We start from the raw sequence: 111180 nt of genomic DNA, 5'->3' as shown, positions 1-111180 counted from the left end.
GGGAGGTGGCGGCTCGGCTGCATGTGCATCCGCAGACGGTTCGGTATCGGCTGCGGCAGTTGGAGGAGCTCTACGGGGACCAGCTCGCCGATCCGGACATCCGCTTCGAACTGGAGATCGTGCTGCGCGCCCGCCGGGCGGCCGCCCTGGCCGCTCGCCCGTTGTGAGCCTGCACGAGCCCGCGACCCGGCCGCTCGGCGTCCGACCCTGACAGCACGAGGTACGACGGCTTTCCGGACGCCCTCAAATCAGACAAACCGCCGGTTTTCCCCGGTTTTCGCGCCCGAAAACCTAACCACTGCGGCGAATGTGGCGTTCTAAGATCTCAGGGTGGCGCATACTGGAGTAGATGAAGCCGCCCAGCGCCGCGACCCGGCGCCACCTGCCCACCAGCCCCTTCAAACCCCCGCCCCCGGCCCCGCCGGTCGAGGTCTTCACCTTGGACGACCAGGTGTCCCACGACCGGTACGGTCTCGGTCGGGTCATCGGCGTCGAGGATGAAGCCGTGCTCATCGACTTCGGTTCACGCCAGGAACGGATCACGACCCCGTACGCCAAGCTGATCAAGCTCTAAGACCAGCCTGGCAATACAGAAACCCGCCGGCAGCGTTCGCCAGAGGGCGCTGTCAGTCTGTCTTGACGCGTGTTATCGGGCCCGGCCCATGAAAGCATGGTCATCGCCTTCAGGCGCTCAGCGCCGTTGGAGCTCAGGCGGTGATAGCAGGGACAAGTCCCCGCACTTCCGGCGAGATGGCCGTCCGGCCGCTCGCGCTCCCCGGGCCCAAGCCGTCTGGCCAGTTCGTGCTACCGGAAACAACGACAGAAGCGCGCCTCCGGCCGAAGCCGAAGACGCGCCTTTCTCATGTCGTATGTCAGGCGGTGTGCAGGTAGACCTGGCCGAACACCTCGGACAGCTTCTTGAGGTCCGTGGCCGTGTCGACTTCCGGCGCCGACGGGTCGTAGATCGTGGCCAGCCGGGGACGGATCGAGGTCAGCTTCTTGAGCTGCTCCCAAGTGGCGTTCTCCGCCCACTTCTCCCCGTACAGCCTGCTGACCTGCCCCTGGTCGTTCTGCCAGCGGGACCAGAGGTTGACCGTCTCGGCGGCGTCGGCCTGGAGCGGGGTGGCGATGCGGTCGGTGATCGACTTGGCCGCCTGCTCGGTGGTGAGCTGCGGCGAGCCCACGGTGGCGAAGCCCGCGTCTTCCGCGGCGATCTGACCGTAGGCGTCCCACGCGCGCGCCCTGACCTGGATCCACTGGTTGCGCTGGGCCTCGGTGGCGTCGATCTTCCAGGTGGCGTACTCCGTCGCCAGGTGTCCGCTGTCCAGGGCGAGCTGGTCGACCAGGCCCTTGGTGAGCCAGGCGCCTATCCGCTCGGGGTCGAGCAGCGGGTACTTCTTGGTCATCTCGGTCTTGCACGCGTCGTTGGCGCCACAGCCGAGCAGCGGCACCACCGTGTGCACGGCCAGCTTCTTGCCCGGCGCGAGGTTGTGGAGCGTGGTCGTGGCCTCCGTGACGAACTTGTCCATCTCGTCAGCCGTCTCGAATGTCTTGTTGAACCCGAGCTGCGAGCTGAACCTGATCCCCACGGCCCCCTGCTGCGCCGCGACCGCGGCGACCTTCTTGGCCGCCTCGGCGAGCTTGCCCGACTTCCAGTCGTCGGCCAGCTCGGCGTCGATCCAGACGCGCATCCCGGCCGCGGCGGCGGCCTTGACGGCCTGGCCACCGGCGGTCTTCTCGGCGGCCTGGATCTCGGTCGCCGACAGGCCCTCGGGGTTGACGAAGCAGTCCTCGCTGGACTGGCACTCGGGCGAGCCGCCGTCCTCGGCGCCCTCGACGTCGGGCGAGTCGACGTCGTGCAACTGGCCGTCGCCCTCGGAGTCGTTGGCGCACTCGTTGCCGGCTTCGGTGCAGTCGACGGTGATCGGGTTCAGCGGGCCGGCTTCCTGCAGATGCTCGGCGTCGTTCGAGAGCCAGAAGTTGGCGATGTCGAGCGCCTCTTCCGGCGTGGCCATCCAGCGGCAGACGACGTACGCCGGCGTGTCACCGGACATCAGGTCGTTACAGCTACGCGGATCGTCCTCCGACCAGGCTGGAACACCTATGCCTAACAGTGAGAGTGCCAATCCGATGACGAAAATCTTCCTCAGTCGCATGGCGCCTTACTTCCAGGGGTGATCGTGGACACATCGCACAATATATGGATGATCAGCTACCTTCAATCAGATCTACGGCGTTCTTCACCCCGCGTTCAACCTTTAGTAGTTTCCCGAGTTGCGCGGCTTTTTCGCGATATTCCGATACGGCTCGCAGTCGCTCGGCCAGAGATCGCCCGCTCAGCGCCCTGATCGGCAACGGTGGCGGCCCCGCCCCCAACGCCGCCACCCTGCGTCCCCAGAACGGCTGGTCGGAGAAGAAAGGGCAGACGACATTGGGCACCCCGGCCGCCAACCCCGCCGCCGTGGTCCCCGCCCCACCGTGATGCACGACGGCGGCCATCCTCGGGAACAGCACCTCATGCGCCACCTCACCCGCCGGGCAGACGTCCGCCGACGCCGCCACGGGCAGCCCCTGAACCACCGCCCGCATCCCGGCCAGCCGTAATGCCGCGACCACCTGCTCGGCGACCGCCTCCGGCTCGTCCGGCACCATGCTCCCGAACCCGACGTACACGGGGGGCGGCCCATCGTCCAGGAAGTCGGCGAGGTCGGAGGGGAGCGAGCCGTCCGGGTCGGATGGGAGGCGCCAGTAGCCGGTGAGGTGCACGTAGCCGGCCCAGTCATACGGCCTGGGCACCACCAGCGGGCTGACCCCGCACAGCACCGGCACCCGATCCCGCCGGTCGGCCGCGAACGGGCTACCCCGCAACGGCCGCAGCCCGAGCACCTGCCCGCGCAGCCGGTTCACCATGGGGGCCAGCATCAGCCAGCCGAGCCGTTCGACCATGGCATAGCTGGCCCGGTTGCCGATCCGGCCCAGGGTCCGGCGCGGGATCAGCGGGTTCGGGAACTCGCCGGTCGGCTCGCTGGGCTGGAACTGCAGGATCCCGTACGGCATGCCGTACCTCTCGTGCAGGTGCCGGCCGAAGGCGCCGAGGGCGGGCGCGAGGACCAGTTCGGCGTTCGCGCAGGCGGCGTCCACCTCGGCGAGGAGCGTCGCGGCGAGGGGCTCGACGACGACTCGGAGGCCCCGCACGAACCCCAGCGGCCCGCTACGCAACCACGCCTGTCCTTCCTCGCTCTCCACGATCGCCACCGGATCCACCCCCAGCGCCGCGAACCGCACTCCGGGACGCTCATAGCGCTCTGCCGCCAGGCGTTCGTAGCGTTCCGGCGCCACGAGCGTGACCTCGTGCCCGCGCCCGCCGAACTCCTGAGCCAGCGCCACGCACGGCTGGATGTCCCCCCGCGACCCCATTGCCAGCACCGCGACCCTCACGGCAGTGCCAGCGAGGCGATCAATGCGCTCAGTAGTACGAGCGCATACCCCTGAGAAAAGCTCCCGACCTCGTGCACGATCACCCCAATAGCCGCAATCCCCAACAGGCCGGAAATCTCACGACTTACGGAGAAGATCCCACCCGCCACCAGCACCAACCCGCAGGCGACCGTCCTGCCGCTCGACCAAGACGTGAACCCGAGCACCCCCTGTAGGAACAGCATTCCCCCGCCCACGCATCCGGCCACCGCGAGCACGGATGGGCGGCGACGCCCAGCCGTACTCGCCTCAGCGCGAACGTCCCGAAAGCCAGAGACACCACCGACGCCGGCAATCCGGGCACGTCCGCCCTGCGCCGCAGTTCGGAGTGCGTTTCCGGTATCGGGACGGCGGCCAGCGCGATGACGGCCAGGAGGGGGCGGGTGGCGGGCTGGGCGGGGGCCAAAGCCAGGGTTACGTGTCCACCTCCGCCCAGGTCCAGCCGGGCCCGTCGGGGTTCGCCCTGACGACCCTGGTACGACCGGCGGTGACCTTCTCCCAGGTGGGCCGCAGCGTTCCGGAGCCGGAAGCGTCCGGCTCGTCGGCGGCCGGTGGCCGCTTGGGGACTGCGGACTTGGCGCTGCTGTAGGGCCGCTTTCTGACGGGGGGCGAGGCACGGAGCGGTTTGGCGGGGTCGCTGCCGGACGCAGGCGGGGAGGCGAGACGACCCGACGCAGGCGCGGGGGCGGGAGCGGGCGCAGGCGCGGGGGCGGGACGACCAGGCGCGGGAACGGTCGCCTCCAAGGCGGGAGCGGGGGGAGCAGGGTCGTGTTCGGCGGATACCGGGATCGGGTCGGTGTCCACGCCGAAGATGGCCGGGCGGCCGTTGACGGTCACCGCTGGCACGCCGGGGTCGTCCTCCGCCCAGTGCCAGCCGGGGCCGTCCGGGTTGGGCTTGATCGCCCTCCCAGGACGCGGGCTGAGCGCCGTCTCGGGGCGCCGAGCCCCGCCGCCGCCCGCACTCACCGACGCGGCGCCCGGTGACAGCGCCAGTGGGGAAGCCCCATCCCCGGAAGCGATACCCCTGGAGACCGCATCCCTGGAGACCGCATCCCTGGAGACCTCCCGCCCAGGAAGCGGGCGTTCAGGAAGCGGGCGTTCAGGAAGCGGGCGCCCCTCCGGCGGCGGAGATTCACGGAACTCGATCCGCCGATGAATCCCCCGCAACACCCCCGGCAGCCACCAGTTCGCCCCACCCAGCAACCGCATCGTCGCCGGCACCAGCAGGGCCCGCACGAGCGTGGCATCCACCACGATCGCCACGAACATCCCCACCCCGAGCAGCTTCACGATCGTCATCCCGGCCGTCGAGAAGGCCCCGATCACCACCAGCGACAGCAGCGCGGCGCTGGTGATGACACCCCCGGTCCGCTGCAGGCCGGTCGCCACCGCCGCCGTGTTGTCGCCGGTCCGCAGCCACTCCGCCCGCACCCTCGACAGCAGGAACAGCTCATAGTTCATCGACAGCCCGAACACCAGCGCCAGGATCAGCACCGTCACCGTGGCCTCGATGGTCCCCGTGGACGTGAAACGCAGCCACGGTGCCAGGTGGCCGTCCTGGAAGGCCCAGACGATCACCCCGAACGAGGCCCCGATCGACAGGACGTTCATGAGCAGGGCCTTGACGGGCAGGACGACGGAGCCGAAGGCGGCGAACAGCAGCAGGAACGTGACTCCGCCGACCACCAGCGCCATCCACGGCAGCCGGCCGAGCAGGCTGGACAGGAGGTCCATCTGGGCGGCCGTCGGGCCGCCTACGACGACCTGGCGGACGTTCGGCTCCGGGGTCATCGATCTGATCAGCGTCACCAGGTGCTGGGCCGCGTCCGACATGGGGTCGTAGGAGTAGCGGACCGCCAGGCGGATCGCGCCGTTGGGCTGGGAGAGGCCGGCGAGGTCGACGCCCGTGACCCCGGGCAGGTCGCGCAGGCGGTCGGCGAGGGGCTTGGCGTCGGTGGGGTCGATCGGGGTGACGGCGCTGATCGGGGCGTAGCCCTGGCCGAGGGGGCCGGGGGCGGCGGGACGGGTGGTGAAGGAGCGTTCGATGAGAACGTGGACGTCGATCATGGCCATCGAGTTCTTGGCGAAGTCGCGGTCGACGGTCTCGGCGACGCGACGGTTCTCGGAGGCGGCGGGCAGGACCCGGTGGTCGACGTTGCCGAACCGTACGTGGGCGAACGGCCCGGCCAGCGCGAGGAGTACGGACGTGACCGCGACCAGGTAGAGCACGGGCCGTCTCATCACGCTGGAGGCGATCGCGTGCCAGACCCCGGCGCCCGCGCGGACCGCGCCGAAGTGGGGCGTGACGCGGATGGCGTCCACGCGGGGACCCAGGACAGCGAGCGCGGCAGGAAGGACGACCAGCGCCGACACCATGGCCACCAGCACCACGGCAGCCGCGCCCAGCCCGATCGAGCGCAGGAACATCTGCGGGAACAGCAGCAGTCCCAGCAGCGAGGTCGCCACGGTCAAACCGGAGAAGGCGACGGTACGGCCGGCCGTCGCCATGGTGCGCACCACGGCCTCACGGGTCGGGAGGCCGGACCTGATCTGCTCGCGGAAGGCGTTCAGCACGAAGAGCGAATAGTCGATGGCCAGCCCGAGCCCGAGCATGGTGACGACGTTCAGCGAGAAGACCGAGACCTCCGTCACCTCGGTCAGCAGCCTGAGCAGCACGAGCGCGCCGATCACGGCGAGCAGCCCGACGAGCAGCGGCAGCCCGGCGGCCACCAGGCTGCCGAACACCACCACGAGCATGACCAGCAGCACCGGCATCGAGATCGCCTCGGCGCGCGCCAGGTCGGCGGCCGTCTGGTCGTTGAGCTCCTTCAGCAGCGGCACCGAGCCGCCGACCTGGACCTGAAGGTTCGCGACGGGCAGCCGGTCCTTGATGGCGGCGTACGCCTGCTGCTTGGCGCCTTTCAGGGTGATCAGGGCATAGGTGGCGTGTTCGTCGGTGGACATCAGCTGTTTGGAGCCGGTGGTCCAGTACGTGGCCAGCTTGCGGACGTACTGGGCGGGCAGGGCGCGCAGCGAGTCGTGTACGGCCTTCTTGAAGCGCGCGTCGCGCACCTTGACCTGCGGGTGGCGGTAGAGGACGACGACGTCGGGGCTGTTGCCGCCGTACCAGGCGTCGTTCCAGCGGGCGGCGGTGGTCGAGTCGGCGGCCGGGTCCGCGAAGCCGCCGTCGGCCATCCGGCCGAACAGCTGCAGCCCGAAGGGCGCGACCAGGATGGCCGCCACCAGGCTCAGCACCAGCAGCGTCCACCTGCCGCCGTAGATCAGGCGCCCCGCCGACTCAAACAAGGGCGCCCTCCAGGTACGCCCGCGGGCAGACGCGCTCGATCAGTGCCTCGGGCATGCCCGGGTCCCCTCGCCGACTGCAGGAACCTAGAAAATTACGCCAGAAAGCATCGCGATTCTTGCCAAACGCCGTCACATTCCGCTTCCGGTCTTATCAGCCGCGTAACAAGCAGCAGAAATCCAGACGACAGCGGATGCCAGGAACCCGCACAATAGTGAGCGTTTGGGCGATTAGGGGGCCACCACGTGCACGGCTATCTTCACGATCTCGGTCTGCTCCGAGATCGGCGGTTCACACTGCTGTTGACCGCCAGGACCATGTCGGTGCTGGGCAGCGCCTTCGCGCCCGTGGCACTCGCCTTCGGCGTCCTCGCCCTGCCCGGCGCGGACGCCACCACCCTCTCGGTGGTGCTCACCGCCGAGGCGCTGCCGATGGTGGTGTTCATGCTGGTCGGCGGGGTGATCGCCGACCGGTTCCCCAGGTACAGGGTGATGACGGTCAGCGAGTTCATGAGCGCGCTGGCCTTCTTCGCCCTGGCCGCGATGATGCTGTCGGGCTGGACCCCGCTGCCCGCGCTGGCCACTGCCGCCGCCTGCAGCGGGGTGGCGATGGCGATGATGTTCCCCGCACTCACCGGCATCATCCCCGAGGTCGTGCCCGCCGACCGGCTGCAGGCCGGCAACGCGCTGCTCGGCCTGGGCGCCAACAGCTCGCGGGTGGCCGGCGCGGTGCTGGGCGGTGGCACGGTCGTGCTGTTCGGCGGCGGGTGGGCGCTGGCCGTGAGCGGGCTGATGTTCACGGTGGCCGGGGTGCTGATCGCGGCGCTGCGGCTCACGCCCGGCGAGCGGGACGCGGCGGCCGGGCATTCGGTGCTGGCCGACCTGCGTGACGGGTGGCACGAGTTCAGGTCCCGGCAGTGGATCTGGGTGGTGGTCGCGCAGTTCTCCGTGCTCGTGATGGCGCTCCAGGCGGGTCACGGCGTGCTCGGGCCGCTGCTGGCCAAGGAGAGTCTGGGCGGGCCCGCGGCCTGGTCGGCGTTCCTGGCCGGTGAGGCGGTGGGCACGATCGTGGGGGTGATCGTCTCGCTGCGCGTCCGGCCCGGCCGGCCCATCCTGGTCGGGACGCTGCTCTGCCTGCCGACCGCTCTGCCGTACGTGCTGCTGGGCACCGGCGCGCCGCTGTGGGCGATCGTGGCGGGCGCGTTCGTGCTGGGCGTCTGCTTCGACGTGTTCGGGGTGCTGTGGCAGACGACCATGCAACGCGAGATCCCGCCGGAGTCGCTGTCGCGGGTCAGCTCGTACGACGCGCTGGGCTCGATGATGTTCGGCCCGATCGGCCTCATGCTGGCCGGGCCGGTGGCGAACCTGGTCGGCACGCGAGCGGCGCTGCTGGGCTGCGCCGCCCTCGTCGTGCTGTCCACGCTCGCCGCGCTGCTGTCTCCCGGGGTGCGCGACCTACGCGCGCCCGTTCCGGTCGCGGAGAGCGTGCCGGGCTGAGCCGTCCTGGGCGAGGTCGTGCCGGGCCGAGCGGAAGTACGCGTTGGACCTCGGCTGGAACATCAGCGCCACGGCGCCGAGCACGGCCAGCACGTGCAGCACCCGGCTGCCGGCGAACATCAGGCCCATCGCGTCGGCCCCGGCGAATGCCTCGGCGACGGAGTGGCCGTCCATCAGCCATTGGACGGGTCCCATGACGAGCGAGAGCGTGCCGAACACGCCCAGCGTCACCGCCAGCGTCCAGCGGGCCCAGTTGCCGCCCCGCCTGAGTCGCAGCGCCAGGAAGACGGCCGTGACGAAGACGACGAGCCGGATCCCGACGCCGGACAGCAACTCGCCGGCCGAGGCCGTCCCCGAGGACAGCAGGTCGCCGACGACCAGTACGGTCTCGAACGCCCCTGCCGCGACCGCGACCAGCCACAGCGTGGCGGCGGCCTGCACGGCGGGAGGGGGCTCGGTGGGGTTCGGCGCTGAACGGGACGTGAGAATGGTCATGACGGGCCTCCAGGGTGATCGCTTCCTGGCAAGTGTGCGCCGCGCGACCCCGCCGGATCAGGCACGCCGTCCCCCGAATGGCCGGTCAGGCTGGCCCTACCGTCAGACGACGATCAGGGTCACCACCACGCCCGCGCAGTTGCCCGCCACGCAGACGCGGACCGGCACCTCGGACACCCCGGCGGACTCCGGGATGCCGCCGATGTGGCCGTCGGGCCCGATCGTGACGCCTTTCGGCAGCTTGCCGTGGTCGGTCACGGAGAACGTGGGTGGCACACCCGTGGGCCCGCCCTCGATCGTGATCTGCTCGTCGTAACGGTTGCCCACCTTGCCGGGGAAGGCCAGCGCGCTCGGCTGCCAGGGCAGGTTCCGCAGCACGACGATCGTGATCTGCTGATCGACGCAGTCCTGGCCACGGCAGAGCCGGACGGGGGCGGCGAAGGTGCCGGGACGCTGGGGCACGCCGTGCAGTCGGCCCGCGGCGTCCAAGGTCACGCCCGGTGCGAGGGCGGCGGGGTGGATCGTGACGTCGTCCTCGAACGGCATCAGGTGATCATCCACCTCGATGCCCTGCGTGACGTAGAAGACGGTCTCGACGAGCCGCTTGGTCGGGGGATCCATGTGCAGGACGGGCAGGTCGCTCGACACGGCCACGGTACGCGTGACCGGCAGGGCGGGAACCACCGCGCACAAACCCAACCCGGCAACAACCAATCCCCACGTCAGCCGCATTTCGCCCCCCGGTCTGTCTCCCCGATACGTACCCCGGCACCGCGCAGCGTTACTCCTGGCTCACGCGTAGATAATCGGCTCATGGCCGCTGAATCCGCCCAGACCCTGGAGCGCGGGCTCCGCCTGCTGAGGCTGCTCGCCGACGGCAAGGGCGGACGGACGCCCACCGAGCTGAGCGCCGAGCTGTCGCTGTCGCGGCCGGTGGTGTACCGGCTGGTGACCACGCTGCTGAGCGAGGGGTTCGTGCGCCGGGACGCCGAGGGGCGGGTGCATCTCGGGTTCGGGGTGCTCGTGCTGGCTCAGGCCGTACAACCGCTGCTTCGGGCGGCGGCGCTGCCGACGCTGCGGCGGCTCGCCGAGGACGTGGGCGCCACCGCGCACCTGACCGTGGCGGAGGGCGACGACGGGCTGGCCGTGGCGGTGGTCGAACCGTCGTGGACGAACATGCACGTGGCCTACCGGGAAGGGTCACGTCACTCCCTGCTGCGGGGGGCCGCCGGGCAGGCGATCCTGGCGCTGCGCGAAGGCCGGGACGACTATCTGGTGACGGAGGGGCAGTTGCAGGAGGGCGCGCGGGGCATCGCCGCGCCCGTGACCGGGCTGCCGTGGCTGGAGGCGTCGGTCGGCGTGGTGACGTTCGGGCCGCTCGACGAGTCGGCCGGGCGGCGCGTGGTCGAGGCCGCCGCCGAGCTGGCCGGCGCGCTGGGTTGACATCGCCCGTCCGATGGCGGACGGTGGTTGCAGATAGAGGACGCAGATGTCCGATAAGCGGACGCTCGGGAGGCGACGATGCCTTACTACCGCGTCGTGGGCGAGGTGCCCCGCAAGCGGCACACCCAGTTCAGGCGGCCCGACGGCGGCCTCTACGCCGAGGAGCTGATGGGCGAGGAAGGCTTCTCGTCCGACTCCTCGCTGCTCTACCACCGGTACCTGCCGACCGCGATCGTCAAGGCCGAGGCCGTCACGCCGCCGGTGGACGTCCGCCTGGAGCCGAACCTGCCGCTGTCGCCGCGCCACTTCCGCACCCAGGACCTCGGCAGCGCGGGCGACCTGGTGGCGGGGCGGATGCAGCTGGCCGGCAACGCCGACGTCCGGTTGTCGTACGCCACCAGCGACCGGCCCAGCGAGCTCTACCGCAACTCCATGGGCGACGAGTGCGTGTACGTTCAGGCGGGCCGGGCCCGCTTCGAGTCGACGTACGGCGTCATCGAGGCCGGCGCGGGCGACTACATCGTCATCCCGACCGGCACGATCCACCGGTGGGTGCCCGACGGACGGGTCAACGTGCTGGCCATCGAGGCGTCCGGGCACATCAGGCCGCCCAAGCGCTATCTGTCCCAGTACGGGCAGCTCCTGGAGCAAGCCCCCTACTGCGAGCGCGACCTGCGTGGTCCGGCCGAGCCGCTCGTCGTCGAGGGCGAGGAGGTCCCGGTGCTGGTCCGCACCCGGGGCGGGCTGACCAGGCTGGTCTACCGCAACCACCCGTTCGACGTGGTCGGTTGGGACGGCTACCTGTACCCGTTCGCGTTCAACATCAATGACTTCGAGCCGATCGTGAAGAAGACGCACGCGCCGCCGCCGGTCCACCAGACGTTCGAGGGGCCGGGGTTCGTGGTCTGCTCGTTCTGCCCGCGTCCGCTGGACTTCCACCCCGAGTCCGTGCCGATCCCCTACAACCACCACAACGTCGACTCCGACGAGTTCATGTTCTACGTGGGCGGCGACTACTCGGCCCGCAAGGGCTCCGGCATCGACGTCGGCTCGATCTCGCTGCATCCGGCCGGCTTCACGCACGGTCCGCAGCCCGGGGCGGTGGAGGCGGTCATCGACGCGGTCGGCCGCGGCATCACGACCACCAGCGAGATGGCCGTGATGATCGACACCTTCCGCCCGCTCGACCTCGGCCAGGCCGCTCTGACCTGCGAGGACCCCGGCTACGCATGGACTTGGGCCCGATGATGCTCTATATCGCGCTGGTCGACGACGCCGGCCTGTTCCCGCCGGCCTCCCTGCACATGTCAGAAGCGCTGGCCCGCCACCAACGCGACCAGGAGCGGGGCTTCCAGGTGCTGACCCACCGCTTCCTCTGCCCCACCAGCCGCCTCGACGGACTGCGCCGCGAGGACGTCCTACCGCGCCGGATCGGGCTGATCGTCGACACGCCGGAGATCCCGCCGTTCGACGATCTGCCCGTGGACTCGGTCGAAATACGCGTGGACGCCCTCGCCCTGCTGCCCGAAGGCGGTCTCCCGCCGGACGTGCGGCTGTTCGTCGAGGTGCCCGCCGGGAAGTACGTCGCCGACGTGCCCCAGGGCGCCGCGCTCAAGGTGCGCTGCGGCGGCCTGACCGCCGAAGACTTCCCATCGGCCGAGCATCTCGCGGGGTTCATCCGGTTCTGCGCGGAGCACGACATACCGTTCAAGGCCACCGCCGGTCTGCACCACGCCGTACGCCATTTCGACCCCACGCTCGGCGTCGACCGGCACGGCTTCCTCAACCTGCTGCTCGCCGTCTGTGAGGCGGTGGAGCAGCGCGACCCCGTGCCCGTGCTGCGCACCACGGATGTGAGCCACCTCGTACAACTGGCCCGCGCCGTGTCCGAGGAGACGGCGAAACGGGCCAGGGCGCTGCTGGTGAGCTACGGCTCGTGCAACACCGGGGCCCCACTGGACGACCTGCGAGCGCTGGGACTGATCGAGGAGGACACGTGACCTGGGGTGTCGACAACCTGCCCTACGGGGTGTTCTCCCGGCGCGGCGAGGCGCCACGGGTGGGCGTGCGCTACGGCGACCGGGTCCTCGACCTGGCCGCCGCGCTGCACGACGAGGTGTTCGCCGCGCCCACCCTCAACCCCTTCATGGCCAGGGGGCGCACCGCCTGGCACGACACCAGGACACTGATCGTCAACAAGCTCACCTCCGACCTCGCGATCACCGAGCCGCACCTGGTCCCGCTGGAGCAGGTGCGGCTGCACATGCCGTTCGAGGTGGCCGACTACGTCGACTTCTACTGCTCGCTGGAGCACGCCACCAACGTCGGCCGGATGTTCCGGCCCGGCACCGAGGGGCTGCTGCCCAACTGGCGGCACCTGCCAGTCGGCTACCACGGCCGGGCGGGCACGGTCGTGGTGTCCGGGACCCCGATCACCCGGCCGCACGGCCAGCTCGGGGCCGGGCGGTTCGGGCCGTCCGCCAAGCTCGACCTCGAAGCCGAGCTGGGCTTCGTGATCGGCGTGCCGTCCGAGCTCGGCGCGCCCGCCGGGGCCTTCGAGGACCACGTGTTCGGGGTGACGCTGGTCAACGACTGGAGCGCGCGCGACATCCAGGCGTGGGAGTACGTGCCGCTCGGGCCGTTCCTGGGCAAGTCGTTCGCCACCTCGATCTCGCCGTGGATCACGCCGCTGGAGGCGCTGCCCCGGATACCGGGCCGCGCGCAGGAGCCCGAGCCGCTCGGCTACCTGCGCAGGCAGGGCGACTGGGGGCTGGACGTCTCCGTCGAGGTGTCGCTCAACGGCGAGGTCGTGTCCCGGCCGCCGTACTCCGGCATGTACTGGACGCCGGACCAGATGCTCGCCCACATGACGGTCAACGGCGCTTCCCTGCGGACCGGCGACCTGTTCGCCAGCGGCACGATCTCCGGCGCGCAGCGCGAGGAGCGGGGCTCGCTCATCGAGCTGACCTGGAACGGCACCGATCCGATAAAGCTCGCCGGTGGAGAGACCAGGACATTCCTTGAGGACGGCGACACTGTGACGATCAGCGCCACGGCCGGCGGCCGCACATTGGGGGAGGTATCCGGAACCATCCGATAGGTGACTCGACGTGCTCATTCCGTGACTCTTCGCTAACCTGGGTATCCCCTTCCCGGAAAGCAGGATTGAGATGCGGCGCGCCGCGGCCACCTTTCTCGTGGCCCTACTCCTCACCGCGGGCTGCGGCTCGGTAACCGCCGAGCGGCCGGCGCCCGCGCCACCCGTCGTCCAGGTCTCCCCGGCCTTCGACGCGCCGCACGCCCGTACGGATCATGGCCTGGTCGTCAAGGCGCAGGGCGGCAAGCTCCGCCAGGTGCTCGCCTTCGTGGCGGGCGCACCGGTGCCGGGCACACTCGACGCGTCCGGTACGACCTGGCGCTCCTCCTGGACGCTGGCCCCCGGGTCCGAATACACGGTGACCGCCACCGCGGCGCGCCCAGGCGCCCCGTCGACGGTGGCCATGGGCCGCTTCCGCACCCGCGCCACCGACCACACGTTTCAGGTCGCCTCCGTCACCCCGCTGCCGGGCGAGACCGTCGGCGTCGGCATGCCGATCATTCTCGACTTCGACACCCCGATAAGCGACAAGGCGGCCGTGGAGCGGGCGCTGGAGGTCAAACCCGCCACCGAGGGCGCGTGGCGCTGGGTCGGCGACACCCGGGCGATCTATCGCACCCGCGACTTCTGGACGCCGGATCAGCAGATCACGGTCACGGCCCACCTGACCGGGGTACGCATGGCGCCGGGTGTCTACGGCGTGACCGACCGCACGTTCGCCTTCACCGTGGGCCGCGAGCAGTCCAGCTCGGTCGACACCCGGACCCACCAGATGGTCGTCAGGCGCGGCGACCGGATCGCGCAGCGCATGGCCATCAGCGCGGGCATGGCCACCACCCCCGAATACACCACGACCAGCGGCATCCACCTGACCATGGACAAGGGCAACCCGGTCCGCATGATCTCGCCGGGCCGCGTCAAAGGCGAGCCCGGCTTCTACGACGTGCTGATCGACCATGCCGTGCGCATCTCCAACAGCGGCGAATACGTCCACGCCAAGAACAACGTATGGGCCCAGGGCCACGCGAACGTCAGCCACGGCTGCGTCAACGCCCGCCCCGACCAGGCGGCCTGGTTCTTCGCCACCTCGCTGCGCGGCGACCCGGTGACGATCACCGGCACCGCCCGCCCACTCCGGTGGGACAACGGCTGGGGGTTCTGGCAACTGCCGTGGGAGAAGTGGCGGCAGGGCAGCGCCTTGTACCGCCCCACGCCCCTGCCACAGCAATGATTCCGGCATTACGGTAGAAGGGGGGAACCAGCCGAGTACCCAGGCCCGTTATGCCATCAGGAGGGCCGGAACATGGATGAATGGATCATCTGGATAATCCTGGCAGTCGTCCTCGGCGTGGCGGAGATCTTCACCGTCACCGCAGCGCTCGGCCTGCTCGGCGCGGCCGCCCTCCTCACCGCGGCGACCGCCGCCATCGGTCTGCCCGTCCCCCTGCAGCTGCTGGTCTTCGCCCTGTCTTCCACAGCCGGTCTGATCGTGATCCGGCCGGTCGCCATGCGCCACCTCCAGCAGCCGCAACTGCAGCGCTTCGGCGTGGAGGCGCTGGTCGGCAGGCAGGCGTACGTCGTGTCGGAGGTCACCGGACGCGAGGGCAGGGTACGCATCGGCGGCGAGGAGTGGTCCGCGCGCGCCTATGACGAGACCCTGGTGATCCCCACGGGCGCGACCGTCGACGTCATAGAGATCGAGGGCGCCACAGCCCTCGTATATCCCCGGGAGTGACCATGGACCCGCTGTTGCTGGTCGGATTGTTCGTCATCCTGTTCGCGGTGTTCACGGTGCTCAAGGCCGTGCGGATCGTGCCCCAGGCACGCGCCCGCAACGTTGAACGCCTCGGCCGCTACAACCGTACGCTGAAGCCCGGACTCAACTTCGTCATCCCGTACGTCGACCGCGTCTACCCGATGATCGACCTGCGCGAGCAGGTCGTGACCTTCCGCCCGCAGCCGGTCATCACCGAGGACAACCTGGTCGTCGAGATCGACAACGTCCTCTACTTCCAGGTCACCGATCCCCGGGCGGCGGCCTACGAGATCGCCAACTACATCCAGGCGATAGAGCAGCTCACCGTCACCACCATGCGTAACGTCATCGGCTCCATGGACCTGGAGAAGACGCTCACCTCCCGCGACACCATCAACAGCCAGCTGCGCGGCGTGCTCGACGAGGCCACCGGCAAGTGGGGCATCCGCGTCAACCGCGTGGAGGTCAAGGCGATCGACCCGCCGAAGACCATCAAGGACGCGATGGAGAAGCAGATGCGGGCCGAGCGTGACAAGCGGGCGGCGATCCTCAACGCCGAAGGCCAGCGCCAGTCGCAGATCCTCACCGCCGAAGGCGACAAGCAGAGCCGCATCCTGCGCGCCGAAGGCCAGCGCACCGCGGCCATCCTGGAGGCGGAAGGCCAGTCGCGGGCCATCGACCAGGTCTTCCAGGCGGTCCACCGCAACGACCCCGACCCCCAGCTGCTCGCCTACCAGTATCTGCAGATGCTGCCGCAGCTCGCCCAGGGCCCCGGCAACACGTTCTGGGTGATCCCCAGCGAGGTGACCTCGGCGCTGCAGGGCGTGTCGAAGGCGTTCACCGAAGCACTGCCCAGGTCGGCGGCGACGCGGGACGACATGCCGGAGAGCTCGGCGGCGGACGAGGAGGTCGCCAGGGCCTCGGAGGCGGCGGCGGAGGCCGTGGCCGACGCCCAGGACCACGACAGCCCCAACGGGCCTCGCCAGCTCACCCAGGGTGTGGAGGACCCGTCGGCTGCCTTCTCCGACCTGGAGAAGGAGCATCAGGAGCGCTGATCGGGCGGGTGCCCGCCGCGATCACCCGGCGGGCACCTTCGCCGACGCCGACTTTTCTTGGGCGACTTTGGTCTTGATCTTGGTCTTGAACTTGACCTTGGGCTTGGCTTTGACCTTGGCTCCGACGAGGGTGGGGCGGCAGGCCGCTTCGAAGAGATCCCGCACCTGAGGCGCACGGTGCACGACATTGGCCCGGCAGGCCAGCTTGACCGCCGCGTCGGCCAGGGTGACGTCCCGGTTTGCTTGAGGGACGTCGTCGCCCACCTCGGTGCGGAGCCACTCGGAGATCTCCGCCCACGAGTAGACGCTGACGTTGTCGGCCTCGATCAGCGGAGCGGGGAACCCGCCGGGCCCGCGCTGTCCACTCGCCAGTTGGCGGAAGCTGGCCTGTGTGCGGCCACCGTGGCGCCTTGCCGCATCGCCGAGCGTCACCGCGTCGTCGTGCCCGACGCCCACGGCCCAGAGCTTGTCAACCGTGCTGATCTGGATGAGCACGGACATGATGGCCTCCAGCAGGCTGTCCGACTCACGATCGCACATGAAGTACGGCTGCGCCCCGCCGACCAGCGCGCAGTCATCCATGCCCGCCTCGTGGAGCCGGTCGAACTCGGCAGCGTCCGGCTCACGGTTGAGCATGACCTGGAAGTCCCAGCTAGTCATGACGTCCCCTCTTGATCGTCGCTCTTGCACTCGAAGTGCCGAGTGGCCCATTGGCGGATCTGTTTGGCATGGATGCCGGGGTTGCGGGGCGTGCAGTTGACCGTGAACGGCTTGTCCCCGCACCGGCAGGTGATCCAGCCCCAGCGATGCCCGTTGTGGTCCTCCTCAACGGTGAGAGCGCTATTGATCTTGCGGATTGCCTTGAGCACCGCGTTGATCTCGTTGTGTTGATGTCTTCCTCGACCAACCATGTTCTAACTGTGCAACAGTGTTACACACTTAGAACGGCACTTCCAAGCCAGGAGCCCCAACCTGCACCCTGGGAGTGACAGGTCCACCCTGTTCGGCCTGGTCGTGCATAACCTCGAAGGCATGGACAGCGACAACCGGCTGGGCGAGTTCCTGCGAGCGCGGCGGGAGCTGGCCAGACCCGAAGCCCATGGGATGCCCGCGGCGGGCCGCCGCCGCACTCCCGGAATGCGGCGGGAAGAGGTCGCGATGCTCGCCGGGGTCAGCACCGACTACTACATCCGCCTGGAACAGGGCCGGGACAAGCATCCGTCGGCACAGGTGCTCGAGGCGCTGGCGAACGCGCTGACGCTGGAGGAGGACGCCGTCGCGCACCTGCACGAGCTGGCCCGCCCGCAGCCGCGGCGCAGGCGGCGGGCGAGGCGGCCCGAGCGGGTCGGCCCGGGGCTGGTCCGGCTGATGGAGCGCTGGCCGGACACCCCGGCGCTGGTGCTCGGCCGCTACATGGACGTGCTGGCCTGCAACGCGCTCGGCGCGGCGCTGTTCGGCTGGCTGAGCGACCGCAGCCTGGTCCGGTCGGTGTTTCTCGATCCGCAGGCCCGCGACTTCTATCGCGACTGGCAGAAGGTCACCCAGGACTGCGTCGCGTCCCTGCGTGCGACCGCCGGCGCGGATCTGGACGATCCCCGTCTGACCGACCTGGTCGGTGAGCTGTCGCTCAAGAGCGTCGAGTTCGCCCGCCTGTGGGCACGTCACGACGTACGCGGCAAGACGGCGGAGTTCAAGCGGTTGCGCCATCCGGTGGTCGGCGAGCTGGACCTCAGCTACGAGGCCCTGACCGTCAACAGCGCCCCCGGCCAGCAGCTCGTCGTCTATCAGGCCGAGCCAGGGAGTGCCTCCGAGCAGGCGCTGTCCCTGCTGGGCAGCATCACCGCGCCACCCGTGATGCGCGACGTCGCCATGACCGAACAGGAAAGGTAGTCATGTCTGTCTGGTTCATCACCGGATGCTCCACCGGCTTCGGCCGGGAACTGGCCACGCTCGTCCTCAACGGCGGCGAGCAGGCCGTGGTGACCGCCCGGGACCCGGACCGGGTCGCCGACATCGTGGCCGACCACGGTGATCGGGCCCTGGCCCTGCCGCTGGACGTCACCGACCCCGCGCAGGTGACCGCGTCCGTCGAACGCGCCGAGGAGGTCTTCGGCGGTATCGACGTGCTGGTCAACAACGCGGGGTACGGCTACCTCGCGGCGATCGAGGAGGGCGAGGACGCGCAGGTCCGTGAGCTGTTCGAAGCCAACGTCTTCGGGCTCGTGTCCGTCACCAAGGCGGTGCTGCCCGGCATGCGGGCCAGGCGGCACGGCCACATCCTCAACGTGTCCTCGGTCGGCGGTCTTGCCGCTTTCGGGGCCACCGGTTACTACCACGCCACGAAGTTCGCGGTCGAAGGGCTGTCGGAGTCGCTCGCGGCGGAAGTGGCGCCGCTCGGGATCAGGGTGACCATCGTCGAACCCGGCGGTTTCCGTACGAACTGGTCGGGGCCCTCGATGAAGCAGTCGGGGACCCACATCGACGACTACTCCCAGACGGCCGGCAAGCGCCGGGAGACCACCCTGGGCACGTACGGGAGCCAGCCCGGCGACCCGGTGCGCGCCGCCGAGGCCATTCTCACCGTGGTGCGGTCGGAGAACCCGCCGCTGCGCCTGCTTCTGGGGGGTGACGCCCTGAACGTCGCGAACGCCAAACTCGACAAGCTCCGACGCGACTTCGACGGGTGGAAGGAGCTGACCCTCAGCACCAGCTACCCTGAATGACCGCGTACGGCCGGAGCCCCCGTGCGCTCAGTGCGACAGCGGCGCTTCCGTGGTGTCGACCAGCGTGCAGTCGGCGACCGGACCATTGGCGACCCGCGCCCAGATGCCCGCCACCTGGATCTTGGCCGGGGGGTCACTGACGCTGAACTCCAGCACTCCGGTCTGTCCCTCCTTGATGGCGCTCGGGTCGATGGTGAAGCCCTCCTCCACCTTCGGCGGCCAGACGTCAAGCCGGTCCTCCTCCCTTGGAATGAAGTCGGCACGGGGCTGCGGGCTGCACTTCTTGCCCGTGGGGATGTAGTTCACCACCACGTTGACCCCCCTGTCCCGCAGGTCCGCCTGGAGCTTGTCGGCGTCCTTCACCTCGTTGATCTGGATGTTGATGGTTCCGTCGGGGTTGTCGGCGATGGCATACGCGGGGGTGCCGCCGAACAGCAGCGGGATCGCCACCGCCGCCGCGGCGGCCAGCCCCAGCGCGGGCGCCAGGACGATGGGTCGCAGCAGGCGTCGCTTCGGCTTGTCGATCTCGGTCATCACGAACTCCTTGAGCAGTCGGTGACGGCCCTCGGGAAGATCGCGGTCGTTTGGCCAGCTCATCGGATCTCCTCCTTTGCGGGGCCTTTGTCACCTACTACCTGTCGGGGCGCGGGCGGCGGTTCCGCCAGTTGGCCGAGTTTCTGGCGCGCTCGCGACAACCGGGACCGTACCGTGCCCACGGGGACGCCGAGCGCCTCGGCCGCCTCCGCGTAACCGAGCCCGGACCAGACGCAGAGCGCGAACACGTCCTGCTCCTGGCGGCGCAGCGAGCCGTAGGCCGCGCGGACGGCGGCCAGCCGTTCCGCGTCGTCGATCCGGCCCACGACTTCGTCGGCGAAGTCCGGCACGGCCTCGCCCCTGGGCATCCTGGCCAGGGCGTCGTCGTGCCGGCGGGCGGCCCGGCGGGCGTTGCGGGCCACGTTGGTGGCGATGACGAGCAGCCACGGCCGCAGCGAACCGCCCTCGGCGTCGATCCTGCCGCGTAATCGCCAGGCCTCCAGGAAGGTCAGCGCCATCACGTCCTCGGCCGCGGACCAGTTCGCGGTCAGGCGGAAGGCATGGTTGTACACGGCCTTCGCGTAGTCGTCGAAGAGCTGCGCGAAGGCCGCCTTGTCCCCGGCGCGTATCCGGGCACGTGTCGACATATCCACGTAAAGGAACTGTCCGCACACACGTCAGGGTTCCAGCTGTCCACGGTCGAAGTACGCCGCCAGCTCCGGGTCGATCAGCGGCACGTCGTACGGCATGCCGCCGTCGCGCAGGGACATCGTGGCCATGTAACCGGCGGCGACGCTCATCCGGGCGGCCACCGGGGAGGTGTCGGTGACCCCGCCGTCCCGGACGAAACCGCAGAACTCCCGCATGATCTCCGTGTCGGCACCGCCGTGCGAGCCGGTGGCGTCGGGCACCCGGTACGCGATGTCGCCGTCGCTCCGGTAGCCCGACGGGCCGGTGTTCCAGACCTTGACCGTGTCGCCGGGGCCGTCGCCGAAGTTCTCCAGCCGGCCCTCGGTGCCGATCACCGTGTAGTTGCGCACGTAGTCGGGGGTGAAGTGGCACTGCTGGTAGGCGGCGATGACGCCGTTGTCGAGGCGCATGTTCATCACCGACACGTCCTCGACGTCGACGACGTGGTTGAGGTCGCCGCGGCTGGCCGGCGGCCAGTCGTACTCGCGCAGCCAGCCCTCCGGCCTGGGCGTGTCCGGCTCGCGGCGCGGCAGGTCGCCGTAGAGCATGAGGTCGCCGAGGGCGTTCACCCTGGTCGTGTAGCCGCCGGCGAGCCAGTGGATCACGTCGAGGTCGTGCGCGGCCTTCTGCAGGAGCAGGCCCGTGGTCCGGGTGCGGTCGGCGTGCCAGTCCTTGAAGTAGTAGTCGCCGCCGTAGGACACGAAGTGGCGCACCCAGATCGTCTTCGGCTCGCCGATGACGCCCCGCTGGATGATGTCGCGCATCAGCCGGACCACGCCCATGTGCCGCATGTTGTGCCCCACGTACAGCCGGCTCCCGGTCCGCCGCGCGGCGCGCAGGATGTTGTCGCAGCCCTCCACGGTGATGGCCAGCGGCTTCTCCAGGTAGACGGCCTTGCCGGCTTCCAGGCAGTCGATCGCGACGCGCTCGTGCGTGTCGTCGGGCGTCAGGACGATGACCGCGTCGAGGTCCGGGCGGTCGAGCAGCCGGTGGTAGTCCTCGGTCAGGAACTCCGCGTCGAACCTCTTCGCCTGGCTCTTGAGCACCGCCGGGTCGGAGTCGCAGAGCGCGGCCACGACCGAGCCCTGACCAGGTCGGTGCGCGTAGCGTGCCAGGTTGGCGCGGAGGCCGAGGCCGATGATTCCGATGCGCAGGTCTTCCACCCAAGCGAGGCTAGCGCTCGTTTATGCAAATAACCAGCGCCAAAAGTGCTATATCGGGCACGCCGTACGAGTGGCGTGAAGGGAAGCTGTGGGGGCACTTAAGAATCCGTCGATGGACACGTCCCTAAGCGAGCGGGCACAGTGCGTTAGGTTCGGGGCAGAGGGAGAGATGAACCCATGAAAGCGCTGGTCAAGGAGCGAGCCGAGCCCGGATTGTGGCTGGCCGACGTGCCGGAGCCCACACCTGGGCCGGGTGAGGTACTGATCCGGGTGCTGCGTACCGGCATCTGTGGCACCGACCTCCACATCCGGAAATATGACGATTGGGCGCGGCATACTCTGAAGCTTCCGCTGATCGTGGGGCATGAGTTCTCCGGGCACGTGGTCGAGGTCGCGCCCGGCGTCGAGGACATCTCCGTCGGCGACCTGGTGAGCGGCGAGGGGCACATCGTCTGCGGCAAGTGCCGCAACTGCATGGCCGGGCGCCGCCATCTGTGCCGCAACACCATCGGGCTCGGCGTGAACAGGGACGGCGCCTTCGCCGAATACGTCACGCTGCCCGCCTCCAACGTCTGGAAGCACCGGGTGCCGGTCCATCCCGACGTGGCGGCCATCTTCGACCCGTTCGGCAACGCCGTACACACCGCGTTGTCGTTCCCCCTGGTCGGCGAGGACGTGCTGATCACGGGCGCGGGCCCGATCGGGCTGATGGCGGCGGCGGTGGCCACGCACGTGGGCGCGCGCAACGTGGTGATCACCGACGTCAGCGAGGAACGGCTCGACCTGGCCGGCAAGCTCGGCGTCTCCCTGGCCCTGAACGTCGCGCGGACCTCGATCGCCGAGGGCGTCACGCGGCTCGGCCTGCGCGAGGGCTTCGACGTCGGGCTGGAGATGTCCGGGAACCCGCGGGCCGTACGCGACATGATCGCGAACATGACGCACGGCGGGAAGATCGCGATGCTCGGGCTGCCCGCCGAGGAGTTCGCCATCGACTGGGCCACGGTGGTGACCTCGATGCTCACCATCAAGGGCATCTACGGCCGGGAGATGTACGAGACCTGGTACAACATGTCGGTGCTGCTGGAGAAGGGTCTCGACCTGTCCCCGGTGATCACCGACCGCTACTCGTACCGCGATTTCGACGCCGCCTTCGACACGGCGGCCAGCGGCCGCACGGGCAAGGTCATCCTGGATTGGAGCGTTTGATGTTCACGAACGTACGCGATCAGCTGCGTGCGACGCTCGACGAGATCACCGAGGCGGGGCTGCACAAGCCCGAGCGGGTGATCACCACGCCACAGAGCTCACAGGTGAGCGTGGCCGGGCGAGAGGTGCTGAACTTCTGCGCCAACAACTACCTCGGCCTGGCCGACAACCCCGAGGTGGTCGCCGCCGCCAAGGAGGCGCTCGACCGCTGGGGCTTCGGGATGGCCTCGGTACGGTTCATCTGCGGCACCCAGGAAGTGCACAAGGAGCTCGAAGCCCGCCTTTCTGACTTCCTCAGCCAGGAGGACTCCGTTCTCTACAGCTCGTGCTTCGACGCGAACGGCGGCGTCTTCGAGACGCTGCTCGACGCGCAGGACGCGGTGATCTCCGACGCCCTGAACCACGCGAGCATCATCGACGGCATCCGGCTGTCGAAGGCCCGCCGCTACCGCTACGCCAACCGCGACATGGCCGAGCTGGAGGCCAGGCTGAAGGAGGCGTCCGACGCGCGGCGACGGCTGATCGTGACCGACGGCGTGTTCTCCATGGACGGCTACCTGGCGCCGCTGGCCGACATCTGCGACCTGGCCGAACGCTACGACGCGATGGTCATGGTCGACGACTCCCACGCGGTCGGGTTCGTCGGGCCGACCGGTCGCGGCACGCCCGAGCTGCACGGCGTCACCGACCGGGTGGACATCATCACCGGCACCCTGGGCAAGGCGCTCGGCGGGGCCAGCGGCGGCTACGTCGCGGCCCGCAAGGAGATCTGCGAGCTGCTGCGCCAGCGCTCCCGCCCGTACCTCTTCTCCAACTCGCTCGCCCCGGTCATCGCCGCGGCCTCGCTGCGCATCCTCGACCTGCTGGAGACCTCCAGCGAGGCCAGGGAGCAACTGCGCGCGAACACCGCCCGGTTCCGCGCCAAGATGACCGAGGCCGGGTTCGACATCCTGCCCGGCGACCATCCGATCACCCCTGTGATGATCGGCGACGCCGCCGAGGCCGGGGCGATGGCCGAGCGGCTGCTGGAGCTCGGCGTGTACGTGATCGGGTTCTCGTACCCGGTCGTGCCGCACGGCCAGGCCCGGATCCGGGTCCAGCTGTCGGCGGCCCACTCGGCCGAGGACGTGGACCGCGCGGTCGACGCCTTCATCCAGGCCCGCGCGTCGCACTGACCCTCCGGGTCGCGGCCCGCACGTCGTACTGACCCTCCGGGCCGCGGCCCGGACGCCTCGCCGGCGCTCCGGACCCAGGAGCTGAGTATTCTCGCTGCGTGATAGACACGCGGCGGCTGCGTACGTTGCGCGCGGTGGCCGACCATGGCACGGTCACCGCCGCGGCCGCCGCACTGCACCTCACCCCTTCGGCTGTCTCCCAGCAGCTCGGGGCGCTGGAGCACGAGGTGGGCCACCGGCTGTTCACCCGCGACGCGCGCGGCGTCCGCCTGACCGCGGTCGGCCAGATCATGCTCACCCACGCCAACGAGGTGCTCGCCCAGCTCGAACGCGCCGAAGCCGAGGTCGCCGCCTACAGCACGGGCGCGGCGGGCGAGGTGACCGTCGCCTGCTTCGCCACCGCGATCAGCGCCGTGCTCTCCCCCGCCATCACCGCCCTGCGCACCGGCTCCCCGGGGCTGCGGATACGCGTACTCGACGCCGAGGGCGACCACAGCCTGACCATGCTGCTCGACGACCGGGCCGATCTGGCCATCGCGGTGGAGTATCGCGGCGCCCCGGACGCGGCCGATCCCCGCCTGCACCGGTCCGCCCTGTACGCCGAGCCGTTCGACCTGGTGCTCCCCCAGGATCACCCTCTGGCGAGCGCCGGCGGCCCGCCCCCGGCGGACGCGGTCCGGCTCGGCGAGCTCGCGGGCGAGACGTGGATCGGGCCCTACCCCGGCAACCCTGTCCACGACGTGATCACGTTCGCCTGCGAGCAGGCGGGCTTCTCACCGAACTTCGCACACTGCTCCGACGACTTCCGCGCCGTGGTGGCACTGGTCGGAGCCGGCGCGGGCGTGGCACTGGTGCCCCGACTGGCCCTGCGCGACATGGTGCTGCCGGGCGTGGCCGTGCCAGGCGTAGCGGTGCCAGGCGTCGCGGTGTCCGGCGTGGCACTGCCGGGGGTCGCGGTGCCGGGCGTGGCGGTACGTCGCGCGCCGGGCCCCGAGCGGCGGGTCTTCGCGGCCGTACGGCGGGGTGCCGAGGCTCATCCTCTTCTTCGGCCGCTGCTCGGCACCCTGCACACGATCGCCGACTCCCTCGGGGCCGGGTGACGCGCATGGGGCAGGGTGTGCAGTACCGGAAGCTGTTCGGTCTGCCGGGTGTGACGGCGCAGGCCGTCCTCGGGTTCCTGGCCCAGCTCACGCAGCAGGTCGCGCCGGTGGGGATCGTGCTGGTGGTGCAGGCTTCGACCGGCTCGCTGGTGCTGGCGGGGCTGGCCGCGGCGGCGTTCGCCATCGGCGCGGGGATGGCCAGGCCCGTCCAGGGGCGCCTCATCGACCGGCGGGGGCCGCGGGGGGTACTGGCCGTCAGCGCGTTGGCGCACGTCACGGCCCTGATCGCGGTGGTGGCCGGCGCCGGGTCCGGGTGGCCGGGGTGGACGATCGTGGCGCTGGCCTGGACGGCGGGGGCCGGACTGCCACCGGTCTCGGTGACCATGCGCGTCGAGTGGGGCGCCCGCCTGGCCACCGAGGGCCGTACCGCCGCCTACAGCCTCGTGTACCTGGTGCAGGAGCTGGCCATGCTCACCGGCCCGCTGCTGTTAGGGGTGCTGATCGCGCTGGCGTCGGCCTCGCTGGCGCTGGGTGTGGTGGCCGTAGCCGCGGGGGCGGGCACCTTGGCCTTCTCCCGGGTGCTGCGGGTCACCGGTCCCTCGCGGTCGGCGAGGCGGGGGCGGGTGTTCCGGCATCTCGGGATGCGGTTGCTGCTCGTCGTGGTGGTACTGCTCGGCGGGGCCATCGGGGCGCTGGACGTCGGGGTGCCCGCTCTCGCGGCGGCCCGGGGCATTCCGGCCGCGACGGGCCTGCTGGTGGCGGCGCTGTCGCTGGGCGGCGTCGCCGGGGCGGCCGTCTACGGTGCCCGCCGGTGGACGGCCGATCCCGCTCGCCGGCTGACCGGGCTGCTGCTGGTCTTCGGTCTCGCACTGGGGCCGCTGGTGCTGGTGTCGTCGCTGCCGCTGTTCTGGGCGGTGCTCTTCGCCGGGGGACTCATGCTCAACCCGGCGCTGACGACCACGTCGCTGCTGGTGGACGAGCTCGCGCCGGGGGCGCAGGCGGAGGCGTTCGGGTGGGTGTCGACGGCGGTGGGCGTGGGGGGCGCGGCGGGGTCGGGGCTGGCCGGGGTGGTGGGGCAGCAGTTCGGGCCGTCGATGCCGTTCCTGGTGGCCGCCGGTTTCGCCGGCCTGGGCGCGGCTCTGTCGACCCTCCTCCTCGGGCCTGCCGGCCGCCCCTGACCGACCATCAGGCGCGGGCGCGGGTGATCGCCTCCGTGAAACGGGTGTGCCTGGCCAGTTCGCCCTTCACCGGCTCCAGTACGTACTCGGCGCCGACCTTGGCGATGGCCGACCGCAGGTCCTTCGCCACCCGGCGCGCCCGGCGATGCCCGCCCGCCCAGGCCGCCAGCCGGGACAGCAACGCGATCAGCACCCCGGCCAGCGCACCGCCGCCGAGCAGCACCGTCGGCCACGGCACCACGCCCAGCGTTGGCAGGGGCGGCTGGGGCAGGCGCAGGTAGTCCATGCCGAACAGCACCCCCAGCCACAGCCCACCGGCGACCATGACTGCGAACACCAGCCACTGCAGCATCCCCACCACCCGCCACCACCTCGGCCGCCTGGTCGCCCCGAGCGAGGTCGTCGCCACCGCCCGGTCCACGGCGTCGGTCAGCTCTCCGGCCCGAGACCGCGCCGCCTGCCGTACCGCCGCCGCCCACGCCCCTTCCAGGTCACTCGCCGCCGCCTCGCCGACGTCGCGGATGGCGGTCTCGACCTGTGCTTTCTGTACGGCCGAAGCAGCCGGGACGGACGTACGGCCGACGGTCTCCAACTCGCGCGAAGTGGTGCTCGTGCCGATGCGCAGCCTGCGCAACGGGTCAGGCCGGAACCGCCGGACCCACTTGGTGACCGGCCAGCCGGTCGCCACCACGGCCCGGTGCCGGTGCCCCTTCCGCACGGCCGCCACGACCAGCGGCACCCCGGCGGCCTCGGACAGCGCGTCGGTGAGCGGCTTCCCCAGCCCGGCCACCGCGCCACCCGGCGTACCTGCGCCCGGACGCGGCGCGGCCGACGAATGCGGCGCGGCCGACGAATGCGGCGCGGCGGACGGATCGGCCAGGTGGTCCGCGGCGGCGGACACGTCGGCGGACAGGCGGGCGGACCAGGAGCGGCGCTCGGCCACCCGCTCCGCCAGGAGCGTGCGCAGCTCGGCCAGGCCCGCACCCGTACGCGCGGAGGCACCGACGATCGGCACCCCCGCCAGCCCGTCGTCGTCCAGGAGGCGGCGCAGGTCGCGCAGGCACCGGCCCACCGCGTCGGGCGGCAGGCGGTCGATCTGGTTGAGCACCACCACCGTCACGTCCCGGTGCCCGGCCAGCGGGCGCAGGTAGCGCTCGTGGACCGCCGCGTCGGCGTACTTCTGCGGGTCCAGCACCCACACCAGCAGATCCACGAGCTCCACCAGCCGATCGACCTCCAGGCGGTGCGTCAGCCGGATGGAGTCATGATCGGGGAGGTCTAGCAGGATAAGTCCGGAAAAATCGGGTCCGACAGCGGCCGGGGCGTGCCGTTGGGGGATCTCCAGCCAGTCGAGCAGCGGACCCGCCCCCGCCCCGTCCCACAGCGCCGCCTGCGCGGTCGAGGTGGTCGGCCGGGTGACGCCCACGGCCGCGAGCTCGTCCCCGGCCAGCGCGTTGAACAACGACGACTTCCCGCTCCCCGTGGCCCCGGCCAGCGCCGCCACGGTGTGATCCACCGACAGGCTGCGCCGTACCCCGGCCCGTTCCGCCACCGCCCGCGCGTGGGACACCACGTCGGCCGGCAGCCGCCCCTCGGCCAGCTCGGCCGCCTCCAGCAGCGCGGCCAGCCGGGAGTCCAGCGACGGGCCCTCCTTACGACGCAGCAGCTTCACGACCCCTCACCTTCAGCGAGACCCTCAGCCAAACCCTCAGCCGGGCCTTCGGCGATGTCGACCGGAGCCGTGCCCGACGGCAGTTCGGTGCGATGGGCGCGGACTGACTGGGCGGCCTCCCGCAGGGCGCCCGCCGCCCCGGCCGGTGGCTCGACCGCCGCCAGCAGTTCGGTGAACCGCCCGGCCTCCTCCTCCAGCAGTCTCCGCACCCGTTCGCGCAGATCCTCGCGCGCCCGGACGGTCAGCGTCCGCACCGCCTGATCGCCGAACACCGCCTCCAGCAGCTTCTGCGACAGCACGCTCGTCCCACCCGCGATCCCGACCTCGATCCCGGTCAACCCACCCGTGGAGGCGAACACGGCCAGCATCAGCAGCAAGCCGGCCCCGTTCACCCCGAAGGAGGCGATCCGGGCCGTGGTCCGTTTCTCCGCGCCTTCGTTGCGTACCAGGTCGAGGACGTACTCCTGCCACCCCCGTACCGCCGCCGAGGCCCGTTTGCTCAGGTCAGGGGAGGTCCGGCCCAGCCGGGCCGCTTCCACCGCGCCGACGTGGGCGATGATCCCGGGACCGCCGGGCGCGGCCGACCAGCCCTCCAGGCTGCGTTCGGCGGCGGCGTCGGCGGCGCCTCTGATCAGCGTCTCGACGCCGCTCTCCAGCGCGTCGCGCAGCGACTCGGCGGGCACCCGCCCGGTGAAGAAGCCGACGACCCGGTCACGCAGCCATCCCACCCGGCTCTCCAGCGAGCGCATCAGGTCGCCGGTGCCGATGAAGTCCTGCCAGCGGGCCAGCACCTCGCCGCGGAGCAGCGACCCGTCGCGCATGCCCTCGTCGAAGTCGGCCAGCCCGCCCGAGTAGGCCCCCGACACGATGGAGCGCAGCGCGTCGAACCCGGCCTGCTGCCGCGTGACGGCGTCGGCCAGCAGCGGCACCCGCGCGACCAGGCTGTCGAGCGCCCCGGACAGCGTCTGCCGGACGACCCGGGACCGTTCGGCCGCGTCGGCGGCCAGCTCGGACAGCCACGCGGAGATCGGTGACACCAGGGCGGCGGGCAGCCGCGCCTTCTCCGACGGCAGTGCCGCCTCGGGCACGGTGAACAGCCGGGTGCCGGCCAGACCGTTCTCGACCAGCAGGCGTTCGAGGTCACGGGTGACGGGCTCGACGGCCTCGGCTGGCACGCGGTCGAGCACGAGAGCGAGCGCCGTGCTGCGTTCGCGCGCCGAGCGCAGGAAGCTCCACGGCACCTCGTCGGCGTAACGGGCGGCGGTGGTGACGAACAACCACAGATCGGCGGCGGCCAGCAGTTGCGCGGCCAGCTCGCGGTTCGCGGTCACCACCGAGTCGATGTCGGGCGCGTCGAGCAGCGCCAGCCCCGGGGCGAGCGACGGAGAGGTGACCACCCGCAGCGCTCCGACGGCCGATCCGGTGCCGCGGGACAGCCCGGGCAGGACGTTCTGGCCCATGAACCAGTCGCGGTCGGCCGGACTCACCACCAGCGTCGGCACCAGCGTGGTGGGCCGCAGCACGCCCGGCTCGGCGACGTCGGCCCCGACCAGCGAGTTGACCAGCGTCGACTTGCCCGCCCCGGTGGAGCCGCCGACCACGGCGAGCAACGGCGCGTCGATGGCCCGCAGCCGGGGCAGCAGGTAGTCGTCGAGCTGGCCGGTGAGCTCCTTGAGCGCGCGCCGGTCGTCGGCGGCCGCACCGATCTCGAGCGGGAACAGCTCGCCATCGAGCCGGTGGCGCAACTCCTCCAACGCGCCCAGCAGATCCATAGGACCACGCTAGCCCGCCGGTGGCTCCCGCAGCACATAACCGACGCTACGCAGCGTGTGGATGAGCCTGGGCTCGACATCGTCGACCTTGCGCCGCAGATAGGACACATACGACTCGACCACACCGGCGTCGCCGCCGAAGTCGTAGTTCCAGACGTGGTCGAGGATCTGCGCCTTGGACAGCACCCGCCCGGCGTTGGACATGAAGTAGTGCAGCAGCTTGAACTCCGTCGGCGACAGCCGCACCTGCCGCCCGTCGCGCCAGACCTCGCGGGCCTCCTCGTCCAGCTCCAGGTCGGCGACCTGCAGGCGGCTCGCGGGCGCGCTCTCCCCGCGCGTACGCCGGAGCACCGCGCGGATCCTGGCCTGGACCTCTTCCAGGCTGAACGGCTTGGTCACGTAGTCGTCGCCCACACCCAGCCCGAGGATCTTGTCCTCGGTGGCGTCACGGGCGGTCAGGAAGAGCACCGGTACGCCGATCCGCTTGGCCACCTCGAACCCGTCGAGATCGGGCAGCATGACGTCGAGCACGACCAGATCCGGTGTGGTCCGCTCGGCCACCTCGACGGCCTCGTAGCCGTCCGCGGCGGTCAGCACCTCGAAGCCGGAGAAGCGCAGGCTCGCGGACAGAAGGTCCCGGATGCTGGGCTCGTCGTCCACCACCATGATCAGCGCCTCGGGTTTAGTCACCTACCCAGAGTGACTCAGGAGGCTGAGGAATAGCTGAATGCTCACTCCAAGGCGAGTGGGAGTTCGACCCGGAACGTGGAACCCGAGCCGGGCGCGCTGTCGAGCAGCACCGTGCCGCCGTGCGCCTTCACCAGCGCCTGCACGATGGCCAGGCCGAGCCCGCTGCCCCGGTCGTCGCCCGAACGCTGGCGCGACCTGGCCGAGTCGGCCCGGTAGAACCGCTCGAACACCCGCTCGACCTGCTCGGGCGTGAGACCGGGCCCCTTGTCGGCCACTTCCAGGAACGCCGTGTCGGCCCCTGCCCCGACACGTACCGTCACCGGGGTGGCCGGTTCGGTGTGGGTCAGGGCGTTGGTCATGAGGTTGGTGACCACCTGGCGCAGGCGTACCTCGTCACCGGAGACGATCAGCGCCGCGCCGCCGACGACGTCCAGGCTGACCACCCGGTCGGGCGCCAGGATGCGCGCGTCGTGCACCGCGTCGGCGGCCAGCGCCAGCATGTCGACCGGCCGCATGCGCAGCGGGCGCTGCTGGTCGACGCGGGCGAGCAGCAGCAGGTCGTCCACGAGCAGGCTCATCCGGCCGGCGGCCTTCTCCACGCGCTGCATCAGCTCGGCGGCGTCGGCCTTCTGGTTCTGCCTGGCATACTCGGCGAAACCGCGGATCGAGGTGAGCGGGGTGCGCAGCTCGTGCGAGGCGTCGCCGATGAACTGGCGCATCCGGTCCTCCGAGCGGCGGGCGGCCGCCTCGGAGGCGGACCTGGCGGTGAACGCGGCCTCGATCTGCGCGAGCATCCCGTTGAGCGACAGGGCCAGGCGGCCCACCTCCGTACGCGGGTCGCCGGTCGGCACCCGGCGGCCGAGCTCGCCGCCCGCGATGGCCTCGGCGGTGCTCTCGATCTCGGTCAGCGGGCGCATGCTGCGCCGGACCATCGCGACGCCCACGACGGCGAGGATGAGCAGGATGCCGCCGCCGCCCAGCAGCTCGATGAGGCCGAGCCGCCGGGTGATGTCCCTGACCTCCTCCAGGTCCGCCGCGATCACGTAGTCGCCCGCCGGGATCGAGGTCCGCAGCACCCGCCACTCGCCGTCGCCGCTGACCGCCCGCGTCGTGTAGAGGGTCGGTCCGGGCGCCTGCGACAGCACCGGCCTGGGCCTGGCGTCCACGTCGCGGTCGCCGAACACCGGGGTCAGCGTCCCGCCCGGCGGCTGCACCAGCACGATCGTGTCGGACTCGATCAACGCCATCTTGTCGTTGGTCTCCTTGCCCCGCTCCCGCTTCTCCTGGTCGTGCTTGAGCTTGTTCTCCACGCGTACGGCGAGCAGCTGGATCTGGCTGTCGACGCGGTTCATCAGGTAGCCGTGCAGCACGGAGACACTCACCACGCCGATGAAGGTCAGCCCGAGGCCGAGCAGCGCCAGCATCGCGGCGATCAGCTTGATCCTGAGCGGCAGGCCGCGCATCACGGACTCGGCGGCAGCCGCAGGACGTATCCGACACCGCGCAACGTGTGAATGAGCCGCGGGTTGCGGTTGTCGATCTTACGGCGGAGCACCGACACGTAGGACTCGACGATCCCGACCTCGCCTCTGAAGTCGTAGTCCCAGACGTGGTCGAGGATCTGCGGCTTCGACAGCACCCGGCCCGCGTTCGTCATGAAGTACCGCAGCAGCTTGAACTCGGTCGGCGACAGCGACACGGCGTTGCCGCCGCGCCACACCTCGTGGCTCTCCTCGTCGAGCTCGATGTCGGCGAACGTCAGCCTGGGCGGCGGCGCCTGCGACTCTCCACTGGTACGCCGGAGCACCGCGTGGATCCTGGCGACCACCTCTTCGAGGCTGAACGGCTTGGTGACGTAGTCGTCGCCGCCGATCGTCAGCCCGCGGATCTTGTCCTCGGTCTCGTCACGGGCGGTCAGGAAGACCACCGGCACGTGCACGCCCCCGCCGCGCAGCCGCCGTACGATCTCGAATCCGTCGAGGTCGGGCAGCATGACGTCGAGGACGACCAGGTCGGGACGGTGCCGTTGAACAGCGGTGACGGCGTCTAGGCCGTTTTTAACCGTGGACACGTCGAAACCCGCGAACCTCAGGCTCGCGGCGAGGAGTTCGAGGATGTTGGGGTCGTCCTCGACGATCAGCAGTCGCGCTTCCATCATCTCCAAGCATGCACTCAACGGACGAGTGCTGGGACAATTCCGGCGATGTGCCTGGCAATCGCCAGGCTGGAGGTGGCCGCGGGAGACGGCGCGTTGCGTACCAGCACAACCCTGCCCTGAACGTCCACGGCGAAGTCGTCGACCAACCGGCCGTCCTTCGCCACGGCCTGGGCGCGTACCCCGCCCTCGGTTCGCCGCAGGTCGGAGGCGGTGAGCTCGGGCACGTAGCGGCGCGCGGCCCGGACGAAGGCCCCCTTGACCAGCGAGCCGTGGACCTCCTTGAGTCCGGTGCGCCAGTGCTGCCGGGCCATGCGCAGCGTGCCCGGCCAGCGCAGAATCTGCCAGGAATTACGGAGGTTTATTCCCCGATAACCCTCATAGGCCAGCGCCAGCACCGCGTTCGGCCCGACCAGGACCTCGCCGTCGATGTGCCTGGTCAGATGGACGCCGAGGAACGGGTATCGAGGGTCGGGCACCGGGTAGATCAGGCCGCGCACCAGGTCCTTGGCCGCTCCCTCGAGCGCGTAGTACTCGCCCCTGAACGGCACGATCCTGATGTCGCCCGGCCGTCCCGCCATCCTGGCCACCGCGTCGGTGCTCAGTCCCGCGCAGATCACCAGCCGGTCGAAGGCGAACCGCCGCCCGGCGGCCAGCACCTCGACGCCCTTGAAGGTCTCCCTGATCGCCCTGACCGGGTGCCCGAGCCGTACCGAACCGCCCAGTTCGGCCACGTCGAGCGCGAGCCGGCGTGCGACGGCGGGGAAGTCGGCGATCGCGGTGTGCGGCGAGTGGACCGCGCCGACGCCGACCGCGTGCGGCTCGATCTCGCGCAGCGCGAGCGCGTCCAGCTCGGCGATGCCGGGGACGCCGTTCGCCCTGGCCCGCTCGGCCAGCGCCGCCAGCCGCGGCCGCTCGGCGCCGGTGCAGGCCACGACCAGCTTCCCGACCTCCTCGTACGGCAGGCTGTGGTGCGCGCAGTACTCCTTGAGCAGCGCGACGCCCTCACGGCAGAGCCTGGCCTTGAGCGAGCCCGGCGGGTAGTAGATGCCCGCGTGGACGACGCCGCTGTTGTGGCCGGTCTGGTGCGCGCCGACGCTGTTCTCCTTCTCGAGGACGGTCACCTCGGCACCTCTGGTGGTGGCGAGCTCGCGGGCGACCGCCAGGCCGACGATGCCGGCCCCGATGACACCGATCTTCTCTGTCACGGCGCCAGTCTGCCTACTCTGCGCGGATCCAGGTGCCCTTCAGCGGCAAGCCACCGCAATGTATCCGAAACGGTGTCTTCCACCGGGCGCAGAGTGAGCTCAAGGTCCTTGAGCGTGGGGCCGTCGTCGGTGGGGACCAGGGTGAGCATGAAGTCGGCCGCGTCACGGGTGAGCGGGTAGTCGATGGGCGCCAGCCGCTTGAGCCGGTCGAGCACCGCGGCCATCCCGCGCAGCAGCCCACCGGGTATCCGATAGGCCCGGCCCGCCCGCCCCGTCACCTCCGCACATACTTCCGCCAACTCCCCCCAGGTACGGAAATGCCCCCCAAGCAGGTAGCGGCGGTCCCGGCGGCCCGGCGTGAAACAGCGGGCCAGCGCGACGGCCAGATCCCGGACGTCCAGCACGCTCACGCCACCCGGCACGACCGGCCACCCCCACCGCAGGCCGGCGCGGAGCCCCTCGTTGAGCGCGTCGAGCGTCGGCTGTCCCGGCCCGGCGATGCCGCCCGGGTACACGATGGTCACACCGCCCAGTTCCCTGGCGTACCGCTCGCCCTCGACCTTGGACCTGCCGTAGGCGTTCCTGGGGCTGGTCAGCGGGCTGTCGGCGGTGATGAGCGGCTCGGCGGGCGGCACGAACACCGCGATCGTGGAGACGTGCACGATCGGATCCAGTCCCAGCTCGGCGGCCTGCCCGAGCACGTTACGCAGCCCGACGACGTTGGACCCGTGCAGGTCGGTCCCGTGCCCGGTGACCCCCATGTCGGCGGCGGCGTGCAGCACCGCGTCACATCCGTCCAGAGCCGCTCGTACGGCCGGCGCGTCACGGATGTCCCCCTGACGGACCACCCACTCCCCAGCCCCCAACACACGTCGCACTTTTTCCGGACTTCTCGCCAAAAGGCAGGGCTCGTGCCCGGCGGCGATCAGGGCCGAGACCGCGTGCGAGCCGACGAACCCCGACGCACCGCTCACCAGGACACGCATGTCAGGAAAGCTAGCGCTTACTTGGTATTACATCAACCAACCGAAGATCGATCCTCCCCTAAAATGGGCAGAGTGCAGGAAATCGTGACATACGTCGAGATGACCGCCGCCGATCAGCTGAATCCAGGCGCGGCCGTCCCCGGTCTCGCCTTGGAGTCCTTGGACCGAGGCTCGCCGCTGGTCGTCGACCTCCAGTCCCGGATCGGCGCGCCCTACGGCTGGCAGAGCGCGCGACGGAGCGAACACCAATGGGTCGCCTGGCTCGCTCAGCACCCTGCGCGGGCGTTCTCGCTGCTGTCCCTGAACGGTGAACCGGTAGGCACGGCCGCCTACGACGTCCACCCCGGCGAGGAGGTCGAGATCGAGACCTTCGGCCTGCTGCCCGAGTTCACCGGCAAGGGCCTGGGCGGATACGCGCTGACGCTGACGGTCCGGCGCGCGTGGCGGTTGACCCCCGCCGTACGGCGGGTCTGGCTGCACACCTCCAGCCTGGATCACCCCCACGCGCTGCCCAACTACCATCGGCGCGGCTTTCACACGTACAAGACCGAGGTCGGCGAACGCGGCTGACCCGTGCGGGCCGGCCGACGTCGGGTTGTGCCGGCTCACTCGGACGCGTTATTTGAAAGCCGCGACGTGGCGCTCCGCCCACTCGGCGAATGTGCGAGGCGGGCGGCCGAGGAGCCGCTCGACGTCGGGGCCGACACTCTGCTCGGCGGCCGACGGTGCGCCGAGGGCGCCGAGAGTGGCCTCCACGACCGGCTCGGGCATGTATCGCAGCATCTGCTCCCGCGCCCCCTCGCGGCTCTGCTCAACGAACCGCACCGGCTCGCCCAGGGCGTCCCCGATCGCCGCGGCCTGCTGCCGGGGTGAGATCGGCACCGGTCCGGTCAGCGTGTAGACGTTGCCCTCGTGGCCCGGCTCGCGCAGGGCGACGGCGGCGACCTCGGCGATGTCGGCCGGATCGATGGCCGGCACCGCGACGTCGCCGAACGGCGCCCGGACCACCCGTTCCGCGCGGACCGAATCAGCCCACTGGAACGTGTTGGAGGCGAAGTTGCCCGGCCGCAGCATCGTCCATGCCAGACCGGACCGCTTGACCGCGTCTTCCAGACGCGAGGGGTGGCGTCGCGTGCCCACGCCATGGGAGGACAGCAACACGACCCGCCGGACGCCGGCCGCTCGCACGACGTTCAGGACGTCACCGAGATCGCCGTTCGCCATGAAGTCGGGGGAGGTCAGCAAGAACAGCGCTTCGGCTCCTTGCAGGGCGGGTTCGAGGCTCTCCGGCTCAGCCAGGTCGGCCTGCCGGTGCCGCACCCCCACCGGCACGTCCGAGATCTTCCGTGACACCGCCGTCACCCGTTCGCCGGCCGCGGCAAGCGCCCGCACAAGCGGCTGCCCGACGTTGCCCGTTGCTCCAGTTACCACAATCATGTTGGGAAGCTACTAGCGCCGTGATAGTAGGTACCTAGAGGAAAGTATTGGGATTGTGACCAACGACACAGCTTGGGCGCCCCCTGCCGACGTCCCCCCGGAACAGGCCTGCCCGATCACCCCGGTGGTCGACATCGTCTTCAGCCGCTGGACCACCCCCATCCTTTGGGTGCTCAACGAATACGGGCGGCATCGATTCGTGGAGCTGGAACGCCGCATCACCACCATCACACCCAAGGTGCTGACCGATCGACTGCGGCAACTGGAACGCGACGGGCTCGTCGTACGCACCTACCACCCCGAGGTTCCACCGCGAGTGGAGTACGAGATCACCGAATTGGGACGGAGCCTCTCGCCGGTGTTCGAAGCACTCGCCGAGTGGTCGGTCAACCTAGGCGAGGTCGAGCAGGCCCGGCTGGACTACGACGCCAGAAAGCCGGTCAGCAGCCGTCGATAACGCGGGAATCGAACGTGAGTACGATGGATTCATGTATCTCCCGCCGGAGTGGCCGCCCGAGGTCCGTCCGCCCAGCGTTCCCGAGTGGGAGACCTCGGCCGTGGCCTGGTTGCTCGACGCCGTACCGCCCGACTACCGGGCGTATGAGGTGCTGCGGCGCCACCCGATCGCGCTGGCCAGAATGGCGCTTCACCACGTCAATGCGGCTATCGAGGCGGCCAGGGCGGGATACCGGGGTGCCGCCGTCGATCTGAAGCCCTCCCTCCCGCCCCATGCGGTGGAGGCGGTGCTCGACGTCTATCGCGAGGAAGGTCCGCGCCTGGTCCGGCTGGCCCGCTCGATCGAAGTCGTCGACCGAGCTCTCCGCGGCGAGGGTTTCACCGCGCTGCTGCGTGACTCTCGCTAAGGAGCTCGCAGGTCGTCAGCCCGGCGAGCGTCGGCGACCATCGGAGCGGACCGCATGAGCAGGGGCGTGACGGCGCCCTGGCATCGAGTGCGCGATGAGGCCGCTCGTTCGAGCGCCATCGCCGCCTTGTCCGCCAGACCGGCCTGGCGATAGGCGGGAACCGCGCAGGTCGCGGTCTCGGCGGCGAGCAGGTGGTGACCGAGCTGGGCGAGGGCATCAGTGGCGCCCGAGAGTGCCTCGCCATCGGTGTGTTCGAGCCCATGAGCCGCTCTTGCCAGCGCGTGGCTCATGGGTGTGCCGAGTGCGGTGTTGAGCTCGTCGAGCCGGCGGAGATCACCCTCTCCGCCGAGACGGAGCACATCGTAGCGGGCCATCGCCTCGACGCTGGGGAGTCCGATGCCGCGGGCCAGGCCGGCCGCGTACCGGGCGGTGCTCACCGCGTCGGCAAGGCGGCCTTCCGCCGCCAGCGTCCAGGCGTTGCCGAGCACGATCCACGGGGAGAAGAGCCGGTTGGCCTCGTTGCCGGTCTGGTCGGCGTGGTCCATCCAGGCTCGCGCGTCGTCCGCCGCGCCGCCCAGAGCGGTGGCCGTGGCCAGCCCGGCCAGGAAGAGGTGGGTGAGCCGGAGGGTGTCGCGGCCGTCGAGCGCGTTGATCGCTTCCCTGAGGGATCGGCCGGCGTCGGCCGGTCTGCCCTGCGCGCATTCCACGAGCCCACGGAAACCGAGATGGCCGGCCGACATCATCGGGCTCTGCCCGGCCAGCACCTGCCGATATCCGTCGTCCGCGACGCTCCATGCCGCGTCCAGCTCACCCATGGCCAGGTACGCCAGAGACCGGGCGACGCCGAGCTCGACCACGCCCCAGGGCAACTCCGCCTGGCGCGCTTCGGCCAGGGCCAGCCCCCGCTCGTGATAGCCGGTGGCGTCCACGGCCCGCCCGAGGAAGCCCGCGGCCCCCGTGGCCGCCGCGGTGGCCCAGATGAGGGCCTGCGCGCTCGCCGAGTCCGAGGCCAACAGCCGGTCGGCGACCTCCAGCACGGCCGCGCAGCGCCCGTCGAACAGCAGGATCCAGGTGCGGATCCCCTCGGCCAGGTCCTCCCCCGGCCGGCCGCGCAGGAGATCCAGCGTCTGCTCGGCGGCGACGGCGTCCCCGTTGCCCCAGTACATGGTCTCGGCTCGGGCGAGGGCCCACGGGAGCAGCTCGTCGCCCGGCGGGGGCTGCTCCGGTAGCACGGCTGCCGCCTCGGCGCTGCGGCCACGGTATTCGAGCACCTCGGCCAGCAGCGCGTCGGCGTCCACAGAGGGTTCGGCGTCTCTGGCGGCTCGCGCGAGGCGTTCGGCCAGGGCGAGATCCGCCCGGTTGATGGCCTCGCGGGCGCCGGTCCGCACGATGTCGGCGCGTACCACCGCACCGCCTTCGACCTGCCAGAGCGCGGCCCGCAGCAGGTCGTCGCGACGGCGCAGCGGGGTGTCCAGCAGCGCGCCGGCGAGCCGCCACCACAGCTGCCGGGCGCGGCCGGCCGATAATCGGGCACGCAGCACCTCACCGTAGAGCGGGTGCGCGAGTCGCACCTGGACGCGGTTGCCCACACGCCCGGACACGGCCAATCCGTGTGCCTCGGCCTCGTCGATCGACGCCGGATCCACCAGCTGTGCCAGCAGCGCCAGCGGGAGCGGCTCGCCACACGCCAGCAGCTCCAGCACCATCGGGGTTCGCGAGCCGAGCGGGCGCAGGCGATCGGCGAGCAGCTGCTGGATCGCGCCACGGGGACGGTAGTCACCCGCGAGGTGCCACACGCCATGCGTCGCCGCCCACGAGCCGGCGCAACCGCGTGACGTACGCGGCGATCGTGTTGGTCGCCGTTCTCGGTGGCCGCTCACCCCACACCGCGTCCACCAGCCTGTCCGTGCTCACCACTCGCCCGGCCTCGACCAGCAGCACCGCCAGGACCACCCGCTGCTGTTCGGCGGCCACCCGTGTCCACCTGTCGCCTGTGCGGACCTGTAACGGACCCAGCATCCGAAACCGCATCGCCCGTGCCTCTCTATCCGACACCGCCGCGAACATTTCGCCAGAAGACGGCGTGCGGATGACAGGCGGAGTCATCGCCACGTCATGGCTACGTCATGCCATCTCCGTAGCGTCCCCGGCAGTCAGGTGATCGCGCCACGTCTATCACGAAGGCTCAGCCAGAAAGGAAGAATGCTCATGAAGATCCGCCGGCACCACCGATCCCATGGAGTCATCGCCCGAACCGCCCTGATGCGTGTCCTGAGCGTGCTGGTGCTGGCCGTCGGCCTGGGTACGGCCGTGGCGGCGCAGACCTCCACGGCGGCCTCCGCGGCCCGGTGCAACACGGCCGCGCACGTGTACATCAACGGGGGATACATCAAGTACGAGACCGATCCCATCGACGGCCCCATCGCCGACTTCACCGTCCGGAACGGCCAGCGGTACAACGTCGGCGGCAACGGCATCACCCCGGACGAGGACCCCTTCTGGGCCTTCTACCGCGTGTCCGGCGGTGCCCACGTGTCCACCATCATCGGCAACCGGACCGGCGGCAACTGCGTGTCCAACCAGAAGACGTTCATCTCCTCGCTGACGCCCGACACGTACATCATGCGGGCCTACTACTACGGCGGAAACAGCGGTAGGACCATCTCCGGCCAGGCCCAACTCCGCATGATCGTGCTGCCCGCGCTCAACGCCACCGCCCGGCAATCAGGTACCGCACAGCTCGACGACAACGCCTCGCGATAGCCCACCGCTCACCGGACCGCCGTCCCTCCCATGGTTCGAGGGGCGGCGGTCTGACGTATTCCGAGATCAGCGGCGTTCGGGGGCCGCAGGGGTGAAGTCGTCGTGGCCGAGGACGCGGAGCAGGCTCAGGTGGTCGATGTTCGGGGTGCCGGGCGGCGGGGTGAAGATGAGGAGTTTCTGGTCTTCGGCTGGGCTGAGGAGCGTTTCGCATTCGAGTTCGAGCGGCCCGATGGCGGGGTGGTTGACGCGCATGCGGCTGCTGCTCCGTACGGCGACCTCGTGCAGATCCCACAGCTCGGCGAACTCGGGACTGGCGGCCCGCAGTCTGGTGACGAGCCCGGTGGAGGCGGCATCGCTGCCGCGCCGGGCGATGGCGGCGCGCAGGTCCGCGACGTTGGCGCGGCTGTGCTGCCGGCGTTCGTCGGGTGAGTAGATCTGGCGGATCGTGGGATCGGTGAACCAGCGCCACACGAAGTTGCGGTCTTGTTCGCGGACCGAGCAGACACAGCCGAGGAGCGCTTCGGCCATGGTGTTGTGCGCGAGGAGGTCACCGATGTCGTTGGTGATGTGCGCCGGGGTCTCCTTGAGCTGGTCGAGCAGGTAGAGCAGGCCGGGCCGTACATGGTCGCCCGCCAGCCGACCGGCCGGCGGCCGGTGCCCCGCCAGCAGATAGAGATGGTCGCGCTCGTCCTCGGTCAGGCGTAGCGCACGGGCGAGCGAGGCGAGGATCTGGGTCGAGGGCTGGGGACTACGGGCCTGTTCGAGCCGCATGTAGTAGTCAGCCGACATCCCGGCGAGCTGGGAGAGCTCCTCGCGCCGCAATCCGGGCGTGCGACGCCGTGGCCCGGCCGGCAGACCTACCTCCTGAGGGCGTAGCCGTTCCCTGGAACGGCGCAGGAAATCGGCGAGCTCAGGGCGGTCCATGTCCATCTCACCATCATCGCCGAGCCTTCCCCCAGGTCAGCACGGCCAGACTGGGACTGCCGATCCTAGGGAAGCCTGTCCGCTCGTGTCCGCCGCGGACCCCTGGCAGCGTGGTCAGTGCCGGCGAGGACACAAGATCAAGGAGCATGGGATGTCCAAGGCAGTGAGATTTCAGCAGTACGGCGGCATCGAGGTTCTGCGGGTCGTCGAGGTGGACCGGCCGGTCCCCGGACCCGGCCAGGTCCTGGTGCGGGTCGAGGCGGCGGCGATCAACCCGGGTGAGGCGATGATCCGTACCGGAGCGCTGCATGACCGTTGGCCGGCAACGTTCCCCTCCGGACAGGGCAGCGATCTGGCCGGGGTGGTGGCGGAGGTCGGCGCGGGGGTCGACGGGTTCACCAGCGGCGATGAGGTGATCGGGTTCACCCACAACCGGGCGAGCCATGCCGAGTTCGTCGTCGTGGAGGCCGCCGATCTCACTCGCCGGCCCGCTGACGTTCCGTGGGAGCAGGCCGGATCGCTGTTCGTGTCGGGAACCACGGCATACGCGGCGGTACGGGCGGTTGCGGCAGGTCCGGGCGACACGGTGGTGATCTCCGGTGCCGCGGGTGGAGTGGGGTCGATCGCGGTTCAGCTCGCCCGCGACACCGGCGCCACCGTGATCGGTCTGGCGAGCGAGGCCAACCACCAGTGGCTCGCCGACCATGGTGCGATCCCCGTCGCCTATGGAGAGGGGGTCGCCGACCGCATCAGGACCGCCGCCGGCGGCAGGAAGGTCGACGCCTTTATCGACGCCTTCGGCGCCGACTATGTCGAGATCGCCCTCGACCTCGGAGTCGCTCCTGAGCGGATCGACACGATCATCAACTTCCAGGCCGTCGAGAAGTACGGGGTCAAGGCCGAGGGGAACATGGCCGCGGCCAGCGCCGCGGTGCTCGCCGAACTGGCCGCGCTGATCAGCGCGGGCCGGCTGGAGATCCCGATCGCCGGTACGTACGGCCTGGACGAGGTCCAGGACGCCTACCGCGAACTGGAGAAGCGTCACACCCGTGGCAAGATCGTGCTCAAGCCTTGAGGCGCCTACCGGGTGCGGCGGGCGACTAACGCGATGACGCCGGTGGCGCCCACGGCGGCGGCCAGCCAGATCAGCACGTCCCTCGGGCTGAGCCCCTCGGCCGGCGCCGGCCGGGCGGACGGCGAGGCGGCCGCCTTCGAGCGGGGAGTCGGCGAACTGGACGGCCGGGTGGACGGCAGCGCGGCCGCGGGCAGCGCCACCTGGTAGACCGGGCTGCGGACGCCCTCCGAGCCGGTCAGCAGGCTCTTGCCGTCGCTCGTGTAGGCGATGGACTCGGCCTGCTTCAGCTCCGGCATCGACACCTTGGCGATCGACTCCCCCGAGGGGCGGTAGACCGTGGCCGAGAAGTACGTACGGATGACGTACGACATGCCGTCGGGCGCGTACGCGGCGTCCGTCGCCATGATCGGGGCCGCGCCCACCTTGCGGAGCACGTTGACCCGATCGGTCCTGAGCTTCTTGGGCGCCTGGTACACCGACCCGGAGAACTCCTTCGACACCACGAAGAGCCGTCCGGTCACCGGGTTGACCATGATGCCTTCGGCGTTCCTGGCGCCGTCCGCGTACCGAAACCGGTAGCGGACCGCAGGAAGCGTGGCATTCCTCAAGCTCGACGGCTCCATGACCTTGTAGACGGAGACATCCGGCCAGGCGCCGTTCAGGTTGTCGCCGATGTCGGCGAACCACAGCACCCCACGCCCCGTGGCGGGATCCTTGCTCGCGGCCATCGCCTCCCAGTCGCGAGCCTGCGCCCCCTGGACGCGGAACGTCGCCCGCGTCCGCCCATCGGTCCCGACCGCGTAGAACGTCGGCGCCGCGGAGCTGTCGTTGTGCGTGTAGAAGACGCCCTCCAGCGTCGGCGACACGGCCAGCCCGCTCGACTCGGTGATCCGCGGATCCTTGAAGGTGAACAGCTTCTTCTCGCTGTCTTCGGCGAAGGCCGGACTAGCGGCCATGAAAACGGCGAACACCGCGATCACCCCGGCGGTCGTTCGCTGCAAAAGATCCCCCACCCCGCCATCATGCCCCAACGGCTGCCGCGCCCACCCTCGCGCTGTGCCGGTGGAACCCGGTGCCCTGCAGCACGACCAGCACGCCGTTGGTCACCGCCATGAGCCACCACAGCCCGGCGAGCCCCCAGGCGGCGGCCACGGGTGCGGCGACGGCCACCATCAGCCCGTAACCGGCGGCGAAGTAGATCAGGCTCGCTCCCGACCGCTTGAGCGCGGTGAGCCCGATGCCCTGAACCGCCTGCGCCCCATCGGCCGTCGAGGCCAGCAGCATCAGCGGCAGCAGCGCCGCGGCTCGCTCCCGCACGCTCGGGTCCTCGCTGAACAGCATCAGCGCCGAGTCACCGAACCCGAGCAGCACGGCCGCGGCGACCGCCGTCCCCGCCAGGGCGAGCAGTGCCGCGGTCCGGTTGGCCCGGCGCGCCTCCGTCACATCACGGGCCCTGGCCACCTCGGGCACCGACGCCTGCGCCACGGAGATCGAGAACAGCATGATGAACGCGGTGAGCGTGCTCAGCACCGCGTGCGCGGCCACGTCACGCGTGCCGGTCGCGCTCGCGGCGAAGGTGACGACCCCGAGGCCGCCGAACTTGATCAGGACGGTCCCGGCCAGCGGGATGCTCACCCGGCCGAGCCGGACGATCTCCCTGATCCGCGGCCGGGCCTGGCCGACGCGCGTCCCGAGGGCGCGGCGCAGGCAGAGGTTCGAGACGGCCACGCCCGCGACGCCCGACAGCAGCCAGGCGACGCCCACGCCGGTCAGGCCGAACGGCGGCACCAGGGCGACCGTGCAACCGATCATCGCGGCGGTGGCCGCCAGGCTGGACCAGAGCACCTGGCGGCTGTGGCCGAGCGCCACGAGCACGGTGTTGGCCCCGCCACCCGAGGCGAACACCAGCAGATAGAGCGCGAGGAGCCAGGGCAGCGGCCCCAGCTCGGCCACGACCTCGGCGGGCGCCCCGGTGGCGCGGGCCAGCATCGGCACGCAGAGCACCGCGAGCGCGCCGGCCGTACCCACCAACAGGGTGAGCCAGCGCGCGTCCCGCAGGATCGGCACGGCCGCCGCGGGCGAGTCCTTGTACGGCGCGACGAACGGCGCGAGCCCGCGCAGAGCGCCCACGACGGCGGCCGAGGCGGGGTTCAGCACGGCCGACATGACCGCGAAGGCGGCCAGCGTGACGGTGGCGTGCCTGCCGAGCACGGAGGTGACCACGAGCGTGCCGAGCGTGGTCGTGACCATGGAGAGGAACAGGGGCACCGCTGCGCGTAGGATGCCCGACCTCACCCGGCCGACCCTACTTGGCTGGAGTGCACTCCAGGTACTTAGGGTGGAGGTCATGGATTATGTGAACCTCGGACGCAGTGGCCTCCGGGTCAGTCCACTCTGCCTCGGCACCATGAACTTCGGCCCCGTGACCTCGGAGGAAGACTCCTTCGTGATCATGGACAGGGCCCATGAGCTGGGCATCAACTTCTTCGACACGGCCAACGTGTACGGCTGGAAGCAGGGCGAGGGGATCACCGAGCAGATCCTCGGCCGCTGGTTCGCCAAGGGCGGGGGCCGCCGGGAGAAGACGGTCATCGCGACCAAGCTCTACGGCTCGATGGGTGACTGGCCCAACGAAAACCTGCTCTCCGCGCTGAACATCCGCCGCGCCTGCGACGCCTCGCTCAAGCGCATGCAGACCGACTACATCGACATCTACCAGGCCCACCACGTCGACCGGAACACACCGTTCGACGAGTTCTGGGAGGCCATGGACGTCCTCAAGCAGCAAGGCAAGATCCTGTACGTGGGTTCGTCCAACTTCGCGGGCTGGCACATCGCCAAGGCCCAGGAGACCGCGGCGCGCCGCAACTCGATCGGGCTGGTCAGCGAGCAGAGCCACTACAACCTGCTCACCCGCGCGGTCGAACTGGAGGTGCTGCCCGCCTGCCAGGACTACGGCCTCGGCGTGATCCCGTGGAGCCCGCTGGCCGGCGGCCTGCTGGGCGGCGTGCTTCGCAAGATCGACAAGGGCCGGTCGGCCGCCGACCGCATGGTCACGGAGCTCGAGAAGCACCGCGACAAGATCGAGCGGTACGAGAAGTTCTGCGACGAACTCGGCGAGGACCCCGCGCACGTGGCTCTGGCCTGGCTGCTGAAGCAGCCCGCGGTCACCGGCCCGATCATCGGCCCGCGCACGCTGGAGCAGCTCGACGGCAGCCTGCGTACGCTGGAGATCGAACTGGACGAGCAGGCGCTGGCCCGCCTCGACGAGATCTTCCCCGGGCACAAGACGGCGCCGGAGGACTACGCCTGGTAGCTCAGGTCAGCAGGGCGCCGATCACGACGATCAGCAGCAGGAGGCCGAGCACTACAGGCAGCAGCCATTGGCGAGGACGGTCCACAATGTGAGCCTAATCGTGCTCGGCGGGTGCCAGGTCCCATTCGGCCAGTGACTCGTACCTCACCTGCGCGCCCTGATGGCTGCGTACGAGATGCACGGACCCCGCCCGCCAGGGCGAGCCGCTGAACCCGGACAGTGACTCGACGAGCGGGCGGAGGTCCAGCTCCGTCCTCGCCCGCGCGAGCGTCAGGTGCGGATGGAAGCGCTTCTCATCGGTCTGTACGGCCCCCGCGCGGCGGGCGCCCGCCTTGACCGACTCCGACAGCCGGATCATCGGGTCGCCCGAGAGCCCGGCCCAGAACACCCTGGCCCGGCGGGCGGACGAGAACGCCCCGAACCCGGTGAAGGCCAGGTCCAGGCTGGTGTGCCGGCTCACGGCGCGGGCCAACCGTACCTCCAGCTCCGGCAGGACGTGCTCGGGCACCTCGCCGAAGAAGGCCAGCGTGATGTGCCAGGTGGCGCGGTCCGGCCAGCGCAGGCCCGGCACCTGCCCGACATGCGGCGCGATGGCTCGCTCGATCTCGTCGAGCACCTCATCGGGCGGCATCAGCGCCGCGAATAACCTCATGCCACCCGATTCTGCAACCTTCTCAGGCGACCGCCAGCACCGGCTCGCTCACCCGCGCGGCGATCAGCTTCGTCAGCAGCACCGCGACCCCGGTGCCGACCAGCACGAGCACCCCGGAGAGCATGACGCCCGCCCTGGGGCCGCCCAGCTCGGACAGCCAGCCGATCAGCGGGGCGCCGATGGGCGCGCCACCGGTGAAGACCAGCATGTAGATGCCCATGACGCGGCCGCGCATGTCCGGTGCCGTGGCGAGCTGGACGCTCGCGTTCGCGGCCGTGTTGATCGTGATCAGCGCGATGCCGGTGGGGATCAGCAGCAGCAGGTACACGGGGTAGAACGGGGCGAGCCCGGTCGCGATCTGGAACAGTCCGAACCCGATCGCACCGGCGATCAGCATCCTGCGTGACGGGCGGGCCCGGCGCGCGGCGAGCAACGCCCCGCCCAGCGCGCCGACGGCGAACATGCTGGAGGCCAGGCCGAACGACGAGGCGCCCGCCTTGAAGACCTCGCGGGCCATGAGCGCGATCGACATCGAGAACGACTGCGAGAACATCGACACGAAGCCGATCAGCAGCACCGGCATCAGCAGCTCTTCGCGGTGCAGCACGTAGCTCAGCCCCTCGCGGAGCTGGCCCTTGGCTCTGGGCACGGGAACGGAGAGGTTCAGCTCGGACTTGCGCATGAAGATCAGGCTGGAGATCACCCCGGCGAACGTGACCGCGTTGATCAGGAAGAGCGGTCCGGTGCCGCCGAACAGGTAGATGAGCACGCCGGCGATCGCCGGCCCCATGACGCGGGCCAGGTTGAAGCTGGAGCTGTTGAGCGCGATCGCGTTCGACAGGTCCGCGCGGCCCACCATCTCGACCACGAACGCCTGCCGGGTCGGCACCTCGACGCAGGAGATCAGGCCCAGCGTGAACGCCATCACGTAGACGTGCCACACCTGCGCGGTGCCCGTCATCGTCAGCACGCCGATGGCCAGGGCGAGCACGGCCATCAGTGACTGCGCCACGATGAGGATCGGCCGCTTGGGGTAGCGGTCGGCCAGCACGCCGCCGAAGAGCCCGAACAGCAGCATCGGCAGGAACTGCAGCGCGGTCGCCATACCGAGGGCCGCCGCGCTGCCGTGGGTCAGATCGAGCACCAGCCAGTCCTGGGCGGTGCGTTGCAGCCAGCCGCCGACGTTGGACACGGCGCCACCGGCTACGAACATGCGGTAGTTGCGTACCTTGAGTGACCGGAACATCCCGGTCTTGGGTTCTTCAGGCTCTAGATCCTGCTGAGCTTCTCCAGAATCGGCGCCGCCTGCCTGAGGATGGACCTCTCCTCCGCGGTCAGCTCCTTCAACCGCTGGCTCAGCCACGCTTCCTTGAGACGTCGTTCCTCCCTCAGCAGTTTCTGGGCGGCCTCGGTCACGCTCACGGTCACTTGTCGCCGGTCGGTCGGGTGCGGGGTACGGGTCACCAGACCGCGTTCCTCTAGCGCGGCGATCACGCGAGTCATCGAGGGAGGTTGCACCTTCTCGTGCTCGGCCAATTCGCCGGGGGTTATCGCGGAATGCCGTTCCACCGCGGCGAGCGTCGCGAACTGCGTGGGAGTCAGCGAGTGCGCCGCCGCTTGTCGTCGTAGCCGCCTGGTCAGCCGCGCCAGCGACACGCGCAGGGCTGTGGCCAGGCCTGCGTCGCTGCGCAGGTTTATCTGGGACTGGTTCTTGGTTAGCATGAGTCATTACCTTTGCTAACTATACGGCATTCCACGTTATTTCCCTACCTCACCTTTCATCTCACTCCTTGATACCCCGAGGCCGCCCCTCATGCGACGGACGGCCTCACCACGTCAGACCCCGAAAAGTACCCTGATCGGACCGAGGGCGAAGTAGATCACGAACAGCGCCGTGACCACCCACAACAGCGGGTGGATCTCCCGCACCTTGCCCTTGACGATCTTGATAAGCACGTAGCTGAGGAAGCCGGCGCCGATCCCGTTCGAGATCGAGTACGTGAACGGCATGACCACGATCGTGAGGAAGGCCGGAATGGCGATCTCGAAGTCGGTGAAGTCGATGTTGGTCAAAACACCGCCTTACAGTGGTGATCATCCCACCCCGGCACAGAGAGCAGGGTAGCGTGCCAGACAGGGCAATCCGAGGACTCGGCGTCATACGTCGCTCACGCAAAGTGATGAAACAAGACGTGAGCGAGTCCGTGCAGCAATCCATGATCGAGGAGTGGGCCGCAGAGCACGACCCCCCTATCGAAATCGTCGGATGGGCCGTGGACCTCAACGTCTCCGGGAGCGTGGACCCATTCGCACGAGGCGAGCTAGGCGAGTGGCTCAACAACCGCCTCGACCAGTTCGACACGATGCTCGTATGGAAACAAGATCGCCTATCGCGCGACCAGGCGGACACCCACATCATGTGGCGCTTCATGGAGAAGATCAAGAAGGGGTGTGCCTTTATTACCGAAGGCACCGACTTCTCCAATCCCGAAGATCATTTAAACATCAGCATGCGTGCGTTGATGGCTGAGGACGATCTCAAGAAATACCGCGAACGAGCACGCACTAACAAGATCAATATTCGAAAGCGTGGCGGATGGCAAGGCGGGAAACTCCCGTTCGGCCTTAGGCGAGCCGCTGACGGGACGATCGAATGGGTTCCATACTACGCCGAGATCATCCTGAAGGTAATCGACTGGGTGATTGCTGGCGTATCACTCAACCAAGTGACGCAGCGACTTGAGGATCTAGGGGTTCCCACACCCCGACAGGCAGCAAATCCCGAGAAGGGGGCGGCCAAGTGGGGATGGAGCATCATGAGCGTCCGCTTCATCCTGAGCAACCGGGCCCTTCTCGGAGAGATGACCCACGCTGGCAAGCCCATGCGCGACACCAACGGCGATCCCGTCAAAGGGTGGCCAGCCCTCATCGACGTGGAGACCTTCGACCGGCTTCAGGCGGCCCTCTACAAGCGCCGCCGCTCCGAGACGCCGATCAGGATGGACACCTCCCCACTGCGCAGGGTTGGCCACTGTGTCTGCGGCAGCGTGCTGCATTACCAACCCGAGCACATCGGCACAGGCGGATATCAGCGGAAGGCCCGCTATGCCTGCGACGCGCGGAGAAGAAAAATGAACGACTGCCTCAATCCAGGTCTCAACGCGGAAGACATCGAGGATTACCTTGAGGATTCTCTTCTCAATTTTCGCCTAGACCACCTTGGTTATGAGTGGGAGACTTTTGGCGACGTTCCCCGCTACCGCCGCGAGTACCGCGCCGTTGTGGATCACCGGCACGAAATCCGCAAGCTCGGAGAGCTGATCAAGGAGCTGAAGGACGACTACCTCGCGGACAAGTATGAGGACGATGAAGAGTTCTACAGATCCCAGCTCGACGACTACGAGAGTCGACGCAGGAAGCTAATCAAAGAGAGCAAGGAACAAGGCAACGGCTACCGCTTCCTGCCCACGGGCAGCACCGTCCGAGAATACTGGCAGTCGTGCAACAAGCAACAGCGAAATCAATTCCTTTTGGAAATCAAGGTCATCATTAAGTACGACAAAAGGTCAGGAGTATTACAGTTCCAAGTGGACTTCGGCGAGGTGCAGGACCTCGTCCGAATCGCCCAGCAAGCACAGGGGCAGGCGGTCAAATAGCCATGCCAGACCCGCTCAGCGAAGGCATCACGCCCACTGCCATCCTCCGCGCCGTGTTCGTCCTCGCCGTCTGGCTGATCGCTAGCTACTACTTCCCAGACGCCTAGTACACTCTCGTACGAGAACTGTCAGCCAAGGTAGGGCTATCGCGGCTGGCGGCTGAGGCCCCCTGCAATTCTGGCCAGGGGGCCTCTCTCATGCCCCCAGACGTCGTTACGTCATCGTTATCCAAGAGGCTACCCTGCCCAGCTCCTTACCCCTCTAACTATCTATGCCTAGAGGTTGAACACCAAGTTCAACCATCTAGCTGACTAATGAACTTAGTAAGAGCCGCCCTCAGGAGCGGCTCTTTTTATGTCACGGGTAGCCAAGCCAGCTTTCGTCTATAACACGAGTGTCTTGGGGTTTGGCTGATGTTGCGTAGCAGGTGGGTGCCGCAGCACCAATTCAACTTGGAGGTGGCGACCTTGGCGAACAGGATTTGCAACGTTTCTGGCTGTCATGGGATTGTCACCAAAGGTGGTCGTTGTGCCACGGACCAGCCGAAGGACACACGCAAGCCGTGGGCACGTGTGTCAGCTCGGAACGCGAGCCGACCAAGCGACTGGCGCCGCCGCCGCCGCTTCGTCCTTACCCGCGACCGTGGCGTCTGCTACGTCTGCCGCAGACCAGGAGCGACCGAGGTTGACCATGTGGTCCCCGTCGCCCGTGGCGGCAGCCACGACTACAGCAACTTGAAGGCGATCTGTCCGACCTGTCACAAGGTCAAGACCCTCACCGAGAGACGGCGAGCTGCCTGAGAGCCACAAAGATACCTGGCCCGAAGATCACCACGATCCCGGCCGTGGCTAACGCATTGGGGCTGCGTAACAGCAGGAAGAGGCTCAGGGTCCCAACTGCCGCAGTGTAGATCCACAGGTATCCCACGGCTGTCCGGTAGCTCATCCTGCGCGTGACTGTCGCCAGGCTGATGAAGATCCTCGACGCCACGACTACGGCGCAAATGCCGATCAATGTCCACATGGCGGTGATCGTAAACGCATTGCCCAGCTTGGGCAATGTCAGGCGTTCTTGTGCGCTGTACTAACTAATCAACTCTCTGGAGAGATGTTTGCTTTTCAAGCTTAAGAAGCTCTCTAGCTTCGCCGCCGTCGTTCTGGGCGTCGCTAGTGTGATCGCCGTTGCTACGCCGGCCCAGGCCGCCTCTGGTTGCTCCATCACGGCTTACACCCCGACGTACAGCAGCCCAACCGTTTACGGCTCGGGCCTGGTCTCATGCAGCTCTGTCACCTCCGACGAGAGCCTCTATATCGAGATGGACCTGACCATGGACGGTTCTTCTGTGGGTGGCGACGCGACCCGGTGCTGGTCTCGGCAGTGTGACACGAACACCTCGGCGACCAACCGGTCCGGGAATCAGCAGTGGTGCTCGTCCGTCCGAGCCTGGGCAATCAAGGACTCAGGTACCGAGACCTACCTTGGTTCGGATTCGGCCTGCGAAGGGTCCGCCTGGCTCGGCTAGGCAAATCATGGCCCACAACCCGTTCGCTATCTTTGAGGAGAGCACTTGATCGAGACGCGATCCGGCTACTACAGCCCGGTCCAGACTGTTCCGCTCTGGGCTCTGTCCAGCATCATTCCTGCTAGCGCAGCGCCCAAGATGTGGGCCGTGCGTCTGACCGTTCCTGCTGGTCAATCCCTCTCAACGGTAGTCATGCCGTTCATCCCGGACTCATATTTCAATGGCACTGCCGAGGTTGTTCTCTACGAGACCAAAAGCGCAGGAACGTACCCGATCGTCCGAGGCGAAAACGGTCTTAGCCCGAGCCACTTGGCAAAGGTCGGTCTTCAATACCCGGTCGCGGCGCGTGACGAGTCTTGGCGTGTGTGGGTTGCGATCCGCTTTATCGATCTGGTTGGTGTATCTATCCCCGTCGCCGAAAGCGGCGTTTACCACTCTCAGACCGTGGCTGACTGTTACTCCAGCATCTCCGATGAACTGCCGTTGGAGCTGTTCAGTACGGGGATCTGGACGAATGAATCGCGATATCCCCTCATCGCAGTGCATTAGCTTGTCAGCCCGTGATTCCACGGGCAAATAGCGGGGTAGAGGAGTCTGGTTGTCCTCGCGGGTTTCATAGGCCCTGAGATCGTGGGTTCAAATCCCACCCCCGCCACGAAGCGTCGGCCGAGTAGCGCTCAAATCGGCCGACGCTCTCCAGATTGGTCACTGTCCCGGCCTGACTAGCTGGCGGCATGGGCCTAGGGATGCGGTGTAGGCGTGCACTCTCGCCCCGAGTAACACGGCTAGTCCCCGTGCGAAACGGGCTGGTGGAGAAGGTTCGAGTCCTTCCATCCCGCAACATGCAGAAGGCCCCCTCAGAAGAGGGGGCCTATCTAAACGACCGCATCACCCCCGTCCGGGGTGATGGCATCGCCGGTATCTGCTTGCGGACTATCTACCGCTGGTGTGTCGTCTGGCGCTTGTTCTAACGCCTCTGACTCTTCCTGTGGCGCCTCTTGACTCCATCGAACTGAGATTCTAACCAGCGTGATGCATGCCTCTCCGTTACCCAGCTTGTACTTGTGGGCCGCTGCCAGTAGCAATCTGGCGCCCAGGATCGCAAGCAAGCGGTAGGCAATAAAGACAGCCGCACCAGCGGGACCTATGTCCGAGAGCCATGCTCCCAGATCGGTCCCCATTGGTTGTTACCTCAGCCCACCAGCAGAGTTGAGCTAAGCATCTACCCTCCCTCAGATACTCGATCTGACGGCTTTCTCATACTTTCTCATACTTCCTCTTAGTGCCTTGCCCGGTTCCCTATGCAGGGCCACTCTGAACGATCCCTTCCCAGAGCAGCCCCCAGCTACTAGGGCGTAGCTGGCCGAGCTAACACGAACAGGCGAACGCCAACGTTCCCTGCCCCTTGCCTCCCTGGTGGAACCTAGGCCCTACAGGAGGCATCGCCTAAATCATACCGGGCGCGGCGTCGAGAGCCGCTGTCTCGTCAAGTATCTGCAATCACAAGGGGGTGAACCGTGGCTGGTAGAGGCCCAACACCGAAGATAAATGCCGCAAGGCGTAATAAACAGCCCAGTGAGGGACTAACCGGCCGCGGGGCAGAGGCGCCCCCCCTCTTCAAGAGGGCGAAGTACAGCACAGCCACCCAACGGTGGTGGGACACCTGGGCCAGTTCGGCACAGGCCGAAGCCTTCCTGCCGACTGACTGGGAGCGGCTTCAGATGCTCGCGCCCATGATCGAAAGCTACTGGCAGGGAGACCTCAAGGTCCTTGCCGAGATCCGCCTGAATGAAGAGCGCCTAGGCGCCACCGTGCGCGACAGGCAAAGCCTGCGCATGAAGCTCGATCGCCTCCAGGACGAGGCAGATGGCGACGACCTGCCCGAGGGCGTCGTCGACATGGATCTCTACCGCGAGCTGAGCGGCTAACGAACTAAACAAGGGGGTGGTCATCTGGCGCAGACCGGAAACCTCCCCCCCGGAGTTCCACACCCGTCACGCTCTCTCGGCTACCAGATCCTTCGCTGGGCTGAGACCTACATCGTCCAGCCTGACGGCCCCCGAGCTGGGGAGTCGTGGCAGTTCACCACAGAGCAAAAGAAATTTCTGCTGTGGCTCTACGCCATCGACGATCAAGGCCGCTGGCTCTACAGCACGGCTTCCCTTCGCCGCCCCAAGGGACACGGCAAGACACCGTTGCTCGCCGCCTTGGCCGTGATCGAGTTCATCGGTCCGGCTCGCTTCTCCCACTGGGACAAGGACGGCATGCCGGTGGGCACGCGTGTAGCGCTGCCCTTGGTGCAGATCGCCGCCACGAGCATCGACCAGACGGCCAACACGCGAGACATGATCCGCGGAATGCTCGCGGAGTCTCCCGCTGAAGAGCATTACGGCTTGGACATCGGCAAGGGTCTGATTCAGTTCAGAACCGGCCGCCCTGGTCGCATCGAGCCAGTCACCAGCTCCAGCCGTGGCCTGGAAGGCGCCAGGCCGACCATGGTCATCTGCGACGAGACGCACCACTGGGTAGAGAGCAATGCAGGCGTGTACGTCTGGGAGACCCTAGACCGGAACGTCCGTAAGACGAGCGGCGCCGGCTCCCGTCTCATCGAGACGACCAACGCCCACAATCCCGCCGAGAACAGCGTCGCGCAGCGCACCTATGAGGCGATGCTCGCTGGCACGAGCAGCCTCCTCTACGACTGTGTTGAGGCAAGCGGGGACATCGATCTCAACGACCCTGAGGCCGTCATGGCGGGCCTGCGCGAGGCGTACGCCGATGCCCACTGGGTGGACCTGGACGGCATTCTCACGGCTATTCAGGATCCTCGAACTCCTGCCGCGGTGGCCTACCGATTTTACCTGAACAAAATTCAGGAGACGGCCGATACGTGGATTGAAAAGGCCATCTGGGATTCGCTAGCCGAAGAGGATGACCCTCTCCTGCCGCGAGAGCAGATAGCGCTTGGATTCGATGGCAGTGTCAGAAACGACGCGACCTGTCTGGTAGCTTCCCGCCTCCGAGATGGCAAGCTCTTCCTCTTGGGCCTCTGGGAAGACGACGGCCGCCCAGGCTGGGAAGTGGACGCGATTGCGGTAGACGCTCGCGTACACGAGGTCTTCAAGAAATACCGCGTTGAATGGATGATGGCTGACCCCTATTACTGGCAGACGACAGTCAATCAGTGGGCCATGGAGTACGGCGACAAGGTGGTCTACGAATTTCCGACCAACCGTGACCGCCCAATGGTCGAGGCCATCGAGCGCTTTCATACCGATGCCCATGGGATGGGCCAGGCCCTCAAACACGACGGCAACCGTGACCTAGCGCGACACATCGCCAACTGCCGCACCAGAGAAACGCGCACAGGCTATGTCTTGCAGAAGGAAAGCCAGCGCAGCAAGAAAAAGATTGATGGCGCAATCGCCGCCATCCTGGCGCACGAAGCCCGAGCCGAAGCGCTCGCGGACGGGCGTTTGAGGAAGCGAAAGAAGATGCTCGGCCTGTAGCGGCCGACCCTACCTACATATAGAGGGGGGTGGGCTATTGCCTACTCCGGGCATTAGTGCTGCCCCTACCACTCCAACCGAGTGGATCACATACCTTGAAGGAAAGCTAGGCGCTCAAGCCGCTGAGGCGCAGTACTACAACACGTATTACGACGCCGAGGAACAGGTTCTCGCCTTCGCGCAGAGGAAGTTCAAGGAAGAGTTCGGCTATCTTTTCGCCGATTGGCGAGATAATTTCTGCGGCGTCGTCATCGACTCGATGACAGAGCGAATGCGCATTGACGGTTTCAGATGGGGAGACTCTCCTGATGCCGACGAGGACGCGCAAAAGATCTGGCAGGCCAACTTCCTGGACTCCGAGTCCACGCAGGCCCATACAGACGCTCTCGTGGCCGGCATCAGCTATTTGACTGTTTGGGGCGACGAGGACGACGAACCGACCATCACGCCTGAGAGCGCCCTTGAGATGGTCGTGCAGTACCAGCCTGGCAGCAGGCGCAAGCTCGCCGCGGCCTTGTCCAAAAAGCGCGACGACTGGGGGCAGGAGCACGTCACGCTCTGGACCCCCGACCTGGTCTATGTGACTACGCGGGGGCATAAGGATTCCCTCTGGGGAGAGCCTCAGACGGCAAAAAACCCGCTGAAGGTCGTGCCTGTGGTACCGCTCGTCAATCGGCCCAGGCTGTCGAGAACCAAACCTTGGTCTGAGCTAAAGCCGATCCTTCCCATCCAGCAGGCCATCTCAAAGATAGCCGCAGATTTGATTACGGCCAGTGAGTTCAACGCCTATCCGCAACGGATAATCTCAGGCATTGAGCTGAACGAGGATGAAGAGGGCAACACCGTCGCCCCCATCCAGGCCGCCATTGACAGGCTTCTCCTGTTTGAAGAGGAGAACGTCAAATGGGGCCAATTTTCGGCAGCGGATCTGGCGAATTATGAGACCGCAATCACAATGCTTGTGATGCACCTGGCCAGTATTAGCCGCACGCCCAGCCACTATTTCGCTGGTGGTGGCGGCATGTCTTCCAATAGCGGCGAGTTCACCCAGTCCCGTGAGGCCGGCCTTGTCAACAAGGTCGAGGACCGAGAGCTGCATTTCGGCGAGGGCTGGGAGAAGTCGATGAGACTCGCGTTCCTGGTCAAGGGCGATAAGGCTAAGGCCAAAGAAACCCGAGCAGAGACCATCTGGGCCGACCCCGAGTATCGCAGCGAGGGCCAGAAGATCGACGGCTTGCTCAAGCTTAATCAGCTTGGCGTGCCGATGCGTCAACTCCAGGAAGACGCCGGTTATACGCCCCAGCAGATCCAAAGGTTTGAGGAAATGCAAGAGGCCGAATTCAAGCTCCAGCTTGAGCAGCAGAAGGCGATGGCCGACGCCATGCCTCAGCAGCCTGGCGCCCCTGGACAACCTGGCGCTAAGCCGAAGGCCCAGCAGGGCAATAGCGGCAATGACAATCGCAAGAACGGCGGTAAAGCCGCCTGACATAGGCGCACGCTGACGAGCCCCATTCGGGGCTTTTTTTATGCCCGAATGGGACCGATTAACCAACCCCGACATGGGAGCAACACATGAGTGAGCAGATTCCGACTCCAGAGGCCGCCACGGTCGAGGAGCCCAAGATCGAGACGCAGCCGGAAACGGTAGACGTCGAGAAGCTGATCGCCGATCGAGACAAGTGGAAGTCCTTTGCTCGTAAGCATGAGGACGCCTGGAAGACCAGCACGCAGGAACTAGACGCGCTTCGCAAGGCGAATTTGCCGGACGCAGAGCGCGCTATCGCGGAGGCCAAGGAAAAGGCTCGCTCCGAGACGCTTGCTGAAATTGGTTCCCGCCTGGCTACCGCCGAGCTGCGTGCAGCCGCGGCGTGGGCCGGCGTAGAGATTCCCGAGACGGTTTCTCAGTATCTCGATGCTTCGCGATTCATTGGCGAGAACGGCGATCCCGACGCGCAAGCCATTTCCGCCTTTGTAGCCAGCCTCCAGCCCACAGGCCCGAAGTTCCCTCAGAACGTCGGCATTGGCCCGCAGGGCTCAGGCGCAGGAATCTCACAGCTCACTCGTGAAGACCTGGCTCGTATGACGCCAGACCAAATCAATGCGGCCCGAGAGGACGGCCGCCTCAATTCGCTCCTGTACGGGGAGCCGTAATCTTCACGAGGTAATTCTTGCCCATCACTGTAACCAACGGTATTCACAACCAGACCGCCATGCTTCACATGCCGGCTGGCCTGGATACCTTTATCCCGGAAATCTGGATCTCGCAGCTTTGGCGAGACCTGGAAACCGGTGTCATTCTATCCAGCCCCACGGTAACTAATCGAACCTACGAAGGTTCCATTCAGCGGCAAGGCGACACCGTTCGCGTCCCGCACGTGCTCGATACGGTACAGATCGGCAATTCGTTCGATGCTTACGCTGAGATCGGCACTGCCGACCGTGCTGAGCTTGACGCGCTGATCATGCGAATCGACCAGGTTCGGACTTTCCATTTTGAAGTGGACAGTTTGCACCAGCTCCGCACTCAGGAAGGCATTAGCCTGATGAGTGAACTGGTTGCCCAGTCCGGCCGCAACCTTGCTGAGTCGATTGACAAGCATGTAGCCGCGACCATTATCAAGGCCATCAGCGGCAAGGACCTGAACAACGGTGGTGCGCTGAATTCGCTGCACGGCAGCATCAAGCAGCTTGCGCCGCCCGCTGCTGGGAAGCTCTACGAAACTCTCGTCGATATGACCGTAGAGCTGGATATCAACAACGTCCCCACTGCGGGCCGATACATCATCGTTGGCCCAAAGGAGTATTCGCAGCTTCTCCTTGATCCGCGGTTCATCAACAACGCCGCGTACGGCGGCTCTAGCGTCCTCATCAACGGACAGGTCGGCACGATACTGGGTATGCCCGTGATCGTGGCTAACACGATTGGTTCACACCTTGATGGCGCCGGCCTGCCCACTAAGAAGGGCGTGCGGAACCCCCATAACGCGGCTAAGGGAATTCATGTCGCAATGGGCCACCAGATGGCGGTCTCATATGCTGGCCAGCTTTCCGAGCTGTCCAGCTATCAGCCGGAGAAGAAATTCACGACGGCCGTGAAGGGCCGTATGTATTTTGGTGTAAAGATCATGCGCCCGGAGGCCCTTGTTCTGGCGGGCAACGTGGTTATCGAAACCGCCTAACCTCCTGCTGACGGCGGGCCGACTGAGGTCGGCCTGCCCCTTCCTTTGGAGGCGCCCATTCCTTCTCTCGTTCCTATTGAACGCTTCACTGCCGCGACAGGCGGCACTTTAGAGGTCGCTGAGCAGGCCAAGGCTCAGGTCTTTCTTGAGGACGTGAGCGCGCTCGTGGTCGCGTACTGTGGCCGTGACTTCGCTTGGCACGACAACGAGCTGGTGACGCTGTCTGTGGACGGCTGTCGCGTCGCCTGGCCTAACCGCCTCCGGCCTGTGTCCGCAGTCCACAGCGTCACCGTGGACGGACAGCCGTACACGGACTTCACAGTCACCCTTGCTGGCCTGGCGCTCACTGGCCGTCCCGCGGCCGAGGTCACCGTCACTGTCTCCTACGGCTACCACCAGGTGCCGGGAGACGTGCAGGCCGTGGTCTTGAGTGAGGCGCTCTACAAGTTCAACGCTGAACCTGGGGTGTCGCAGGAACAGATCGGTGACCTCCTCACTGATTACTCCATGAGCGTCCCCACCCTCAGCAGGGACGCCAAGAAGACCCTTCGCCGCTACCGGCCTCTCATACGGACGGTGGCTCTGTGACTCGGCGTATCCGCTTCAGGAAGGGCCTGGAGTTCGTGGACATCGCGTTTCCCAAGTGGATTCCTCCGGGTGACTTTGGCGGCGGGTGGACCTGGGATGACCCCGTGGTCATGGAGACGCACCGCGTACCCGTGAAGCCCATCAGCACACGGGACTGGCCTGCACACGCATCCACCATCTCTACCGTTGCCGTCTATTTCCCGAGCGCTGCCCGGTTCGACTGGTCACCGCCTCCTCCTGGAGAGGGGCAGACGGAGCCGAATCCTGGGCTCTTCCTCCGCATTCGCGAACGGCGCTGGAACATCCAAGGCGATCCGGAGACCTGGCGGTTCGGCGGCATGCCCCACATCAAGGTCACAGCAGATCGTGAGGGGGCCGTGCCATAGCCGAGTCAGCAGCCCGCGCTGAGACCGATTGGTCCGCCATTGATCTGATCGTAGCGAAGAGTTCTACGTATCGGCGGCACACAAAGGGCATTGCCGAATCCATCGCATCCGCTGCGAAGACCATGGCCAAGCAGTACGACACGAGCAATCCAACCTATTCGCCGAGCTTCAAGGCTGTCATGTCGTCCAGTCGACTCAAGCCGTATGGCTATGTCATCGCCGACCGGCACGAAATGGTCAACGAATTCGGCTGGACTGACTTGGACGGCAGACATCACGCCGGCCGCTACGTGTTTCGGCAAGCTCTTCGCAGACATCGCAAACGATAGGAGGTAGTCCCGCCTGAAGATTAACCCGGTGTCGACGGTAGTCAGCTACCTCACCGAGTACTACAGGCCATCTCCCACTCCGAAGCCCACTGTCTCGGACACGCGCTCCGGTCTAACCGACAAGGTCGTTCCCTATGTAACCGTTGAGTTGGAGGGCATGGAGCGCCGCATTGAGCGGCGTCAGGAGATGGCCCATCTCGTTCTCAATGTCTTTCACACTACTCGCTCCATCGCCCTTTCCAGCGCGCTAGCGGTGCGCGAGGTGGTGCTAGAGGTCATGCCCCAAACAGCCCATACGGGCGGGGTTCTCGTGCTCGATGTCGTCGAGGACATCGGCCTGACCGATCTATCCGAGCTTGAGACCACTTTTAGCCGGTTCATGTTCTCGGTGGATGTTTATCTCACACAGAACTAGGAGTTATTTTTGGCTGCTAACCAGCCTGGCACTATTCGCTTTGCCCCCAAGGGTCGCATCCTCGTGGCGTCTATCACTACGCCCGCCCCGGAAGATGTGGCTACGCCTTTTACCGCCGCGTGGAAGGAGTTGGGTTACGTCAGCCCTGACGGCTGTGAGCTTACCCCCTCCGTTGACTCCCAGCCCGTAGAGGTTTGGCAGTCCGCGACGCCCGTGAAGTACGTTGTTAACGCGGCAAGTTGCCAGCTCAAGTTCACGCTCATGCAGTTCGACAGTGACGCAACCGCCATCTATTTCGGTAGCGATTGGGTACCGGCCAAGAAGACGGATGGAACCACCATTCCAGGTGTTTTCGTTCTGGACCTGGCTAGCACGCCCGAGCTGGCGGAGAAAGCCATCGCGGTCGAGTGGGGCGATGTTAACTCCACCTCGCGCCTGATCATTCCGCGCGGCATGGTTTCGGAGCGCGAGGGCCTGAAGCTGACCCGAACCAATGCGCAGTCCCTTGGCGTGACCTTCGAGGCTCTTGACAGCAATGGCCGCCTGGGCTTCATCCTCACCAACGCTTCCGGCATCTCCGCGGCTGCCTAAGCCGAACCATCTGTTTCATTAGTTCGTTTGAAAGGGGTTATCCATGACTGACAGCCTTAAGGCTCTTGCTGCTGAAGCCACCGAGGACACGCTTACCGTGCCGTTTGGTGACCACACCTACGAGGTTCCCGGCCCGCTGGACTGGCCGTTTGAAACCCTTGACCACCTTGCCGAGGGCAAGGTTAGTCAGGCCGTGGCCGGCCTGCTGGGCGAGGAGCAGCTTGAGATGTTCCGTCGCACTAAGCCCCGTGTGCGTGACGCTGTTGCGCTGATGGAGGCCATTGCGGCTGCTTCGGGCAGTGGTGAGCTGGGAAACTAATCCAGCTCGCCCGAGTCATGCGGGATTATCCCGACGAGCTTGAGGCGGATCTACTCCAGTTTTTCGGTGTAGACCTTTTGGACTACTGGCGGCGGAGGGTGAGCTTCCGCCGCCTTTCCATTTTAGTCATACGCCTGCTCAGCATGCCGGGCGAGTCTTCCTTGGCAGAGGCCAAGTTCGGCGAACGTGCCCGATGGGGCTACAAGGAACATCTCCTCGCCGACGTCGTCGACCGTTTGAATATCGCGAACTGGATGGTCGTACAGGTCAACAAATCCGCCGAGTCGGACAACCCATTCCCTGAGCCACATCCAAGACCTGGCGCTGGTGTGGCGAGCGAGAAGAAAAAACAAGAGTTCGCGAGTCCACACGAGGTGGCGACGTTCTTCTCCAACCTCTCATCAGGGTAGGTGATCATTGGCTGACGCAGCAATCAAGGTCGGCGCAGGGTATATCGAGATTAGCCCGAAGGTCACGGGCTTCAACCGCGAGCTAACTCGCGAAATCCGCCGTAAGCTGAAGGCGCAAGGCGTTGGAGAAATCACCATCGCCCCCGCGCTGGAAAAGCAATTTGCGAGCAAACTAAAGATCCAGGTAGAGCGCGAACTGAAGAAGCTCGGCGGCCTTGAGATTAAGGTCGCCGCCAAGATTGAGGTTACCGGCCTCGCTGAGTATTCAGCAGCTCAGAAGAAGATCCTTGCGGAGCGTGAGAAGGCCGCACAGGCGACCTCTGCGCAGGAGCGCAAGAGCGCGCAAACCCTGTCCCGCACCTACAACGATCTGATCTACGACCTGCGGCGCGGATTCGCTGAGCTAAGCACGTCGGTTGCTGCCGGGTTCAAGGATCTGAAGGACCCCGAGGTCTTCCAGGCGCTAACCCGACTGGGCCTTGGCCTCAACGTCCTACACGACCAGCAAGAGAAGCTGACCAACACTCAGTTGGCCTCCGTCCGTGCGGGGTTGGCTGAGGTACGCCGCCTCTCCGTGCAGATCAGCCGGGCTGAAGCCGATGCCGTCTCTAGCCAGTCGAGCGCCTGGGACGACCACCTATCCAGCCTCAGGCGCAAGGTTCAGGAAGTAGAACTACAGGTCCGCTCTGGCTACAAGAGCTTCAAGGACCCCGAGGTTCTCAAGTTCCTGGGCATGGTCCGCCAGGAGTACGGGCGCCTGTCCAAGGACACCGCGAATCTGAAGCTCGGGCAGGTTGGCAATCTGCGTGGCTCGGTGAGCGAGCTAAGCCGGCTGATCTCCGGTGTCGAGCGTGAGTTCAAGCAAGGCGGTGAGAAGGCCGGCTCAGCGTTCGGTAGTGGCTTTGGCAGCGGTCTGCTCTCTGCGGCGGCCACGACGGTCAGGTTCTTTGTGGCCCGCATGCTCTTGGGCCTGGGCTCAGTAATCGCCCTCCTCCCTCTGATCATTTCGGCCGTTTCTGAGCTATCCGCGATCGTTACAGCTCTTGGCTCCTCAGCCGCCTATGCGGTGGGATCACTGGCCGCGCTTCCCGGCGTCTTCGCGCTTATCGGTCAGGGAGTCGCCGCCCTCACGGCGGGCTTCTGGGGCGTCCAGGACGCCCTGTCGGCTCTGATGAAGGAAGACGATCAGGCAGCGGCCAACGGCGCAGCCGCGGCAACTGCCCGCGAGGCGGCGGCCGAGCGAGTGACGTCGGCACAGGAGCGTCTTGCGGATGCGCAGGCAGCGGCCATGGACCGTGTCGAGTCGGCACAGCGCCAACTGGCCGATGTACAGGAGCAGGCCGCGGAGCGGGTTCTTGCTTCCCAGGAGCGTCTTGCGGACGCCCAGGCGCGGCTTGCTGACATCCAGGAGCAGGCACTTGAGCGGATTGCCGATGCTCAGGAGCGTGTCACTCAGGCACAGACGCGTCTCGCTGATGTGCAGGAGGCGGCGGCTCGCCGCGTGGAGGACGCGCAGAAGCGTGTAGTAGACGCCCAGGAGCAAGCAGCCCAGCGTGTCACCTCCGCCGAGACGCGGCTCCAGGACAGCCACAAGCGCAGCGCTGACGCGCTGGAAGACCTCAACCGAGCCAGAGAAGAAGCGCGGGAACGGCTAGAAGACCTCCGCCTAGAGATGGAGGGCGGTGTCCTCGACGAGGAAGCCGCACGGCAGGCCATCGAGGAAGCCGCGCGTGAGCTTGAGTATGCCAACAACAACCCGAATGCGACGGCCGCCGAGCGGCAGGCCGCGGAGCTAAAGCACCGCCAGGCCCTCCAGCGTCTCCGCGAACTGGAGGAGAAGAACGGCGATCTCCGTGACGAGCTGGACGAGTACAACCGGACGGGTATTGACGGCACTGACAAGGTCATCGACGCCAAGGACCGGCTTCGTGACGCTCAAGAGGCTGAACTTGAGGCCGAGCGCGAGCTAGCCGATACCCGCATAGAGGCTGCCGAGTCCATCCGTGACGCCGAGCTGGCCCTTGCCGACGCCCGCAAGGAGTCGGCGCGGTCAGTCGCCGATGCCATGGCCGACATTGCACGAGCCGAGAAGGACGTAGACGAGGCCCGCCGCGACAGCGCTCGCGACGTGCAGGACGCCCTTGAACAGATCAACCGAAGCGAAGCTGATCTTGCGAAGACACGTCGCGACTCAGCTCGTGACGTAGCGGACGCAGAGGCCGCCATCAACGAGGCCCGCGTCGACGGCGCGAAGGATATCGAGAAGGCGCAGAAAGACCTGGCGAAGGCCCTCGACGAGCAGAACCAGGCTCTCGACAAGACCAACAAGCAGGCACGGAACGCCGAGATTGCTCTGTCCAAGCTGTCACCGGCTGGCAGAGAGTTCGTTCTTTTCCTTCGTGACGAGGTAATTCCAGAGCTGAAGAAGGTTCAGTTCTCGGTGCAGGACGCTTTCCTTCCTGGTGTACAGGAGGGGGTTCGCTTAGCGCTGCCGTCGCTTCGCATTTTTGGCAAGGAACTAACGAATACCGGCTCCATCGCAGGAGACACCGCCCTTCGCCTCGGCGAGCTGGTGGCGTCGGAGGCATGGAAGCAAGACATCACGACTGTCATGCAGTCCAACAATCGTTCGTTGGAATCACTGGGCAATGCCAGTCTCTATGCCGCGGATGGGGCACGTCATCTTGTGGTGGCGTCACTGCCGTTGCTCGAATGGGCTTCGCGGGGCATCGAGCGATTCGCTCGTTTGACTTCCGTCTGGCTGGAGAACAAGCGCCAGTCTGGCGAGTTGGCGGTCTTCTTTGACCGCGTGAGGCAGACACTCAGCACGCTGATCTCTATCGGCGGCAACGTGGCTATCGCTTTCGCCCACATCTTCCAGCTTGGTCAGCCGTCAGGCCAAACCATGCTGGACACGATCAACCGGATCACCGAAAAGTTCGCTGAGTGGACTGGCTCAGTTGAGGGCCAAAACAAGATTCAGCAGTGGTTCAAGGACGGAATGGACGCAGCTCACGAGCTGTGGCTTCTTGCCCAGGAGGTCGTTAAGACCTTCCAGGACATAGCTGGCGACACCTCTTTTGCCGACATGGTTCGTGTGCTTCGCGAGGATGTTCTTCCGGTTCTCGGGTTCATTGTCGAGCATTTCGAGAAGATCCTGCTGCTCACTGGAACGCTCGCCTTGGTCAAGTTTGGCGCGGGCATTATCGGCTCGGCCGGCGAAGCAGCTACAGGTCTGTCCAAGCTCACTGACGCCCTGGGGTTGAGCCACGGCAAGAGCCGCGATCTCAAGGGCGGCCTAGACGAGCTGGACGTTTCCACCCGCAAGGCAGGCGACGGTTTCGACAATGCCAAGGGCAAGTCCGGGGGCCTGTCTGATGGCTTGAGCGGGCTTTTCGGCATCATGCGGGCTCATCCCGTCGCGGCTATAGCTGGCGCTATCGGCACGGTGCTCGTGGGTGCGCTGATTGCCGCGTACCAGAAGAACGACGATTTCAAGAAGGCATGGGACGACGCTTGGAAGGAAATCGAGAAGACGACTGATGCCTTCTGGGAAGCCTGCCAGCCGATCTTCGAGGATCTAGCCGACTGGCTCCGCGACGTTGGAATCCCTCTACTGAAGGATTTCAGCAAGTGGTTTAAGGAAGACGGCGGCCCAGCCCTGCAATGGTTCTGGGATCACGTGGCCAAGCCCGTGCTCGGGCTGCTCGGCTCAACTTTCAACACCGTTTTCAAGGGCATCGGCATCGTGATCGATATTTTCCAAGGCGACTGGGAAGGCGCCTGGAGCAGGATCAAGGATATCTTCTTCACGATCGCCCACGCGATTGCCGGTATTTGGAATGAAACCCTTGCACCGGTCATCGAGGGTATCGGCGGTTGGTTCGGCGCTTCATGGCAGTTGCCTCGAATCCCCATCGTTCGTTTCGCTGATGGCGGTGTGCTGCCTGGCTACCGCCCAGGTCGGGACACTATTCCGGCAATGCTGTCTCCAGGCGAGGCGGTTCTCCGTCCGGAAGTGGTGCGTTTCCTTGGCGCAGACACTATCAACGCCCTGAATTCCGCGGCAAAGACTGGACGTCTCAACGGCAAGCGTGGCGCTATAAGCGGCTACGCCAGTGGTGGCGTGGTCAAGGCTGCGAATGGCTGGGACGGCATCGTCTCGGCGTTCCAGAGCGGTAATGGTCTGGCGGTTGTCGTGCGGATGGTTCGTGACGAGATCCTGAGACCATTCATCGACTCTGTCCTCGGTACAGAAACCGGTGGAGCGAATGGTCTGGTCCGCGGAATCGCTTTGAAGTTCCTCGATGCGATCACAGGTTGGGCTGACAAGGCTATGGCTAATGGCGGCCTTGTCACTTCTCCCACGCGGGCACTCATCGGCGAGGCCGGCCCCGAGCTGGTTCTCCCGCTGTCGGACCCTCGCCGCACAGCCGAGTTGCTCACTCGCAACGGTCTAGTTGCCTCTGGCCGCACATACAACGTCACCTTGAATGCCGCGCCAGATGTTCCTAGCGAGAAGCAGCTTGTCAACGCCCTCAGCTACGCAGATGCGCTCTATGGATAAGGCGGTTGCTTGTCTCTAACGACTCTTGAGGACCTAACGCTGTCCTCGTCCCGCACGACCGTTGAATGGATTCCCCCGGCAAAGCCGGGGGTCTCCCCCTCCTATAATCTCACGTCCGGTATGGATGGCATCTACACCATGCCTGGCATGAAGGGGTTCGACGCGCCGCCCGTTCAGATGAATTACGACGAGCTGCCCGCGCTCGATGGAGCGTACCTGAGGCACATTCGCCGTCAATCACGGGAACTCTTTCTACCGCTTTTCCTGCTGGCGTCCGACAGGCCACAGCTTCTACAGCTTAAGCGCGCGTTCCTATCTAGCCTAGATCCGGCATATGGAGCTGGGAAGTTACGCCTCACTGAGGCGGACGGTACCAGTCGGCACATTGAGGTGTACTACGCGAGCGGCGCGGAAGGCGATGAGGGGAAGACCCTGACCGGGCTTCACTGGGCCAAGTACGGCTTGGTTCTTCGCGCCTTCGACCCCTATTTCTACTCTGGCGAGGCGCAGGCGATCGAGTTCACTCCTGGAGCACTTAACCTGAAAAGCTTCTTCGACGGGCTCTTTCTCGGCGACTTCCCGCTTAATAGCAATCACACTCTGAACGGCGTCTCTCAGGTCACCGTAACGGGCGATGTGGACACGTGGCCCATCTGGTTCATCCACGGCCCGTGCAGCACTGTCAGCTTTACGCGACGCACGATGGGTGTCGCTGATCGGGTCTTCTCTGCGGCTCTAAATCTCGCCCCTACCGATCTAGTCGTCATCGACACGCGGCCCGGTATGAAGTCCGTTATAAACAGGACGACAGGAGCGAACTTCTGGCCGCGGCTCGGGCCTAGCCCGCAGCTTTGGCCTATATCGCCCGGCAGCAACGAAGTAATCATCAGTGTTGCTGATGTTGGGGCGGAGACGGCTGTAAATTTGCTCTACACGCCGAGGTATCTAGGTGCCTAGATTCCTGGTAGAAGCGCGCAACGCGCAGTACGAGCGCATTGGAGTCGTCGAACAGTACACGAGCCTCGATGTCATCACCCGATACAACGCTGTTGGGTCTTGGTCTCTAACCGTGCCGTCAGGCACTCCGGAGGCCGCTCGCCTCGCTCCCGGCGGAGGCATCATCGTCTGGATTGACGGTCTGCCCCGGCCTGTCATGTCAGGGCCTATCACCAGCGTGGCTCACGCGTGGTCTGCCGATCAGCCTGGCAAGGGCCAGATCACCTATACCGGCGTCAGTGACGAGACGCTGCTGTGGTCTCGGGTCACGCTCCCCGTGCCGGGCGCCAGCATCTATGAGCAGACGCAGGACCGCTACACCTACTCCTCCCAGGCCGCCACGGCGCTCGGGCACCTGGTGTACGTAAACGCGGGCCCTGGCGCCCGCGCCGATCGGATCATTCCGCGCTTGGATGTGCCCACCTACGGCTTCGGCCGGCGTGTGGACGTGTCGACCCGCTTCGACGTTTTGGGGACGAAGCTTCAGGAGATCGCCGCTTCGGCTGGAATTGGCTGGCGCCTTCGTCAGGGCCTCGCCGATCGGGTGTCGTTCGAATCCTACCAGCCTAAGTCCGGCGAGAGCGGAGCTGTCCGCTTCTCTCCAGAAGATGGCAACCTCGCGGCATTCGACTACTCCCTAACGGCGCCGACAGCGACGCGCTTCGTAGTGGCCGCTCAGGGAGAGGGACGGTTCCGATGGCTGACCCAGTATGACGACGGCCAAGCCAAGACCTTCAACGACACGAATCCCCAGGTGCAGTATCTCGGGTCCGGCTGGACGTACGGCCCCAACCGCAAACTCGGCGACTACTTCAACGATGTCCACTACACGCCTAACATCTCCAGCTCGGCGAGGTTTTCGTTCACGGGCACTGGCATCCAGTTCATCACTGAGCGGTCACCCGATGCAGGACCGGTGAACATCTATCTGGACGGTGTTCTCGTGGCGTCGCCGACCTTCAACCAGGCGACTCCGCAGTATCAGGTAGTCGGCTGGGAGAGGCAGAACCTTGCCTTCGGTGAGCACGTCGTCGAGATCGTCAACACGTCGACCAAACGACTCGTGGTCGACGCCTTCCGCGTGACCGGCCTGCCGAGCGTCGCATACGAGTGGTCCTCTACACCCATTGAGCGGTTCGTCGACCGCCGAGACATCCCCGTCCAGCGTGGCAACGACGGCACACCTATCAACCCGGACAGCGGGGCGCCGGCTGACCCAGCGGCTTTGACGCAGCTCGACCAGGCCGCGGACGAGGCCATCACCGAGTCTGCCGCCACGGCCGCACTGAGCATCACGCCCATCGATACTCCGACCGTCCGCTACGGCCACGACTACGAGGTGGGCGACGTGGTGTCCGTCCAGATCGACGGCCAGACCATCACGGACGTGTTGCGCGAGGTACGCCTGTCGGATGGTGCCGAAGGCCCGTCTATCAAGCCAGTTATCGGCAGTGATGGCGCGAGCGCAACGCCGAACATTTATCGCGAAATCCGAAGGCTTTGGAGTTCGCTCCGCAAACTTGAAGCACGAAGGTAGACAAATTGACAGAGACTAGCTACCCCTTTGAGTCCGGCTCTGGCGCAATCGTCACTGAAGATATGTGGTCACGAATGGCGGAGACGTGGCAAGACGACGGCGTTAATGCAGACGGGCCATGGCAGACGGACCTACAGGTCTTCTCTAACAATGAGCCTTTCACGCTGTACGTGAGGCCAGGGCGAGCATTCGTTTCCGGATTTCACTACTACCTGGATAGCCAGGCGAGCCTAACCTTTGAGGGCAATACGGCTTCTCAGACCAGATACGATCTGATCGTCCTCCGGGTTAACCGTTCGGCGAATCGAGTGGAACTGGGCATCAGGAAGGGAACTCCCGGCGGTGCCGTACCCACCCCTGATCGTTCGTGGGAAACGCGGGAATTCCCGCTCGCACGAATCAGCCTTCCGGCCAACGCTACAAGCGTGCAGGCGGGTAGCGTTGAGGACTATCGCGAGTTCAAGGGCAAGCGAGTACGCACTTTTGTCAACGGCTCTACCAGCGCAATTCCTGAAGGCTCGCTATATTACAGCACATTTAGCAAGCGCTTCTTTGCGATGTTCGCTAGCGATGTGGCGCAAGCGCTTGCGCTCCGGAATGAAGTCCCATTCCTTGTCACTTCCACGACGCGCCCTACAAGCGGGTCAACAAACGGTTCCTTCATCTACGAGACGGACACCCGACGCGCCTATGTGTATTCCGGTGGAGATTGGCGCCTCATCGGCAAGGAGGAGACCAGTGACCCGTTCGCGGTTCTCAAGCTCTCAAGCGCCGCACCTGTTGTAGCAAACACGCCACAGTTTGCGGTGCCGTGGAATACCGAGCTGATCGACAACAAGAACGGCCACAGCAATTCCGTGGAGCCTTGGAAGTACACGGTACAGCAGAGCGGCTGGTATCAGCTTGTCGCCAACATAGGCGGAACATGCACAGCCACCACGAGCAGCGTCGAAGTCCAATTTCGGAAGAACGAATCTGTGTCTGTCGATGACTGCCCAGGCAACGTCAAGGCGATGGCGAACGGAAACCCGCTCTACCTTTCCACCACTTCATTTTTGTATCTGACTGTGGGCGATTACGTCCGCGTCGAAGTGGACAACTCAACCGCGCAGACCTATGCAATTTATCCCGGATCGCTCTTCAGCGTGAGGTGGGTAGCGCCATAAGCCCAAACGACGAAGGTGGCTTCGTAGTCACGATCAGGGACATTTATGAGGAGATGAGAGACCTCACAAACGAGGTGAGGACTCTCACCTCTGAACTCAAAGAGTCGCGCCGAACCGACGACGACCATGAGCGGCGCATCCGTGTTCTTGAGCGCTGGATGTGGGGCTTACCCATTTCTATCCTTGCCGCTATCGCCTCGGTGGTGCTGACAATCATCAAGTAGGAAGGGGGTTCATTAGTTTGTTAAGAGCTTCCGACGTCATCCAGGAGGCCAAGCGATACGAGGGCTATCGAGAGTCCGGGAACAACCGAACAGAATTCGGGCAAGAGTTCGGCTGGAATGGTGTGGCATGGTGCCAGATCTTCCAGTCCGTCATCGTTAAGAGGGCCTACAAGAAGGCCGGTAGTCCCGAGCCACTTGGACACGCTAAAGAACTAATCCCGTGGACCGCTTCGTGCCTCACCGCTGTGCGCTGGTTTAAGCAGCGAGACAGGTTCAATCAGACGCCCAGGGTCGGCAGCCAGGTATTTTATGGGCCTGGTGGCGGTACGCACGTCGAGCTGGTGATCGAGGTTGGTAGCGACTACATCAAGACCATCGGTGGCAACACCTCGGGCAGCTATGACGGCAAGTACCACGAAGGCAACGGCGTCTACCGGAAGACGATCAACCGCGGCAGCAGCCGCATCTACGGCTATGGCCACCCCCGATACACGGCGGAGGTCAACCCCGTCACGGGCCCCATCTACGACCCTCCCGGCTATCCCGGCAAGCTGCTCAAGCTCGGCTCGAAGTCGCGGTTCTTGATCAAATTCCAGAAGCGCATGAAGCAGCTCGGCTACGAGCTGGCGGCCGATGGCGTCTTCGGCCCTAAGACGCTCGCTGTGGTCAAGACGTTCCAGCGCAAGGCCAGCCTTGCTGCTGACGGCGTGATCGGCCCTTCGACCTGGGCTGCCGCTTGGTCGACGAAGTAAGGAGAAGCCTATGGCCGTTCGTGGCCACCGCACTTACAGATACACAGTTGAGGTCTACCGCGACGGCACGCAGGGCTCGGCGGGTGAGACTCAGACGCACGTCTGGGATGTGATCGCTGAGGACCAGGACGAGGCCGACCTGATGGTCTACGCCCGAGCGCTGGAAACCATACGCCCTCTCCTGGATGCATACCGCGTCATCACGCGGGAGCTGGTCGTCCCGCGAGACGCAACGCATTGGCATGTGGACGTGCATGCCGGGCCCACGCCGGCCTCTGTCGTGGGCTGGGGTTCCGCCTGGTCGACTCTGGCCGATGCCGTCGAGGACATGAAGGGCTCGCTCGGCTCCCGCGTCGCGGGCACGAGGGTTGCCGCGGTCACCTGTGAAGAGACCTCTTGCTGGACCTAACGAACTAACCATTGAGGAGTATTGATGACTGACTACTTTGATCCGATTCCCGACGAGCCGACCGGCGTGTCTCCTGAGCAGGAGGCCAAACGACAGGTCAAGGCCGACGCCAAGACGCGCTCCCTGCGCACCTTGGGTCAGGGTGCGATCGTGGCCGTCCTCCTGGCCGTTGCCGGCGTGACTGGCACTGCCCTGTCTGACGGTGCCCTGCCTGACTGGGCGGCGTATGGCGCTCTTGTGCTCCAGGCCGGTGGCGCCGCCCTGGCCTCGTTCGTGCATCGCACGCTCAACGGCGACGGCCTGGAGTAACTAGATCTTGTCCGGTTCCCCTTTCCCGGACAGCATGAAGCCCCCTCCCTCACGGGAGGGGGCTTTACGCATTTCTAGGATGCTGTTTCTACGGCCGAGGGGCGTCGCGGGAAAGAAGACATCGTGCCCTTGATCCCTAGCCGTCTCCGTCAGTGGTGGACGCCGCTTACCCCAACCGAGAGGGTCGGTTGGATCACCGGCGGCGCCACTATCCTAACTGCGATAATCGCGGGGGTATTTCTGGTTGTTACGAATAGGGATGATGTGCCGCCACGCCAGCCGAATCAAGTCACCGCATCTCGTGAGCCTGTACCGCCACCCCCGAGCATGCCGATGGTCACGTACTTGTCAAACCAGGAGCCCGTTAGGGGAAAAGTAATTGCCGGTTTGGCATATAGCAGAACGCGTGCGTATCAAGACTCAGTTATGCTGCGGAGCAGTTGCACAGTTAACAAAAAGAGCGAAAACTACAATGCGGAGACCGAGAGCTTCTCGGTAACATACCGAATCCCATCGAGCGCTAAATCCCTACGGGGATGGATAGATCTACGCAGGGATTCGCCTAATGCAGTGCCCGCGGAAGTCTATGTTGACGACATCATTGCCATCGAGACTACGGCGGTCCTCGAAGGCCCCAACAAGATTAACGTCAATGTCACCAATCAAGCCCAGTTGGATCTTGTCGTCTACAAGAATTGTGAAGATAGCCCCAAAAAGAGACAGCGCGACAATATAGTGATATTTGGCGACTTTCGTTTCACATATTAGCTGTCGCTTCGGTAAAGCCTCCAGGAGGGCCTTTTGTCGTTTAGGACTAAGCACCCTCCTCGAAGGGGGCTTCTACTCGTAGCGCTTGTGATATTTCCGAAGTAGCTCGCTGTTCAGCTGCTGCGCCTCACGCGCAATCCTTGCCAGGGTCTCGGTGGCTGCGAGAAGCGAGTCCTCATCGCGGATGTTGAACTGAATAACAGCCTGGTCGATTACGAGATACTCAGTGCCGTCCGACCCAGACGCACATCGAACATCCATGGCGTCTGGGTCGGAAGCGGTTGGTTCGTATGACATCTGCTGCGCTCGCTAGTGCGCAGCCTCGTACTTCTCCACGATGGTGGCGGCGATCCGGCCTCGCTCGCTTACCGGCAGACCGGCAGTCTTTGCCCACTGCCGAATGTCGGCCGACTGCTCACGACTCATGGCTCGGGGCCTAGCGGCACCAGCCCCACGACGACCCCGGCCTGCGCGCTCGACGCGAACAGGTCTGGCGGCGGTGATGAAGGGCGCGAGAGCCTTCTCAAGCTTCTCTCTGTTCTTGCCGGACAGGTCGATCTCGTAGCTCGTGCCGTCGAGGGCGAACGCTGTGGTCTTCTCCGCTTCGCTTCCGTCGATGTCGTCAATGAAAGACTCAACGATCTGCTTGGCCATGTTCTGGTGCTCCAATTTCGTTACGAGGTTGCGAGTACTGTAGCGCTTGGAAGAGCGCGTCACACTATCTAGGTCGTTTTGGGTCAGCGATCTGACCAAGCGCACACCGGAATGCGCACGCAATGATCAAGCACGCTCTCTGTGGTAGGGCGATCGAGGGCCGATGTCAGAGAGACCAATTTACTCCTCTCTCTAGAAGAATCCGGCCAATAGGTCGTCAGAGCCAGAGCTGACGTTCACCTTGATCACGGGCTTCGGCTTAGCTATTGGCTTGGTGGGGACCTTGAGCCTGGGCGGAGTCGGTTTCACACTCGGCTCGCGACTGGTGGCAACCAGTTCGGGGCTACGTCGCTCAGCCGCCGCGGCGGCAGACTTCGCGGCGACGGGAGCCTTGGCCGGCAACTCCGTACGGCTGCCAATACTTTCCATTACCGGAACGCTGGGCACATCGTCTGGGCCCATGTAGACGATGAAGTATGCCGGAGCACCGGTCTGCCCACTTGCCTTGTACCTCTTGACGAGCCCTTGCGCCTCTGCGGCAGCTCCAGCGTGGCCGAGCTGGTCGCTTGAGACGTTCATCCTCTGCAAGAACTTCCCGGACTTCTGGCCCTCTTCGCCAGCCTCGCGGGCGATGTCGATCAAGCGCTGCACGTGGTTGGGCTTGGCCAACCTCGGGTCGCCCGCAAAGGGGGCTTCCTCGATCTTGCGCCCCTGCGGGCGGTTAGCCTCGGCAGCGTACTCACTGAAGACATAGCGAACCGAGTCAAGCATGTAGCGCACCAGGCCGTAGGCGGATTCGAGGTCGGCCGCGTTGATCGTGCGCGACTTGCGGGCGATGGCGTACAGACCGGCGATGCGCCAGGCGTACGGCATCGCGCGGCCTGCGAACTCCTCCATTAGTTCGCTCTCGTTGATCACCTCGTCAATCTCATCCCATATTCGTGCGTCCCACAGGGCCTCGGCATCGGCCTCGAACTTCAGCTCACCCAGGTCGGTGCCGAACTCGACGATGTCCGAGATGGCTCGGACGTTTCGCTCCATCACGGCCTCAGGCACGGGCTTCGGTAGCTTCATGACCTTGGACCTGAAGACGAAGGCACAGAACATACGGTTCATGGAACCGCCTGCTGCATCGCTTGCCGAGTAGACAGAGACGAACTCCTTCGGCGGGATATGGCATACCAAGGAGACATTCGGGTTCGTGAGAGTGAACGTCTCCTTCTTCGTCTCGCTGGTGATGACACCGCCCTCCCACACTTTTCGGAGGATGGGAGACATGTCGCTGTCCAGCTTGGCGCGGGCCAAGAACTTCTTCATCTCGGTCTCGATGATGATCCCGCGATAGCCCGGCTTGGAGATGAAGCGCTTCACACCTCCCTCGCTGGGCGACTCCTCCTCTTCCTCTTCCAGGAGGCCCGCGTCCTCCTCGTCGTAGGCATCGGTCCCACGCCCGTCCAGGCGAACAGCTCGTCGCGTCAGTCCAGCGACGATTGCGGCCCCAGACTGCTGCATGCCGTTGACGACTCTCTGGCGCATGAACTTGGGGAACGCGGCCTCGAACAGATCCGCAGCTTGGTCGGTCGCCGTTCCCTTCCGCCCGAGTGACGTACGGCCCATGAGGATCGGCCAGACAAGCAGCGGTTGGCGTTTCCCGTAGAACACGTAGGTGTCCCTGCCGATGATGGCGCCCGTCAGGGCTAAAAGGCTCAAGTGGATGCCGACAGGATCGGCATCAGTGTGGGGCCCAATGGCCTTCGTGATCTCCCCAAGAGGGCCACGGAAGATTACAGGGTCAGGCACGGGCCTGCCGATAAGGGTCATGCTTGCCTCCTTCGGAGAAGATCACTTAGGGATTGGGGCAGAACAAAGCCCAGGGCGCGGTCACACCCTGGGCTTGAGATCAGTGTCTAGGCGGAAGCCCTCTCCACGGCCCGCGTGAAGCGGGCATGTGCCTTCGTCGCGAGCAGGGCGCTGAGGGCGCCACTCCCCACATGTAGTAGGGCGAACTTGGTCTGAGTCTCCGGCGTCACCCTGCCGCGATCGGACATCCCCTGTGACACCATCCATGCGCGGAGAGCCGACTTGCCGCCGTCGGTCCAGTCGTTGGTGTAGGTCCAGGGGTACCTCTTCAGGGCCTCGTAGAGATCGGGCCCCTCAGGCTCCTCCAAGTCGTCGAGTTCGTCGTTCACCTGCTCCAGAGTGCGGCCGTGGGGGTTGTCGGCCTGCGGCTCTTCCTCCTCTTCCTCCTCCTCTTCCTCCTCCGGCTCGGACTCCTCCTCATCGCTCTCACTGTCGCCCAGCTCGTCCACGCGATGCTCCGAGAGGTGCACATCGAGTAGCTCTTGAAGTTCGGGGCGGCCGACACCGGCCGCAGCGCTGAACATAATCAGGGACCGGAGGGTCGGCACATAGTGAGGCTCACACGTCGCGATGACACTGCCCTCTCTGTCACCCAAGGGCACCTCAAACTCATTAGAGGGCGGCAGTGGCGTGATCTTGATGTTGTCGGGCTTCATCGTGGCACAGGGTCCGCAAATGTACATTTAACTAACCTTTCTCATCTGGTCTTCAATCCGGCATCGCGTGATCACGGTGAAAGTCACGCCGTCATAGGTTTCATAATGAGTAACGCGGGCGCTTTTGACGTGAATCTCCGCGCCAACGGCAAGCACCTTGTCGGTGCCCCACCACTTATAGGCATTACCGTGCTCGTCAACAAGCTTGTAGTTATGCACCGTTTTAGTGTGACTGTCGGTCGGGTTCCTCGGATTCGGGAAGGTCTTGTTGGCAGGGTTCGAGTGTGTAACCCTCATTCGCGTGGCGGGTAGCTGTCCGCCCAAAGTGCCCATGGGGCGGGAGCCTTTGAGGCTCTGCCAGCGTTCTTTCTTGGCCGCTCTACGCTGCCCTTCCCGGAAGACGAAGGGAGCCGTTGCAAGCAGTCCCACAACGTTTTGCGGCACGGCGGCATTGTGGTCTGGCGAATAGCTCTCAGCATTGACGCGCTTGTCGTAGTGGATCGCTTCCCATACGAGCCTCTCGAACCGTGTGCGGCCTCGGATGTCCGGACCCATGAACCGGGCCCTGATCCATGCAACCGCCTCGTGCGCCAGGTCCACGTGCTCCTGGGTCACCTTCGGCCGGCTCCGGTCCTCTCCCTTGAGGATCGCTGCGACCCTCGCCGCGGTACCCGGCTTACCGAGCTTCTCGGCATCCTTCGCCGACACCCAGCCGTCCTCTGCGACAACAGCCCACGCCAGAGACACCACGGTCATCACATGGAAGGTCGTGCGCCGTTCTGGCTTCGCGGTGCCTGAAGACTTGGTCACACAGCTTGGACAGCGAAGCTGGGGGTGCTCCGGTGTGCTGACAGGGCGGCCGTTGACGGTGCCGTCGACCTCGGCCCAGCCGTGCTCTGTTGCCTCCATGACAGCGGAGGCCGCTATCCACTGGGCGAACTGGTGTCTGAAGTTCTTGCGGCAGCTCCAGCACGACACCACATGATTGCGCGTTGGCTTCTTCTTCCAGGCCGAGCAGCGCAGACAACGCATGCGCGGCTTACCGCCTGGAAGTCGCCCGCGATACACCCACCCTTCAAGCGCCGCCTCGCCTGCCGCAGAGTCGTGGTCGGGGTGCTCTTTCTGGTGGCTGAAGTCCCAGTTGCACAAGTGGCACTGCACGGCCCATGGATCTGGGTACAGCATGGTCTCCTCCTTTCGTGGTTCAGTGCCGTGTTCTCTCACACATGTCCCGCACCGCATTACCAGCGCTTCGCCCTGGCCGTCGTCGAGGCGCTTCCAGTCGCCCCAATTGACCAGCCGGAGAGCCTTTTCAATGTCTCCGCCGAACTCGCGCACGATGACGTCGCAGACGTCGCAGCGCCATAGCTCTACAGGCTCTGGCCCACTGTCCCCTTCCGCCAGCCGTTGCTTCCATAGGCGCAGCGGAAGATAGTCGTGCCGCCAGTCTTTCCAGGTTGTGACGTACCGGCCCCCAACCCGATACCACTTTTCCGGGAAATGGCTGGGCCAGGTCGTAGGGCTGATGTACGTCTGCAACACTCGGCGCTCACCGTCAGGGGCGCGGAGGATGTAGTTGTAGGGATATCCCCCTACATCCGTGATCAGCTCCAATATCTCGAATGCGAACCGCTCCTGCGGGGATCTCCCCACGTCGCCCTCCCTTCGTCGATTCGTTAGTTAGGTAGGAACGCGCAAGGCCCCAGCCGAAGCCGAGGCCAGCGCACGAACCTAACGAACTAACGAACCCCAGCCGCCTCCAGCGCAGGAGCGTCTTGCGTGATGACGTGCCCTTGAATCACAGGCTTCCGGTACGGACGATCGACCCGTACAACGTCAATGATCTCCCGGTCCTCACAACCGGAAAAGTTCTCGTCGCAGCATCCGTTTGCAATGAGATCGCTGTCCACGTCCAGCCACTCGGCGAGCACATCCGGATTGCCAAAGTTGAGAACCAGAGGAACCTCGCTGTCCTCTATCAACTCCTCCAGCAGGTCATCGACGTCGATCTCGAAATCGTAAGTGACGTTCTCAGTCACGGTCACGATGAGCTTAGGCATCTTCACTCTCCACAAGACTCTCAAAGAGAGGCACGATCTCCTTGTATGCTGCAATGTGCTGGGCGTTCTGCTTGTCAGCCTCCGCGTTGCCCCAAGAGATTGCCGTCTCGTACTGGCGCACCACACCGTGCGCCCCATTAACAAGGAATGCTTTGCTGACCTGCTCATCGAACGTGTTGCGATTGGTCAGAAGCTTGTGCGCCCAGAGGTAAGCGCGCTCGTAGATGCCCAGCTCAATCGAACGCTCTTCGGGCAGAGGTACAAAGCCTCCGAAGGTGTGCTGCCTGTGTCGCTCAACGGCTATGCGGCCGATGCGCCGCTCAAGCTCTGCCGCTATCTCATCTCGGTTCATCAGTTAGCCTCCCTAGCCTCAAACTGGAAATGCATCTGCGCTCTGTCGCACAAGGTTTCGTCTGAGATCTCGAACCTCGCTGCCAGGTGGAAGATGTCAGCCAAGAGATCCACGAAAGCGTCTTCCACGTTGCACGGGGCTTCCGTCTCCTCATCCCAGACATAGTCAGGATTGGCGGCGACGTATGTCGAGAGGGCACCGGTTACACGCCAAATACGCTCGTCAATGGTCGGAAAATCCTGCTCGCTCACGCTGTCTCCTTGCGCATGTCATTCCAGTTGTAGCCGCAATCCGGCGCAGGAACGCCCTCAAAGCTCTCCGCGCCAATAATCTTGATGTCCTCAATGCTCTGCTCCTGCGCCTCACAGTGTTCGCGCAGCGCTTTGCCCGCAGCTTCATAGATGTCCGCTGCATTCACGACCCACGTGTGCGGCTTCTCTCCGTCGAAGCGCTCGGGACCGGCGATAGTAACGGTATACGTCTTCACTTGAGTCCTTTCTCAATCGGTTCTATGCGTCCCTAGGCATCTCGCTTGTAAACCCACTGACGTCGCCCTCAAAGAAGGTGATCTTCGGAAGATAGTCACCGTGACCGTTCTTCCAAAAGTCCTCAAGAGCCTGGTCGACATGCCTAGACTCGTTCACGTCGACGCCCGGCTCATCGAAGCTCGGGAACCACTCCGCGAAGAATCCACGGCTGACAGCGCACACCTGGACGTGGTCGACAATCGAGGCACGGCAGCTCGCGAGATTGAGAGCTGTAAGAACGGTCAAATCATTATCGGGGTCAGTGAACTCCTGGCTCTCGTTCCACTGAATGACGCCGATATAGATGGTCTCGTACTCGTCATACATGACGATCTCCTCCTCTAGTTGGGCATGCGAAGGCCGCCAGGCCCAAGCCGGCCGCAGGCACACTTCTCCCTTGGCCGGCGAGACTGGCGGCGGTCATGCTCCGCTAGCGGACAGCGGTGAACCAGGGTGACGACCTGGCGCCGTCAGGCGTGTAGGGGCTGATCGTTAGGTCCGTGTCATAGGCGAAGACCTTCACGAGGTCAGGGCGCTTCTCCGAGAACATGCGAAGGAACATGTCGAGGGCTTCCGGCCAGATCTCCACGGCCATCTGTCCCCAACCGGTGTCGGGCTCCAGCTCGTAGCGGATGCCCTTGCCCTGTAGCTGGGCATAGCGCTTGTGCGTGTTGGTCCGGCCGACGAGCCAGCAGCCGTCTGGCGAGCGCTCCCGCATACCGGACAGGGCAAGCTCGAACGGGATGGCGGGAAAGATCCCGCTGTAGTTGTTCTTCACTCGCCGTCCTCACGCCCCGCTGTGGCGGATGAATGCTTCAGTTGGCGTTTTGCCTCGCACGCTGAAGGCATACAGGCTTCCCGAACCGTGCAGGTCCAAGCCGCGCCGCATGAGGGCAGCAAATCTACGGAACTCGGGCGTCGTGGTGTCGCACTCGATACGGCATGCGTTGTTGCCGAATGGGAAGCGCTCGACGACCAGGCCGCTCTCCCGCGCGCCGATTTCAACCGCCCTCATGACGCCCTGGATTGCCTGGCAGTGGTTACAAGCAAAGTCCTTCGGACCCGTGGCGAGCACGGGTTTGCCACACAATCCAGCGCCGGACGCAGACCACATGGTGTGTTTACGTGCCATGGTTACTCCACCTTTCAATATAGGATGAGGCAAGTTCGCTAAAGCCCCCCGAAGGGGGCCAGGGCCAACCGGCCTAGTCCTTAAGCGTGCGAAGGAATTCCGCAATCTTCACGGCGATGTCAGCGTCTTTGGTGTTGACTTCGATCTTCACGTCTCCGCCGTACATGACCTCAAACTCGGCGCGCAGCTTCTTTGAGTAGTCGCCGTGCCAGCCCGTGCGAACCTCAATCTGTGAACTTCGGCTGTACTTTTCCCTGTTCGGCCTGGATACCCCGAGAGCGTCAGCTAAAGCAAAAGCTATGGACTCTTGCCGTGATTCAGCAGTCTCCATCTCCTTGAGGCGCTGTTGAACATCGGCCAACGCAGTTAGGTAACTAGGCATCAACCTGCGGTTGATCTCCTTCGCGATTGTGGCGGCACCTCGCGAGTAAGAGACCTTGATCACGGGATGCTCAACCCTGTATAGCTCCCGCGCCCGCTCGGGGTATCGGGCGCTAATAGAAACCTTGCCTTCATTCTTCCAGCCGCCGAAGTTCAGGTAGAACGACTGGTCATCCTTCTGGATGATGTACGGCCCGGTGTCGAACTCGCGACGGGCCTCCCAGCCGCCCATCTCGCGAGCAATATTTTCAGCAATCTCACGAAACTCGTTCATCATTCCGCATCCTTCCCATGCTTCAGTTTGTACAGGGTGTTGTACAGGTTGCCAGCGACGTTGTTCTCCCAGCCCGTGACTGGGCCCGCCCAGTACTCGCCAGAGTGGCCACGATTGACCTTGCCGAAAGTCTGATCGGTCACATCGGCTTTCCATATCTCCCACCAACGACGCGGGAGCGCTTCAATTGCGTATTCCTCCCCCTCGAAAAGCACACGCACGGTATCGCCGCGCTCAGAGTCCTCCCAGTAAGGGATGTCCTCCCAGAAGTCGTAACGAGTGACCTCACGCGGTTCGTGATGCTTTCTGATCGGCTGGTCAGGCTCATAGTCGTAGCCAGCCGTCCAACTCCAAGACCCGTCTTCGCCCTGCTTCCATTCGCCAGCGGGGTTGAGCCAGACGGGGTCCCATGCAGCCATGCCGTTGAAGTTGTAGAGGGCATCCACCCACGCATTGACGGCGTAGGTCTTCTGCGGCCCCCTCTCTCCCCAAGTAAAAATGTATCGAGCGGTGTAATCCGGCATCACAGCTCCAATCTGGTTAGCGGCAGTCCCAACACTTCTCGTCCCAGTGCTCATACGCCTGGCACGGGATCTGTCCTCTTGGAGGCAGGCCGGCCTCAGCCTGGTCCTCCGGCCCGAACGGGTACTCTCTGACCGGCCACGGGCACGCACTGATGTGCTCGCACTTTTCGTAGGCGTGCGAATGCGGGAGCAGGTATTCACCTGCATTCGGGTGTCCGTAGCCGTCGAACTTTTCGGCAGACTCCGCCCAGGACAAGATTAGGAGGACAGTCAGGGCATTAACCATTGGTTTCTCCTCTCTAGGCCCTACAGGTTGGACCAGACACCTTCACCTGAAGGTGTCCGCATCCAAACGGCAAGATCTAGACCAGCTCGAAGAGTGGAAGCTGATTGGGATGCACGAGCTGAATGTCCTCGGCCATCCAGGCGCCGACGATCTCGTAACCCTCGGGCGTGAGGTCATATAGAAGCCAGCCGTCTAGCCCACCATCGGCGATGGCGGCGCGAGCCATGTCAGCAAGAAACTCCGGCTCATCGATACCGGGAAACGTCACGCCACGGTGACCCTCAGCCTCGGGGTAGATCTCGTGCTCGCAGAGGAGCTTCCAGAACAGTTGCTCTGTGTCGTCCATGCAGATGGCGGCACCGGTGTACTTGCCAATCTCCGATCGGAGATCCATGCGAAGGTAGCTATCCCAAGCCTCCTCGGCCCGCTCGTCGATGAGCTTGGAGTTGTCATCCGCGTCGTAATAGGTGCGCTCGCCACGGGCCAGGGCGAGCAGCTCGTCTGCCAGATCGTCATCGTCGAAGTCGGGCAAGATGGCCAGGCCGTAAGAGGAGTGACCGCCGTACAGGTCAATGAACGACTTCGGGCAGTCCCTGATCAGGGATCGGTGGTTGGACTCGGTAACGTCGTCTCCGCTGTAGTCGGAGCCTCCCCACGGGCCAGCGAGATCGAAGAGCTCGGCGTCGGCAAGATCGTCATTCCACACGTAGTAGATGTGGCCCATATACCAGCGGTCACCGCTCTCAAGCGGTTGCCTGGGACGAACGGACTCGTATTCGCTGAAGCGGCGCGGGATGGCCACCTTCGCATCTATGAGCTTCTGGAGAGACTCGCTAAGCATCTCAGTTCCTTCCATAGAACGAATTCGGGTGCTCCTCGCACGAAGGGTTATTACAGTTCCACGCGCCATGTCCGTCATATGCTCGGACCAGAGGACGCCCCCAGGCGTCAAGAAGGCGCAGCCTGGAATGAGCCAGGTAGTAATTCATCTCGGCCTCATGAGTGCGGCCGTATTCGTACGCGGGCATATCAAGCCTCCGGGTGGCAGAGAACGAATCGGTTGCCGCACTCACACGCAGGGTCCGAGCGGTCGACGGCCTTGCCGTCGTTCGTGTAGCGCTCCCAAGCCCAGTCGCGGTAGGGGCTATGAGAAACGGAAGAGAAGTAGATGCGCATGGATCGCTCCTAACGAACGAACGAGTTGGGCATAAATAAGCGCCCTGCCGGGCCATGAGACCCGGCAGGGCTTAGCGATTAGTCCGCGCTATCGGATTCCTGCTTTGCCTTTTCCTTGGCAAGCTTGCGCTTGTGCAAGGCGAGGCCAGCCCAGAGGGCAAGTAACACCACCATGAGAAGGCAGAACATGCCCCAGAAGGAGCCCGCGTCATTGACGCGAGCCGGGACGGGCGTGATCCTCGGCGAGATAGACACAGCGGAATGTTGCGGCTGTGTGATGGTCACGGAGATCGTGATCGTTGGCCCAGTCTCGTGAAGCGTGATAACCGGGCCGGGCAAGTCACGAGCCGTGCTGCTCGCCTGAACCGATGGCGGTGGTGTCGAGCTGGTCGACGGCACAGCCGTCAGGGTGATCAGCCGCTCTACCGTGGGCCCTGGAACCGGCTTGTCCACGACTTCCTTCACGGTCTCCCGAATGGTCGGGCCTGGCACAGGGCTAGGCACGACCTCCCGTTCCGTGACTGTGGGCGTAGCCGTTGGCTGCGCTGTGACGGTGGGGCCTGGAGTCGTCTCGGTGACAGTTGGCCCTGGAGTCGCGATGACCACGGTTGGCCCTGGCTCAACGATCGTGACCGTTGGGCAGGACACGTATGACCAAGAGCCGTCCGGCCCCTGTGTCATGCATACGATTGGTGATTCTGGCGGACTCATGTAGAGCCCCTTTCTCGGCACACCCCTAGCTGGGCTATTAGCTATTGGAAAAGGTGCGCCTAGTAAGTGGCGAGACTCTGACATCTCGCCACCCTTGGCGCAGAGCCGTTTGCGCCGTTCTTCCTGGCATCTATCGGCATGCGTTACCGCTCCAAGGGGTGGCCATATGGCTACATCATGCGGCGGTTTCACACTCCCGTCCTCGCAGCCCTTTACCAGGGCACCCACCGTTTCCGATGAGCCGAGAGTGGACCTACCGCTTACGCCCAAGGTGCAGTGCGACATGCGGATTCCAGGCATTTATGCAGTTATCAAGCGGCCTCCCGGTCACGATCACCCGGTTCAAACGGCCCGTGTCTCGCCTTGCATTGAGACACTTACGAGTTCGCATGGGAGCAACAGCCCAGCCTGCGAGCCCTTCAGGGGCTCCGCTAAGCGCACCTCCGGCTTTTCCGTGCGCCTAGCGCGTCCTGCTCTGAATTCCTCCCTTCACTAGCCCTGATGCCGATTCGGTGGCCCTAATGCCACTGGTTCGGATACCGGCCTTTGTGGGGCCTGCCCGCCTTACCGGCCGGGACTTGTCTTGCTCCGATCCGGTTACCCGGTTCGGCGTCCCGTGGTGGCGACAAACGGAAGTAGACACCTTTCTGGCTTGTCTCACAACTCTAACTCAAGCCATCTGGCGAATTCCTGGCTTGTCTCATAATGCTTAAGCTGCGCTTTGTTACTTAAAAAGAAAGTCAACTACTTTCCGTAGTGTCGTCTCTCAGCTCCCCTAGAGAGCGCTCTCTCAGAGCCTTTTGAGTGCTTCCCGGAAGGGTGTTTTCCCTGGTAGGGGCTTGCTCTACAGCACGTAGAGCCGGGTTTCTCGTAAAGTCCTTGCTCTACGCCTTGTAGAGCATCCCCCATTTTCAACCAAATACGCTTAATGTCCGCTTAGCGGCTCTCGCGCTCATGCGCACATGTGCGCGCGGTTCTTCCCTAACCTCGCGCGCCCGCTTCCTGCCAGCGGTTCGTTAGTTCGTTAGTTAGGCAAGCCTTGCCTATGTCCAGCTCGTGCCAGCACTACCATCTGTAGAGCAAAGGTAAGCCTTACCTAAGCCAGATTCTCCACATGTAATCCTGATTGCCCGTTTTATGCCCATAGGGGTAATGCACACCTATCTATTAGAGGACCCCACCAGGGGGTAGGGTCCTCCGATTAAGTACGGGTTTGGAATACAGAGAGTATTAGGCCGCTACGTAATGAAACCCCTGGTAGCAGGCCGCTTTCTAGCCACTACCAGGGGTATAAGTTTTGACTTCTTGCTACGCCGGCAATCTCCAGCTCGGCCCCTTAGGGTCGCCGAGCCAAACCCGCTGTTCTTCTTCGGTCACGGTGAGGCCGAATCCAGATTGATGAGGCCGGCCACTCTCCTGCCACGTTGTGATGATCTTCTCTACCTCGTCCCACAGGCGGGCAGGCCCCTGCTGATGAACGACCCAACCGCCGCTAAGCAACGGCCTCACATCGGCCTGAGAGCCCGAAGTCGGGTCATGCAGAACAAATGTGTCCTCTGCCCACCCGTGGTGGGCCTGTGGTACGGCGAGCTGGGCCACGAAGAGGGCCGTGTCGTCCTTCAGGACTTCGGGATCGAGTTTGCTGTCGCTGACTTCGCCGAGGCCCATGTGCAAGGTCGGCCGCGGCGGCGCCGCATGTGCTCGCGCTGGCATGAAGTAGACGTCATCCTTGACGAATCGGCCACTCGCTGTTCCGTCGTCGGCGACCCGGAGATGGGCGAACGCCGCGCCTCCCGTCCAACCCAGCATGGGCGCCGTGATCGTGCCATCCGCGCGAACTTGCCGTACCCACGTGGGCGGGATCGTGCGCACTGCGCAGGTGGCGATGAGCCGATCGTAAGGAGCATTCGCTTCGTAACCGATCAGCCCATCCCCTTCGATGAGCGTGGGCGAATAGCCAGCCCTGGTGATGGCTTGCTTCGCGCGAGTCGCAACCACGGGATCGTACTCGATCGAGGTGACGCCGTCCGCGCCCAGGCGGTAACACATCAGGGTCGTGGAGTAGCCCGTGCCAGTGCCTATCTCCAGGACTCTGTCGCCCTCGCTGATGCCGGCGGCCTCCAACATCATCACGACCAGGCTAGGTAGGGTAGACGATGACGTGGGCCGCGAGATCTGGACTGGCTCGGTCGCGTCCTCCGCCATCACTCCGTCGATCTGGGTAACCCATGTCTCGTCGGTGTAGGCGAGAGTGAGCCACTCTTCAGGGCTCATCTCGGAGCGATGCGCCGGAACCCACCCACGCTCAGGATCGAGGCGGTAAACGGCATCGCCCAGAAAGAGTTCGCGCGGCACCGTCTCCAGCGCCTCGCGCCAACCGGGAGACCCGATGTTCTCCGCCAGTACGTGGCGGAGCTTCGCGGCCGTAGTGTTCACGGCCACCACCCTTCTAGTATCTCGTCAGCGAAGGCGTGAGCCATCGTCTCGGCTGCGGGCAACCAAGCCCATTGCCCGTTGGGGTTGCATTCGATGAAGATCCACTGCCCAGTCTCTGCTTCGACCGCGAAGTCAAAGCAGCCGAAGACCAGGCCGAAGCTGTCCAGGTAGTCGTGTAAAGCTGCCGTGAGCGGCTCGGGAACGTCGACCGGCTCGTGAATCAGCGCGTCCCAATTACCTTCGCGCCAGTCCAGCGCGCCATCGGGTGACGTGATCCGGTAGGCGAAGATGCGTCGACCGACCACGGTTACCCTAGCGTCCGAGTCCTTGCATACCTCCGTCTGGAACATGTGCGCAGTCGCCGAGATCGAGTCATCAAGCTCGTGCTCGGCCACAGTCTGCGTCCATATCGCCGCAACGTGACCGTCTGAGGCGTGTGGAACTCCTCGAAACGACTTGTAGACGATGGGGCCGTGCTCAGCGGCGAATTTGCGCGCCTGTGCCACGTCGTTGGTTATCAGAGTACGCGGCACAGGCATCCCGAGCTGGGCAGCCATCTGGAGCTGGGCAGGCTTGAAGTCGGCTCGGTTGATCGCCGAGGGATGATTGATGTACGCGACGCCGTGCAGGTTGTAGAGGACTCCGCCGAGTCCATGCCAAGCCTCTGTGACCGCGAACTCTCGCTCCATCGCAGAGAGGTGAGCGAATCGGGCAGAAAACGGGGTGGGGCGGCGATAGTACACCGCCCCGACCCCCTCCAGTACAACCTCACGACTCAGCGTACGGAGTCGGCCTGACCACTGTTCGTCCCCTGCACCCATGCAAGCACCAAACGACAGCGCATCGCCGATATCGGCAGGGTCTACGCGCGCAACCTGCACCCGACGCTCGTTGAGTGCCTCGATCACCAGGTTGGCGGTGACGTCCTCCGCCGATGTGATCACTATGACGGTGCTCCGCGGGGACCTCACCATGCTACTTCTGATCGGTGTTGGAGTCGTCGGCTACGTTGGGAGCGTTCGCCGCGCCGTCCCCCGGCTTTGACATGGTGACTGTTGCGAAGGTGCCCATGTCTACGATCCCCCCCTGATGGTCATAGAAACGCGTGACCTGACTGCCGGGATCGAGCTGGACCGTGGTGTACGGAAGCGGGGTTGCCGGGAGACGTTCTGTCGTCCGGCTCATGCCCCATGGCCGTACGGGCTGATCTTGCGTCAAGGTCATCTGAGCCTCCACGTAGAGGGGGTTGTGCAAATTGGCATCCCCGCAGGCGAACGTCTCCATGCAGTCCCGGCGTGTATGTGTGGATCCATACGCCCCGTGTAGGGATCGCGGGAACGAGGCAGGGGGCTGCCCGATGGGCAACCCCCTGCCTGTCGTCCGACTAGAAGTCGAACTCTCCCTTGCTCATGCCGTCCCTGAAGGCTGCCCACTCCGCTTCGGTGAACACCAGGGCATGCCGGCTGCGATCCTTGCTGTCTCTCACAGCAACACGACCACCGGTGAGGGGCGCCACTTCGACGCAGTTGCCCCCAGTTCCTCCGCTGGCTGTTGCCTTCCGCCACGCGGCGGTTGCCAACTCTTGTTCAGGCGTCATAGCTTTCCATCACTCCCCGGATGATTTTTTCCGTCTCGTATGTGGGTTGTGCCAGGCCAGACAGCAGTTCCCAGCGCTCGTTCAGCTTCCGGATCATGTCGGCCTCCTGGGTAACCTCTCCGCTCTCGGCGTTCTCCAGGAACGCCGCGTGGGTGCTGTCATCCTGTGCGATCACGAACGGGGCAATCAGGCCCACCGTCGCTCCAGTCGCCAGGGGGACCACTCGCACGGTAACGCACGGGCGGGCCATCATGTCCAGTAGATATCCGAGCTGGGCCCGCATCACCTCGCGTCCGCCGATCTGCCGGAGGATGACGCCCTCATCAAGGATGAACGACAGCGCAGGAGGGTTCGGCCTGTCGATGATGGACTGTCGTTGGAGTCTCATCTTGACGGCCTTGTCTACCCCCTCCGACGTCACGCCTGGTTCTCCCTGGAAGATGGCCCTGGCGTAGTCGGCGGTCTGGAGCAGACCGGGGATCAACGCCAGTTCGTAGGTGCGGATGACCCGCGCTGAGGATTCAAACTCGTGCCACCGACGGAACCACTTTGGGCTCAGGGCCCTGAGGGCCGGAAGCAGATCCAACAGCTCCCCATCCAGCCCTAGAACCCGCTCAAGCTGCCGAGTGAAACCCTCCGTCGGTGACCTGGTGCCGCGCTCCACCGCGCCTATCAGGCTTTCACTACAAGGGATCAGAGGGGCGAGCCGGGCGTGAGTGAGGCCCTTTGCAGTCCGATACTTGAGCATTCGTCGCCCATATTCCTCCCTGGCGGCTTTGGCATGGTTATTCCCATCCTCTGCCATACCACACCCTTTCTTTGCCTCCGCACACCCGTACACACAGAGTCAAACACAGCTTGTGAGGATTTTGGAGGGGCTTTTCTAGAGACACCCATGGCAGTCAGGGCCATGCTTGACGCAACCACACAAGTACGGATGCATCGTGTACGTTCCGAGATTGCTAAACGAGCAGCAAATCAAGATCGTGCGCGCTGAAGAGGGCAACGCAATCGAGACAAATCGGTCGGTGATTCTGTGCCAGCTCAGATAGAGGACATTGTCGTATCGAGGTTCACAACACTGCGTCGAACTGCCAAAACGCCCTGGCAGGCGCGGCAAGCGATCAAGATATGGCTTGCCGCCAGTGACCCGGTACGAGACGACGTACTCCAAGTCGTCTCCGAGCTGGTGACGAACGCCTGTGTGCACGTGCCGCAAGGCCAGCAGCGCGACTGGCTCAAACTGCGGCTGGGCTTCGGAAACGGCTTCATTCGCCTGGAGGTGATTGACCCCGGTACCCCGGCGCCAGAGCCGAGATTCATCCCTGGCCAGTCTCCGCCTTTGGAGGCCGATTCGGGTCGCGGCCTCGACATCGTCAGCAGGCTCTCCATGCGGTGCGGCACGTACGTCACTCCGCTCGGACGGCGCGTTGTGTGGTGCGACCTAGAGATTCCCCACTCCCTGCACGTCGAGGAGCCAAGATGACCTCCCAACACCTCGCAGAGAAGTTCGGTCAGTGGGCGATTTATCCAGATATAGCCATCGGCGTGGGGGCAGCTCGGAAGCAGCCCACTATGACGGATAAGGAGTACCGAAGAGGAATGCTCCTAGTGCTCGTTGCTAGTGATCTCGACCAGTTGGCCGCCAAGCTAGAGCGCCAAACTGCTCTATTCCTTGATCCTCGTGACCAGCCGAGTGCCACCGCCACGGCTGGTCACGCTCCCCCTGGTCCCTCCGCCGAGCGGCGGGAAAGGGAGACAGGCCGCCATATTGTCTCCTGAAGTGGGCCTTGGGGGCGGCCTTCGTCGTTGAATCCGGTAACGACGAAGGCCGCATCAAGCCTCGCCCTGGTTGGTTGAGACCCGTCCGCCGTTCCCAACCGGGGCCTTCCCTCATCCGCGGCCTCCGTCCCTGGTGTTCGCGGATGAGGTCGCCCCCGGTTGGAAAGTGCATCCAACCGGGGGCCCTCACACCGCTACAGAGGCGGGCACCTATCCCAAGAAGGACAGACCATGACGCACGCCAGCCTCCGGCAGGAGGCGTACGCAGTAATCGCGACGCTCGTCACTGGTGCCGTTCTTGTCACTGCGGTAGTGACGACGCTTCCAGCCGTTATCAGCTACGAGGCGGAGCCTCCTGGGCTGTATAAATGGTTTCTCGCGGTTGGGATGCTCGCGCAGATCGTGCTCTTAATACTCCTAGCGCTGTGCGTTATCGACCGATATCAATGCCCGAGTTGGCTGTACTGGCTGGCGGGCATCGTCGATGTCGTTATGACCATCGCCACTCTTCTTATGGCTTGATAAGCCCACAGACGTCCGGCACGCCTGGGCCTCAGCCTGACCCTGCATGGCCCGCTGCCGGATCCCGCCCTGCCGTTCGCGCCCGGCAGGGCACGGCCGGGGCCCGCCTTCCCCCACATGTGCGGCCCCGGCCACCTTCACCTAGCCACGAAAGGAGGTCACTCCGTTCACCGCTGGGTCATCCCCTCACGCGGTTTGTCCTGTCCATGAAAGTTCCGAACACCACGAGAGGAATCGAACGAGCATGACTACAACCCTGTCGCCTGAGCAGGAACAGCTCGCCGCCCTGATTGACGCTCTGGATCTGGACCCGATCGCCTTCAAGCTCATGCACCCGCATCCGGGCGAGACGGTGATGACGCTGGCGGAGGCCGACCAGCTCATCGCCGCCTACAGATGTTTCCTGAAGCTGTGCGTCTGGTATCCCGACGCCAAGATCGTGCCGTCCAAGGACATCGACGAGGTATGGCACAACCACGTCCTCGACACGGCCAAGTACGCCGAGGACTGCGAGTTGATCGGGAGGTTCCTGCACCACTACCCCTACTTCGGGCTGGGTGGTCCCGAGGACGAAGCCGCCTGGCGGGCCGCCTACGCCGACACGCACGAGCTGTTCTACCAGCACTTCGGGATCGACTTGTCGGCCCGGCAGGGCGGTGACTGCCACGAAGGCGGTGGTTCTTGCGCGGGCGAGAGCCTGTGCACGGAAGCACCGTGCGAGCGGCAGGCGGGGCGGCGTCCACGTCCGGACAGACGTCCGACCCCGGCATGACCCCAGTGAGCGCGCCTGTCCTCTTCTTTGGGGACCCTGGGCGCTGTAGGCGGAGAGGCTAGTCGGAGTGCTAGCGGGCGGGCAGAAGGTGCCCACGGTCCGCCCCGAGCGTGCCCCCTTGGCCCTAGTAACACGAAAGGCCCCCATGGTCCCGAAGGTCCATGGGGGCCTCCTCATGCCGGCACGAGCGGATCACGAGCGCAGCCGCCGTCAGTGGCGCCGTGCGCTCGGCAATGCCGACCTTCTACTTGGCCAGTTTGAAGCCCGCCAGTAGCCCAAGTATGAAGGTGATCAGGCACGGCACGATGACAGCCTCGTCGATGGTCACTGTTCGAAGACCTTCGTCAGCGCCCAGACGAACCCAACGATGAGGGCCAGGGCGTAAGGCGGGATGAGTAGTCCAAGCAAGAGATCCATGCGCGCTCTCCGGAAGGTGGGGGCCGGACAACCTGTCCGGCCCCATTCGTTAGTTAGTTACTTGTCGAGCAGGACCTTGAAGACTCGTGCCGCGGCCTTGTGATACACGCAGATGCCCTCTGGCCGCGCCCACCCAGGCGCGGCTTTACTACCGTTGAGCGCCAGTTCCAACAGGGCGATCTCCACGGAGAGCAGCGTGAAGGGGCCGTCGTAAAGGACCGGCACGACGCCCAGGCCCGGCACGGAGCTGCCCGCCTCAAAGTGCGACCACTTAGCCGTGTTGAAGAGGCTGAACCTCTTCTCTGCCAGGCCATACGCCCTCTGGATGCCTGAGCCCCACCATTCGCCGTAGTGCCGGCCAGGGCCCAGCTCGGCGACCAGGCCGTCACGGTTGGCTCGAACCCACGCTGCGAAGCCGGCGTTGTCTTCCTTCTGCCAGCTCACGTCATCCATGCCCCGCGGACCCATAGGCAGGAGCCGCTTACGCGACTGGGCGCCGATCTGACCATCCTCGGTGATGATGACGGCTGCATTGGTGCCGTCGAGCTTCTCCGTGATGGTAACGCCCTTGACATCGAAAAGCCGGGGAGTTTTGGGCCAAGCCGCGAAAGTGATGTCAGTAGTCAAAGTCAATTAGCCTCGCATCGTATCGCTTCGCAATATCGGTGATCTCGACTTGGCGCACGAGGCGTCTCGCCTGACGCCTCGTCAGAGTCACGTACACATAGCCGTCGTCGCGGAGCTGGTCAGTATGTGGCGGTCTGATCTGAAGGTATTCACCGCCACCGAGCCACTGGGACCCGCTCCAGGACTCCGAAAGGTCTTGGATGATCCGTACGACCCCGTCAGCCTTAACCAGGAGGCGATTAGTCATGGTCGTAGCACTCCACAGTGATCCGGTCCTTGTAAACCGTCACCTCAGCGTGGTCGCCAAACTTGTCGTACAGGAATTGCTCAAAGTAGCCACGGTTCATGGCCGAAGACAGAGCACAGAACGCCTCATAGTCCTTATGCTCAGGAAGAGGGTCGCCATACGGCTCATACATGCTTCCCCAGGAAGTCGGGTTTCGCACCCATCGCATGCGATAGCCTCCCTCGATCCACTCGCTGTAGACAGCGTGGAAGCCAGCATCCTCGTTGGCTTCCTCGGGAAGGTCGTTGACCTTGATTTCGGCTTCCCCTACGGAGAACTCACACACGTCTCCGTCATTGAAATACGGCGTGTACTGGGTCCACTGGACGGCCTCGACCCGAGAAGACTCGATCAGTGGCTTCAGTAGCTCACTGAACTTGTCTTCGCCCCACTGCTCAATTCCGCTGTCCCTACGGGGGAACACCGGTTCGCCCTCGATGGGCAAGCCAAGAATCGTGCTACTCGCCACTGCTTCGCTCCTTCAGTAGGACAGAAAGGGGAACTTCCTTCAACACGCTTCCGGACATCCAAGCCTTGATAGGCATGCCCTCGATATAGTCGCTCGGCGATGGAAGCCAGCCGAGATCCTCTAGAATGTGCTGCTCGGCGATGAGCCTCGTAGGGACTTCCACGCTCTTCATGTTCTTCTGCACGCTGATCGTCTTGCCAAAGATTCGCTCGCACAGAAACACGCCTAGCGTATGGTGGTAGAGGCTGCGGTGCCTCGCGTCGCCGATGACCTGTTTCGAGCTGTCTATAAATTCATGGATGGGGAGGTAGTCATCGGTGCTACCTCCCCAACGACGAGCCGCCGATTTGGCGTGGTAGTAAGAGTTCAAGATCTAGAGATGCTTCTCAATCAGGTCGGCAATCTGCGCGAACGTATACCCCTCGTCGTTCAGGCCGGCAGCCGAATAGCCGAAGAAATCGTCATCCGGGTCCGGTAGACTGGGATTGCTATCAGCCAGCCCCGCCCACGCGCGAACAGTCTCGTCCTCCACGACGGTGAATGACGGGCCGAACCAAACAGTCCCGTCGCTCTCGTCAACCACACGCTTGATCAGACCACGCTTTTCGGCAAGGTCGCAGAGAACACCGAGGCAACAGTATCCATCCGTCTTAAGGTCGTAGAGCTTTCCCTTTGCCTGCTTGTACTCGCCACTGCGCAGCGCCGCAAGCCATTCGGTCTTGACTTCGCTATTCATTCGTCCAGCCCCTTTAAGTTAGTAGTTGAACAACACGATGCGCTTGCGCTTAGGCGACGCCAGCCATTTCGGCGAGCAGCTCGGCCTTGCGCTCACCCAGCACTTTGAGTACGCGTTCCTTGTCCCAGCCAGTGACCCTCACCCACGGATCGCCGAGGTAGGTCTTCCCGCTTGTTGCCTTGACGGTGTCATCGCCGTCGTAGAGCTGGTCATACGACCAATCCGAGTCGCCGTTGTGCTTGGTCCAGGTCGCCAAGTAGTTAGGCCGCACGTCTGCTGGTCCTTCCTGAAGAATCATCTCCAGAACGTCGTCAGCGAGGCTGTACGCCTCAGCGTCCTCCTTGTGGAGGAAAACAGCCTCAACGCTGTAATCGGAGTAGCAACCGGAGGTGGCCACATAAACCTTCTTCGGCTCCGCCTTTACTACCTCTCGCCAGGTCTCTACCTGGAAGTTGCCACCTACAGCACGGATGGAATCAATGTTGCCGTTGCTGTAGTGGATGAAGCCTTCCGGGCGATCCCCCATCCATGGCCAGCGGTCCCCTGTCTGCTCAACAGGCGTCCCATAGATGGAGGGCACCTCATCGCCCTTTGAGTCGCCATACCAAGAGTCGGCCACGGATGACCAGCGGTTGCCACAGCAGGAGCAATCGCCGCGCCCGTCGTAATATAGGCCGATCTCCTGGCCTTTGCGGTCCGCCTCACTGGCGGATTCCGCTTCGACAATCACATAGACACTGATGCCGTTCTCGTCAAAGTCGAAAACGCCGCCTGAGTTGTTCTGTCGGTACGTGTAAAACACTTGTCTCCTACTTGTAGAGGCTTCCCCACGAGCGACCGCCGATCTCCGAATCGGTCGCGATATCTACGCCGCGTAGATCCATACGCATATGCGCTGCCATCTCCGCGGCTATCTCCTGCGCCTGGCCCTTTGGCAAGGAGGCAACCACTTCGTCATGGACGGGCAGCCGCAGATACGGCGTGAGCCCTGCCTTGTCCATGGATATGAGCGACCGTCCGAGGACATCCCTCGACGACGATTGGATCATGTAGTTCAGAGCCGAATATGCACGACTCTTATCGACGGGCAGGCGACGGCCTGTCACGGTGGTGATATAGCCATCTCTACGGGCCTGTAGTTGAAGCTGACGGGAGTATTTCGCAACACCCTTGTACGTGCCGTCGAATGCCTTACCGACATTCTCGCAAACGTCCAGGGGCAATCCTGTGGCCTCGGAGAGGGCTTTCGCGCCTCCGCCATAAACTCTTTGGAAATTCGCAAGTTTGCCCGTCTTGCGGTGCTTCTCTGTGGCGTCAGGCCCGAAAGCAGCTCGGGCCGTCATCCAATGAAGGTCGGCACCTTCGGCGAACGCCTGGCGCATGACCGGATCACCGGACAGAGCCGCCAGGACCCTTAGCTCCATGGCGATGTAGTCGATGGAACCGGCGACCTCGCCCTCATCTGCAAGGAACCCAGAACGAATCATGTGCTCGTTGCTTGGGAGAGTTTGGAGTGCCGGCCTGGTGATGCTCATGCGGGCCGTACGGGCCTGGAGACTATGGATGCCGCAGTGGATACGGTCTTGGTCGTCCCGCAGCTCCAAGAAGCTGTCCACGTAAGAGACGCGCCACTTGTTCGCCCGCTTGGCCTTCATGACGGCCGCCGCCAGCTCGTGCCCGTCGTCGGCGAGCTGCTCCAGGAGCCGCTTGTCCACTCGGGGCTTGCCGGTTGGCGTGCGGCCAGTGATCTCCACTCCGCTTGCCATGAGCGCCGCGGCTACTTGCTGCGGTGCGTTGACGTTGTCTAGGCCCAGCCTGGCGGCCCGCTCTTCGTAGAATTCCTGTTCCTCCAACAGTTCGGCGCTGAGCTGTTCGAGGTAGGGCACATCGATCAAGAACCCCGTGCGTTCCATCGACGCACACACACGCGCGAGGTCGTGCTCATAAAGGATCAACTTGCGTGCCGTTGCTGGTACGCGCCTGTCGAGCTGCTGGGCGAGGATGCTCGTCAGAACTGGGTCCATCCCCGCGTACAGGTTGAACCCTGGGTGATCGATGTCCACTGAAGAGAAGAAGGCCGACTTCGTGACCTTCAGATCTTTGGCCATCTCCCGGACGCTGCCCTTGACCGCCTCCGCCACCGTGCGATCTATGTAGGCCGCAGTGAGGTCCTCCAGGCCGTGACCGGTGCCGCCCTCGTGGGCGGCTCTTGGGTCCACCAAGTGACTCAGGATGCGGGTATCCGTCGTCTTCCTGTAGGTCGTCTCTATCGGGACGCCGAGGTGCTCGTCTGCGTTGAGGAGGTCGAAGGTTGCGTTGTGACAGACCAGCTCGTCCGCCACTTCCAGGGTTCGCCTGGCATACCAGGCGTAGACGTCTCCCTGCTCGATCGGCAGAACCCATGCCTCTCGGGTCGTCCCGAACTGGGCCAACCTGATCCGGTCGCCACTGAAGGTGTTCAGACCTGTTGTCTCCAGGTCGAACCCCAACCGGGGGTTGCGCTTCACCCACGCAACGAAGGCATCTAAATCCTCGCGCTGCTCGACAACGTTGATCCGGACAGGTGCTTGGCCGATCTTGTAATCAATCTGCCGTATAGCTGCCTCCCAGGGCATGAGAAAGGGAGGCCGGCCAGTGGTCGGCCTCCCTGCTCAGCTATTCGTTAGTTCGTTAGTTGGCCCACTGGAAGAACTCGCAGCCGTCTGTAGCGCGGTAGTCGTCGATCTTGACCTGACACTTGTACGCCTTGACGGTCTTGCCAGCCTTGCTCTGGAATTCCGTGTAGCCGGCAGGCTCGCCGCAATCGCACGTCGGCGCATCACTGCTGGATCGACTCGGCGCCTTGCGTGCGGCGGGCCTGGAGCTGCTCGCTGCGGCAGGCTTGGCCGGAGGCCCATACTTCGCCGCGAACTCTTTGGCCTTCTCTGCGGTCAGCTCGAAGAGTCCTTCCTCGTCGGCCGCTTCCACCAGCTCCTTGTACTCGACCGCGGAGCTGCCACGCACCACCAGCCAGGGGGCATCGAAACCACTCCCGCCCTTGAAGGTGCCGGTGTAGCTCGCTGCCTCGTTCTCAGCGCTCAGGGTCTTGTTCTCCTTCTTCCTGGTGGTCTTCGCCTTGGGGGCAGGCTTGGCCTGTGCCTCGTCAGCGAAGGGGTCATTCTCAAAGGGGTCTACTGCCAAAGGTGCTCCAGATCAGTAAGAATTGCGGATAACCGAGGTTCGGTCACCAAACCGAACGTTGTTGTCGTCGAGGAGGTCAGAGAGCTTCATCGCGAAAGACTGTGCCGCATAAGTGCGATTCTCCCCACTGTCCGTCGGAAACCAGACCAGGAGCCCGTTCAAAAGCTTGGCTTCGTCCTCCGTCATCTCCAGCGTAATGACGCGGTTCTCGTACTTGTCCGTGACCTTCATGTCTTCTCCCTAATAAAGGCTAGAAAGGATGTGCTTGATGATTTCCGAGGTGCCGTAGCCGGCAAGGAGGCACAGCAGGACTGTAAGCGGATTGAGCCGCATTAGCTGGGATTAGACTTGACGCCGCCCCGCAGCATCTCGCGCAGCAGCTCGAACGCCTCATACTCGGCGAAGCCCACGTTGATCAGCGCGTCGTAGAAGCGCCTCAGCTCCTTCGCCGCCGTCACGTGCGGCTCGTCGACCATTCCGGAGATGAGAGCGTCGAGGAACGTATTGAAATCACTGTTCTCGTTCATTAATTTCCTATTCTCAGCCGTTGTAGATTTCGAGGGCCGCGGCATACTGCCACGTGATGAAAAAGGTCTTGTCCGACTTAACGAACCTGTCGTTCTGTCTGTCGAATCGCTCAGCGAGGATTCCGGCCACGCTCGCGGACATGACGACGTAGTAGAAGGTGTCAAAGCCCTGCCCGGACCCGTTAAAAACTGTTCCGTAGGGGAGCTGATCTGTCACGTCTACTGACACATCAAAGCTTTCGGTCATAGGGCCTCCGGGGGGTATTGCTGGGAGGTCTCCAGCCAACCCACAATGTCGTCTTCTGCTTCCGCTACCGACTGCCATGCGTCCAGGAGGCGTTGAACAAGTCGTGGCGGCAGCAGATGAGAACCGGCCTCGTCCGCCGTCGCTAGAACCACGACGGCCATGTCCTCATAGACTCGGACACGCAGCATGGGGCCAGTGGGCAAAGGCTCCATCAAATGAGTTTCTGGCCGGCGCGGAATGCCTGGACTGTGAAGCCAATCCCCACGTAGTCGCTGCCGCTCCAGGGGTCGGCGTCGCCAGAGAGGAATATCGACTGGCCATCCTCAGCCGCTTCCTCGATTCTCTTGGTCAGCCAGTCCGTGAGCTTCTCCCTGTGCGCCGCGTACTGGGCATCGAGCGCCTTCTCAGCGATCTCGCGGGCCTGCGATGCAGTCATCTCAGTAGTCATCTGCTGTGCCTTTCCTATCGAGCAATCAGAATTGTTGTCATGATGAGCAAATAGATCTGGATACCGAAGATCATAAGAATGAGGCACCCAGCCAAGGGGCTAGGCTCTCGCATACCCCGACCTCCTTACGCCATCGAACCCGCCCTCGTAGCTGGTCAGTCGGATAGCGCCCGCGTTGGTCATCGCTTGTCGCGCTCCCGGTCCCTCGTAGTCCCAGGGGATATTGCGGTAGGTACGATATGCGTTTTCATTAACGTAGAAGGTCACGAGCCTGATGGCATGGCTACAGTTCTTTGCCTCGTACCGGCTCAGTTCTTCCTTGTCGCGATATCGCTTCTCAATGGCCTTGCGGTGCGCGGGTCGCAGTTTTTTAATAGCCAACTCAAGATCGAAATGGTCTATGTGAATCCGCGTATTTTCAGACCAGAGCTCCAACTCGCGCGAGTACTCTCCTACGTCTCCGCCGTCATAGAGCGGCTGTGTCCAGCCGTTCGGCCAAGTGGAAGGGTCGTAGTACCGATGTAGGAGAGTCTTGATCTCCTCGCCGGAATAGGTGTACTCGTCATCGGTCGCCAAGAGGCGACTTGCCTGGTCTTGGCAGTACCGGTATCCCGCCCGCTTCAGCGCCTCGAAGAAGAGCTTTCCACCGATGCTCTTATAGCGCTTAGGGCTCTCGCACATGTCCACCATGATGGCCTGAGCGATGTCTTCCGGCTCCCACCGCATGTAAGCCTTGGCAACTACGCGAGCAGCCTTGAGAACCTCGCTCCAATAGGCGGACGGATCATACTCACTTTCCACCGTACGTCTTCCCGTCCACGATGAAAGAGCCATTCCTAGCCACAGGAATGGGTACTGCGGTTACATTGCTACCGTCGATGTCCACAACTGCGAATCCCTTCTCCCAATTGGCTCCTCCAGACTTGAGGTAGCCAGCCCTTTTCACATCCATCAGATGGCCAACCTCTACACCTACGCGGGTGTAGAGAACACCTTCCTTGCCGTAACTCTCAGCGGAGCGTGCGAGCCTGTGCGTGTGGCCCATGACGACCGATTTGCCAATCTTGTTGGCTGCATTCTGGGCAGTGCGGCCGGCTATCTGCGAAAGGCTGAATCCGAGATGCCCATGCGTCATCGTCCAGGAGGTCGTGAAGTCATAGAAGCCGCGGATCAGCTCAACCTTGTAGGTGTCGAAATCAAGCAGCCTGTCTAGGTCGAACTCCTGAGACTCGGCAAGCGCGGGCGCCCACTTTCTCAAGTAATCCGCTGGCCGCGAATCGTGATTTCCTTCAATGATCTTGACTGGACCCGCGTAGTCGTCGCGCAACTCGGCAAGCCACTTCTTACCGACCTCTGCATCTTTGAAGACGGATCCCTCGAATTCGGCTCTGGTGTCCTTGCTCCAGCGTGACGGCTGGGGGAAGTCCATCCAATCGCCGATCTGAACTACCTCGTCTGGCTGCGCTCGGTGGATGTAGTCGATGACGTTCCGAAGCGCCTTCTTGTCCTCGTACGGAATCTGAGTGTCACTGATTACTACGATCCGATGCAAGCGGCTCCTTTCTGTAGGTGGTATCAGTCACTTGCCGCCGCCATCAACGCCATTTCGTCCCACACGTATCCGACCCGCAAATAGATGTCGTACGAGTTCGGCAGGTCGTTGTCTTTGACGACCAGGAAGCGGCCAATGGTGGCGTACGAGCCTTTAGCGCCATCGTCGGTGCACATATTGACGAGAGCATTGAGGACAGACGCGATTGAGTCGGCGCTGGGTGCGCCGTAGCCGAATTCACTATTCGCGTACTGCCATCCCTTGATAGCGAATATCAGCGCCAGCTCGTCGGGCGTTAGGTCCCACTCCCCATTAATCTTGGTCATCGTCGTCCTCGTAGTCCTCCGGCCAAAGACAAGGACCGCCGCAGACCAGGCAATCGACCTCCTCCTCGTCGCCCCAATCGTCATCGTCGAGAGCCTGGCTATACTCGGCGAGGTCAGCCTCGCTGACGTTATAGGGCAGATCCATTGATTTTCTCCTTAATAGAACCAGATCCATGCTCACGGCGGTATGAGTTCACATCACCGCCGTCCATGGTGATGATTCGAGCTGTTTCTAGGCCACGTGCGATCGTGGCCCCAAATTCCGCTCCAGCCTTGTCGTCATCCACGAGGACGTAAACGACGTCATATTGGCGGAAGAGCAGATTCCAAACCTTCTGCCAACTATTCGCGCCAGGCACGCCGACAGCGGGTAATCCGTCTTGTTCTGCGGTTGCCGCGTCAATCTCACCTTCGGTGACGCATATTTTGGCGAAAGGAATGACGAGCGCCGACGTGTTGTAAAGCCTGGGCATATCGCCAGGTGTTGTCAGATACTTCGGCCCGTCATTATCCAGTCGGCGAAAACGGACCGACACAACCGAGGCGTCAGGGGTGAGATACGGGATGCTGATACACCCTCTGTAGGTCTCATGACCCGGCAAAGGGTCGTCGACGTACCCGAGGCTGAACCTTTCTATCGTTTCGTCTGTTAGCCCGCGCTCTTCCACGAGGTAGCGATGTGCTGGCGAGCCTTTCAGGCTCTTCGCATATCTCTTGGAGGTCTGCTCCAAGAAGCTCCTCAAGGAATCGGACGGCACCAGTGAACTCAAGGCCCTCCTTCTGCATCACTAGGTCGATGGCGTCTCCCTTGGCCCCGCATGAGTGGCATTTCCATCCGAACCCATTGGTTCTGGCTGACGGATTGTCCTCGTCATGGACAGGGCATAACATCGCCACCCATCTGGCTTGTCTCACAATTGGCTTAAGAAAAACTCCGTAGTGCTCAAGTACGGAGCGAAGAGGGATGTCCATCAAGGTACTTCCCGTAATATGTCCGAGCCATGTCCCGATACAGCCAGATTGGCAGAACGGCTAAGCCGTCGCCTGTGGGCATGCGGCGACGTTTGAGCAGGATCACCCAATCCCGAACCTGCTTGTTGTCGGCCTGCTCCTGGGCGTCCTTAGCGGTCTTCCATATCGAGATCCGTTCGACGTCCTTGTTCTGTACTGCTAGCGGCAGGTCGCCAGTGTCTATGTCGCCCTGGTCTTTCCCGCCGTGCCTCTGGCCGTTGCGCTTCCAGGCGAAGCCTGCACCCTTGAAATACTTACAGGTCTCCGACTCCCAGGAGTAACCCTTGCGCTTGTTGGCTCGGTTCCGCTTACTCTGCTCGCTCAATAGGGGCCTTCGCCTTCTTGGGCTTGGCCGGCGCCTTAGTCGCCTCGGCTCTACCGGCTTCCAAACCCTTGGCGTACGCCTGTGTATAGATCAGGTTGAAAGCGTCGACTACCTCGTCAGGAATCCAGCTCAGAATAGTGAACTCAATTCCATACACATCAAACTTGCTTGCCATCTGTCTCCTTAGGCTGTTCTTGCTTGAAGCCTACATCTGCTCCTCATACAGTCGTCGGTAACCATCACCTCCTTCGGTGACGGGAGTTGTTTCGTGATCTTTGATCGTCATCGTTGAAAGGTCACAGTCGAGGGCGACTGTGTAGCGGCCGGCACTGCTGGCTCGGCCGCCGCGGTTCTTGACGATCGCCACACCCATGTCTTCACTGCCGAGGAGGTTCTCCTCCCGGTAGAGCGTGAGGACGAGCTGTGGAATCTTGCCGATCTTCCCCCTGAGCCCTCCCAGAGGGATCGGGCTGTCGCCGTTCTCGTACTCGCCCGTGACATGGGCAAGGACGATCACGCACGCACGCGTGTGCCGCGCCAGGTCCTTGAGGTAGGCGAGGATGTTGTCTTGCACGAGATATCCCTCTGAAATCTCGTCAGAGGTAACGTCGCGCAAGTTGTCCACGACTATTGCAGTCGGATATCGGCCATAAAGATGGGCGTAGGCCGTAACAGTGTTCTCGATGTCATGGAGCGATATTGAAGAGTTGAAGTCGAAGCGCAGTCGACTGAGTGCCGTCAGCTCGTCATCGAACTCCTCTGTGTCATCTCGCTCCATCGCTTCTTGGACCTCTGTCAGAGGTCTTCCGGTCAGGATGCTGACGGAGCGGCTGTACTGCTCGGCCTCGTCTGAGTCCGCGCTGAAGTACAGCCCGTCAACCCCCGACTTGAGCAGGACTGTGCTGGCGAGGGCGCTCTTGCCGCCGCCAGGAGCGGCGGCGACTAGAGCGAGCTGCCCTCGCCTGAAGTGCACTCCTGCGCTCGCCAGGGTCCGAAAGACGGTAGGCAAAGGTGCCCCCGCCGTTCGCGCCCTAGCCCGTGCTCTCGTTATCAAATACACGCAGGCCCTTAGGTCGTTAGTTCGTTTCCACTATTGAGTTATCAAATCTGGCTTGTCTCAAAACCAGCAAGCGCGTTCCCCGACTAATTGCCTTTAAGGGGCGTTCCTCGGGGGCACTTCTCCAAGTTAACACGTCCTGGCTTGTCTCACAACCTCGATTAAAAAACCCGCTGCTGCGGCAGCGGCGAGGTTGGTTCGTTAGTTCTTTAAGGCTGGCACGGGGCAGTGGTGCTTTACAGCACATGACCAGCAGTGATCCTCGCTGGGGCTGGGCGGGTAGGCGCCGGCCTCATAGGCTGCGCTCTCCATCACATCAACGCCGCGGATCCATGTTCCCAGAAGCTCGTCGCTGAACCTGGTCAGGTCTACGCGCTTGGTGGGGGCCGCGTCGCGCGCCATGTAGTAGTCGCCGTATCGGGCTTTGATGCCGAACACCCGCTGGACGGCTCGACCGTAGATCGCGAGCTGCACCGGAGTGTGCGACGGCTTGGCACCGGTTTTGAGGTCTCGGATACGGATCTCGCCTGTCCAGGGGTCTTCCAGGACGAGGTCGATATACCCCACCATCAGCACCCCGGCGATCGTCGTCCTAAAGCCGACCTCTGTTGCTGGGCTGCCGTCCGGCAGTACCCAGAGGATGAACGGCTCGGTGGTCGTGAAGTCGATATAGTCGGCCACCTGCGTCAGGCCCGCCTCGAACCGCTCGGCGATGTCCCGTTCAGTTGTCTTCCGGCCGCCGCGGAGCCACATGTTGAGGTTGGGCTGCCGCTCTTTGGCTTCGTCGATCTTGTCGAGCCATACGGCCTCGAAAACGTCCTGTGCCTTCCTGATGCTCATGGTGCGCATCGATCGTTCGTAGGCTTCGGCTGCTGCGTGGACGGCTGTCCCCTGGAAACTCCACGCGGCCGGTAAGGGGTCTACTCGGTCGATGCGCTCCAGCTTGTAGGCCAAGGGGCATCGGGGGAATTTCTCGATTTGGCTAGCTGACCTGTGCAAGTACCACTTCCTCTGCTAGGGGCTCCCACTGCAAGTAGTTGCGCGCGTGAAGCTCGTCGTACACCCACTCGTATCCGTTGTGAGTTGGCGCTTCGATCTCCGAGCGAAGGCGTGCCTCCTTGGGCACTACCCGGAAGATCGCCCTTGTTACGGTCTCGTACTCAACATGCCGACTCCACTTGAGTTGCAGGGCGTACCAGCCCTGGTATGTGGCCTTTGTGATCCAGACCCCCCCGTCACGGTAGATAATCTCAGCACTACCGAACGCAACTATCTCCATCCATGACGGAGCGGGGGCTGTGTTGTACAAGGGAACTCCCGATGAGTCAGAGGGCCTCACTGCCCCCTGTTTCCGGCGCTGCTATCTCTCTCTTCTGCGGCCGGCTTCTAGGGCTGCGTCGCGGAGTCGCCGTATGAAGCCGCCGCCAACAGGCTCGGGCATCTCGTAGTACCCGCCCTCCGGAGTCACGTCCGTGCCCGGATAGTCAGGGTCGTATCCGATGTCCACGCCTCGCTCAATCATCCCGTTCGCCCACCGGAACGCAGCCATCAAGTAGTCCATATCCCCGCCGCCAGTCTTGGCAGCTCGGCTCAGGGTGCGGATGTACTTTGTTGGAAGCGTCCCACCGTGCATCTGGTGGACAGGCCAAGGAAAGACGTCGTCATGCCTCACGTACTCACGCACCTCGTCAAGGCGCTGAAGCGCTCTGAAGACTGTTGCACGTGACTTGCCGAGGGCTTTGGCTATCTCTGGTGCGCCCAGCCCCTCACGCCTGAGTCTTTGAACCTCCTGGTCGGAGATCTCAAGCTTGCGTGCCATGGCGAAGATGCCTCCATGCCTGAGGGTTCAGTGCAGCGTCGGGTCTCGTCGCATCCTGGCATGTCTCATTAACCCCCGTCAAACTTGTCGAGCATGATCACAGAGCGTGCTGACCGAGGCGCCATTGACTGCACCAGCCTGGCCGCCTCGCGTGGCCCCCTGCGGCCATCGACACTGACCGCCCGGTCATCGCGAAAGAGAGTTAACAGTAAGCAGAGGGTAGAGGGAAAGGGGGCGGAATGATCATCTCATTTCAGACACGAAAAAATGTGCAGACGCAAACTCTTGACAAGATCATCTGAGTTTGGGAAGGACCTCGCGTGCCGTCAGCGAGGCCCTCACGCCGAGACTGACCGTGTGTATCCCGGTCTAGTAACTACGCCAGAAAGCTATAGCATCCACGACCCGTTCAGCCATGGTTTGCGCATCATTTCCGCCCGAATCTGAGTCATCAGTCAGGGACGGTGTGGGCGACGGCGACGGCGTGGGCGTGCCCGGAGTGTCCGGGGATGGCGTGGTGGGGCTAAGTGTCGCGCTCATAGCTACCGTCGGGGATGGCATGGTCGCAGGCGTCTCCGTGGGTGCCTGTGTGATTGTCGAGTCCGTGGCCGGCGTCACGTCTTGCGTGGGCGTGGGCGTGTTCACCGCCGCAGACTTGGTCGCTTCAGCAGTCGGCCCAGACACCTCTCTCGGCTTGGGGGTAGGTGTGGCCACCGATTGCGTAGGCGTCGAAGAGGGGCTCGTGGTCGAAGGGCGGTCTGTGATGGTTGGTTCGTTAGTTTCGGGCACGCCTATAGGCGTCTCCACCACAGGTGTTAATTCAGGAGTCGGAGACTCCCCCGAAAACAGCGGTCCCAGCCCTTCCGTAGGCCGAGTGTCAGTCACGATTTGATACGCGATGGGATCGGGGGCGGCTGGGGGAACTTGAGACGCGGTGATGGGCGCCGCCACGGCCGCCACAGTCAGAGCGGTGCCAGCCACGATCTGAGGGACTGTAGCCACAACCCCTGTAACCGCCGCTACGCCGCTTGAGATCATCCCTACGAAGCCTGTAGCTCCAGCCGCTACCGCTGGCAGGGCTACGGCTGTACTCGTTCCTGCGGCGGCACCAGCCGCCGTACCGCCCGCTGCACCACCGAACCCCGCCTTCTTGAGAAGCAGGATGGCCGGTATGAAGGGCAGCGCCATGACACTTTGCATGACACTTCGAGCAGTGAGCTTGCCGTACAGTCGCGCTCGATGCGCCGAGGTTCGCCGCTGCTCCGAATTGAGAGCAGGATCTTTGGCCCGCTCCTCGTGGTAGGTCTTGGCGTAGTGAGCCATGACCTCACCTGCCGACATCTGGTCGACTGGCTCAGGTAGCGGGTAATCCTGGAGACGTTCGAGGATGTCGAACCATTGCTTTTTGGCTCGACTGATGCCGCTGGTCGATAGGCCGACCATGTGCGTGATCTGGACGGGCTCAAGTCCGCGCCTGATCAGCTCGGTTACGACCATCCCGAACAGCTCGTCGAGGAAGTCGTGATCCATGGACGTTCGCGCCTTGATCACGTTGACGATCTGGCCAACCTCTACCAAATCGTCGGACTCGCGGAGCTGTTCGATCTGCTTTTCGTACCACTCCAAATCCACTCAGGCACTCTGCTATGAGCGTATATGGTAGGTCAAATCGTGATATGACCACTATTGAACTGAATGTTCGCTTGTGCCCGTTTCTTTACTCTGGCGAAACGATGGTTTGTGCGTATGCGAATGCCTCAGCGAAGGTAGCTCGTTCGCTTGGCGTCGCCTTTTCCCAGGCTGGGCCATCTAGGGGTGCAATTTCGGAAGCTTTGAGCAAACAGCGCGCCACGGCCTCCCATGCTTGTGCGCCGCGCGCTTGGCGCGCTTCAGCCACGTCCGCAACGCCTGACATGGGCAGGTCCTCCAGGTATTCGAGGACCTTCAGCCCTTGCAGGAGTGTCACGACGTTGACCCCCCGAGTCACGGCCTGGACGACGTCCACCTGACCGTCTAGGGCATGCGCCAGCCCCTCCAGGTCCTCACTGCTGGCCTCACCCACGAGTGCCGCCATGCTGTCCGCGATCTGCCGCAGTGACAGCGCCATGGACGTGTGAGTCCGCCCCATGATGATCACTTGCTCGGCGAGCGGGAGACCGGTCAAAGTGCCTAGCACGCTGGGCGTTTGCATGATCGAATCATGCCAGCTACCTTGGTTGTGTTTCTAGCGAGATGGATAAGTCGATCTCGCGGATCGAGGTCATCATCAGGAAGCCCACCACGATCAGCGCGGGCGCGGCCGCCTCGTACGGCACGATCTCGACCAGTGGCGCGAAGAAGATCGCCACCAGGAAGAGCAGCCCGGTGACCACGCTGGCCAGTCCGGTCCGCGCGCCCTCGCCGACCCCCGCGGCCGACTCGATGTAGGTGGTGTTCGACGAGACCGAGCCCGCGCCGCCGACCGCCGCGCCGATCGAGTCGACGAGCAGGATCTCCCGCGTACGCGGCAGCATCCCGTTGGCGTCGACCAGACCGGCCTGGCGGCCGACCCCGACGACAGTGCCCATGGTGTCGAAGAAGTCGGTGATGAGCAGCGTGAAGACGAACAGCACGGCCAGGATCACCGAGACCCGGCTGAACGCGCCGAACGGGTCGAACTCCTTGAACAGCACCAGCGGGTTGTGGAAGCCGATGATCTGGTCCGGCAGGGTGGGCACGTTCAGCATCCAGCCGCCGGGGTTCTTGTCGGAGACCTGGCCGGCCTTCGCGATCGACTCCACGATGATCGCCAGCACGGTGGTGCCGACGATGCCGATCAGGATCGCGCCCTTGACCTGGCGGGCCACCAGCGCCGCCGTCACGAGCAGCCCGACGACGAAGACGAAGATCGGCCAGGAGGTCAGGGTGTTGTGGATGCCCATCTCCAGCGGCGGACCCGCCGACACGCGGCGGACGAAGCCCGCGTCCACGAAGCCGATCAGCGCGATGAACAGCCCGATGCCGACGCTGATGGCGGTCTTGAGCTGGCTCGGGATGGCGTTGAACACCGCCACCCGGAAACCGGTCAGCACCAGGATGCCGATGATGACGCCCTCAAGGAAGACCAGCCCCATGGCCTCCTCCCAGCTCATCACCGAGGCGATGTTGAAGGTCACGAAGGCGTTGAGCCCCAGCCCCGCCGCCATGGCGAACGGCACCCGGCCGATCACTCCCATGAGGATGGTCAGGACCCCCGCCACGAACGCCGTGCCCGCGGCCACGAGGGGCAGGTTCGGCGAGGAGCCGTCGCCGATGAACTGGTGCTGGACGTCCTTGCCGGTGGCGATGATGATCGGGTTCAGCACGACGATGTAGGCCATCGTGAAGAACGTGGCCAGCCCGCCACGGACCTCACGGGAGATCGTCGAGCCTCGTGCGGAAATTGCGAAGAACCTGTCGATACCGCTATTTGTGTCACTCACGGGCGAAGAGTGACAGTCTGCGTCATCTGCGAAAAGTGGCGGTGATCGGATCGAGACCTGATTGGAAGCTAGGCTGGATCCCGTGAAGCAGGAATGGCGTCCGGACCCGGAGCCGATCGAGACCAACGACATCGCGACGGTCGCCGCGGGCACGGTCGTGTGGGCGATCGCGCTGGTCGTGCTGCTGATCTTCCGCCCCGCCGCCGAACAGTCGTGGTGGATCTGGACCTGCGTCGCCGGGGTCGTGCTCGGGCTGATGGGCCTCTGGTACGTGCACAGGCGGGCGTCCCGGAGCTGACATTCGTCATCTCCGGCCGATCCCCGAAGTCAGCTGAAAGTGCTGTTTTACCCCACTACCTGGGGAAAAGCCGGCTGATCATGCTGGAGGCATGAAGAAAACCTCATTCCCCGCGCTGCTGTGCGCGGCGGCTCTCGCGAGCACCGCCCTCACGGGCTGCGGATCGGCGGAGCAGCCCGCCGCCACGAAGCCCACCCAGACGAACTCCGGCACCGTCGCCTGGAGCCCCTGCACCGACCTGACCGGTCCCGACGGCAAGCCCGCCGCGCCCGACCCGGCCGTCGAATGCGGCAAGCTCGCGGTGCCACTCGACTACGCCAAGCAGGACGGCGAGCAGATCGACCTGGCCCTCATCCGCGTCAAGGCCTCCGGCGACCGGCTCGGCTCGCTGGTCTTCAACTTCGGCGGCCCCGGCGGCTCGGGGGTCGACATGCTGGGCATGGCCGCCAAGATCTTCGGCGGCTTGGGCGCCGGCTACGACCTGGTCAGCTTCGACCCACGCGGCGTCGAGCGCAGCGCACCCGTCAAGTGCGGCGACAGTGTCGAGAAGTGGATCTCCGTGGACCCCGCGGGCGACGAGATGGACAAGATCGCCAAGGAGTTCGCGGCCTCCTGCGCCAAGGACTCCGGCAAGCTTCTCCCCCACGTCGGCACCGTGAACGCCGCGCGGGACCTCGACCGCATCCGCGCCGCACTGGGCGACGAGCGGCTCAACTACTTCGGCATGTCCTACGGCACGCACCTCGGCGCCGTGTACGCCACCCAGTATCCGAAGAACGTCGGCCGGTTCGTCCTCGACGGCGCCCTCGACCCGACCGTCACCTTCGCCGAGCGCGCGAAGACGCAGTCGGCCGGCTTCAAGCAGGCGTTCGACGCGTTCGCCGCCGACTGCGTGAAGCAGAGCTGCGACCTCGGCGCGGACCCCGCCGCCGTGCGGAAGAGCGTCGAGACGCTGCTGGCCGGCCTACAGGACAAGCCGCTCAAGGTGGCCGGCCGGGAACTCACCAAGGGCCTGGCGGGCACCGGCGTCCTGGCCGCTCTCTACTCCAAGCTGAGCTGGCCGATGCTGGAGCAGGCGGTCGCCGCCGCGGCCAAGGGTGACGGCACGCAACTCCTCACCCTGGCCGACGGCTACACCGGCCGCAAGCCCGACGGGACGTACTCGACGCTGATGACGAGTGTCCTGGCGATCGACTGCGTGGACAGCGCCGAACGGCCGAGCCCGGCCGACATCGACAAGGTCGAACGCGAGACGGGCAAGATCTTCCCGCTCATGCGGTCCGGGGGTCTCGGCGCGATCTGCGCGCATTGGCCGGCGCCCGGCGGCGACGAGTCCAAGAAGATCGACGCCACCGGCTCCGCGCCGATCCTCGTGATCGGCGGCAAGGGCGACCCCGCCACGCCGTACCAGTGGGCGCCCAAGCTCGCCGCGCAGCTCAAGACCGGGGTCCTGGTCACGTACGAGGGCGAGGGGCACGGCGCCTACCTGAGCGGCAGCACCTGCGTCAGCCGCCTGGTCGACGCCTACTTCCTCACCGGCAAGAACCCCGGCGCGAACGCCACCTGCCCGGCGGCGTGAACCATCGTGACGCTACGACAGGTCGGCCTCGGCCAGCAGGAGCGGCACGGCCGTGGGGTCGTGCAGCAGCGCGGCCACCGCGAGCCGGTCGTTCCACTGGCCCGTCGCCCAGGCCAGGCCGCGCGCCAGGCCGTCGAAGCCGGTGCAGTGCACCGAGCCCTCGAAGAACCGCCACGCGCAGGCGACACCGTCCACCAGCAGCTTCTCGTGCTCGACGTAGGTCTCGGGGGCCGTCGGGAGCAGGGAGCGCACCTCGGCCGGCACCTGCCGCGTCTCGCCTTCGGACGTGACCTCGCCCTGGGCCAGCTCACCGGCCAGCGGCAGGTCGAGCAGCTCGGACAGCGACTCGGCCAGATCGTACGGAGCCAGCACCAAAGGCCGGTCGGTGACGAGCTGGAGCAGGTCGGGGGCCTCCACCACCACGGCGTCCTCGGCCGCGGCCACCACGATGTCGCCACCGAGCACGGCCCGCACCCTGCCAGGTGGCGCCACCCGCGAGGGCTCCACGGCCGCCAGCGCGATCCACAGGGCCCGCAACTGGGCCCTGTCGACCTCGATGGACTCGTCCGCCATCAGGTCGAGCAGCTCTTCGGGGCCGCCATGGCCGGCGAGCAGCTCGGCCAGCGTGGTGCGGACGCCGAGCATCCCCAGCGCCACCTCGTCGAGCCCGCCGGGGGCGTCGCCGTAGAGGCCCTGGAGCAGCGGGTCGGCGCCGGGCAGCCGCAGCTCGCGCGGCCGGTGCCCGTCGAGCACGGGGTGGTTGGCCAGCCACCACGCCGTGTAGGACGGCACCTCGACGCCCTCGACCCGCAGCGGGTGCAGCGCGGCACGCAGCGGCGGCCTGGTCAGCAGCGCCAGCGCGGCGGGCCAGTCGGCGACCAGCTCCAGATCGCGCACCGCGGCGAACTCCGGCACCACGGGCGGCACGTCGAGCTCCGGCAGCAGGTGGAGCACGTGGTCGAGCCAGTCGTCCTCGCCGTCGAGGTCGTGGTCACAGTCGTCGCCATCGAGCAGCACGTCGGAATCGTGGGCCACGGCGAACCCGTCGAGCACGCCCACGGCTTCGAGCACCCGCGAGCCGTAGGTCTCCTCCAGCTCCGGCGCGACCACGCCGAGGTGCGTGTCGGGCGCCAGCAACCCGGCCAGCGCGCCGTCGGCCAGCATCAGCTCGCCCGCCGCGTAGAGCTCGCCGTCGCTGCCGCGCAGCGCCAGCTCGGCCAGCCACGGCGCCTCTCCGGGCGCCAGCGAGGCGGCTCCCACCAGGGAGAGCACGGCCCGCGCCACGGGCTCGGGGTCGGCGCTGTCGAGCGACTCCCGGACGGCGGCCTTGGTGAGCGGGTCCTCGAGGATCGTCCGGGGCGTGGCCTCGGCGGCGCCGAGCCGGAGCAGCGCCGCGTGCGCCGCCTCCGGATGCACGATCCGCAGCCCCAGCGGCGTCAGGTCGAGCCCGTCTCCGGACAGGTCGAGGCGGGTGCCGCCGAGGTCGAGAATGAGGGTGCCACGCGGGCCGCGGACCAGGCGGCCGTCGGCGAGCGGCACCGGCAGCGCGCCCAGCGACTCGGGATCGTCGGCCGGCAGCACCTCGTAGAGCGAACGCCACCACGACGGATCCCGCGCCTCGACCGCCTCACCGGACAGCAGGTCGACCACGTCGGCCAGCTCGACCCGGCGCACGCCGAGCGAGCCCATCGCCGGATGCCGGGCGGGCCACCCCGCGGGCAGCAGGCCGGGCACGAAGTCGGCGATGGCGGCCAGCAGCTCGCTCGACCCGGCGACCACGGCCGCCTCCTGGCCGGCGACGACCCAGCCGTCCTCCTGCGGCTCCTTGGCCGGGTGCTCGACCTGCCACTCGGCGTCGGGCTCGTAGACCTCGGCCTCGGCGAACGACGGCGTGTGCACGGCCGGGGCCGGCGCGGACAAGGCCGGCAGCAGCGGGGTGGCGGGCAGGCGGCGCAGAATGGCCCGCCGGATCCTGGCGTCGAGCTCGCCCTTGCCCATCAGGGCGGGGACCAGGTCGAGCAGCTTGGGCGTGCGCGGCAGCTCACCGAGCAGCCGGATGTAGGCGTCGGCGGCCCGCTCGACCAGGAAGTCGGTCAGCGGCCCCTTGGCGACGTGCCGCCGGTCGGTGGCCATCGGGAACGACGCGATGAGCAGCGCCGGCAGGTCGAGCGGCTCGTCGCTGGGCGTCGGCGCGTGCACCACCGGCGGCACCCCGGCGGGCAGCGGACGGGGCTCCTGCAGCTCCGCGCCCGCGACGGGAACGGCCCAGCGGAGTGACCAGTAGGGGCGGGCGCGCTCTTCGGTGGGCCGGTCGGCGAACAGGGCCGCCACCTCGTCGGGAGTGAACTCGCCCGACTCCGACACCACGTGCCACCCGTCGGCCGTCACCTGGCGCACCGAGCCGTCGAGGTCGATCTCGATGGTGGTCAGCGCGGGCATGCCGAGCAGCAGCGCGGGGCTGGTCTCCGCCAGCATGCGCCGGACCGCCGCGATCGACGCGTCGTCGCGCAGCGGCAGCCGTACGAGCGTGTCGAACCCCTGTGGCACGTCGAACGGCTCGGCCGCGAACGGCAGACGCAGCAGCGGCACGTGTCCGCTCCGCGAGCCGAGCTCGGCCGCGAGCTCCGGCACCGAGGCCACCGCGGCGGCCGTCTCCGTGCGCGACCAGCGGACGGCGCCCGTCTCGCGCGAGCTGATCGACGGCTCATCGCAGACCGACACGACCGCGGCGAACCCGACGCCGAACCGGCCCGCGGCGCCCGCTTCGTCACGCTTGCCGGAGACCCGCAGCGTCGACAGCCCCTCCACGCCGGTCGCGTCGAGCGGGGCGCCCGTGTTGGCGGCGGTCAGCACGTCGTCGCGCAAGGTCAGCCGGAGCACCCCTGGCACACCGGCGCGCAGCGCCGCGTCGGCGGCGTTTTGAGCCAGCTCCACGATCAGCCGGTCGCGGTAGCCGCCGAGTGCGAAGTCCTCCTCGGCGTTGGCGTCCTCGCGGAACCGGGCGGTCGAGGCCGTCCACGCGGCGAGCACGGCGGCTCGCGTCCGGTCGGTGCCAAAGGTGTCGGTCATCTGTCACGATCCTGGTCGCAGGTGTGGCGGGCACCGGCGCATGTCCGGGACCCACCGATGGGGGGCCACCGTAGGTTAGCGGCCCTCACCGACATTCGCGGTCAGGAGTGGCCGAGCTCCTCGGTGGCCGTTCCGTCGACGGAACCGGCCTCCTCCTCCATCAGGTCGAAGCCCATGTCGTCGAGGATGGGCAAGGCCTGCTCGACGGACGGCGGCATGACCGCCGCCTCCGAGTGGGCCCCGCAGCCGTGGTCGGCGGCGACCACCTTGCCGTCGTCGGGGGCGTACTCATTGGCGCAGACCCCGAACACCTGCCGGAGCCCACCCGCGAGCGGCCAGTAGAAACCACAGGTGGAACACTGCGCGGGTGCGGCGTGTGCGATCGGCGTATGCGGCCCGTGCTCGCCCGAGTGCCAGCGTCTGGCAGCGCGGTCCCTGCCGATGACCGAGAGCACACGTGCCCGGCCCAGGCCGTACTCGAAAATCGTCTGATGATCGGTCTCGTCGTCCGTTTTGGCGAAACCCGGCTCCAGCCGGTCGTCGTCCTCCGGGCTCGGCAGCAGGTCCCCGACGCCCAGGTCGCCGGGGCGCAGGCGCTCGCTCCAGGGCAGCCACTCAGGCGCGAGCAACGCTCCCGCCCCTGGCAGCAGGACGGCCTCGCTCACCGTGACGTTCTTCGCCCGCGAGGCGCGGGTCACGGTGACGGCCCAGCGCCAGCCGCGGTAGGCCCGGTCGAGACAGGCGAAGTAATGGGTGACGATGCGGTCGCCCTCGCCCTCGTAACCGAGGTGCTCACCCGGCTCGCCCGGCCGCGCGAGCTCCTCCGCGGCGGCGCGCGCCAGGTCCACCGCGGCGACGCACGCCTGGTCGGGCGGGGAGACGCGGGTCCGGGTGCGGGTCATCTGTCCGCCTCCGCCGCAAGGTGCTGTTGGCTCACACCTCATTCTCACCCATGGCCGGACCTGAAGGTGCCCACACCGACCATCCCGGACCCACTTGAGACTCAT

Annotated in this window: 123 protein-coding genes, 1 tRNA gene and 1 pseudogene (1 of these 125 cut by a window edge); 49 read left to right on the top strand and 76 right to left on the bottom strand. The window is 65.1% G+C overall.

All coding sequences use genetic code 11. The features are described from left to right. Together AB0B91_RS58015 and AB0B91_RS58010 are read left to right on the top strand one after the other, a co-directional pair. Positions 1 to 167, top strand: the 3' portion of a protein-coding gene (locus AB0B91_RS58015) for a helix-turn-helix domain-containing protein (RefSeq protein WP_358340585.1). 1024 nt of this gene lie to the left of the window's left edge; the window shows 167 of its 1191 coding nt (coding positions 1025–1191); the start codon falls outside the window, past its left edge; its stop codon occupies positions 165 to 167. A 182-nt stretch (positions 168 to 349) separates the two neighbouring features. Then, positions 350 to 574: a hypothetical protein gene (locus AB0B91_RS58010; RefSeq protein WP_219527799.1), complete on the top strand. Its 225-nt coding sequence runs from the start codon at positions 350 to 352 to the stop codon at positions 572 to 574. Positions 575 to 872: 298 nt separating this feature from the next. Here AB0B91_RS58010 and AB0B91_RS58005 read toward each other — a convergent pair whose 3' ends face one another. The 4 genes from AB0B91_RS58005 to AB0B91_RS57990 form a co-directional block, all read right to left on the bottom strand. After that, positions 873 to 2054, bottom strand: coding sequence for a hypothetical protein (locus AB0B91_RS58005; RefSeq protein WP_358340583.1), 1182 nt, complete (start codon positions 2052 to 2054; stop codon positions 873 to 875). Between the two features lie 154 nt (positions 2055 to 2208). Further along, a complete protein-coding gene (locus tag AB0B91_RS58000) occupies positions 2209 to 3438 on the bottom strand; it encodes a glycosyltransferase (protein WP_358340582.1) in 1230 nt (409 codons plus the stop codon). Further along, on the bottom strand, positions 3435 to 3662 hold the full coding sequence (locus AB0B91_RS57995) for a hypothetical protein (protein ID WP_358340580.1): 228 nt from the start codon (positions 3660 to 3662) through the stop codon (positions 3435 to 3437). Before AB0B91_RS57995 ends, AB0B91_RS58000 begins: the two co-directional genes overlap by 4 nt. A gap of 229 nt (positions 3663 to 3891) precedes the next feature. After that, on the bottom strand, positions 3892 to 6783 hold the full coding sequence (locus AB0B91_RS57990; RefSeq protein WP_358340579.1) for an MMPL family transporter: 2892 nt from the start codon (positions 6781 to 6783) through the stop codon (positions 3892 to 3894). A 243-nt stretch (positions 6784 to 7026) separates the two neighbouring features. Here AB0B91_RS57990 and AB0B91_RS57985 point away from each other — a divergent pair, with 243 nt between their 5' ends. Then, on the top strand, positions 7027 to 8277 hold the full coding sequence (locus AB0B91_RS57985; protein WP_358340577.1) for an MFS transporter: 1251 nt from the start codon (positions 7027 to 7029) through the stop codon (positions 8275 to 8277). On the opposite strand, the gene AB0B91_RS57980 is transcribed toward AB0B91_RS57985, so the two are convergent. Beyond that, a complete protein-coding gene (locus AB0B91_RS57980; protein WP_358340575.1) occupies positions 8236 to 8772 on the bottom strand; it encodes a hypothetical protein in 537 nt (178 codons plus the stop codon). The genes AB0B91_RS57985 and AB0B91_RS57980 overlap by 42 nt on opposite strands. A gap of 102 nt (positions 8773 to 8874) precedes the next feature. Beyond that, positions 8875 to 9456 (bottom strand): hypothetical protein, encoded by a 582-nt coding sequence (locus AB0B91_RS57975; RefSeq protein WP_358340574.1) that lies wholly within the window; start codon positions 9454 to 9456, stop codon positions 8875 to 8877. Between the two features lie 129 nt (positions 9457 to 9585). On the opposite strand from AB0B91_RS57975, the gene AB0B91_RS57970 reads away from it, so the two are divergent. The 7 genes from AB0B91_RS57970 (at position 9586) to AB0B91_RS57940 (ending at position 16123) form a co-directional block, all read left to right on the top strand. Beyond that, positions 9586 to 10215 (top strand): helix-turn-helix domain-containing protein, encoded by a 630-nt coding sequence (locus AB0B91_RS57970; protein ID WP_358340572.1) that lies wholly within the window; start codon positions 9586 to 9588, stop codon positions 10213 to 10215. A 78-nt stretch (positions 10216 to 10293) separates the two neighbouring features. Next, positions 10294 to 11463, top strand: coding sequence for a homogentisate 1,2-dioxygenase domain-containing protein (locus AB0B91_RS57965; protein ID WP_358340570.1), 1170 nt, complete (start codon positions 10294 to 10296; stop codon positions 11461 to 11463). Next, entirely contained in the window at positions 11445 to 12215 is a 771-nt protein-coding gene (locus AB0B91_RS57960; RefSeq protein WP_358340568.1) for a hypothetical protein, read from the top strand. Before AB0B91_RS57965 ends, AB0B91_RS57960 begins: the two co-directional genes overlap by 19 nt. Then, positions 12212 to 13315 (top strand): fumarylacetoacetase, encoded by a 1104-nt coding sequence (gene fahA, locus AB0B91_RS57955; protein ID WP_358340566.1) that lies wholly within the window; start codon positions 12212 to 12214, stop codon positions 13313 to 13315. Before AB0B91_RS57960 ends, fahA begins: the two co-directional genes overlap by 4 nt. A gap of 70 nt (positions 13316 to 13385) precedes the next feature. Continuing rightward, a complete protein-coding gene (locus tag AB0B91_RS57950) occupies positions 13386 to 14543 on the top strand; it encodes an Ig-like domain-containing protein (RefSeq protein ID WP_358340564.1) in 1158 nt (385 codons plus the stop codon). Positions 14544 to 14615: 72 nt separating this feature from the next. After that, positions 14616 to 15047, top strand: a complete 432-nt coding sequence (locus AB0B91_RS57945; RefSeq protein ID WP_358340562.1) for an NfeD family protein — start codon at positions 14616 to 14618, stop codon at positions 15045 to 15047. A gap of 2 nt (positions 15048 to 15049) precedes the next feature. Next, positions 15050 to 16123 (top strand): SPFH domain-containing protein, encoded by a 1074-nt coding sequence (locus AB0B91_RS57940; RefSeq protein WP_358340560.1) that lies wholly within the window; start codon positions 15050 to 15052, stop codon positions 16121 to 16123. A gap of 21 nt (positions 16124 to 16144) precedes the next feature. Here the strand turns inward: AB0B91_RS57940 and AB0B91_RS57935 are convergent, their stop codons facing one another. Continuing rightward, on the bottom strand, positions 16145 to 16783 hold the full coding sequence (locus AB0B91_RS57935; RefSeq protein ID WP_358340558.1) for a hypothetical protein: 639 nt from the start codon (positions 16781 to 16783) through the stop codon (positions 16145 to 16147). Next, the gene (locus AB0B91_RS57930; RefSeq protein WP_358340556.1) at positions 16780 to 17034 is read right to left on the bottom strand and encodes a hypothetical protein; all 255 of its coding nucleotides are present in this window, start codon (positions 17032 to 17034) and stop codon (positions 16780 to 16782) included. Before AB0B91_RS57930 ends, AB0B91_RS57935 begins: the two co-directional genes overlap by 4 nt. A gap of 121 nt (positions 17035 to 17155) precedes the next feature. On the opposite strand from AB0B91_RS57930, the gene AB0B91_RS57925 reads away from it, so the two are divergent. Both AB0B91_RS57925 and AB0B91_RS57920 read left to right on the top strand, forming a co-directional pair. Further along, positions 17156 to 18013 (top strand): helix-turn-helix transcriptional regulator, encoded by an 858-nt coding sequence (locus AB0B91_RS57925; protein ID WP_358340554.1) that lies wholly within the window; start codon positions 17156 to 17158, stop codon positions 18011 to 18013. Positions 18014 to 18015: 2 nt separating this feature from the next. Continuing rightward, complete coding sequence (locus tag AB0B91_RS57920) at positions 18016 to 18846, top strand: oxidoreductase (protein WP_358340552.1); 831 nt, start codon at positions 18016 to 18018, stop codon at positions 18844 to 18846. A gap of 27 nt (positions 18847 to 18873) precedes the next feature. Here the strand turns inward: AB0B91_RS57920 and AB0B91_RS57915 are convergent, their stop codons facing one another. From AB0B91_RS57915 to AB0B91_RS57905, 3 genes are read right to left on the bottom strand one after another with little or no spacing between them, the layout of a single operon-like run. After that, entirely contained in the window at positions 18874 to 19443 is a 570-nt protein-coding gene (locus AB0B91_RS57915; RefSeq protein WP_358340550.1) for a hypothetical protein, read from the bottom strand. After that, the gene (locus AB0B91_RS57910; RefSeq protein ID WP_358340548.1) at positions 19440 to 20027 is read right to left on the bottom strand and encodes an RNA polymerase sigma factor; all 588 of its coding nucleotides are present in this window, start codon (positions 20025 to 20027) and stop codon (positions 19440 to 19442) included. Before AB0B91_RS57910 ends, AB0B91_RS57915 begins: the two co-directional genes overlap by 4 nt. Before the next feature lie 30 nt (positions 20028 to 20057). Continuing rightward, a complete protein-coding gene (locus AB0B91_RS57905) occupies positions 20058 to 21233 on the bottom strand; it encodes a Gfo/Idh/MocA family oxidoreductase (RefSeq protein WP_358340546.1) in 1176 nt (391 codons plus the stop codon). A gap of 177 nt (positions 21234 to 21410) precedes the next feature. On the opposite strand from AB0B91_RS57905, the gene tdh reads away from it, so the two are divergent. From tdh to AB0B91_RS57885, 4 genes are all read left to right on the top strand, one after another. After that, positions 21411 to 22439 (top strand): L-threonine 3-dehydrogenase, encoded by a 1029-nt coding sequence (tdh, locus tag AB0B91_RS57900; protein ID WP_358340544.1) that lies wholly within the window; start codon positions 21411 to 21413, stop codon positions 22437 to 22439. Further along, on the top strand, positions 22439 to 23614 hold the full coding sequence (locus tag AB0B91_RS57895) for a glycine C-acetyltransferase (RefSeq protein WP_358340542.1): 1176 nt from the start codon (positions 22439 to 22441) through the stop codon (positions 23612 to 23614). Before tdh ends, AB0B91_RS57895 begins: the two co-directional genes overlap by 1 nt. A 98-nt stretch (positions 23615 to 23712) precedes the next feature. Further along, positions 23713 to 24714 (top strand): LysR family transcriptional regulator, encoded by a 1002-nt coding sequence (locus AB0B91_RS57890; protein ID WP_358340540.1) that lies wholly within the window; start codon positions 23713 to 23715, stop codon positions 24712 to 24714. A gap of 5 nt (positions 24715 to 24719) precedes the next feature. Further along, entirely contained in the window at positions 24720 to 25892 is a 1173-nt protein-coding gene (locus tag AB0B91_RS57885) for an MFS transporter (RefSeq protein WP_358340538.1), read from the top strand. Between the two features lie 7 nt (positions 25893 to 25899). Here the strand turns inward: AB0B91_RS57885 and AB0B91_RS57880 are convergent, their stop codons facing one another. From AB0B91_RS57880 to AB0B91_RS57850, 7 genes are all read right to left on the bottom strand, one after another. Then, positions 25900 to 27564 carry a GTPase gene (locus AB0B91_RS57880; RefSeq protein ID WP_358340536.1) on the bottom strand — a complete coding sequence of 555 codons (1665 nt, stop codon included), beginning with the start codon at positions 27562 to 27564 and terminating at the stop codon, positions 25900 to 25902. Continuing rightward, positions 27561 to 29336, bottom strand: a complete 1776-nt coding sequence (locus AB0B91_RS57875; RefSeq protein ID WP_358340534.1) for a GTPase domain-containing protein — start codon at positions 29334 to 29336, stop codon at positions 27561 to 27563. Before AB0B91_RS57875 ends, AB0B91_RS57880 begins: the two co-directional genes overlap by 4 nt. 9 nt (positions 29337 to 29345) lie before the next feature. Further along, entirely contained in the window at positions 29346 to 30002 is a 657-nt protein-coding gene (locus AB0B91_RS57870; RefSeq protein ID WP_358340608.1) for a response regulator transcription factor, read from the bottom strand. Positions 30003 to 30067: 65 nt separating this feature from the next. Then, a complete protein-coding gene (locus AB0B91_RS57865; RefSeq protein ID WP_358340532.1) occupies positions 30068 to 31489 on the bottom strand; it encodes a HAMP domain-containing sensor histidine kinase in 1422 nt (473 codons plus the stop codon). Beyond that, a complete protein-coding gene (locus tag AB0B91_RS57860) occupies positions 31489 to 32184 on the bottom strand; it encodes a response regulator transcription factor (protein WP_214644281.1) in 696 nt (231 codons plus the stop codon). Before AB0B91_RS57860 ends, AB0B91_RS57865 begins: the two co-directional genes overlap by 1 nt. Before the next feature lie 14 nt (positions 32185 to 32198). After that, complete coding sequence (gene lhgO, locus AB0B91_RS57855) at positions 32199 to 33389, bottom strand: L-2-hydroxyglutarate oxidase (protein ID WP_358340530.1); 1191 nt, start codon at positions 33387 to 33389, stop codon at positions 32199 to 32201. After that, positions 33386 to 34375 (bottom strand): NAD-dependent epimerase/dehydratase family protein, encoded by a 990-nt coding sequence (locus AB0B91_RS57850; RefSeq protein WP_358340528.1) that lies wholly within the window; start codon positions 34373 to 34375, stop codon positions 33386 to 33388. The genes lhgO and AB0B91_RS57850 overlap by 4 nt, the downstream gene beginning before the upstream one ends. 72 nt (positions 34376 to 34447) lie before the next feature. Here AB0B91_RS57850 and AB0B91_RS57845 point away from each other — a divergent pair, with 72 nt between their 5' ends. Beyond that, positions 34448 to 34945 carry a GNAT family N-acetyltransferase gene (locus AB0B91_RS57845; protein WP_358340526.1) on the top strand — a complete coding sequence of 166 codons (498 nt, stop codon included), beginning with the start codon at positions 34448 to 34450 and terminating at the stop codon, positions 34943 to 34945. Between the two features lie 48 nt (positions 34946 to 34993). On the opposite strand, the gene AB0B91_RS57840 is transcribed toward AB0B91_RS57845, so the two are convergent. Further along, positions 34994 to 35812: an NAD(P)H-binding protein gene (locus AB0B91_RS57840; RefSeq protein ID WP_358340524.1), complete on the bottom strand. Its 819-nt coding sequence runs from the start codon at positions 35810 to 35812 to the stop codon at positions 34994 to 34996. Positions 35813 to 35867: 55 nt separating this feature from the next. Between AB0B91_RS57840 and AB0B91_RS57835 the strand changes: the two genes are divergently transcribed. Both AB0B91_RS57835 and AB0B91_RS57830 read left to right on the top strand, forming a co-directional pair. Then, the gene (locus AB0B91_RS57835; RefSeq protein WP_358340523.1) at positions 35868 to 36269 is read left to right on the top strand and encodes a helix-turn-helix domain-containing protein; all 402 of its coding nucleotides are present in this window, start codon (positions 35868 to 35870) and stop codon (positions 36267 to 36269) included. A gap of 31 nt (positions 36270 to 36300) precedes the next feature. After that, on the top strand, positions 36301 to 36675 hold the full coding sequence (locus AB0B91_RS57830; RefSeq protein WP_358340521.1) for a hypothetical protein: 375 nt from the start codon (positions 36301 to 36303) through the stop codon (positions 36673 to 36675). Here the strand turns inward: AB0B91_RS57830 and AB0B91_RS57825 are convergent. Together AB0B91_RS57825 and AB0B91_RS57820 are read right to left on the bottom strand one after the other, a co-directional pair. Then, entirely contained in the window at positions 36672 to 38471 is a 1800-nt protein-coding gene (locus AB0B91_RS57825) for a hypothetical protein (RefSeq protein WP_358340520.1), read from the bottom strand. The two genes, AB0B91_RS57830 and AB0B91_RS57825, sit on opposite strands and share 4 nt — an antisense overlap. Next, positions 38452 to 38649, bottom strand: coding sequence for a helix-turn-helix domain-containing protein (locus AB0B91_RS57820; RefSeq protein WP_358340518.1), 198 nt, complete (start codon positions 38647 to 38649; stop codon positions 38452 to 38454). Before AB0B91_RS57820 ends, AB0B91_RS57825 begins: the two co-directional genes overlap by 20 nt. Positions 38650 to 38883: 234 nt before the next feature. Here AB0B91_RS57820 and AB0B91_RS57815 point away from each other — a divergent pair, with 234 nt between their 5' ends. After that, a complete protein-coding gene (locus AB0B91_RS57815; RefSeq protein ID WP_358340516.1) occupies positions 38884 to 39438 on the top strand; it encodes a hypothetical protein in 555 nt (184 codons plus the stop codon). Between the two features lie 66 nt (positions 39439 to 39504). Here the strand turns inward: AB0B91_RS57815 and AB0B91_RS57810 are convergent, their stop codons facing one another. Then, positions 39505 to 40362: a helix-turn-helix transcriptional regulator gene (locus AB0B91_RS57810; RefSeq protein ID WP_358340514.1), complete on the bottom strand. Its 858-nt coding sequence runs from the start codon at positions 40360 to 40362 to the stop codon at positions 39505 to 39507. Between the two features lie 151 nt (positions 40363 to 40513). On the opposite strand from AB0B91_RS57810, the gene AB0B91_RS57805 reads away from it, so the two are divergent. Further along, positions 40514 to 41437, top strand: coding sequence for an NADP-dependent oxidoreductase (locus AB0B91_RS57805; RefSeq protein ID WP_358340513.1), 924 nt, complete (start codon positions 40514 to 40516; stop codon positions 41435 to 41437). 5 nt (positions 41438 to 41442) lie between these two features. Here the strand turns inward: AB0B91_RS57805 and AB0B91_RS57800 are convergent, their stop codons facing one another. Together AB0B91_RS57800 and AB0B91_RS57795 are read right to left on the bottom strand one after the other, a co-directional pair. After that, positions 41443 to 42450 (bottom strand): hypothetical protein, encoded by a 1008-nt coding sequence (locus tag AB0B91_RS57800; RefSeq protein WP_358340511.1) that lies wholly within the window; start codon positions 42448 to 42450, stop codon positions 41443 to 41445. A 7-nt stretch (positions 42451 to 42457) separates the two neighbouring features. Continuing rightward, entirely contained in the window at positions 42458 to 43732 is a 1275-nt protein-coding gene (locus tag AB0B91_RS57795; RefSeq protein ID WP_358340509.1) for an MATE family efflux transporter, read from the bottom strand. A gap of 52 nt (positions 43733 to 43784) precedes the next feature. On the opposite strand from AB0B91_RS57795, the gene AB0B91_RS57790 reads away from it, so the two are divergent. Beyond that, positions 43785 to 44753 (top strand): aldo/keto reductase, encoded by a 969-nt coding sequence (locus tag AB0B91_RS57790; RefSeq protein WP_358340507.1) that lies wholly within the window; start codon positions 43785 to 43787, stop codon positions 44751 to 44753. Positions 44754 to 44847: 94 nt separating this feature from the next. Here AB0B91_RS57790 and thpR read toward each other — a convergent pair whose 3' ends face one another. The 4 genes from thpR to AB0B91_RS57770 all read right to left on the bottom strand — a co-directional run bounded on the left by thpR (position 44848) and on the right by AB0B91_RS57770 (position 47478). Then, positions 44848 to 45405, bottom strand: a complete 558-nt coding sequence (gene thpR, locus AB0B91_RS57785; RefSeq protein WP_358340505.1) for an RNA 2',3'-cyclic phosphodiesterase — start codon at positions 45403 to 45405, stop codon at positions 44848 to 44850. Between the two features lie 22 nt (positions 45406 to 45427). Further along, complete coding sequence (locus AB0B91_RS57780) at positions 45428 to 46651, bottom strand: MFS transporter (protein WP_358340503.1); 1224 nt, start codon at positions 46649 to 46651, stop codon at positions 45428 to 45430. 23 nt (positions 46652 to 46674) lie between these two features. After that, positions 46675 to 47127 (bottom strand): MarR family transcriptional regulator, encoded by a 453-nt coding sequence (locus tag AB0B91_RS57775; protein ID WP_358340501.1) that lies wholly within the window; start codon positions 47125 to 47127, stop codon positions 46675 to 46677. Positions 47128 to 47241: 114 nt separating this feature from the next. Further along, positions 47242 to 47478 (bottom strand): hypothetical protein, encoded by a 237-nt coding sequence (locus AB0B91_RS57770; RefSeq protein WP_358340500.1) that lies wholly within the window; start codon positions 47476 to 47478, stop codon positions 47242 to 47244. 14 nt (positions 47479 to 47492) lie between these two features. Here AB0B91_RS57770 and AB0B91_RS57765 point away from each other — a divergent pair, with 14 nt between their 5' ends. Both AB0B91_RS57765 and AB0B91_RS57760 read left to right on the top strand, forming a co-directional pair. Then, positions 47493 to 49061, top strand: coding sequence for a recombinase family protein (locus AB0B91_RS57765; RefSeq protein WP_358340498.1), 1569 nt, complete (start codon positions 47493 to 47495; stop codon positions 49059 to 49061). Positions 49062 to 49474: 413 nt separating this feature from the next. Further along, the gene (locus AB0B91_RS57760; protein WP_358340496.1) at positions 49475 to 49861 is read left to right on the top strand and encodes an HNH endonuclease signature motif containing protein; all 387 of its coding nucleotides are present in this window, start codon (positions 49475 to 49477) and stop codon (positions 49859 to 49861) included. On the opposite strand, the gene AB0B91_RS57755 is transcribed toward AB0B91_RS57760, so the two are convergent. Continuing rightward, positions 49836 to 50084 carry a hypothetical protein gene (locus AB0B91_RS57755; RefSeq protein ID WP_358340610.1) on the bottom strand — a complete coding sequence of 83 codons (249 nt, stop codon included), beginning with the start codon at positions 50082 to 50084 and terminating at the stop codon, positions 49836 to 49838. The genes AB0B91_RS57760 and AB0B91_RS57755 overlap by 26 nt on opposite strands. 544 nt (positions 50085 to 50628) lie before the next feature. On the opposite strand from AB0B91_RS57755, the gene AB0B91_RS57750 reads away from it, so the two are divergent. The 19 genes from AB0B91_RS57750 to AB0B91_RS57660 all read left to right on the top strand — a co-directional run bounded on the left by AB0B91_RS57750 (position 50629) and on the right by AB0B91_RS57660 (position 70269). After that, positions 50629 to 51132, top strand: coding sequence for a hypothetical protein (locus AB0B91_RS57750; RefSeq protein ID WP_358340494.1), 504 nt, complete (start codon positions 50629 to 50631; stop codon positions 51130 to 51132). A 29-nt stretch (positions 51133 to 51161) separates the two neighbouring features. After that, positions 51162 to 51238 (top strand) — tRNA-Met (locus AB0B91_RS57745). A 1078-nt stretch (positions 51239 to 52316) separates the two neighbouring features. Further along, complete coding sequence (locus tag AB0B91_RS57740; RefSeq protein ID WP_358340492.1) at positions 52317 to 52511, top strand: hypothetical protein; 195 nt, start codon at positions 52317 to 52319, stop codon at positions 52509 to 52511. A 285-nt stretch (positions 52512 to 52796) separates the two neighbouring features. Next, positions 52797 to 54092 (top strand): hypothetical protein, encoded by a 1296-nt coding sequence (locus tag AB0B91_RS57735; RefSeq protein ID WP_358340490.1) that lies wholly within the window; start codon positions 52797 to 52799, stop codon positions 54090 to 54092. A gap of 37 nt (positions 54093 to 54129) precedes the next feature. Further along, positions 54130 to 55578 carry a phage portal protein gene (locus AB0B91_RS57730; RefSeq protein ID WP_358340488.1) on the top strand — a complete coding sequence of 483 codons (1449 nt, stop codon included), beginning with the start codon at positions 54130 to 54132 and terminating at the stop codon, positions 55576 to 55578. An 86-nt stretch (positions 55579 to 55664) separates the two neighbouring features. After that, positions 55665 to 56243, top strand: a complete 579-nt coding sequence (locus tag AB0B91_RS57725; protein ID WP_358340487.1) for a hypothetical protein — start codon at positions 55665 to 55667, stop codon at positions 56241 to 56243. Positions 56244 to 56260: 17 nt separating this feature from the next. Next, positions 56261 to 57271 (top strand): hypothetical protein, encoded by a 1011-nt coding sequence (locus AB0B91_RS57720; RefSeq protein ID WP_358340486.1) that lies wholly within the window; start codon positions 56261 to 56263, stop codon positions 57269 to 57271. A gap of 153 nt (positions 57272 to 57424) precedes the next feature. Continuing rightward, on the top strand, positions 57425 to 57859 hold the full coding sequence (locus tag AB0B91_RS57715; protein ID WP_358340484.1) for a hypothetical protein: 435 nt from the start codon (positions 57425 to 57427) through the stop codon (positions 57857 to 57859). Between the two features lie 743 nt (positions 57860 to 58602). Further along, entirely contained in the window at positions 58603 to 58989 is a 387-nt protein-coding gene (locus AB0B91_RS57710; protein WP_358340482.1) for a hypothetical protein, read from the top strand. A gap of 9 nt (positions 58990 to 58998) precedes the next feature. Continuing rightward, positions 58999 to 59580 carry a hypothetical protein gene (locus AB0B91_RS57705; RefSeq protein ID WP_358340481.1) on the top strand — a complete coding sequence of 194 codons (582 nt, stop codon included), beginning with the start codon at positions 58999 to 59001 and terminating at the stop codon, positions 59578 to 59580. 43 nt (positions 59581 to 59623) lie between these two features. After that, positions 59624 to 59899: a hypothetical protein gene (locus AB0B91_RS57700; protein ID WP_358340479.1), complete on the top strand. Its 276-nt coding sequence runs from the start codon at positions 59624 to 59626 to the stop codon at positions 59897 to 59899. Positions 59900 to 59916: 17 nt separating this feature from the next. Then, entirely contained in the window at positions 59917 to 60309 is a 393-nt protein-coding gene (locus AB0B91_RS57695) for a hypothetical protein (protein WP_358340477.1), read from the top strand. A 7-nt stretch (positions 60310 to 60316) separates the two neighbouring features. After that, on the top strand, positions 60317 to 64876 hold the full coding sequence (locus tag AB0B91_RS57690) for a hypothetical protein (protein WP_358340475.1): 4560 nt from the start codon (positions 60317 to 60319) through the stop codon (positions 64874 to 64876). A gap of 147 nt (positions 64877 to 65023) precedes the next feature. Next, positions 65024 to 65833 (top strand): hypothetical protein, encoded by an 810-nt coding sequence (locus AB0B91_RS57685; RefSeq protein ID WP_358340473.1) that lies wholly within the window; start codon positions 65024 to 65026, stop codon positions 65831 to 65833. Next, positions 65826 to 67409: a hypothetical protein gene (locus tag AB0B91_RS57680; RefSeq protein ID WP_358340471.1), complete on the top strand. Its 1584-nt coding sequence runs from the start codon at positions 65826 to 65828 to the stop codon at positions 67407 to 67409. Before AB0B91_RS57685 ends, AB0B91_RS57680 begins: the two co-directional genes overlap by 8 nt. Positions 67410 to 67483: 74 nt before the next feature. After that, positions 67484 to 68575, top strand: a complete 1092-nt coding sequence (locus tag AB0B91_RS57675; RefSeq protein ID WP_358340469.1) for a hypothetical protein — start codon at positions 67484 to 67486, stop codon at positions 68573 to 68575. Between the two features lie 469 nt (positions 68576 to 69044). Further along, the gene (locus tag AB0B91_RS57670; RefSeq protein WP_358340467.1) at positions 69045 to 69551 is read left to right on the top strand and encodes a peptidoglycan-binding domain-containing protein; all 507 of its coding nucleotides are present in this window, start codon (positions 69045 to 69047) and stop codon (positions 69549 to 69551) included. A 10-nt stretch (positions 69552 to 69561) separates the two neighbouring features. After that, positions 69562 to 69960, top strand: coding sequence for a hypothetical protein (locus tag AB0B91_RS57665; RefSeq protein ID WP_358340465.1), 399 nt, complete (start codon positions 69562 to 69564; stop codon positions 69958 to 69960). Positions 69961 to 69984: 24 nt separating this feature from the next. Then, positions 69985 to 70269, top strand: a complete 285-nt coding sequence (locus AB0B91_RS57660) for a hypothetical protein (protein ID WP_358340464.1) — start codon at positions 69985 to 69987, stop codon at positions 70267 to 70269. 1077 nt (positions 70270 to 71346) lie between these two features. On the opposite strand, the gene AB0B91_RS57655 is transcribed toward AB0B91_RS57660, so the two are convergent. The 20 genes from AB0B91_RS57655 to AB0B91_RS57560 all read right to left on the bottom strand — a co-directional run bounded on the left by AB0B91_RS57655 (position 71347) and on the right by AB0B91_RS57560 (position 86411). Continuing rightward, positions 71347 to 71691, bottom strand: coding sequence for an Lsr2 family protein (locus AB0B91_RS57655; RefSeq protein ID WP_358340462.1), 345 nt, complete (start codon positions 71689 to 71691; stop codon positions 71347 to 71349). Positions 71692 to 71883: 192 nt separating this feature from the next. Further along, complete coding sequence (locus tag AB0B91_RS57650) at positions 71884 to 73512, bottom strand: DUF3987 domain-containing protein (protein WP_358340460.1); 1629 nt, start codon at positions 73510 to 73512, stop codon at positions 71884 to 71886. Between the two features lie 86 nt (positions 73513 to 73598). After that, positions 73599 to 74207: a hypothetical protein gene (locus AB0B91_RS57645; protein WP_358340458.1), complete on the bottom strand. Its 609-nt coding sequence runs from the start codon at positions 74205 to 74207 to the stop codon at positions 73599 to 73601. A gap of 27 nt (positions 74208 to 74234) precedes the next feature. Beyond that, the gene (locus AB0B91_RS57640) at positions 74235 to 75860 is read right to left on the bottom strand and encodes a hypothetical protein (RefSeq protein ID WP_358340456.1); all 1626 of its coding nucleotides are present in this window, start codon (positions 75858 to 75860) and stop codon (positions 74235 to 74237) included. 86 nt (positions 75861 to 75946) lie between these two features. Continuing rightward, entirely contained in the window at positions 75947 to 76267 is a 321-nt protein-coding gene (locus tag AB0B91_RS57635) for a hypothetical protein (protein ID WP_358340455.1), read from the bottom strand. Further along, positions 76260 to 76619, bottom strand: coding sequence for a hypothetical protein (locus tag AB0B91_RS57630; protein ID WP_358340453.1), 360 nt, complete (start codon positions 76617 to 76619; stop codon positions 76260 to 76262). Before AB0B91_RS57630 ends, AB0B91_RS57635 begins: the two co-directional genes overlap by 8 nt. Further along, a complete protein-coding gene (locus tag AB0B91_RS57625; protein WP_358340451.1) occupies positions 76619 to 76870 on the bottom strand; it encodes a hypothetical protein in 252 nt (83 codons plus the stop codon). The genes AB0B91_RS57630 and AB0B91_RS57625 overlap by 1 nt, the downstream gene beginning before the upstream one ends. Further along, the gene (locus AB0B91_RS57620) at positions 76867 to 77106 is read right to left on the bottom strand and encodes a hypothetical protein (protein ID WP_358340449.1); all 240 of its coding nucleotides are present in this window, start codon (positions 77104 to 77106) and stop codon (positions 76867 to 76869) included. Before AB0B91_RS57620 ends, AB0B91_RS57625 begins: the two co-directional genes overlap by 4 nt. Before the next feature lie 22 nt (positions 77107 to 77128). Continuing rightward, on the bottom strand, positions 77129 to 77473 hold the full coding sequence (locus AB0B91_RS57615; protein WP_358340447.1) for a hypothetical protein: 345 nt from the start codon (positions 77471 to 77473) through the stop codon (positions 77129 to 77131). Positions 77474 to 77576: 103 nt separating this feature from the next. Beyond that, on the bottom strand, positions 77577 to 77924 hold the full coding sequence (locus tag AB0B91_RS57610) for a hypothetical protein (protein ID WP_358340446.1): 348 nt from the start codon (positions 77922 to 77924) through the stop codon (positions 77577 to 77579). A gap of 9 nt (positions 77925 to 77933) precedes the next feature. Then, positions 77934 to 78278 (bottom strand): hypothetical protein, encoded by a 345-nt coding sequence (locus tag AB0B91_RS57605; protein ID WP_358340445.1) that lies wholly within the window; start codon positions 78276 to 78278, stop codon positions 77934 to 77936. Positions 78279 to 78351: 73 nt separating this feature from the next. Further along, positions 78352 to 78936 (bottom strand): hypothetical protein, encoded by a 585-nt coding sequence (locus tag AB0B91_RS57600; protein WP_358340443.1) that lies wholly within the window; start codon positions 78934 to 78936, stop codon positions 78352 to 78354. Further along, positions 78933 to 79457 carry a hypothetical protein gene (locus AB0B91_RS57595; protein WP_358340441.1) on the bottom strand — a complete coding sequence of 175 codons (525 nt, stop codon included), beginning with the start codon at positions 79455 to 79457 and terminating at the stop codon, positions 78933 to 78935. The genes AB0B91_RS57600 and AB0B91_RS57595 overlap by 4 nt, the downstream gene beginning before the upstream one ends. 362 nt (positions 79458 to 79819) lie before the next feature. Beyond that, on the bottom strand, positions 79820 to 80584 hold the full coding sequence (locus AB0B91_RS57590; RefSeq protein WP_358340439.1) for a hypothetical protein: 765 nt from the start codon (positions 80582 to 80584) through the stop codon (positions 79820 to 79822). Between the two features lie 413 nt (positions 80585 to 80997). After that, entirely contained in the window at positions 80998 to 81384 is a 387-nt protein-coding gene (locus AB0B91_RS57585) for a hypothetical protein (protein WP_358340438.1), read from the bottom strand. A 1554-nt stretch (positions 81385 to 82938) separates the two neighbouring features. After that, positions 82939 to 84066 carry an ATP-grasp peptide maturase system methyltransferase gene (tgmC, locus tag AB0B91_RS57580; protein ID WP_358340436.1) on the bottom strand — a complete coding sequence of 376 codons (1128 nt, stop codon included), beginning with the start codon at positions 84064 to 84066 and terminating at the stop codon, positions 82939 to 82941. Beyond that, positions 84063 to 85010 carry an ATP-grasp ribosomal peptide maturase gene (tgmB, locus tag AB0B91_RS57575; protein ID WP_358340434.1) on the bottom strand — a complete coding sequence of 316 codons (948 nt, stop codon included), beginning with the start codon at positions 85008 to 85010 and terminating at the stop codon, positions 84063 to 84065. The genes tgmC and tgmB overlap by 4 nt, the downstream gene beginning before the upstream one ends. A 31-nt stretch (positions 85011 to 85041) precedes the next feature. Continuing rightward, a complete protein-coding gene (tgmA, locus tag AB0B91_RS57570; RefSeq protein WP_358340607.1) occupies positions 85042 to 85290 on the bottom strand; it encodes a putative ATP-grasp-modified RiPP in 249 nt (82 codons plus the stop codon). 160 nt (positions 85291 to 85450) lie between these two features. After that, positions 85451 to 85663: a DUF397 domain-containing protein gene (locus AB0B91_RS57565; protein WP_358340432.1), complete on the bottom strand. Its 213-nt coding sequence runs from the start codon at positions 85661 to 85663 to the stop codon at positions 85451 to 85453. Beyond that, complete coding sequence (locus AB0B91_RS57560) at positions 85653 to 86411, bottom strand: helix-turn-helix transcriptional regulator (RefSeq protein ID WP_358340605.1); 759 nt, start codon at positions 86409 to 86411, stop codon at positions 85653 to 85655. Before AB0B91_RS57560 ends, AB0B91_RS57565 begins: the two co-directional genes overlap by 11 nt. Positions 86412 to 86699: 288 nt before the next feature. On the opposite strand from AB0B91_RS57560, the gene AB0B91_RS57555 reads away from it, so the two are divergent. The 3 genes from AB0B91_RS57555 to AB0B91_RS57545 all read left to right on the top strand — a co-directional run bounded on the left by AB0B91_RS57555 (position 86700) and on the right by AB0B91_RS57545 (position 88739). After that, on the top strand, positions 86700 to 87149 hold the full coding sequence (locus AB0B91_RS57555; protein ID WP_358340430.1) for an ATP-binding protein: 450 nt from the start codon (positions 86700 to 86702) through the stop codon (positions 87147 to 87149). A gap of 527 nt (positions 87150 to 87676) precedes the next feature. Further along, positions 87677 to 87967 (top strand): hypothetical protein, encoded by a 291-nt coding sequence (locus AB0B91_RS57550; RefSeq protein ID WP_358340428.1) that lies wholly within the window; start codon positions 87677 to 87679, stop codon positions 87965 to 87967. A gap of 244 nt (positions 87968 to 88211) precedes the next feature. Beyond that, positions 88212 to 88739: a hypothetical protein gene (locus AB0B91_RS57545; RefSeq protein WP_358340426.1), complete on the top strand. Its 528-nt coding sequence runs from the start codon at positions 88212 to 88214 to the stop codon at positions 88737 to 88739. Between the two features lie 474 nt (positions 88740 to 89213). Here AB0B91_RS57545 and AB0B91_RS57540 read toward each other — a convergent pair whose 3' ends face one another. The 23 genes and pseudogenes from AB0B91_RS57540 to AB0B91_RS57430 all read right to left on the bottom strand — a co-directional run bounded on the left by AB0B91_RS57540 (position 89214) and on the right by AB0B91_RS57430 (position 101766). Further along, positions 89214 to 89783, bottom strand: a complete 570-nt coding sequence (locus tag AB0B91_RS57540) for an RNA ligase family protein (protein WP_358340424.1) — start codon at positions 89781 to 89783, stop codon at positions 89214 to 89216. Positions 89784 to 90022: 239 nt separating this feature from the next. After that, positions 90023 to 90538, bottom strand: coding sequence for a hypothetical protein (locus tag AB0B91_RS57535; RefSeq protein ID WP_358340422.1), 516 nt, complete (start codon positions 90536 to 90538; stop codon positions 90023 to 90025). Further along, positions 90528 to 90908 (bottom strand): hypothetical protein, encoded by a 381-nt coding sequence (locus AB0B91_RS57530; protein WP_358340421.1) that lies wholly within the window; start codon positions 90906 to 90908, stop codon positions 90528 to 90530. The genes AB0B91_RS57535 and AB0B91_RS57530 overlap by 11 nt, the downstream gene beginning before the upstream one ends. Before the next feature lie 3 nt (positions 90909 to 90911). After that, the gene (locus AB0B91_RS57525; RefSeq protein WP_358340420.1) at positions 90912 to 91274 is read right to left on the bottom strand and encodes a hypothetical protein; all 363 of its coding nucleotides are present in this window, start codon (positions 91272 to 91274) and stop codon (positions 90912 to 90914) included. 49 nt (positions 91275 to 91323) lie between these two features. Then, positions 91324 to 92076: a hypothetical protein gene (locus AB0B91_RS57520; protein WP_358340418.1), complete on the bottom strand. Its 753-nt coding sequence runs from the start codon at positions 92074 to 92076 to the stop codon at positions 91324 to 91326. Positions 92077 to 92083: 7 nt separating this feature from the next. Next, positions 92084 to 93889 carry a DNA polymerase gene (locus tag AB0B91_RS57515; protein WP_358340416.1) on the bottom strand — a complete coding sequence of 602 codons (1806 nt, stop codon included), beginning with the start codon at positions 93887 to 93889 and terminating at the stop codon, positions 92084 to 92086. A 55-nt stretch (positions 93890 to 93944) separates the two neighbouring features. After that, on the bottom strand, positions 93945 to 94454 hold the full coding sequence (locus AB0B91_RS57510) for a hypothetical protein (RefSeq protein ID WP_358340415.1): 510 nt from the start codon (positions 94452 to 94454) through the stop codon (positions 93945 to 93947). Between the two features lie 12 nt (positions 94455 to 94466). Further along, positions 94467 to 94685 (bottom strand): hypothetical protein, encoded by a 219-nt coding sequence (locus tag AB0B91_RS57505; RefSeq protein ID WP_358340413.1) that lies wholly within the window; start codon positions 94683 to 94685, stop codon positions 94467 to 94469. Positions 94686 to 94786: 101 nt separating this feature from the next. After that, entirely contained in the window at positions 94787 to 94981 is a 195-nt protein-coding gene (locus AB0B91_RS57500) for a hypothetical protein (RefSeq protein ID WP_358340411.1), read from the bottom strand. A gap of 13 nt (positions 94982 to 94994) precedes the next feature. Next, positions 94995 to 95228 carry a hypothetical protein gene (locus AB0B91_RS57495; protein WP_358340409.1) on the bottom strand — a complete coding sequence of 78 codons (234 nt, stop codon included), beginning with the start codon at positions 95226 to 95228 and terminating at the stop codon, positions 94995 to 94997. A 211-nt stretch (positions 95229 to 95439) separates the two neighbouring features. After that, positions 95440 to 95676: a hypothetical protein gene (locus AB0B91_RS57490; protein WP_358340407.1), complete on the bottom strand. Its 237-nt coding sequence runs from the start codon at positions 95674 to 95676 to the stop codon at positions 95440 to 95442. Between the two features lie 99 nt (positions 95677 to 95775). Beyond that, positions 95776 to 96477, bottom strand: a complete 702-nt coding sequence (locus AB0B91_RS57485) for a hypothetical protein (protein ID WP_358340405.1) — start codon at positions 96475 to 96477, stop codon at positions 95776 to 95778. Beyond that, positions 96467 to 97228 carry a metallophosphoesterase gene (locus AB0B91_RS57480; protein WP_358340403.1) on the bottom strand — a complete coding sequence of 254 codons (762 nt, stop codon included), beginning with the start codon at positions 97226 to 97228 and terminating at the stop codon, positions 96467 to 96469. The genes AB0B91_RS57485 and AB0B91_RS57480 overlap by 11 nt, the downstream gene beginning before the upstream one ends. A gap of 23 nt (positions 97229 to 97251) precedes the next feature. Next, positions 97252 to 97554, bottom strand: a complete 303-nt coding sequence (locus AB0B91_RS57475) for a hypothetical protein (RefSeq protein WP_358340401.1) — start codon at positions 97552 to 97554, stop codon at positions 97252 to 97254. Next, on the bottom strand, positions 97541 to 97699 hold the full coding sequence (locus AB0B91_RS57470; protein ID WP_358340399.1) for a hypothetical protein: 159 nt from the start codon (positions 97697 to 97699) through the stop codon (positions 97541 to 97543). The genes AB0B91_RS57475 and AB0B91_RS57470 overlap by 14 nt, the downstream gene beginning before the upstream one ends. After that, positions 97683 to 98285 carry a toprim domain-containing protein gene (locus AB0B91_RS57465; RefSeq protein WP_358340397.1) on the bottom strand — a complete coding sequence of 201 codons (603 nt, stop codon included), beginning with the start codon at positions 98283 to 98285 and terminating at the stop codon, positions 97683 to 97685. Before AB0B91_RS57465 ends, AB0B91_RS57470 begins: the two co-directional genes overlap by 17 nt. Positions 98286 to 98328: 43 nt before the next feature. After that, a pseudogene (locus AB0B91_RS57460) lies at positions 98329 to 98526 on the bottom strand (CHC2 zinc finger domain-containing protein); the annotation flags it as partial. Further along, a complete protein-coding gene (locus AB0B91_RS57455; RefSeq protein WP_358340395.1) occupies positions 98498 to 98890 on the bottom strand; it encodes a hypothetical protein in 393 nt (130 codons plus the stop codon). The gene AB0B91_RS57455 and the pseudogene AB0B91_RS57460, both read right to left, overlap by 29 nt. Beyond that, positions 98874 to 99065 carry a hypothetical protein gene (locus tag AB0B91_RS57450; RefSeq protein WP_358340393.1) on the bottom strand — a complete coding sequence of 64 codons (192 nt, stop codon included), beginning with the start codon at positions 99063 to 99065 and terminating at the stop codon, positions 98874 to 98876. The genes AB0B91_RS57455 and AB0B91_RS57450 overlap by 17 nt, the downstream gene beginning before the upstream one ends. A gap of 30 nt (positions 99066 to 99095) precedes the next feature. Further along, entirely contained in the window at positions 99096 to 99950 is an 855-nt protein-coding gene (locus AB0B91_RS57445) for a DnaB-like helicase C-terminal domain-containing protein (protein WP_358340391.1), read from the bottom strand. A 198-nt stretch (positions 99951 to 100148) separates the two neighbouring features. Beyond that, the gene (locus tag AB0B91_RS57440; RefSeq protein ID WP_358340389.1) at positions 100149 to 100901 is read right to left on the bottom strand and encodes a PD-(D/E)XK nuclease family protein; all 753 of its coding nucleotides are present in this window, start codon (positions 100899 to 100901) and stop codon (positions 100149 to 100151) included. Between the two features lie 28 nt (positions 100902 to 100929). Continuing rightward, entirely contained in the window at positions 100930 to 101256 is a 327-nt protein-coding gene (locus AB0B91_RS57435) for a hypothetical protein (protein ID WP_358340387.1), read from the bottom strand. A 51-nt stretch (positions 101257 to 101307) separates the two neighbouring features. Then, entirely contained in the window at positions 101308 to 101766 is a 459-nt protein-coding gene (locus AB0B91_RS57430) for a helix-turn-helix domain-containing protein (RefSeq protein WP_358340386.1), read from the bottom strand. A 1443-nt stretch (positions 101767 to 103209) separates the two neighbouring features. Here AB0B91_RS57430 and AB0B91_RS57425 point away from each other — a divergent pair. Beyond that, entirely contained in the window at positions 103210 to 103416 is a 207-nt protein-coding gene (locus AB0B91_RS57425) for a hypothetical protein (protein WP_358340384.1), read from the top strand. Positions 103417 to 103483: 67 nt separating this feature from the next. Here AB0B91_RS57425 and AB0B91_RS57420 read toward each other — a convergent pair whose 3' ends face one another. Continuing rightward, positions 103484 to 103957 carry a hypothetical protein gene (locus AB0B91_RS57420; RefSeq protein ID WP_358340382.1) on the bottom strand — a complete coding sequence of 158 codons (474 nt, stop codon included), beginning with the start codon at positions 103955 to 103957 and terminating at the stop codon, positions 103484 to 103486. A 16-nt stretch (positions 103958 to 103973) separates the two neighbouring features. Next, positions 103974 to 105227 (bottom strand): NCS2 family permease, encoded by a 1254-nt coding sequence (locus tag AB0B91_RS57415; protein ID WP_358340381.1) that lies wholly within the window; start codon positions 105225 to 105227, stop codon positions 103974 to 103976. 82 nt (positions 105228 to 105309) lie between these two features. Between AB0B91_RS57415 and AB0B91_RS57410 the strand changes: the two genes are divergently transcribed. Then, complete coding sequence (locus tag AB0B91_RS57410; protein WP_358340379.1) at positions 105310 to 105525, top strand: DUF2530 domain-containing protein; 216 nt, start codon at positions 105310 to 105312, stop codon at positions 105523 to 105525. A gap of 91 nt (positions 105526 to 105616) precedes the next feature. Beyond that, positions 105617 to 107104: an alpha/beta hydrolase gene (locus tag AB0B91_RS57405; protein ID WP_358340377.1), complete on the top strand. Its 1488-nt coding sequence runs from the start codon at positions 105617 to 105619 to the stop codon at positions 107102 to 107104. A gap of 12 nt (positions 107105 to 107116) precedes the next feature. Here AB0B91_RS57405 and AB0B91_RS57400 read toward each other — a convergent pair whose 3' ends face one another. Beyond that, positions 107117 to 110173 carry a hypothetical protein gene (locus tag AB0B91_RS57400; RefSeq protein ID WP_358340375.1) on the bottom strand — a complete coding sequence of 1019 codons (3057 nt, stop codon included), beginning with the start codon at positions 110171 to 110173 and terminating at the stop codon, positions 107117 to 107119. Positions 110174 to 110274: 101 nt separating this feature from the next. Further along, positions 110275 to 111075, bottom strand: a complete 801-nt coding sequence (locus AB0B91_RS57395; RefSeq protein ID WP_214644265.1) for a DUF3027 domain-containing protein — start codon at positions 111073 to 111075, stop codon at positions 110275 to 110277. Between the last annotated feature and the right edge of the window lie 105 nt (positions 111076 to 111180).

Source organism: Nonomuraea sp. NPDC049141, assembly GCF_040648415.1.
Classification (GTDB): Bacteria; Actinomycetota; Actinomycetes; order Streptosporangiales; family Streptosporangiaceae; genus Nonomuraea.
Note: the sequence above shows the minus strand (reverse complement) of the source record. Positions and strands in the feature narration are given on the sequence as shown.

What these genes read in the sequence shown, in the direction of transcription:
- AB0B91_RS58010 (WP_219527799.1), top strand. Translation starts at nt 350, where the DNA reads ATGAAGCCGCCCAGCGCCGCGACCCGGCGCCACCTGCCCACCAGCCCC.
- AB0B91_RS58005 (WP_358340583.1), bottom strand. Translation starts at nt 2,054, where the DNA reads ATGTCCGGTGACACGCCGGCGTACGTCGTCTGCCGCTGGATGGCCACG.
- AB0B91_RS57995 (WP_358340580.1), bottom strand. Translation starts at nt 3,662, where the DNA reads ATGCTGTTCCTACAGGGGGTGCTCGGGTTCACGTCTTGGTCGAGCGGC.
- AB0B91_RS57980 (WP_358340575.1), bottom strand. Translation starts at nt 8,772, where the DNA reads ATGACCATTCTCACGTCCCGTTCAGCGCCGAACCCCACCGAGCCCCCT.
- AB0B91_RS57970 (WP_358340572.1), top strand. Translation starts at nt 9,586, where the DNA reads ATGGCCGCTGAATCCGCCCAGACCCTGGAGCGCGGGCTCCGCCTGCTG.
- AB0B91_RS57965 (WP_358340570.1), top strand. Translation starts at nt 10,294, where the DNA reads ATGCCTTACTACCGCGTCGTGGGCGAGGTGCCCCGCAAGCGGCACACC.
- AB0B91_RS57960 (WP_358340568.1), top strand. Translation starts at nt 11,445, where the DNA reads ATGGACTTGGGCCCGATGATGCTCTATATCGCGCTGGTCGACGACGCC.
- AB0B91_RS57950 (WP_358340564.1), top strand. Translation starts at nt 13,386, where the DNA reads ATGCGGCGCGCCGCGGCCACCTTTCTCGTGGCCCTACTCCTCACCGCG.
- AB0B91_RS57945 (WP_358340562.1), top strand. Translation starts at nt 14,616, where the DNA reads ATGGATGAATGGATCATCTGGATAATCCTGGCAGTCGTCCTCGGCGTG.
- AB0B91_RS57940 (WP_358340560.1), top strand. Translation starts at nt 15,050, where the DNA reads ATGGACCCGCTGTTGCTGGTCGGATTGTTCGTCATCCTGTTCGCGGTG.
- AB0B91_RS57935 (WP_358340558.1), bottom strand. Translation starts at nt 16,783, where the DNA reads ATGACTAGCTGGGACTTCCAGGTCATGCTCAACCGTGAGCCGGACGCT.
- AB0B91_RS57930 (WP_358340556.1), bottom strand. Translation starts at nt 17,034, where the DNA reads ATGGTTGGTCGAGGAAGACATCAACACAACGAGATCAACGCGGTGCTC.
- AB0B91_RS57925 (WP_358340554.1), top strand. Translation starts at nt 17,156, where the DNA reads ATGGACAGCGACAACCGGCTGGGCGAGTTCCTGCGAGCGCGGCGGGAG.
- AB0B91_RS57920 (WP_358340552.1), top strand. Translation starts at nt 18,016, where the DNA reads ATGTCTGTCTGGTTCATCACCGGATGCTCCACCGGCTTCGGCCGGGAA.
- AB0B91_RS57915 (WP_358340550.1), bottom strand. Translation starts at nt 19,443, where the DNA reads ATGAGCTGGCCAAACGACCGCGATCTTCCCGAGGGCCGTCACCGACTG.
- AB0B91_RS57910 (WP_358340548.1), bottom strand. Translation starts at nt 20,027, where the DNA reads ATGTCGACACGTGCCCGGATACGCGCCGGGGACAAGGCGGCCTTCGCG.
- tdh (WP_358340544.1), top strand. Translation starts at nt 21,411, where the DNA reads ATGAAAGCGCTGGTCAAGGAGCGAGCCGAGCCCGGATTGTGGCTGGCC.
- AB0B91_RS57895 (WP_358340542.1), top strand. Translation starts at nt 22,439, where the DNA reads ATGTTCACGAACGTACGCGATCAGCTGCGTGCGACGCTCGACGAGATC.
- AB0B91_RS57885 (WP_358340538.1), top strand. Translation starts at nt 24,720, where the DNA reads ATGGGGCAGGGTGTGCAGTACCGGAAGCTGTTCGGTCTGCCGGGTGTG.
- AB0B91_RS57875 (WP_358340534.1), bottom strand. Translation starts at nt 29,336, where the DNA reads ATGGATCTGCTGGGCGCGTTGGAGGAGTTGCGCCACCGGCTCGATGGC.
- AB0B91_RS57870 (WP_358340608.1), bottom strand. Translation starts at nt 30,002, where the DNA reads ATGGTGGTGGACGACGAGCCCAGCATCCGGGACCTTCTGTCCGCGAGC.
- AB0B91_RS57865 (WP_358340532.1), bottom strand. Translation starts at nt 31,489, where the DNA reads ATGCGCGGCCTGCCGCTCAGGATCAAGCTGATCGCCGCGATGCTGGCG.
- AB0B91_RS57860 (WP_214644281.1), bottom strand. Translation starts at nt 32,184, where the DNA reads ATGATGGAAGCGCGACTGCTGATCGTCGAGGACGACCCCAACATCCTC.
- AB0B91_RS57850 (WP_358340528.1), bottom strand. Translation starts at nt 34,375, where the DNA reads ATGCGTGTCCTGGTGAGCGGTGCGTCGGGGTTCGTCGGCTCGCACGCG.
- AB0B91_RS57840 (WP_358340524.1), bottom strand. Translation starts at nt 35,812, where the DNA reads ATGATTGTGGTAACTGGAGCAACGGGCAACGTCGGGCAGCCGCTTGTG.
- AB0B91_RS57830 (WP_358340521.1), top strand. Translation starts at nt 36,301, where the DNA reads ATGTATCTCCCGCCGGAGTGGCCGCCCGAGGTCCGTCCGCCCAGCGTT.
- AB0B91_RS57815 (WP_358340516.1), top strand. Translation starts at nt 38,884, where the DNA reads ATGAAGATCCGCCGGCACCACCGATCCCATGGAGTCATCGCCCGAACC.
- AB0B91_RS57810 (WP_358340514.1), bottom strand. Translation starts at nt 40,362, where the DNA reads ATGGACCGCCCTGAGCTCGCCGATTTCCTGCGCCGTTCCAGGGAACGG.
- AB0B91_RS57805 (WP_358340513.1), top strand. Translation starts at nt 40,514, where the DNA reads ATGTCCAAGGCAGTGAGATTTCAGCAGTACGGCGGCATCGAGGTTCTG.
- AB0B91_RS57790 (WP_358340507.1), top strand. Translation starts at nt 43,785, where the DNA reads ATGGATTATGTGAACCTCGGACGCAGTGGCCTCCGGGTCAGTCCACTC.
- thpR (WP_358340505.1), bottom strand. Translation starts at nt 45,405, where the DNA reads ATGAGGTTATTCGCGGCGCTGATGCCGCCCGATGAGGTGCTCGACGAG.
- AB0B91_RS57780 (WP_358340503.1), bottom strand. Translation starts at nt 46,651, where the DNA reads ATGTTCCGGTCACTCAAGGTACGCAACTACCGCATGTTCGTAGCCGGT.
- AB0B91_RS57775 (WP_358340501.1), bottom strand. Translation starts at nt 47,127, where the DNA reads ATGCTAACCAAGAACCAGTCCCAGATAAACCTGCGCAGCGACGCAGGC.
- AB0B91_RS57760 (WP_358340496.1), top strand. Translation starts at nt 49,475, where the DNA reads ATGTTGCGTAGCAGGTGGGTGCCGCAGCACCAATTCAACTTGGAGGTG.
- AB0B91_RS57755 (WP_358340610.1), bottom strand. Translation starts at nt 50,084, where the DNA reads ATGTGGACATTGATCGGCATTTGCGCCGTAGTCGTGGCGTCGAGGATC.
- AB0B91_RS57740 (WP_358340492.1), top strand. Translation starts at nt 52,317, where the DNA reads ATGATCGAAAGCTACTGGCAGGGAGACCTCAAGGTCCTTGCCGAGATC.
- AB0B91_RS57725 (WP_358340487.1), top strand. Translation starts at nt 55,665, where the DNA reads ATGAGTGAGCAGATTCCGACTCCAGAGGCCGCCACGGTCGAGGAGCCC.
- AB0B91_RS57700 (WP_358340479.1), top strand. Translation starts at nt 59,624, where the DNA reads ATGACTGACAGCCTTAAGGCTCTTGCTGCTGAAGCCACCGAGGACACG.
- AB0B91_RS57695 (WP_358340477.1), top strand. Translation starts at nt 59,917, where the DNA reads ATGCGGGATTATCCCGACGAGCTTGAGGCGGATCTACTCCAGTTTTTC.
- AB0B91_RS57685 (WP_358340473.1), top strand. Translation starts at nt 65,024, where the DNA reads ATGAAGGGGTTCGACGCGCCGCCCGTTCAGATGAATTACGACGAGCTG.
- AB0B91_RS57675 (WP_358340469.1), top strand. Translation starts at nt 67,484, where the DNA reads ATGGCGGAGACGTGGCAAGACGACGGCGTTAATGCAGACGGGCCATGG.
- AB0B91_RS57665 (WP_358340465.1), top strand. Translation starts at nt 69,562, where the DNA reads ATGGCCGTTCGTGGCCACCGCACTTACAGATACACAGTTGAGGTCTAC.
- AB0B91_RS57660 (WP_358340464.1), top strand. Translation starts at nt 69,985, where the DNA reads ATGACTGACTACTTTGATCCGATTCCCGACGAGCCGACCGGCGTGTCT.
- AB0B91_RS57655 (WP_358340462.1), bottom strand. Translation starts at nt 71,691, where the DNA reads ATGGCCAAGCAGATCGTTGAGTCTTTCATTGACGACATCGACGGAAGC.
- AB0B91_RS57650 (WP_358340460.1), bottom strand. Translation starts at nt 73,512, where the DNA reads ATGACCCTTATCGGCAGGCCCGTGCCTGACCCTGTAATCTTCCGTGGC.
- AB0B91_RS57645 (WP_358340458.1), bottom strand. Translation starts at nt 74,207, where the DNA reads ATGAAGCCCGACAACATCAAGATCACGCCACTGCCGCCCTCTAATGAG.
- AB0B91_RS57635 (WP_358340455.1), bottom strand. Translation starts at nt 76,267, where the DNA reads ATGCCTAAGCTCATCGTGACCGTGACTGAGAACGTCACTTACGATTTC.
- AB0B91_RS57630 (WP_358340453.1), bottom strand. Translation starts at nt 76,619, where the DNA reads ATGAACCGAGATGAGATAGCGGCAGAGCTTGAGCGGCGCATCGGCCGC.
- AB0B91_RS57615 (WP_358340447.1), bottom strand. Translation starts at nt 77,473, where the DNA reads ATGTATGACGAGTACGAGACCATCTATATCGGCGTCATTCAGTGGAAC.
- AB0B91_RS57605 (WP_358340445.1), bottom strand. Translation starts at nt 78,278, where the DNA reads ATGGCACGTAAACACACCATGTGGTCTGCGTCCGGCGCTGGATTGTGT.
- AB0B91_RS57600 (WP_358340443.1), bottom strand. Translation starts at nt 78,936, where the DNA reads ATGATGAACGAGTTTCGTGAGATTGCTGAAAATATTGCTCGCGAGATG.
- AB0B91_RS57595 (WP_358340441.1), bottom strand. Translation starts at nt 79,457, where the DNA reads ATGCCGGATTACACCGCTCGATACATTTTTACTTGGGGAGAGAGGGGG.
- AB0B91_RS57590 (WP_358340439.1), bottom strand. Translation starts at nt 80,584, where the DNA reads ATGCTTAGCGAGTCTCTCCAGAAGCTCATAGATGCGAAGGTGGCCATC.
- tgmA (WP_358340607.1), bottom strand. Translation starts at nt 85,290, where the DNA reads ATGACCTTGACGCAAGATCAGCCCGTACGGCCATGGGGCATGAGCCGG.
- AB0B91_RS57565 (WP_358340432.1), bottom strand. Translation starts at nt 85,663, where the DNA reads ATGACGCCTGAACAAGAGTTGGCAACCGCCGCGTGGCGGAAGGCAACA.
- AB0B91_RS57560 (WP_358340605.1), bottom strand. Translation starts at nt 86,411, where the DNA reads ATGCTCAAGTATCGGACTGCAAAGGGCCTCACTCACGCCCGGCTCGCC.
- AB0B91_RS57550 (WP_358340428.1), top strand. Translation starts at nt 87,677, where the DNA reads ATGACGCACGCCAGCCTCCGGCAGGAGGCGTACGCAGTAATCGCGACG.
- AB0B91_RS57545 (WP_358340426.1), top strand. Translation starts at nt 88,212, where the DNA reads ATGACTACAACCCTGTCGCCTGAGCAGGAACAGCTCGCCGCCCTGATT.
- AB0B91_RS57525 (WP_358340420.1), bottom strand. Translation starts at nt 91,274, where the DNA reads ATGAATAGCGAAGTCAAGACCGAATGGCTTGCGGCGCTGCGCAGTGGC.
- AB0B91_RS57515 (WP_358340416.1), bottom strand. Translation starts at nt 93,889, where the DNA reads ATGCCCTGGGAGGCAGCTATACGGCAGATTGATTACAAGATCGGCCAA.
- AB0B91_RS57505 (WP_358340413.1), bottom strand. Translation starts at nt 94,685, where the DNA reads ATGAAGGTCACGGACAAGTACGAGAACCGCGTCATTACGCTGGAGATG.
- AB0B91_RS57500 (WP_358340411.1), bottom strand. Translation starts at nt 94,981, where the DNA reads ATGAACGAGAACAGTGATTTCAATACGTTCCTCGACGCTCTCATCTCC.
- AB0B91_RS57495 (WP_358340409.1), bottom strand. Translation starts at nt 95,228, where the DNA reads ATGACCGAAAGCTTTGATGTGTCAGTAGACGTGACAGATCAGCTCCCC.
- AB0B91_RS57490 (WP_358340407.1), bottom strand. Translation starts at nt 95,676, where the DNA reads ATGACTACTGAGATGACTGCATCGCAGGCCCGCGAGATCGCTGAGAAG.
- AB0B91_RS57475 (WP_358340401.1), bottom strand. Translation starts at nt 97,554, where the DNA reads ATGACCAAGATTAATGGGGAGTGGGACCTAACGCCCGACGAGCTGGCG.
- AB0B91_RS57470 (WP_358340399.1), bottom strand. Translation starts at nt 97,699, where the DNA reads ATGGATCTGCCCTATAACGTCAGCGAGGCTGACCTCGCCGAGTATAGC.
- AB0B91_RS57450 (WP_358340393.1), bottom strand. Translation starts at nt 99,065, where the DNA reads ATGGCAAGCAAGTTTGATGTGTATGGAATTGAGTTCACTATTCTGAGC.
- AB0B91_RS57430 (WP_358340386.1), bottom strand. Translation starts at nt 101,766, where the DNA reads ATGGCACGCAAGCTTGAGATCTCCGACCAGGAGGTTCAAAGACTCAGG.
- AB0B91_RS57420 (WP_358340382.1), bottom strand. Translation starts at nt 103,957, where the DNA reads ATGCAAACGCCCAGCGTGCTAGGCACTTTGACCGGTCTCCCGCTCGCC.
- AB0B91_RS57405 (WP_358340377.1), top strand. Translation starts at nt 105,617, where the DNA reads ATGAAGAAAACCTCATTCCCCGCGCTGCTGTGCGCGGCGGCTCTCGCG.
- AB0B91_RS57400 (WP_358340375.1), bottom strand. Translation starts at nt 110,173, where the DNA reads ATGACCGACACCTTTGGCACCGACCGGACGCGAGCCGCCGTGCTCGCC.
- AB0B91_RS57395 (WP_214644265.1), bottom strand. Translation starts at nt 111,075, where the DNA reads ATGACCCGCACCCGGACCCGCGTCTCCCCGCCCGACCAGGCGTGCGTC.